The sequence below is a fragment of the Paenibacillus ginsengihumi DSM 21568 genome, assembly GCF_000380965.1.
In the GTDB taxonomy this organism is placed as follows: Bacteria; Bacillota; Bacilli; order Paenibacillales; family NBRC-103111; genus Paenibacillus_G; species Paenibacillus_G ginsengihumi.
Genome location: NZ_KB905548.1, coordinates 173,015 through 266,896 on the forward strand (window position 1 = coordinate 173,015; position 93,882 = coordinate 266,896).

General features: G+C 59.1%; 96 protein-coding genes and 1 pseudogene (1 of these 97 running past the window's edge). 79 read left to right on the forward strand and 18 right to left on the reverse strand.

What is annotated here, in order from left to right:
• The 3 genes from F591_RS0100820 to F591_RS0100830 form a co-directional block, all read left to right on the forward strand.
• A protein-coding gene (locus tag F591_RS0100820) for an ATP-binding cassette domain-containing protein (protein WP_019532677.1) crosses the window boundary here: on the forward strand, nt 1-1,286 show its 3' portion. Its footprint begins 628 nt before the window's first position; the window shows 1,286 of its 1,914 coding nt (coding positions 629-1,914); the start codon falls outside the window, past its left edge; it ends in the stop codon at nt 1,284-1,286.
• Nucleotides 1,283-3,145, forward strand: a complete 1,863-nt coding sequence (locus F591_RS0100825) for an ABC transporter ATP-binding protein (protein WP_019532678.1) — start codon at nt 1,283-1,285, stop codon at nt 3,143-3,145. Before F591_RS0100820 ends, F591_RS0100825 begins: the two co-directional genes overlap by 4 nt.
• Nucleotides 3,146-3,345: 200 nt before the next feature.
• The gene (locus F591_RS0100830; protein ID WP_019532679.1) at nt 3,346-3,552 is read left to right on the forward strand and encodes a hypothetical protein; all 207 of its coding nucleotides are present in this window, start codon (nt 3,346-3,348) and stop codon (nt 3,550-3,552) included.
• Nucleotides 3,553-4,649: 1,097 nt separating this feature from the next.
• Here F591_RS0100830 and F591_RS31130 read toward each other — a convergent pair.
• Nucleotides 4,650-4,796: a hypothetical protein gene (locus F591_RS31130; protein ID WP_019532682.1), complete on the reverse strand. Its 147-nt coding sequence runs from the start codon at nt 4,794-4,796 to the stop codon at nt 4,650-4,652.
• Between the two features lie 139 nt (nt 4,797-4,935).
• Between F591_RS31130 and F591_RS0100850 the strand changes: the two genes are divergently transcribed.
• The gene (locus F591_RS0100850) at nt 4,936-6,162 is read left to right on the forward strand and encodes an ABC transporter substrate-binding protein (protein WP_019532683.1); all 1,227 of its coding nucleotides are present in this window, start codon (nt 4,936-4,938) and stop codon (nt 6,160-6,162) included.
• 72 nt (nt 6,163-6,234) lie between these two features.
• Here the strand turns inward: F591_RS0100850 and F591_RS0100855 are convergent, their stop codons facing one another.
• The gene (locus F591_RS0100855; protein ID WP_019532684.1) at nt 6,235-7,017 is read right to left on the reverse strand and encodes a helix-turn-helix transcriptional regulator; all 783 of its coding nucleotides are present in this window, start codon (nt 7,015-7,017) and stop codon (nt 6,235-6,237) included.
• 133 nt (nt 7,018-7,150) lie between these two features.
• Between F591_RS0100855 and pyk the strand changes: the two genes are divergently transcribed.
• From pyk to F591_RS32530, 3 genes are all read left to right on the forward strand, one after another.
• Nucleotides 7,151-8,566 (forward strand): pyruvate kinase, encoded by a 1,416-nt coding sequence (gene pyk / locus F591_RS0100860; protein WP_019532685.1) that lies wholly within the window; start codon nt 7,151-7,153, stop codon nt 8,564-8,566.
• Between the two features lie 664 nt (nt 8,567-9,230).
• A complete protein-coding gene (locus F591_RS29345) occupies nt 9,231-10,238 on the forward strand; it encodes a copper resistance CopC family protein (RefSeq protein ID WP_019532686.1) in 1,008 nt (335 codons plus the stop codon).
• Between the two features lie 818 nt (nt 10,239-11,056).
• The gene (locus F591_RS32530; RefSeq protein WP_019532688.1) at nt 11,057-11,281 is read left to right on the forward strand and encodes a hypothetical protein; all 225 of its coding nucleotides are present in this window, start codon (nt 11,057-11,059) and stop codon (nt 11,279-11,281) included.
• Nucleotides 11,282-11,351: 70 nt separating this feature from the next.
• Here F591_RS32530 and F591_RS0100875 read toward each other — a convergent pair whose 3' ends face one another.
• Nucleotides 11,352-12,377 carry a LacI family DNA-binding transcriptional regulator gene (locus tag F591_RS0100875; protein ID WP_019532689.1) on the reverse strand — a complete coding sequence of 342 codons (1,026 nt, stop codon included), beginning with the start codon at nt 12,375-12,377 and terminating at the stop codon, nt 11,352-11,354.
• A gap of 383 nt (nt 12,378-12,760) precedes the next feature.
• Between F591_RS0100875 and F591_RS0100880 the strand changes: the two genes are divergently transcribed.
• From F591_RS0100880 to F591_RS0100890, 3 genes are all read left to right on the forward strand, one after another.
• Nucleotides 12,761-13,708, forward strand: coding sequence for an aldo/keto reductase (locus tag F591_RS0100880; RefSeq protein WP_019532690.1), 948 nt, complete (start codon nt 12,761-12,763; stop codon nt 13,706-13,708).
• Between the two features lie 10 nt (nt 13,709-13,718).
• Nucleotides 13,719-14,732 (forward strand): zinc-binding alcohol dehydrogenase family protein, encoded by a 1,014-nt coding sequence (locus F591_RS0100885; RefSeq protein WP_026326286.1) that lies wholly within the window; start codon nt 13,719-13,721, stop codon nt 14,730-14,732.
• 135 nt (nt 14,733-14,867) lie between these two features.
• Nucleotides 14,868-15,266 (forward strand): hypothetical protein, encoded by a 399-nt coding sequence (locus tag F591_RS0100890; protein WP_019532692.1) that lies wholly within the window; start codon nt 14,868-14,870, stop codon nt 15,264-15,266.
• 317 nt (nt 15,267-15,583) lie between these two features.
• Here F591_RS0100890 and F591_RS29350 read toward each other — a convergent pair whose 3' ends face one another.
• The 3 genes from F591_RS29350 to F591_RS0100905 form a co-directional block, all read right to left on the reverse strand.
• Nucleotides 15,584-15,958, reverse strand: coding sequence for a LysM peptidoglycan-binding domain-containing protein (locus tag F591_RS29350; protein WP_019532693.1), 375 nt, complete (start codon nt 15,956-15,958; stop codon nt 15,584-15,586).
• A gap of 144 nt (nt 15,959-16,102) precedes the next feature.
• On the reverse strand, nt 16,103-16,654 hold the full coding sequence (locus tag F591_RS0100900) for a type II toxin-antitoxin system VapC family toxin (protein ID WP_019532694.1): 552 nt from the start codon (nt 16,652-16,654) through the stop codon (nt 16,103-16,105).
• On the reverse strand, nt 16,632-17,003 hold the full coding sequence (locus F591_RS0100905; protein WP_019532695.1) for a hypothetical protein: 372 nt from the start codon (nt 17,001-17,003) through the stop codon (nt 16,632-16,634). Before F591_RS0100905 ends, F591_RS0100900 begins: the two co-directional genes overlap by 23 nt.
• Nucleotides 17,004-17,262: 259 nt before the next feature.
• Between F591_RS0100905 and F591_RS0100910 the strand changes: the two genes are divergently transcribed.
• From F591_RS0100910 to F591_RS0100960, 11 genes are all read left to right on the forward strand, one after another.
• Nucleotides 17,263-17,760: a hypothetical protein gene (locus F591_RS0100910; protein ID WP_019532696.1), complete on the forward strand. Its 498-nt coding sequence runs from the start codon at nt 17,263-17,265 to the stop codon at nt 17,758-17,760.
• 731 nt (nt 17,761-18,491) lie between these two features.
• On the forward strand, nt 18,492-19,187 hold the full coding sequence (locus F591_RS0100915; protein WP_019532697.1) for a response regulator transcription factor: 696 nt from the start codon (nt 18,492-18,494) through the stop codon (nt 19,185-19,187).
• A complete protein-coding gene (locus tag F591_RS0100920) occupies nt 19,187-20,608 on the forward strand; it encodes a sensor histidine kinase (protein WP_026326289.1) in 1,422 nt (473 codons plus the stop codon). The genes F591_RS0100915 and F591_RS0100920 overlap by 1 nt, the downstream gene beginning before the upstream one ends.
• 33 nt (nt 20,609-20,641) lie before the next feature.
• Nucleotides 20,642-21,640: a rod shape-determining protein gene (gene mreB, locus F591_RS0100925; RefSeq protein ID WP_019532699.1), complete on the forward strand. Its 999-nt coding sequence runs from the start codon at nt 20,642-20,644 to the stop codon at nt 21,638-21,640.
• A 351-nt stretch (nt 21,641-21,991) separates the two neighbouring features.
• Nucleotides 21,992-22,240: a membrane protein insertion efficiency factor YidD gene (gene yidD, locus F591_RS0100930; protein ID WP_019532700.1), complete on the forward strand. Its 249-nt coding sequence runs from the start codon at nt 21,992-21,994 to the stop codon at nt 22,238-22,240.
• A gap of 621 nt (nt 22,241-22,861) precedes the next feature.
• On the forward strand, nt 22,862-24,877 hold the full coding sequence (gene metG / locus F591_RS0100935; RefSeq protein ID WP_019532701.1) for a methionine--tRNA ligase: 2,016 nt from the start codon (nt 22,862-22,864) through the stop codon (nt 24,875-24,877).
• A gap of 54 nt (nt 24,878-24,931) precedes the next feature.
• Nucleotides 24,932-26,002, forward strand: a complete 1,071-nt coding sequence (locus F591_RS0100940; protein ID WP_019532702.1) for a Gfo/Idh/MocA family protein — start codon at nt 24,932-24,934, stop codon at nt 26,000-26,002.
• Between the two features lie 203 nt (nt 26,003-26,205).
• A complete protein-coding gene (locus F591_RS0100945; RefSeq protein WP_019532703.1) occupies nt 26,206-27,633 on the forward strand; it encodes a metal ABC transporter solute-binding protein, Zn/Mn family in 1,428 nt (475 codons plus the stop codon).
• A 36-nt stretch (nt 27,634-27,669) separates the two neighbouring features.
• Complete coding sequence (locus tag F591_RS0100950) at nt 27,670-28,446, forward strand: metal ABC transporter ATP-binding protein (protein ID WP_019532704.1); 777 nt, start codon at nt 27,670-27,672, stop codon at nt 28,444-28,446.
• A gap of 126 nt (nt 28,447-28,572) precedes the next feature.
• Nucleotides 28,573-29,376, forward strand: a complete 804-nt coding sequence (locus tag F591_RS0100955) for a metal ABC transporter permease (RefSeq protein ID WP_019532705.1) — start codon at nt 28,573-28,575, stop codon at nt 29,374-29,376.
• 41 nt (nt 29,377-29,417) lie between these two features.
• Entirely contained in the window at nt 29,418-30,128 is a 711-nt protein-coding gene (locus F591_RS0100960; protein WP_019532706.1) for a cytochrome c biogenesis CcdA family protein, read from the forward strand.
• A gap of 24 nt (nt 30,129-30,152) precedes the next feature.
• Here F591_RS0100960 and splB read toward each other — a convergent pair whose 3' ends face one another.
• Nucleotides 30,153-31,214, reverse strand: a complete 1,062-nt coding sequence (splB, locus tag F591_RS0100965; protein WP_019532707.1) for a spore photoproduct lyase — start codon at nt 31,212-31,214, stop codon at nt 30,153-30,155.
• A gap of 328 nt (nt 31,215-31,542) precedes the next feature.
• On the opposite strand from splB, the gene mntR reads away from it, so the two are divergent.
• Together mntR and F591_RS0100975 are read left to right on the forward strand one after the other, a co-directional pair.
• Nucleotides 31,543-31,965, forward strand: a complete 423-nt coding sequence (gene mntR, locus F591_RS0100970; protein ID WP_019532708.1) for a transcriptional regulator MntR — start codon at nt 31,543-31,545, stop codon at nt 31,963-31,965.
• Nucleotides 31,966-32,116: 151 nt separating this feature from the next.
• Nucleotides 32,117-33,124, forward strand: a complete 1,008-nt coding sequence (locus F591_RS0100975) for a patatin-like phospholipase family protein (protein WP_019532709.1) — start codon at nt 32,117-32,119, stop codon at nt 33,122-33,124.
• Nucleotides 33,125-33,126: 2 nt separating this feature from the next.
• Here F591_RS0100975 and F591_RS0100980 read toward each other — a convergent pair whose 3' ends face one another.
• Complete coding sequence (locus F591_RS0100980; RefSeq protein WP_026326291.1) at nt 33,127-33,384, reverse strand: YihY/virulence factor BrkB family protein; 258 nt, start codon at nt 33,382-33,384, stop codon at nt 33,127-33,129.
• A gap of 36 nt (nt 33,385-33,420) precedes the next feature.
• Complete coding sequence (locus tag F591_RS0100985; RefSeq protein ID WP_019532711.1) at nt 33,421-34,353, reverse strand: DUF1385 domain-containing protein; 933 nt, start codon at nt 34,351-34,353, stop codon at nt 33,421-33,423.
• A 150-nt stretch (nt 34,354-34,503) separates the two neighbouring features.
• On the opposite strand from F591_RS0100985, the gene F591_RS0100990 reads away from it, so the two are divergent.
• The 18 genes from F591_RS0100990 (at nt 34,504) to F591_RS0101075 (ending at nt 53,698) form a co-directional block, all read left to right on the forward strand.
• Nucleotides 34,504-35,013 carry a YqhR family membrane protein gene (locus tag F591_RS0100990; RefSeq protein ID WP_019532712.1) on the forward strand — a complete coding sequence of 170 codons (510 nt, stop codon included), beginning with the start codon at nt 34,504-34,506 and terminating at the stop codon, nt 35,011-35,013.
• A 93-nt stretch (nt 35,014-35,106) separates the two neighbouring features.
• Complete coding sequence (gene aroQ, locus F591_RS0100995) at nt 35,107-35,553, forward strand: type II 3-dehydroquinate dehydratase (RefSeq protein WP_019532713.1); 447 nt, start codon at nt 35,107-35,109, stop codon at nt 35,551-35,553.
• 2 nt (nt 35,554-35,555) lie between these two features.
• Complete coding sequence (locus tag F591_RS0101000; protein WP_019532714.1) at nt 35,556-36,629, forward strand: M24 family metallopeptidase; 1,074 nt, start codon at nt 35,556-35,558, stop codon at nt 36,627-36,629.
• A gap of 370 nt (nt 36,630-36,999) precedes the next feature.
• Complete coding sequence (gene efp, locus F591_RS0101005) at nt 37,000-37,557, forward strand: elongation factor P (protein WP_019532715.1); 558 nt, start codon at nt 37,000-37,002, stop codon at nt 37,555-37,557.
• 1,517 nt (nt 37,558-39,074) lie between these two features.
• Nucleotides 39,075-40,172, forward strand: a complete 1,098-nt coding sequence (locus F591_RS0101010; RefSeq protein WP_019532716.1) for a FecCD family ABC transporter permease — start codon at nt 39,075-39,077, stop codon at nt 40,170-40,172.
• The gene (locus tag F591_RS0101015) at nt 40,169-41,014 is read left to right on the forward strand and encodes an ABC transporter ATP-binding protein (RefSeq protein ID WP_019532717.1); all 846 of its coding nucleotides are present in this window, start codon (nt 40,169-40,171) and stop codon (nt 41,012-41,014) included. The genes F591_RS0101010 and F591_RS0101015 overlap by 4 nt, the downstream gene beginning before the upstream one ends.
• Nucleotides 40,980-42,083: an ABC transporter substrate-binding protein gene (locus F591_RS27075; RefSeq protein ID WP_019532718.1), complete on the forward strand. Its 1,104-nt coding sequence runs from the start codon at nt 40,980-40,982 to the stop codon at nt 42,081-42,083. Before F591_RS0101015 ends, F591_RS27075 begins: the two co-directional genes overlap by 35 nt.
• Nucleotides 42,080-43,048 carry a ferrochelatase gene (locus F591_RS27080; RefSeq protein ID WP_019532719.1) on the forward strand — a complete coding sequence of 323 codons (969 nt, stop codon included), beginning with the start codon at nt 42,080-42,082 and terminating at the stop codon, nt 43,046-43,048. The genes F591_RS27075 and F591_RS27080 overlap by 4 nt, the downstream gene beginning before the upstream one ends.
• 146 nt (nt 43,049-43,194) lie before the next feature.
• A complete protein-coding gene (locus F591_RS0101030; RefSeq protein WP_019532720.1) occupies nt 43,195-44,169 on the forward strand; it encodes a metal ABC transporter solute-binding protein, Zn/Mn family in 975 nt (324 codons plus the stop codon).
• 1 nt (nt 44,170) lies between these two features.
• On the forward strand, nt 44,171-44,899 hold the full coding sequence (locus F591_RS0101035; protein WP_019532721.1) for a metal ABC transporter ATP-binding protein: 729 nt from the start codon (nt 44,171-44,173) through the stop codon (nt 44,897-44,899).
• Between the two features lie 4 nt (nt 44,900-44,903).
• The gene (locus F591_RS0101040; protein WP_019532722.1) at nt 44,904-45,821 is read left to right on the forward strand and encodes a metal ABC transporter permease; all 918 of its coding nucleotides are present in this window, start codon (nt 44,904-44,906) and stop codon (nt 45,819-45,821) included.
• 1 nt (nt 45,822) lies between these two features.
• Nucleotides 45,823-46,701, forward strand: coding sequence for a metal ABC transporter permease (locus F591_RS0101045; protein ID WP_019532723.1), 879 nt, complete (start codon nt 45,823-45,825; stop codon nt 46,699-46,701).
• A gap of 141 nt (nt 46,702-46,842) precedes the next feature.
• Nucleotides 46,843-47,115, forward strand: coding sequence for a hypothetical protein (locus F591_RS27085; protein WP_019532724.1), 273 nt, complete (start codon nt 46,843-46,845; stop codon nt 47,113-47,115).
• Nucleotides 47,116-48,202: 1,087 nt separating this feature from the next.
• Entirely contained in the window at nt 48,203-49,732 is a 1,530-nt protein-coding gene (locus tag F591_RS0101055) for an NAD(P)/FAD-dependent oxidoreductase (protein WP_019532725.1), read from the forward strand.
• Nucleotides 49,689-50,306, forward strand: a complete 618-nt coding sequence (locus F591_RS0101060) for a TetR/AcrR family transcriptional regulator (RefSeq protein ID WP_026326293.1) — start codon at nt 49,689-49,691, stop codon at nt 50,304-50,306. The genes F591_RS0101055 and F591_RS0101060 overlap by 44 nt, the downstream gene beginning before the upstream one ends.
• Before the next feature lie 338 nt (nt 50,307-50,644).
• Nucleotides 50,645-51,130, forward strand: a complete 486-nt coding sequence (locus F591_RS0101065) for an 8-oxo-dGTP diphosphatase (protein ID WP_019532727.1) — start codon at nt 50,645-50,647, stop codon at nt 51,128-51,130.
• Nucleotides 51,131-51,659: 529 nt separating this feature from the next.
• Entirely contained in the window at nt 51,660-52,286 is a 627-nt protein-coding gene (locus F591_RS27090; protein ID WP_156829408.1) for a histidine phosphatase family protein, read from the forward strand.
• Nucleotides 52,287-52,441: 155 nt separating this feature from the next.
• Nucleotides 52,442-53,698, forward strand: coding sequence for an aspartate kinase (locus F591_RS0101075; RefSeq protein ID WP_026326294.1), 1,257 nt, complete (start codon nt 52,442-52,444; stop codon nt 53,696-53,698).
• Nucleotides 53,699-53,735: 37 nt separating this feature from the next.
• Here the strand turns inward: F591_RS0101075 and F591_RS0101080 are convergent, their stop codons facing one another.
• The 3 genes from F591_RS0101080 to comA all read right to left on the reverse strand — a co-directional run bounded on the left by F591_RS0101080 (nt 53,736) and on the right by comA (nt 55,910).
• Nucleotides 53,736-54,200 (reverse strand): DUF441 domain-containing protein, encoded by a 465-nt coding sequence (locus tag F591_RS0101080; protein ID WP_019532730.1) that lies wholly within the window; start codon nt 54,198-54,200, stop codon nt 53,736-53,738.
• A 68-nt stretch (nt 54,201-54,268) separates the two neighbouring features.
• Nucleotides 54,269-55,000 (reverse strand): 2-phosphosulfolactate phosphatase, encoded by a 732-nt coding sequence (locus F591_RS0101085; RefSeq protein ID WP_019532731.1) that lies wholly within the window; start codon nt 54,998-55,000, stop codon nt 54,269-54,271.
• Between the two features lie 91 nt (nt 55,001-55,091).
• The gene (comA, locus tag F591_RS0101090) at nt 55,092-55,910 is read right to left on the reverse strand and encodes a phosphosulfolactate synthase (protein WP_019532732.1); all 819 of its coding nucleotides are present in this window, start codon (nt 55,908-55,910) and stop codon (nt 55,092-55,094) included.
• Between the two features lie 143 nt (nt 55,911-56,053).
• Between comA and F591_RS0101095 the strand changes: the two genes are divergently transcribed.
• From F591_RS0101095 to spo0A, 26 genes are all read left to right on the forward strand, one after another.
• Entirely contained in the window at nt 56,054-56,320 is a 267-nt protein-coding gene (locus F591_RS0101095; protein ID WP_019532733.1) for a YqhV family protein, read from the forward strand.
• A 102-nt stretch (nt 56,321-56,422) separates the two neighbouring features.
• Nucleotides 56,423-57,430: a stage III sporulation protein AA gene (spoIIIAA, locus tag F591_RS27095; RefSeq protein WP_019532734.1), complete on the forward strand. Its 1,008-nt coding sequence runs from the start codon at nt 56,423-56,425 to the stop codon at nt 57,428-57,430.
• A 73-nt stretch (nt 57,431-57,503) separates the two neighbouring features.
• Nucleotides 57,504-58,022 (forward strand): stage III sporulation protein SpoIIIAB, encoded by a 519-nt coding sequence (spoIIIAB, locus tag F591_RS0101105; protein ID WP_026326295.1) that lies wholly within the window; start codon nt 57,504-57,506, stop codon nt 58,020-58,022.
• 69 nt (nt 58,023-58,091) lie between these two features.
• Nucleotides 58,092-58,295, forward strand: a complete 204-nt coding sequence (gene spoIIIAC / locus F591_RS0101110) for a stage III sporulation protein AC (protein ID WP_019532736.1) — start codon at nt 58,092-58,094, stop codon at nt 58,293-58,295.
• A gap of 43 nt (nt 58,296-58,338) precedes the next feature.
• Entirely contained in the window at nt 58,339-58,728 is a 390-nt protein-coding gene (gene spoIIIAD, locus F591_RS0101115; RefSeq protein ID WP_019532737.1) for a stage III sporulation protein AD, read from the forward strand.
• A 65-nt stretch (nt 58,729-58,793) separates the two neighbouring features.
• Nucleotides 58,794-60,116 carry a stage III sporulation protein AE gene (gene spoIIIAE, locus F591_RS0101120; protein WP_019532738.1) on the forward strand — a complete coding sequence of 441 codons (1,323 nt, stop codon included), beginning with the start codon at nt 58,794-58,796 and terminating at the stop codon, nt 60,114-60,116.
• Between the two features lie 43 nt (nt 60,117-60,159).
• Nucleotides 60,160-60,909 carry a stage III sporulation protein AF gene (gene spoIIIAF / locus F591_RS0101125; RefSeq protein ID WP_019532739.1) on the forward strand — a complete coding sequence of 250 codons (750 nt, stop codon included), beginning with the start codon at nt 60,160-60,162 and terminating at the stop codon, nt 60,907-60,909.
• A 46-nt stretch (nt 60,910-60,955) separates the two neighbouring features.
• Nucleotides 60,956-61,591 (forward strand): stage III sporulation protein AG, encoded by a 636-nt coding sequence (gene spoIIIAG, locus F591_RS0101130; protein WP_019532740.1) that lies wholly within the window; start codon nt 60,956-60,958, stop codon nt 61,589-61,591.
• A gap of 179 nt (nt 61,592-61,770) precedes the next feature.
• On the forward strand, nt 61,771-62,556 hold the full coding sequence (locus F591_RS0101135; protein WP_019532741.1) for a SpoIIIAH-like family protein: 786 nt from the start codon (nt 61,771-61,773) through the stop codon (nt 62,554-62,556).
• A 133-nt stretch (nt 62,557-62,689) separates the two neighbouring features.
• A complete protein-coding gene (gene accB / locus F591_RS0101140) occupies nt 62,690-63,199 on the forward strand; it encodes an acetyl-CoA carboxylase biotin carboxyl carrier protein (RefSeq protein ID WP_019532742.1) in 510 nt (169 codons plus the stop codon).
• Nucleotides 63,200-63,234: 35 nt separating this feature from the next.
• The gene (gene accC, locus F591_RS0101145; protein WP_019532743.1) at nt 63,235-64,593 is read left to right on the forward strand and encodes an acetyl-CoA carboxylase biotin carboxylase subunit; all 1,359 of its coding nucleotides are present in this window, start codon (nt 63,235-63,237) and stop codon (nt 64,591-64,593) included.
• A 172-nt stretch (nt 64,594-64,765) separates the two neighbouring features.
• Nucleotides 64,766-65,176, forward strand: a complete 411-nt coding sequence (locus F591_RS0101150) for an Asp23/Gls24 family envelope stress response protein (RefSeq protein ID WP_019532744.1) — start codon at nt 64,766-64,768, stop codon at nt 65,174-65,176.
• Nucleotides 65,177-65,254: 78 nt separating this feature from the next.
• A complete protein-coding gene (gene amaP / locus F591_RS0101155) occupies nt 65,255-65,815 on the forward strand; it encodes an alkaline shock response membrane anchor protein AmaP (protein WP_019532745.1) in 561 nt (186 codons plus the stop codon).
• 15 nt (nt 65,816-65,830) lie between these two features.
• Nucleotides 65,831-66,070: a DUF2273 domain-containing protein gene (locus F591_RS0101160; RefSeq protein ID WP_019532746.1), complete on the forward strand. Its 240-nt coding sequence runs from the start codon at nt 65,831-65,833 to the stop codon at nt 66,068-66,070.
• An 83-nt stretch (nt 66,071-66,153) separates the two neighbouring features.
• Entirely contained in the window at nt 66,154-66,627 is a 474-nt protein-coding gene (nusB, locus tag F591_RS0101165; RefSeq protein ID WP_019532747.1) for a transcription antitermination factor NusB, read from the forward strand.
• 79 nt (nt 66,628-66,706) lie between these two features.
• The gene (gene folD, locus F591_RS0101170) at nt 66,707-67,573 is read left to right on the forward strand and encodes a bifunctional methylenetetrahydrofolate dehydrogenase/methenyltetrahydrofolate cyclohydrolase FolD (RefSeq protein WP_019532748.1); all 867 of its coding nucleotides are present in this window, start codon (nt 66,707-66,709) and stop codon (nt 67,571-67,573) included.
• Nucleotides 67,566-68,960, forward strand: coding sequence for an exodeoxyribonuclease VII large subunit (gene xseA / locus F591_RS0101175; RefSeq protein WP_019532749.1), 1,395 nt, complete (start codon nt 67,566-67,568; stop codon nt 68,958-68,960). Before folD ends, xseA begins: the two co-directional genes overlap by 8 nt.
• Complete coding sequence (xseB, locus tag F591_RS0101180) at nt 68,929-69,186, forward strand: exodeoxyribonuclease VII small subunit (protein WP_019532750.1); 258 nt, start codon at nt 68,929-68,931, stop codon at nt 69,184-69,186. Before xseA ends, xseB begins: the two co-directional genes overlap by 32 nt.
• Nucleotides 69,183-70,091, forward strand: coding sequence for a polyprenyl synthetase family protein (locus F591_RS0101185; RefSeq protein ID WP_019532751.1), 909 nt, complete (start codon nt 69,183-69,185; stop codon nt 70,089-70,091). Before xseB ends, F591_RS0101185 begins: the two co-directional genes overlap by 4 nt.
• A 340-nt stretch (nt 70,092-70,431) precedes the next feature.
• Entirely contained in the window at nt 70,432-72,318 is a 1,887-nt protein-coding gene (gene dxs, locus F591_RS0101190; RefSeq protein WP_019532752.1) for a 1-deoxy-D-xylulose-5-phosphate synthase, read from the forward strand.
• Nucleotides 72,319-72,400: 82 nt separating this feature from the next.
• Nucleotides 72,401-73,240 (forward strand): TlyA family RNA methyltransferase, encoded by an 840-nt coding sequence (locus F591_RS0101195; protein ID WP_019532753.1) that lies wholly within the window; start codon nt 72,401-72,403, stop codon nt 73,238-73,240.
• Between the two features lie 231 nt (nt 73,241-73,471).
• On the forward strand, nt 73,472-73,951 hold the full coding sequence (locus F591_RS0101200; RefSeq protein WP_019532754.1) for a hypothetical protein: 480 nt from the start codon (nt 73,472-73,474) through the stop codon (nt 73,949-73,951).
• Nucleotides 73,952-73,985: 34 nt separating this feature from the next.
• Nucleotides 73,986-74,435: a transcriptional regulator AhrC/ArgR gene (gene ahrC / locus F591_RS0101205; protein WP_019532755.1), complete on the forward strand. Its 450-nt coding sequence runs from the start codon at nt 73,986-73,988 to the stop codon at nt 74,433-74,435.
• 54 nt (nt 74,436-74,489) lie between these two features.
• A complete protein-coding gene (gene recN / locus F591_RS0101210; RefSeq protein WP_019532756.1) occupies nt 74,490-76,190 on the forward strand; it encodes a DNA repair protein RecN in 1,701 nt (566 codons plus the stop codon).
• A 142-nt stretch (nt 76,191-76,332) separates the two neighbouring features.
• Complete coding sequence (spoIVB, locus tag F591_RS0101215) at nt 76,333-77,658, forward strand: SpoIVB peptidase (protein ID WP_026326296.1); 1,326 nt, start codon at nt 76,333-76,335, stop codon at nt 77,656-77,658.
• A 304-nt stretch (nt 77,659-77,962) separates the two neighbouring features.
• The gene (spo0A, locus tag F591_RS0101220) at nt 77,963-78,775 is read left to right on the forward strand and encodes a sporulation transcription factor Spo0A (protein WP_019532758.1); all 813 of its coding nucleotides are present in this window, start codon (nt 77,963-77,965) and stop codon (nt 78,773-78,775) included.
• 132 nt (nt 78,776-78,907) lie between these two features.
• On the opposite strand, the gene F591_RS0101225 is transcribed toward spo0A, so the two are convergent.
• Both F591_RS0101225 and F591_RS0101230 read right to left on the reverse strand, forming a co-directional pair.
• Nucleotides 78,908-79,093 (reverse strand): hypothetical protein, encoded by a 186-nt coding sequence (locus tag F591_RS0101225; RefSeq protein ID WP_019532759.1) that lies wholly within the window; start codon nt 79,091-79,093, stop codon nt 78,908-78,910.
• A gap of 74 nt (nt 79,094-79,167) precedes the next feature.
• Nucleotides 79,168-79,500: a hypothetical protein gene (locus tag F591_RS0101230; protein WP_019532760.1), complete on the reverse strand. Its 333-nt coding sequence runs from the start codon at nt 79,498-79,500 to the stop codon at nt 79,168-79,170.
• A 191-nt stretch (nt 79,501-79,691) separates the two neighbouring features.
• On the opposite strand from F591_RS0101230, the gene F591_RS0101235 reads away from it, so the two are divergent.
• From F591_RS0101235 to F591_RS0101250, 4 genes are read left to right on the forward strand one after another with little or no spacing between them, the layout of a single operon-like run.
• Nucleotides 79,692-80,048 (forward strand): carboxymuconolactone decarboxylase family protein, encoded by a 357-nt coding sequence (locus F591_RS0101235; protein WP_019532761.1) that lies wholly within the window; start codon nt 79,692-79,694, stop codon nt 80,046-80,048.
• 17 nt (nt 80,049-80,065) lie between these two features.
• Nucleotides 80,066-81,169, forward strand: coding sequence for a putative cytokinetic ring protein SteA (gene steA / locus F591_RS0101240; RefSeq protein WP_156829409.1), 1,104 nt, complete (start codon nt 80,066-80,068; stop codon nt 81,167-81,169).
• Nucleotides 81,129-81,836: a glycosyltransferase family 2 protein gene (locus tag F591_RS0101245; protein WP_026326297.1), complete on the forward strand. Its 708-nt coding sequence runs from the start codon at nt 81,129-81,131 to the stop codon at nt 81,834-81,836. The genes steA and F591_RS0101245 overlap by 41 nt, the downstream gene beginning before the upstream one ends.
• The gene (locus F591_RS0101250; protein WP_019532764.1) at nt 81,827-82,678 is read left to right on the forward strand and encodes a hypothetical protein; all 852 of its coding nucleotides are present in this window, start codon (nt 81,827-81,829) and stop codon (nt 82,676-82,678) included. Before F591_RS0101245 ends, F591_RS0101250 begins: the two co-directional genes overlap by 10 nt.
• Before the next feature lie 39 nt (nt 82,679-82,717).
• On the opposite strand, the gene F591_RS0101255 is transcribed toward F591_RS0101250, so the two are convergent.
• The gene (locus tag F591_RS0101255) at nt 82,718-82,966 is read right to left on the reverse strand and encodes a DUF2627 domain-containing protein (RefSeq protein WP_019532765.1); all 249 of its coding nucleotides are present in this window, start codon (nt 82,964-82,966) and stop codon (nt 82,718-82,720) included.
• A 320-nt stretch (nt 82,967-83,286) separates the two neighbouring features.
• On the opposite strand from F591_RS0101255, the gene F591_RS33475 reads away from it, so the two are divergent.
• The 5 genes from F591_RS33475 (at nt 83,287) to F591_RS0101275 (ending at nt 89,024) form a co-directional block, all read left to right on the forward strand.
• A complete protein-coding gene (locus F591_RS33475; protein ID WP_156829410.1) occupies nt 83,287-83,499 on the forward strand; it encodes a hypothetical protein in 213 nt (70 codons plus the stop codon).
• A 567-nt stretch (nt 83,500-84,066) separates the two neighbouring features.
• Nucleotides 84,067-85,488 carry a dihydrolipoyl dehydrogenase gene (lpdA, locus tag F591_RS0101260; RefSeq protein ID WP_019532766.1) on the forward strand — a complete coding sequence of 474 codons (1,422 nt, stop codon included), beginning with the start codon at nt 84,067-84,069 and terminating at the stop codon, nt 85,486-85,488.
• Between the two features lie 103 nt (nt 85,489-85,591).
• Nucleotides 85,592-86,614, forward strand: coding sequence for a thiamine pyrophosphate-dependent dehydrogenase E1 component subunit alpha (locus tag F591_RS0101265; protein WP_019532767.1), 1,023 nt, complete (start codon nt 85,592-85,594; stop codon nt 86,612-86,614).
• The gene (locus F591_RS0101270) at nt 86,605-87,585 is read left to right on the forward strand and encodes an alpha-ketoacid dehydrogenase subunit beta (RefSeq protein WP_019532768.1); all 981 of its coding nucleotides are present in this window, start codon (nt 86,605-86,607) and stop codon (nt 87,583-87,585) included. The genes F591_RS0101265 and F591_RS0101270 overlap by 10 nt, the downstream gene beginning before the upstream one ends.
• 71 nt (nt 87,586-87,656) lie before the next feature.
• The gene (locus tag F591_RS0101275) at nt 87,657-89,024 is read left to right on the forward strand and encodes a dihydrolipoamide acetyltransferase family protein (protein ID WP_026326298.1); all 1,368 of its coding nucleotides are present in this window, start codon (nt 87,657-87,659) and stop codon (nt 89,022-89,024) included.
• Between the two features lie 67 nt (nt 89,025-89,091).
• Here F591_RS0101275 and prli42 read toward each other — a convergent pair whose 3' ends face one another.
• Nucleotides 89,092-89,190: a stressosome-associated protein Prli42 gene (gene prli42 / locus F591_RS31145; RefSeq protein WP_019532770.1), complete on the reverse strand. Its 99-nt coding sequence runs from the start codon at nt 89,188-89,190 to the stop codon at nt 89,092-89,094.
• 162 nt (nt 89,191-89,352) lie between these two features.
• Here prli42 and F591_RS0101285 point away from each other — a divergent pair, with 162 nt between their 5' ends.
• Entirely contained in the window at nt 89,353-90,492 is a 1,140-nt protein-coding gene (locus tag F591_RS0101285; RefSeq protein WP_019532771.1) for a M20/M25/M40 family metallo-hydrolase, read from the forward strand.
• A 774-nt stretch (nt 90,493-91,266) separates the two neighbouring features.
• The gene (locus tag F591_RS29355; RefSeq protein WP_019532772.1) at nt 91,267-92,706 is read left to right on the forward strand and encodes a DUF3866 family protein; all 1,440 of its coding nucleotides are present in this window, start codon (nt 91,267-91,269) and stop codon (nt 92,704-92,706) included.
• A 62-nt stretch (nt 92,707-92,768) separates the two neighbouring features.
• Here F591_RS29355 and mciZ read toward each other — a convergent pair whose 3' ends face one another.
• Nucleotides 92,769-92,984, reverse strand: coding sequence for a Z-ring formation inhibitor MciZ (gene mciZ / locus F591_RS0101295; protein ID WP_019532773.1), 216 nt, complete (start codon nt 92,982-92,984; stop codon nt 92,769-92,771).
• Between the two features lie 194 nt (nt 92,985-93,178).
• Here mciZ and F591_RS29875 point away from each other — a divergent pair, with 194 nt between their 5' ends.
• Nucleotides 93,179-93,571 (forward strand): pentapeptide repeat-containing protein, encoded by a 393-nt coding sequence (locus tag F591_RS29875; RefSeq protein WP_169445823.1) that lies wholly within the window; start codon nt 93,179-93,181, stop codon nt 93,569-93,571.
• A 51-nt stretch (nt 93,572-93,622) separates the two neighbouring features.
• Here F591_RS29875 and F591_RS0101300 read toward each other — a convergent pair.
• Nucleotides 93,623-93,882: pseudogene (locus tag F591_RS0101300) on the reverse strand (IS4 family transposase); the annotation flags it as partial.

Sequence of the window (93,882 nt, forward strand, 5' to 3'; positions counted from 1 at the left end):
CCGAGCTGATGGGGCGCTGGACGACTGTATCTGCGCAGCTGGCGCAAGAGAGGCAGCGAGCAACACGCCGTTCCGAGCTGCGAAAGGCGGCTCCGGAGCTGGCGAACGCTTTGCTCGGCGGGCTGCTGGCGGCGCTGCTCGTTCTGATGCCGGGCGCGGAGGCGCGATCCGGCGGCGATTTCGCGCTTCTGATGCTCGTCCTGGCCATGCTGGTATCGGAACTGCCCGGCCTCGCCATGCAGGGGGCAGCGGTGCGCACGCAGCGGATGAGGTGGGCTGATTTCGCCGCTTATATGAGTCTCGAAGAAGACAGGAACGCGGCGCTTTCGCCGGCGCTGGCGCCGCCGAACCGCACGCATAGGGGGGAGGGAGCAGCGGCTGGCGACGGCCAAGCGGAAGCTCGCATATCGGTTCGCTCTAGCACGCCTCCCGGCTACCCGGCGGGGAACCAGCGGCTTCAGAGCGGTCCGCCTCCCGGCTACCCGGCGGGGAACCAGCGTCCCCGGAGTGGCTCGCCTCCCGGCTACCCGTCCGGGAACCTGCGGCTTGAGGCAAGGGGGCTGCGGTTTCGTTATCCGGGGGCGGCCAGCGATGCGCTTCAGCATGTCAGCCTGACGATTCCGCCCGGCTGCCGCGCCGCCCTGGTCGGCGAGAACGGGTCGGGCAAAACGACATTGGTCAAGCTGCTGGCAGGCCTCTATACGCCGGATGAGGGAATGATCGTCTGGTACGACGCCGCAAGCGAGCGTAAAAGCAGCATGCCTTTTCCAAGCTCTGCTGCAGCTGTATTTCAAGATTTTACCCGGCTATATTTGACGCTGAGGGACAATGTGGCGATCGGAAGGCTCGAAGCGCTGAAGCAGGACGCGGCGCTGCAGTCGGCCCTGCGCGCCAGCGGGAGCAGGCTGCGCGAGCTGGATGCGCAGCTTGGCGCGGCATTCGGCGGGATGGAGCCGTCCGGCGGCGAATGGCAAAAAATCGCAACGGCCCGGGCGATGCTGCGGGAAGCCGAGTTCGTCTTTTTCGACGAGCCGACAGCGGCGCTCGATCCCGAGGCGGAGAAGGAAGCGTTCGAGCTGTTCCTCCGCGCCACGGAAGGCAAGTCGGCGCTGCTCGTCACGCACCGGCTCGGAGCGGCCCGGCTGGCCGAGCTGATCCTCGTGCTGAAGGACGGGCGGCTCGCCGAACAAGGGACGCATGACGAGCTGATGCGGCAAAACGGCGAATACAGCCGGATGTTCCGCCAGCAGGCGTCATGGTATACGGCAAAGGGGGAACCGATATGAGCCGGCACTCGCTTTTCCCACCCAAGCTGAAGGCGGCGATGGTGCTACTGTACGCGATATGGCGCGCCATGCCCGTAAGGGCGTCCGCAGCGGTCGCTATCCCGCTTATGCTCGGCGTGCTCCTTGTTCCCGGTCTGGCCGCGCAAAAAGCATTGGTGGACCTGTTTGTGCACGATATCGGAGCTATCGACAGGTCGGCCTGGCTCGCTCTCGCCTGGCCGCCGCTTGCCGTATTCGCCGGGGCGGCCGTGCTTCGGGTCGCGCTGACCGCATGGCATAACGTCGCGGATCAGCGGCTTCGCGACCTCGCTTCGCAGCATTTGCAGGCAGAGGTGCACAAGCGGGCGGTTCAAGTTTCGCTGGAACGGATGGAGCAGGCGGATTATTACGACCGGCTGCAGAGAGCGGAGTGGGCGGCCGCTTCCGATCTGTTCGCCATTATGCAAAATGTCGGCGGCTTCCTGCGGCTAATGTTCGAACTGGTCGGCTTGCTGGCGGCGGCTGCGCTGGCCCATCCGGCGCTCGGCGCGCTGCTGCTGGTCTTGTTCGGCGCATCGCTGGCTATCCGGCTGGAGGCCGATGTGACGGTACGCCGCGTGAACCGGGACATCACGCGTTCGGGCCGGCAATCCGATTATTTGCGCGATGTGCTGACAGATTCGTCCGCGATCAAGGAACTGCGGATTTTCGGAGCTGCCGATTATGTGCTGGGGCAGTGGGCCGAGCGGATGCGCCATTCGCTGAAGCAGCGAATGGATGCACGGCGCAGGGAAATCCGGCGGGGCATGATCATCTCGTCGCTCCAGATCGCCGGCCTGTTCGGAGCCATCGCATGGATGGCGTGGCAGCTGAAATCCGGCTTGTTCACGGCGGGCGCATTCGTCGTCGTTGTTCAAGCCATGCGGCAGGCTTACGACATTTCGGCCAAAATGGCGCACCCGCTGAGCAAAATATACATTCAGGGCGCGCAGATCGAGGACCTGGTCGAATTTTTGCAAGAACAACCGGAATCGGAGCTTGCAGCGCCGATGCCGTCAGACGAACGTCCCGTCGCCGCCGCCCAGGCCGCCGGCAGAAGCAGCCGGGCGCAACTGCCGGGCCGGCAAGGGCGGATTGCGTTCGAGCGGGTGAGCTATCGCTATGAAGGAGCGTCCGCTCCGGCGCTGTGCGACATACGGCTGACGCTGAATCCCGGCGAGACGGTCGCGCTGGTCGGCGAGAACGGAGCGGGCAAGTCGACGCTCGTCAAGCTGCTGCTCGGCCTATACCGGCCGACGTCCGGCCGCATCACCTGGGATGGCGAGGATTACGCCGATCTTGACCTTGGCGGGCTGCGAAGCGCCATGTCGGCCGTATTCCAGGACTTCGTCCGGTACGAGACGACGCTGCGCGACAACGTCGCCTTCGGGCGGCCGGATCGAGCCCACACGGATGAATCCGTCTGCCGGGCGCTGCAGGCCTGCGGGATGGCCGGGCTTGCCGCAGGGCCCGACGGCTTGGACGCCGGATTGGGACAGCAGGCGGCAGGCAGCCGCGAGCTGAGCGGCGGACAGTGGCAGCGTCTGGCCATCGCCCGCGCGGCCATTCGCGATGCTCGGCTGCTCGTGCTGGACGAACCGACCGCCGCGCTCGACCCGCTGCATGAAGCAGAGCTGTATCGTTCGTTCCGGGAGCTGGCGCAGGGCCGCACCGTCCTGTTCGTCTCGCACCGGCTCGGCTGGGCCCGTTGGGCCGACCGGATCGTTGTGCTGGAGAACGGGCGCATCGCCGAGGAAGGCGAGCATGATGCGTTGCTGGCAGCAGACGGCGTTTATGCCCGGATGTTTCGCTCCCAGGCGGAGTGGTATCGCGGCGCTTGAGGCATTTTGCCCGCGGGAATTCAGGAAATGAAAGGAAACGGCTAACGCCCGCAGCCTAAGTGAATATGCGGCGGAAATCGCCGTTGCTGCGGCCAACAACCCAAGTTTTTATGCAAAAAAAGTTCCGTTTTCCCCCCTCAATCCTCAAATTAGGCACGAACACCTATGATGAAAAGCCTACAGGCAAAGGAGGGAGAGGGTTGAACGTACCAGCCCAAATCACAAGACAAGATATCGATCAGCTGCTTTACGCCATGAACAGCCAGGACCGGGAAATCGCCGCGATCAGCGAAGCGTTCCGGGAGATCAATTCGTCTCTCCGACAATTGGAGTCGGTCATGACCGATACGAAATTCGAGGAGCTGGAGCTGTCGTACGCCATGGCCAAGCAATCCCATGCCAGTTAATCCTCACGACGATGCAGATGATACACCCATAGATGCATGACCGATGCACGACAACCGAAAAGGGGCTTTCTCGCAAACAGCCTGAGCTGTGTGAGAAGGCCTCTTTTTTGTAGAAAAGCTTCCGCGGGAATGTTCTGCAAAAGCGTAGGCCGACCGGTGAGGCGATGCTCGTTCGCTGTAGGCATCCAGCGAGAAATGGGGCTAGGCCCGTGCCCAAGGCTGGCCCCGCGTTCAGATTGGTTCCCGTGCCCAGGCTGTTTCCCGTGCGCAAGGCTGGCCCCCGCGCCCAAGGCTGTTTCCCGTGCGCAGGTTGGTTCCCGCGCCCAAGGCTGGGCTCCGTGCCCGGGCTGTTTCTCGCGTCCAGGCTGTTTCCCGTGCCCAGGCTGTTTCCCGCGTCCAAGGCTGGGCCCTGCGCCACAACCCGCTGTGCACTTTTGGTCTGCCCAGCAAGCCCCAATTCGAGCCGATCCTAGGGCTTTTATCGCTGGATTCGCAACAGCGCCCAAAAGCGCCCTGCCGGGTACAAGACGGATTCCGCGGGGAGCGGCGCCTATGACGATCGCTTCCTTCGTCATCGGTCGTCACCTTCGGGGTTGAAATTTTGTCGGCGGATTATCGCCAAGTTTCAAAATAGTAAATGTTGTATTTTGTACAGAAAAACTGGGGGATAAACCGCATTCGCAGCTCAATGCTGCACTTTGTGCAATATTTCGGGCGATGTTTCCTGGTTTGAGACCAATCGCGCCCAAATTGTTGCACGAAATACAACATTCTCCTTCTTCTGGTGCTAAGAATACGAAAAATGTTGCATTTTTTGCAGGATTCGTTGCCTCATGTGTCTGGGGAGAGGAAGCCTCAGCGGCGGCGAGCGGATGCGGCTGCGTTCGTTGTCGCATGTGCCTGGGGAGAAGGCATTGCGCTCACGCTGTTGATCCGGAGCGAGTTCGTCGTCACATGTGCCCGGGTGTGGGCGGGGAAGGGCAGCGCCAACGCGAAGTTCGAACGCTAACGTGAAGCTCGACCACTACCGCAGAGTTCGGGGACTGCCGGCGGAGTCACTCGATCGCAGCAATGGACGGGCTTGCACGATTAAGGGCCTAGGGAGGAGTGAAGTTTTTTCTCAGAATGCGAATAGGTCTGCAAGCCCTCTCGGACAGAAGCAGCAGCGGATCGTCCGGCGGGAGTGACAACCGCAAGAGGCCTGCCGCCGGATCGACGCCTATGGCAAGCGCTTCCTTCATCATCACCCTTCGCCTTCTGTACGAAAAATTTGCAGGAGCTTGTCACCAAATCTTCAAGATAGCGCTTTAATTTTATACTTTTAGCAGGAACGAACGTTTGCTATAATTAAACAATAATTTACCATGAGAGGGGGATTCGACCATGAAGAGGCGCGGGACGGTGAAGCTGTCGTTTTTGTCCTGGTTATCGCCAAAACAATTTCACAAGCTCATCGCCGAGCCGGTGAGCAGACGAATGCCCTACATTCAACTGGAGTACGCCAATGACGATCCCTTGGGGAACCTGGATATTCGGAGACTGCTTCATGCGGACCGCCAGCCGGATTTGCTGCTGCTGCCGGCGTTTCTGCTCTGCGATCCGGAGATGTCTTTGAACGGCTTTCTGTGCGACTTGTCCGGCTTGCGACAGGAGTATTCCTTGGGCGCCAGCCGCTTTCACGCTTCCATGACGGCGGCTCTTCGCGGTATGAGCCGGGGCGGCGGGCGGATCGGGCTGCCGTTCGATCTGCGCGAGTATGCGCTGGTCTATAACAAGGAGATTTTCGACCGGTTCGGCGTTCCGTATCCGGCCGACGGAATGACGTGGGAAGAGACGGTCGAGCTGGCCCGCCGGGTGACCGGCTGTGCGGGAGGGAAGCCGTACAGAGGGCTTGATCCTGGCGACCTTGCGCTGATGCGGCTCCAGCTGGCTGTGGAGTATATCGATCCAGTGACAAAGCGGAGCAAGCTGCTCGATCCGCGCTGGCGGCTCATTGCCGAAACGGTGAGAGCGATCTATGCCATTCCGGGAAACATGCCGTCCTCGCCGCATACCGTGCTCCGCTTTCACGGAGCTTTCGCGAGAGCGCGGGACGTCGCGATGTCGGTCGTGTGCCTGTCCTGTTTTGACGAGAAGGAGCTTGATTTTCCATGGGATATGGTGTCTTATCCGACCTTTGCGGCATACCCGGGAATCAAGCCGTTCGTCGGAGACCGCTATTTGATGATCGGCGCTTCGTGCCTGCATCGGGAGGAAGCGTTTCGGACGGTCGCTTATTTGACGTCGGACGAATATCAGTCGTTCCTTTCGCAGAACGGCTATCATTCCGCGCTTCGCAGCGCGAAGATCGGCGAGGCATTCGGCGAATGCATGCCGATATACGCAGGCAGCAATCGCGGAGCCTTCAGTCGAAACCGTCACGCCCCTCCTGTCGTGCAGCCGGGGAGGTTGGAGCTGGAGTTGAACGTGAGCGGGATGGTCAGGCGAGCATTCACCTCGATGGTCGAGGAGAAGAAGCGTGTGGAGGATACGTTGGCCGAGCTGGATGCCGCGCTCAACCGGGCCATCTTTGCGGCGCAACGTGAAGAACGGGGCTTCGCATGCCTGTAAGCGGGCGCGGAGGCTATTACTTGTTGCCTGCAACGGGCTGCTGTCACAAAAATATCGATTTTTCCGCCCGCGTCACTTCCCGGTCGCCCGTTCCTTCATAAATTCGGCGGGGGTTGCGCCGGTCGTTCGCTTGAAGATCCGGTGAAAATACGACGCGTCCCGATATCCCAGCAGCTCGGAAATTTCCCCTATAGTCAGCATAGACTCCTGAAGCATGTAGATTGCCGCCTTCATGCGCACGGCATGGACGTATTCGCCGATCGTCTGGCCCGTGACGCGCCGGAACAGCTTGGCGGCATAGTTCGGGCTTCTGCCGATGCAGGCGCCGAGCTCTTCCTTGGTCAGCCGGTTCCGGTAATTCGCCTGAATGTAGCTTTTCATCCGCTCGGCCTGGAGCTGCAGCTCCGCTCCTGCAGGACCCTGATCCCATTCCCGGTTCCACAGCGCGAGCATTTCCGTCAAAAGCGCCTGCCCGCGGACATCCGCATACGGCGCTCCGTCCGTCCATTCGGTCCATATCGTTTTGCATCGTTCTAGCATCAGGTCGGAGAGACCTGTTCGGCACTTCAGCCAGGGACGCTGCCGAAGCAGCGGGAGCTTCTCCGCCCCGGGCGCTGCCGCAAAGGAAAGCACGTATTTCTCGTGAAAGACGGTCGGTATGCTTTTGCCATAGTAGGCTGTATGGCCGGGGATAAAGAGAAGATCGCCTTTCTCCAAAAGCACCTTTTGATGATCGATCCAGTAAAGGCATTTGCCGTAGCTGACAATAACGAGCGTCGATACGTCGGCAGCCGCATCCTTTTCTTCGAACCAATCCGTCCCCCGATCGCGGCGAATTCCGTGAAAGACGAGCATAGGCTGTCACTCCCCGTGATTGTTGCGATACTATAGTACATATAGAATACTATAGTTCATAGTCAACTGTGAACTTCCGAGATACAATGTTCCGGTATGCAGCGTTTGGCAAGAGACTCGGAGGGATGGGAACATGCGCAAAACGAAAATTGTATGTACGATGGGACCGGCTTGCGATTCTGTGGCAGTGCTGAAGGAAATGATTGCGGCAGGAATGAACGTGGCCAGGCTGAATATGGCCCACGGCGAGCTGGAGGACCATGCGGCCCGCATGGAACGGGTTCGCCAGGCCGCAGCGGAGACGGATAGCATCGTGGCGATCATGATGGACATTAAAGGCCCGGAAATTCGCATTGGCCAGCTGAAGGAGGCCTCCTACGAGCTGAAGCGCGGACAAAAGCTCGTGCTGACGACCGAGGATATCGTCGGCGACGCGTCCCGGATATCGGTCAATTATGCCGACATGCCGCTCGTCATGAAGCCGGGCGGGACGGTGCTGTTGGACGACGGCCTGATCGAGCTGACTGTGGAGACGGTGAAGGGGACGGAAATACACTGCGTCGTCGTCAACGAAGGCGTCATCAAGCCGCGCAAAGGGGTCAATCTCCCCGGCGTGCGCACGACGCTCCCCGGTGTCACGGAGCGGGATGTGCGTCACATCATGTTCGGCATTGAGCACGATATCGACATGATTGCCGCATCGTTCGTCCGCAGAGCGGAGGACATTCTTGAAATTCGCCGCCTGCTCGAGGAGAACGGCGCGGGCCACATTCAGATCATATCCAAGATCGAGAATGAGGAAGGGGTCGAGAACCTCTCGGGAATTATAGAAGTATCCGATGGCATCATGGTCGCGCGCGGCGATCTCGGGGTTGAAATTCCGGTCGAGAACGTCCCGATGATTCAGAAAAAGATGATCGAACAATGCAATGCGGCGGGCAAGCCGGTGATTGTCGCCACGCATATGCTCGATTCGATGCAGGCCAATCCGCGGCCGACGCGGGCGGAAGTAAGCGACGTGGCGAACGCTGTGCTGCAGGGCTCGGACGCGGTCATGCTGTCGGGCGAATCGGCGGCCGGCAAATACCCGGTCGCTTCCGTCGCCACAATGGCATCGATCGCCCAGAAAGCGGAATCTACGCTGGATTACCGCAGCCAATTCCACCGTACCCGCTCGCTGCATTCGGCAACGATCACCGAGGTGATCAGCCAGGCGGTCGTCGGCTCTTCTCTGGAGCTTGGGGCGAAGGCGATTCTGACATCCACGGCAAGCGGCTTTACCGCCCGGATGGTATCGAAATACCGGCCCGAGGCGCCGATCATCGCCATGACCGATGACGAGCGCGTGCTGAAGCGGCTGAGCCTCGTATGGGGCGTAATTCCCGTGCGGGGCGAGAGATCGTCGTCCACGGACGAGCTGTTCCGCTCCGCGGTGGAGAGCGGCCGGCGCACCGGGCTGATCGGTCCCGGCGATTATGTCGTCATCACCGCCGGCGTGCCGAGCGGCAAAACCGGTGCGACCAATCTGATCAAAATCGAGCAAATTTGAATGACCTTGGCGCGGGCAGTCCTTCGGGACTCCCGGGCTTTTTTTGCGTAACCGGAATGTTAGTGGACGAGTTCATTGCTGCCGTACGACACTTCCATCTGCCGCCCCACATTGTTCACATAAAGCGACCGCTTCATGTCGGAGCAGGCTTACGAATAATATAGACGATTATGCTGCCTTGCTCGGCATCATCAGATGATGAAAATGGGCAGCGGGACCGGGCTATTTTCAAGATAGACCCCCATGCCGCTCGCGCAGCACCATCAGAAGATGAAAATGTGCCGCGCACTAAGCGCTATTTTCAAGATAGCGTCGAAGCGTCCAGGGGCGCCCCTTGGCGACAACGCCAAGACGCGGCGATTTTACTTTTCCTCCAAATAATGCGATAATTCGTGCTAAAAAGGAAGAGCGCCTGCGGAGTCAGACGTTACGGCGCAAAACGCCTATGCTGAGCGATTCCTTCGCCATCGGTCGCCACCTGCAGTGTTGAACATTTCGGAGATTATATCACCTGCAGTAATTGAATTTTGTCGGCGAATACGCCCAATGTCAAGCGTGACGCCTATGCCGAGCGATTCCTTCGCCATCGGTCGTCACCTGCATTATTGAAATTTTGTCGGCGGATTATCGCCAAATGTTCAAGAGAGAATGGGAGGGAGAACGGATGCGCAAACTGCTATCCTGGATCGGGCTGACGGGAGGGCTGGCCATAGCGATGGCCAATCCGGCGCCGGCCGAAGCGCACGCTTACGCCGAATCGTCGGTGCCTGCCCAGGACGAAGTGCTGAAGGCGCCGCCCGGTGAAATCCGCGTCAGCTTCACGCAGGAGATCGATCCCGAGCGGAGTGCTCTTACCGTCACCGATGCCGAAGGCAATGCGGTGAAGGCAGAGATTGCGTCGGCAGTCGATGCGGCGGAGCTCGCGCTGAAGCTGCCTGCCTTGGATGACGGCGTTTATTATGTACATTGGCGGGCCAAATCGCTCGATACTCATATCACGGAGGGCAGCTACCGGTTTGCCGTCGGCGTCCCGCTGCCGGAAGACTCTGCGCCGGCTTCGGGGGCATTGGCCGGCCCGGCGCCTGCTGCCGCTCCTGATCTCGCCCCTCCGCCGGGAGCAAGCGGCGGCTCGGAAGATGACGGGAGCCCCGCCGTCTCCCCGGCGATCAATCCGGACGCGGCAGGCTTCGCCAAGCCGCCGGTGGCCGAATCTGACGGCGGCTCGGCCGGGGGCGCTTCAGGCGGGACGCCGGACAAGCGGGAGGACGACGGCGGGAAGCCGGAGGAGAGCCGGCCGGCCGGCTCGTCGCCTGGTACCGTCAACGCGTCTCAGCGTGCGACGGACAAGCCTGCCTCCCGCGCGGATACGGCCGTCCCGCAGCCGGAGACGGAGCAGCCCGCGGGCGCGAACACTTCGCCGCCTCCGGCGGTACAACCGCCGGAGGGCGAAGCTGCTCCCGGGCCGGGCGTAGGGGTGGCTGGCCTGCCGGAGCCGCCGTCCGCGCCCGGGCAAGCCGTGCCCGAGCAAGCCCCGCCCGCCGGCCCAGCCGGGGAAAGCGGCGGGAGCGTCGTGCTGCTTGTAACCGGCGCCGCCATCGCCGTCGGGGCTGCCACGGCCTTCGCCGTGAGCAGACGGCGCAAGGGCAGAAACGGGCACGAGCTGAACCAGTGACTTGGATCGAATCCGGCCGTTTTGCCCCCGGCAGAGCTCCGGCCGGCGCGTCCGAACGTTCGGAACGGAGCCGCCGCCTGCAGCCGTATCCGCCGGGCGCTCGGCGACAAACGGCAAGAACGGCGGCGCTGCCGCATGCCGCTGCATAAGAACCGCTTCTGCCGTTCAATCCTTCGGCGAATTTTCGGGCACCGCAGGTGACGGCCGATCACGATAGGAATCGCCTGTCATAGGCGTCTATCTTGAAAATTTGGCGATATACGCCGACAAAATTTCAACACCGCAGGTGACGACCGATGACGAAGGAGTCGCTCGTCATAGGCGTCTATCTTGAAAATAGCCCAAGATGCGCGGCCCGTTTTCATCTTCTGATAGTGCTGCGCCAGCGGCATGGGCGTCTCTATCTTGAAAATAGCGCCGGGGGCTCGCTGCCCCTTCCTGCGCTCCTGCCGAAGCTTCCAAATCTCTAACGCTCGTGACAAACGCTATTTTGCTGAATCGTACCGTTTTTAAAATGTAACGAAACGTAGTAACGCTATTTGGCCAGAAACGCTGAATCGGGTAGCTCAAAATGCCGAAGTAAGGCTGCTCACTTGCGTTACAATTTCAGATCGATCGTTTCGAGCGAAATAAGCTCTCTGGCTAGCGTTAGCCCGGCAAAACAGCACCCTGGGCTAACGAGCATGAAGAGACGCTCCACGTCAGCGTTCGAGCTCCGCATTAGCGCGGCCTCTCCCCGGGCACACCCAGGCGCATGAAGCGACAAATCCTGCAAAAAATGCAACATTTTCCGGTCTCTTCGCCCTAGAGGAAGGAGAATGTTGTATTTTGTGCAACAATTTAGGGGCGATTGGCTTCAAATCCGGGAATATCGCCCAAATTGTTGCACTTTTTACAACATTGAGCCGCAAATAGGGGTTCTCCCCCCATTTTTGTTGTACAAAATACAACATTTGCTGGATCTCGTGGAAATAGCCCCCGGTACGCTGGCCCATTTTCGCCATCTGATGGTGCTGCGCCAGCCGCATGGGGGTCTATCTTGAAAGTTTGGCGAAGTCCTCCGGCGAATTTTCGGGCACCGCAGGTGACGCCGATGGCGATAGGAATCGTTCGTCATAGGCGGCTACTCGGCGGCGCAGCCGTGGAGCGGCGGACGATAATGTCCGAAGCCAGCACAACGGTGCGCGGAGCGTCGGGAGCCGCTCGCTCCATTCGCTCGATCAGCATTTGCATGCCCTTATATCCCATCTCATACGCCGGTTGAGCGGCGACCGTCAAGAAGGGGTTGTACTCGGGGATCGGCTCGGGATCGTCAAAGCAGGCGACGGAGATGTCCTCCGGCACGGCAAGGTCAAGCTGGCGCAGCGCGCGGATCGTATTGACCCCGATAAAATTGTTGGCGGCCAGTATGGCCGTCGGCCGGGCTTCCGGCGCCAGCGTAACCAATTGGCGGACAATATCCTCCAGATTGTCCTGCTTGAAATGCGTCTCGATCACAAGGGCGGGATCGAATCCCAGCTCTTCGCGCTGCAGCGCCTCTCGGAACGCTGCCAGTCGCTCCCGGGCGATGGAGATCGAGGAAGGTCCGTTGACTAGAGCGATCCGGCGATGACCGAGCGAGACCAAATGCCTGACAAGCCGTCCCGTCGTATCGGCATTGTCGCCGATCACCCGGTCGCAGGCGGCCCCTTCCGCGATGCGGTCCACGAAGACGAACGGCACGCCCCGTTTGGTCAGCTTGTTCAGCGCCGCAGCCGAGCCGTCCCCGGCCGGCGCGAGCAGAACGCCGTCGACGCCGGAGGAGAGAAGCAGCTCGATATACTGCGCTTCCTTGTCCGCGCTTTCGTCCGAATTGCCGAGCAGCAGCTGGTAGCCGGCTTCCAGCGCCTTATCCTCCGCCCCCCGCGTCAGGCGGGTAAAGAACGGGTTGGAAATATCGGGAATGACCAGGGAGACGAGCCGTGTCGCCTTGGAGATCAGGCTGCGCGCCTGTTTATTGGGAATATAGTCCAGCTCGCGGATAGCCGCTTCGACTTTAAGCCTCGTTTTTTCGCTGATGGAGGGGGACCGGTTAATGACACGGGATACGGTCATCGGCGAGACATTCGCCTTTTTTGCAACGTCATAGATGGTAACCATCATTCACTGTTCCTTCCGGGCGGACGGGCGAGAGGAGCGATCGCATGCTCTGCCGCCGCTTGCTGATTTGCGTTTCTGCCAGCCAAAGCATTGACGGAATCAGGCAGGCCTGATATCGTTATGTTATCGGTAACATGAACTTATCCATTACAACATAACAAATGGCCGATCCGGAAGCAATAGCGGAGCAACGTCCGCATTCCGCGCCAGAGCCCGGCCGGGCAGACGAACCCGGGATGATGCTATCCCGATCAACGGACCATTTGACGAAGCGACCAGCGAATGGTCAGTATCGCAGGCGACGACCGTTGGCGAAGTTTTAGCTTGTTAGCTTGCCGCCATAGTCCTCTAGTTGCATACATAGCGGAGAAAGGAAGGTTAGGATGAAGTACAGAGTATTGGGACAGACCGGTCTGAGCGTATCGATTCTCAGCTTCGGGGCCTCATCGCTGGGAGGGGTGTTTCGCGACGTGGACGAATCTGAAAGCGTTCGCACAGTTCGCGAAGCGGTCGAGCTCGGCATCAATCTGATCGACGTATCGCCTTATTACGGCTTGACCCGAGCGGAGAGCGTGCTCGGCAAAGCGATCCGCGAGCTGCCCCGTGACCGCATCGTGCTCAGCAGCAAGGCCGGCCGTTACGGCGCGAACGAATTCGATTTCTCGGCCGGACGGTTGACGGCCAGCGTCGATGAGAGCCTGCGCCGGCTGCAGACGGATTATCTCGACATCCTGTATCTGCACGATATCGAGTTCGCTTCGATCCGGCAGGTGATCGACGAGAGCATTCCGGCGATCCGCAAGTTGAAACAATCGGGCAAGGTCCGTTACATCGGCGTGTCCGGTCTGCCGCTCGATGTTTTCCGGGCGGTGCTCGCCGAGACCGAAGTGGACAGCATTCTTTCATACTGCCATTATTCGCTGAACGATCATTCGCTGCTGGATCTCGTCCCGCTGCTTGCCGAACGGGGCGTCGGCCTCGTCAATGCCTCGCCGCTGTCGATGGGGCTGCTGAGCGGGAAGGAGCCGCCGGAGTGGCACCCGGCGTCTGCGCGGATTCGCGAGGTTTGCGCGCAAGCCGCCAGGCGGTGCCGGGAGCGCGGCATCGATCTGCCCAAGCTGGCGATTCAATTTTCCGTCTCGAACGAGGCGATTCCGACAACGCTCGTCAGCACGGCGAGACCGGACAATATTCGCCGCAACGCTGCCTGGGCGATGGAGCCGATCGACGAGGAAGCGCTTGCCGAAGTGCTTGACATGCTCAAACCGATTCATAACGAGACGTGGCCGAGCGGGAGGCCGGAATATCATCCTAAAGGAGGAAACGCTTGACATGAGCACGATGAAGGCGATCGTATGCGAGGAACCGAACCGTTTTGCGATGAAGGAGACTGACATTCCGGCGCCGGGGGCGGGCGAGGCTTTAATCCGCATTCGGCGGGTAGGCATTTGCGGCACCGATCTGCACGCTTACAAGGGCAATCAGCCGTTTTTCGCGTATCCCCGCATTTTAGGCCACGAGCTTGCCGCGGAGGTGGTGCGGACCGGCGAAGGGGCGGCCGGGCTGGCGCCGGGGGATGCGGTGACGGTCATGCCGTATCTCGCTTGCGGAAGCTGTATCGCCTGCCGCAGCGGCAAGTCGAACTGTTGCAGTTCCATGAGCGTGCTTGGCGTGCACCAGGACGGCGGAATGCGGGAATATATGGCCGTGCCGGCCAAGCATTTGCTGAAGGCCAGCGACCTGACGCTCGATCAGCTGGCGACGGTGGAATGCTTGGCGATTGGCGCGCACGCGGTGCGGCGGGCGGCGATTCGCCCCGGTGAGTACGCGCTCGTCATCGGGGCCGGACCGATCGGTCTCGGCGTCATGAAATTCGCGAAGCTGGCAGGAGCGAAGGTGATCGCCATGGATATCAACGCGGAGCGGCTTCGGTATTGCAGCGAATGGGTGCCTGCCGACTATACGGTCAATGCGCTGGACGATCCCGCAAGTCAATTGGAAGCGATTACTGAAGGCGATTACCCGACCGTCGTCCTCGATGCGACAGGGAATGCGAAGTCGATGGAAGGGGCGCTGAGCTACGCGGCCCATGGCGGGCGGATCGTGTATGTCGGGCTGGTCAAGTCGCATATCGCGTTCAGCGATCCCGAATTTCATAAGCGGGAGCTGACGCTGCTCGCCAGCCGCAACGCGCTGCGCGAAGATTTCGAGCAGGTGATCGAAGCGATTCGCGGCGGAAACGTCGACACGGACGCCTTCATCACGCACCGCTCGCCGTTTAGCGGAATGATCGGCCAATTTGAAACGTGGCTGCGGCCGGACACCGGCGTCATTAAAGCGATGGTCGAGCTGTAGGCGCAAGTGCCGAAGACCGCTGTCCAAGGCTCGGACCGGCCGCCTATTTCCATCAGAAGGGGACGGGCGCCTTATGCCGATCGCGGCATGCCGGCATATGGTGGTACAAAAGCGATTGGCGAAAGGATGAGCGGTATGAGCGCCAGAAAGAACGGGGCGGCGAAGCCGGCGGGCCAAAGCCGTCGGACGGGTGCCAGGGCGAGGGCGGCCAAGACATCCGGCGGCGTTCCGGCACCTTATGTAAATCGTGCGCAGGTTCGGGGATTGTTCGGACCTCCTTCGGAGGGCGGGGACGCCGCTTCCGGCGGCGGATTGTTGGCCAGCCTGGGCGGGCTTGACGGCATCCTGTCGATCATGGGCAAGGTGCAAAAAATGTTTTCCTTATTCAAGGCAATGATGCCGATGTTTCGCTTGTTCGGCACGTTCATGGGAGGGGGAAAGGCGGCGACGGCCTCCGTCCGCAAGCGCACGGTGCGGTCGAAGCGGCAGCTGCAGGTCTCGGCGAGGACGCCGCAGGCGCGGAGAAGAAAATGACCACGGTCAGGCGGGCGCGTTGAAAGGGCACGGATTCACAGCTGTTTCGTGCTGAAACAAACAGGGGAAGGGTGCGGGGCGAAAGTTTACCGCCTTCAGCAGCCGGAGCCCTGCCCCTTCTCCTACTTGAAAATAACGCTTGGTGCGCGGCCCATATTCATCATCTGATGGTGCCGCGCAAGCGGCATGGGCGTCTGTCTTGAAAAATTGGACGGAACCCTCCGGCGAATTTTTCAATTTAGCAGCGTCCGGACGCCGAATTTTCAACACCGCAGGAGACGACCGATGACGAAAAATCGCTCGTCATTGGCGGCCTCTCAAGAAGACATCGCCGCGCCTTCCGGCTGCTCCATGTACATAACTTGACAATGCATGCTGCACAGCTTCGGAATATACACCTTCTCGCCGACCTGCAGCACGTGCGGGTTTTGGATTTGCGGATTGCCAAGGAGCAGGATCGGGAGTGGGATATTGTATCTTTGCGCGATTTCCCACATCGTATCGCCCGGTTCGACCGTATGGACGGCGTAAACCATGTCTTTGATATCCTCTCCGGATCGGTAGAAAGGGAATCTGCGGAACGGATGAATAAAGAAAAACGGGAACAGGCGGCGTCCGAAGAACGGGAACCCGAACGGAAAGCCGAACGGACTGAAGGGAACCCCTCCGGGAAAATACGGAAAGAAACTCACGATGATTTCCTCCTTTTGCCTCTAGGCGTTTGACTACCGCATTTTATGTCATCTGGAACTATTTGGTGAATGAATCGCAAAAAAATCCTTTCCGCGCGGATGCCGCATGGCGGAAAGGATGTCGATTCGGACGCTTCGCAGAGCTCAAAACATGCTCGGTATCGTCTTGAACGTCGGCTCAAGGCGGGGCAGTGCCTGAAAGCTCGGATTGAAGGTAAACATGCGCCGGATATCGTATTTCAGCATAAGCACCGCAAGCAGCGCTTCGTTCAGCGAGAAGCGGTATTCCGGACATTCGCGGATCAGCTGCCGGGCCTCGCGCTCCGGCTCGGAACCGGCGGGCAGGATCGTCAGCACGCCGCGCGCGACCGCCTGGTCGACCGTCTCCAGGAACAACTGCGCATGCCCGTAATTGCCCCGGTTCCGCAGCCATTCGTGCGTCTCGAATACGATCGCGTTCGTCGTTGCGAGCCGGCGTTCCAGATCGTCCAGCTCGAAGAAAACGCTGCGCGCCTTCGGGTAATACGGATCCTCCGGATTCATAAAGGCGGCGAACGCCGTCTGATCGATCAGCACCATGCGGGAGAAGTCCTTGTCCCCGCGCTTTTCCTCGTACTTGTCGCTTCTGCGCTCCTCGTACCGGCTCCGCTCGGTCCAGCTCTCGGCCCAGTTCTTATGTATCGGCTGAGTAGTCATGTTGAGTCCCCTCTCTTTCGTGGCGGTCTGCCCGCAGCAGCGCGTCAAGCTTCAGCAGCGGATTGTTCTCCATGTGCTCCATGGTCGCGTAGCGGCGCTCCTCCGTCTCCAGGCTGGCAAAATATTGGCTGACAATAAAGTTAACCGCATCCTGTACGCGTATTTGCTGAAAATCGGCCCAACGCTGGCACTGTTCGAACACCCGTGGCTCCAGCTCGACGATCGGCGCATCGGACGACGCCTCAGCCGGCGCTTCGCCCGGCTCCAAATCGTCGGAGGCTATGATCCGTGCCGCTGCCGTTTTCCATTTTTTTAACTTGTCTTCTACCCAAGGTATGTTTCGATTCATTCGGAACCACTCCCATCGGACTGCATATGGCAGATTATACCTTCCTACATCATTCGACGACAAGGGTTGAATTGAGGGGATTGCTGACCGAAAAAGTCGATGTTCATAGTCCGATCATATTTTTTTAAAAAGGCGGACGCAATTTCAACAAACTATGGTCATTTTTTTCGGTTACAGTGTAGTTGAGCCCGGGGGCGAAGGCATAAGGCTGGCCGAAGGGAATTCATTAAAAACGGCTCGGAGAAAGGAGAACAAACATATGAAAACGATGAATAGAGGCTTGAAAATGATGCTGGGGGCGGTATTGATTGCGGGAATCGCGGCAGGGTGTTCGAGCGGCGGCGATCAGCCGGCGAGCGGCGACCTGGAAGCACCGGCGGGAAGCGAAGGAGGCAGCCTGGATACGCCCGCCGGCGGCGGCTCGGACAGCCTGCCGGCGCCGTCCGATGACGCCAGCTCATCGTCCCTGGACAGCCCCGCGGGCGCAGGCTCTGGACTGGGCAGCGGCAGCCTGGACAGCGCAGGCTCCGGAAGCGACTCGGACAGCGCAGGCTCCGGAAGCGATACGGGCAGCACGGACTCCGGGCTCGGCGAGAGCGGCTCGAGCGGAGCGTCCGGCGAAGCGGGCTCCGGCGCCGCCGGCGAAGCAAGCTCTGGCGCCGCCGGCGAACCGGACGCCGCTGCGGGCGGCGGCGCCGATTCGCCGCAGCCGTCCACCGGAGATGCCGGCGCCGCCGAACCGTCCGCAACGAATTAATGCGGCAGCGACCGCGCTATCGGAAGACCTTTCCCCGGGAGAGGTCTTCTTTTTAACGTTGCGGGGCGTTTAACTTCGCTAAAGCATGGGGACATTGGGCGCGGCTTGCGGCCAGGTCCGAACAGCAGCTGAGGCTCAGGTACGAACAGCGGCTGAGGCTAAAGTGGGATCAAGGAAATCGCAGCATTGTCGGGGATGGGAAAACGGAAGAATGGCCTCAAGTTGCTGCGCTGTGAAGGAGACGATGGAAAAATGCCATGACCTGCGGCTCGCTTCTGGATCGGTGCCCAGGCGGAAGTGCTTGCTTTACATTCTCTGCTAAGGAACATCGCCTTTGCGACTGGCGGACCCGAGCTGCCGGGAATGGATTGCCCGCTTTGCTGCCTCGCGCAGTTCGCACACTACCACGGGGGCCGCGGGGTCAGGGAGCCGCCCGCTGAGCATCCCTGTCTCAGCAAAGCACAGGTTCGCACGATAAAGGGACCTTGCCACCTTGCCGAAGGCAAGGTTAAGCTGTTGATTTCGATCCTGCGTGCGGCGGGGGCATCGTGCCGATACAGGCACTGCGAGCCGGGGCAAAAAGATTGTACAAGCGCGGAGGGCGCCCTTGTCCATAGGGCTTTAAGCGGGGCTTGTGCAGCCAAGGCACAAATTTCCAGCCGGACGCCCCCGCAAAAAAAGAGATAAGTAAGAATTATATAGCAGCATTTGTCGAACGGGAGGAGTCCGGCATGAATACATGGAAAGTTTTGGTTGCCGATGACGATCCGAACGTGCGGGAGATCATCGGGCTTTATTTTGAACAGCAGCATATCGAAATGATCGAGGCGCAGGACGGGCAGGACGCCCTGGAGAAGCTGGAGAAGGAGCTGCCCGATATCGTCATTCTCGACGTGATGATGCCCCGTATGGACGGTTACGAGGCATGCCGCGAAATTCTCCGCAAATACGATTTGCCGATCATTATGCTGACGGCCAAAGGTGACGAGTTCGACCGGGTGCTGGGGCTTGAGCTCGGCGCCGATGACTATATGACGAAGCCGTTCAGCCCGCGCGAGCTGGTGGCGCGAATCAAGGCGATCCTTCGGCGCATGCAGCGCAAGCAGCCGGGCGAGCAGGAGCCGCAGGAGGTGTGCGAGCTGAACGGGCTGTCCATCCATCCCGACCGCCGGGAAGTGATCGCGGGCGGCGAGAAAATCAGCCTGCGCCCCAAGGAATTCGACCTGCTGCTGCATTTGGCCCGTTCGCCGGGCACAGTGTTCACGCGCGAGCAGCTGCTCGAGCAGGTGTGGGGCTACGATTTTATCGGCGACATCCGCACCGTGGACGTTCACGTGAAGAAGCTGAGGGAGAAGCTGAGCCCTCATCATTCCGATTGCATCGTGACTGTATGGGGGGTCGGCTACAAGCTTGAGGTGGCGTCATGATTTTGGGGATCGACAAGAGCATATTTCGCCGCCTGCTCTTCAGCTACATGCTGACGATACTGCTTGGCCTGTGCGCTGTCGGCATCCTCATGTCGTTCCTCACGAAGGATTACATCGTCGAGACGCAGACGCAGGAGCTGCTCCGCAAGGCGAAGCGGGTCAATCTGACGATCCAGAACGTCCGCGAAATGAACGATTCCGTCAAAGATTTGCTCGTCTTCCTCGATCAATCGTTCGATACCCGGATCTGGGTGTTCGACCGCAGCGGGCAGATCGTCGCCACCTCGTCCAAGGATGAGGTCTATGTCGGCAAATCGGTCGATGCGTCCGTCGCCCAGCGGATGATCAAGGGCGAAGAAGCCGTATTGAACCTGCAGTTTGAAGGGATGAAGGACACGATGCTGTCCGTCGTCGTTCCCTGGGGCAAGGAGAAGGACGTATACGGCGGCATCGTCCTGCACGCGCCGGTCGTCGGCATGAATCAGACGATCGCGCATTTGCGCGAGACGATTCTGTGGGTCACGCTGTTTGGCATCGTCATGTCTGTGGCGATCGCCTCGCTGCTCTCCTGGTCGATCTCGCGGCCGCTGCGGCAGATCGAGAAGGTGGCGACGCGCATCGGCCTGGGCGATTACAGCGAGCGGATCGACGTGAAAGCGAAGGACGAGATCGGCGAGCTGGCCGGGACGATCAACCGGATGGTCGAGCAGCTCGAGAAGATCGACCGGGAGAAGCGCAAACTGGAGCAGATCCGGATCGATTTTTTGGGCAACGTCTCGCATGAGCTGAGAACGCCGCTGACGGCGATGCAAGGATTTTTGGAGGCGCTGCAGGACGGGCTGATCGTCGATCAGGCAAGACCGAAATATTACGACATTATTTACAAAGAAACGCTGCATATGAGCCGCTTGGTCGACGATATTATGGATTTGGTAAAATTAGAAAATAATGCCATTGAACTCGAGCGCCGGCCGGTCGAGATCGAGCCGCTGCTGAAGCAGTGCATGTACCGGTTTACCCCGGAAGCGGCGGAGAAGGGGACGGCTCTCGCACTGGAGGTTCATCCGGCGACGCCGCTCGTGTTCGCAGACCCGGACCGGCTGCAGCAAATCGTCAACAATCTGGTGAAGAATGCCTTGAAATTTACCGATCACGGCACGATTCGGCTCGCCGCAGCGCCGAAGGAGAACGGAATAAGCATCGTCGTGTCCGATACCGGCACGGGAATCTCCCCCGAGGATCAGGAATTGATCTGGGAACGGTTCTTCAAGGCGGACCGGGGACGGTCCAAAACGAAGGGCACCGGGCTTGGCCTCGCCATCGTCCGGGAGCTGGTCTCGCTGCACGAAGGGAAAATCACGGTCGCGAGCGAGGTCGGCAAAGGCACCGCTTTCGAGGTATGGCTTCCGCAGGCATCATGATTACACACAGGGCAAACAAAGAGGAGGATTCCCATGATCAAGAGGTGGGAGAACGCGTTCGGCATCGATTTGGGGACGTCGAGCACAATCATTTATCAGAAGGGCAAGGGCATCGTGCTGCACGAGCCAACCGTCGTCGCCATCGACGAGGAGAACGGCAGCGTCAGGGCGATCGGCACCGAGGCGCAGGCGATGATCGGCCGGACGCCGGGCCGCCTGAGCATCGTCTATCCGCTGAAGGATGGCGTCATCGCCAATTACGATTCGACAACGCTGATGCTTCAGCACTTTTTTCGCAAAATTCAGGGGCGCACGCCATGGTTTCGCGGCGCGCGCATTTTCATCTCGGTCCCGAGCGGGGTAACCAACGTGCAGAAGAGAGCCGTCGAGGAGACGGTCATCCACAAGGGGGCGCGCAAGGCCGTGGCGATCGAGGAGCCACTGGCGGCGGCGCTCGGGGCGGGGCTGCCCGTCGAGGAGCCGATCGGCAGCATGGTGGTCGATATCGGCGGCGGGACGACGCAGGTGGCGATCATCTCGCTCGGAGGCGTCGTCGTCAGCCGCTCGACCCGCCGCGCCGGCATGTCCATCGACCGCGACATCATCGATTACGTGAAGCGCAGGTACAATCTGGCCATCGGGGAGCGGACTGCCGAGGAGCTGAAGAAGGCGATCGGCACAGCCGTCAAGCCTGAGGAGAACTCGCAGATGACGATCCGCGGTCGCGACCAGGTGAGCGGGCTGCCCAAGACGATTGCGGTAAGCGCCGCGGAAATCTACGAGTTGCTGGACGATTTCCTGCAGTCGGTGACGGAGTCGATCCGCCTTACGCTGGAGCAGTGCCCGCCGGAGCTGGCCGGCGACGTGATGGAGCGGGGCATTCTGCTGTGCGGCGGCGGCGCGCTGCTCAGAGGCCTGGACAAGCGGCTGCAGGACGAGACGGGCGTGCCCGTCATCGTGGCCGATCAGCCGCAGGAATGCACCGCGCTCGGCGCCGGCAAAATGCTCGAATTCAAGGAGCTGCGCGCTTGACGGACAAGCCGGGGCATCCCGGAGCTTGACCGCGAATACATACGACGGCGAAGCGGAGGGGCGAAGCAAGCAGGCAATGCGCGGGCCGCGGGCGGGAAGGCGAGCTGGCGGGCGGGGAAGCGAGGCCGGAGGTTAGATAGCGGGCGGGAAGCGAGACCGACGGGCATGATAGCGACGGGGAAAGCGGGACCGGCACGGCCCTAAGCATCGGCCAGGAAGCGACTTCGGCGATCGCCTGCTGCGGGCGCAGTTTGCGCCCCGGCGTTTGACAAAGCGGGCGCGGCGCTGCATGATGGAGATAGCGCCGGAGACGGCCTGTCCGGCGCGGACCATAAGCGAAGGTGATAGCGGATGAAAAAGCTGCTGCAGCTGCCCGTCAAGGTGTACCGCAGGTGGATATCGCCGCTGAAGCCGCCGACCTGCCGCTTTTACCCGACCTGCTCGGCCTATGCGCTCGAGGCGCTCGAGAAGCACGGGGCGGCGCGCGGAACGTGGCTTGCGGTGAAGCGCATCGCCAAGTGCCATCCGTTCCATCCGGGCGGCATCGATCACGTGCCGGACGCCCCGGGGCGCCGGTCGAAAGCGGACGGTCGCGGTTAGCGGCGGCGCGGCTCGCTTGTCCGGCTGCGGCATAGCCTGCCAGGCGAGATGCGAACAGGTGCGCCGGCTGATGCCGCTTCCCGGGGCGGACAATCGCACCGGGCTTGCGCCGCTTGACACGGCCCTGCCGCATTCGATATGATGTAGTTTAATCGAACCAACATATGTCAGCATCCCATGAACGGATAAGTACCCTGCGGGAAGCCGCTCAGAGAGCCGGGACAGGTGCGAGCCGGCCGGCAGCAAGCGGGGGAAGATGGTCCGGGAGGATACGGGGGCGAGCGGCCTTGGCCGGGATAAGGACAAGCGTAAGCCTTCGTCGCGGTCTCCGGCGATATCGGAGCGTCGACAGACACTGAGCCCCGCCTGCCGCGCCGGCAAAGCTTTTTCAGGCGTTTCACAACGGGGGAAGTTGGGTGGTACCACGTGAGCGAGAGCTCTCGTCCCAAGCGGACGGGGGCTTTTTTTGTTACGGAAAGTTTAACTTTGCTAATGGCTTAAAGCGAAGTGCGACTTTCTGTACCAAGAAAAACGACCGCTAGACCGCGGCCCGCTCATCCTTGAATAGACGTCGATAGACGTTTTTCTTAATTTTCGCATCTGCGAAGGAGGAAACAGGCAATGACTGACAAAAAGACGTTTTATTTGACGACGCCGATTTATTACCCCAGCGACAAGCTGCACATCGGCCATGCCTATTCGACGGTGGCGGGCGATGCGATGGCCAGGTATAAGCGGCTTCGCGGCTTTGATGTCATGTACTTGACGGGGACGGACGAGCACGGGCAAAAGATCGAGCGCAAAGCTCAGGAGGCCGGCAAAACGCCGCAGCAGTTCGTCGACGACATCGTCGCCGGCATCAAGGAGCTGTGGAAGAAGCTTGACATCTCCTACGACGATTTCATCCGTACGACGGACGAGCGCCACAAGAAGGCGGTCGAGAAAATTTTCACTCGACTGATGGAGCAGGACGACATTTATTTAGGACACTACGAAGGCTGGTATTGTACGCCCTGCGAATCGTTCTTCCTCGAGAACAAGCTGGAAAACGGCAATTGTCCCGATTGCGGACGGCCGGTGGAATGGGTGAAGGAGGAGAGCTATTTCTTCCGCCTGCAAAAATATGCCGACCGCCTCATTCGCCATTACGAGGAGCATCCGGAGTTTATTCAGCCAGAGTCGCGCCGCAACGAGATGATCAACAACTTTATCAAGCCAGGGCTGGAGGACCTTGCCGTCTCGCGCACGACGTTCGATTGGGGCATCAAGGTGCCGGGCAATCCGAAGCACGTCATCTACGTGTGGATCGACGCTCTGACCAACTACATCACGGCGCTCGGGTACGAGAGCGGCGACGACGCCAAGTTCCGCGCCTATTGGCCGGCCGACGTGCATCTGATGAGCAAGGAGATTGTCCGCTTCCATACGATCATTTGGCCGTGCCTCTTGATGGCGCTGGATCTGCCGCTGCCGAAGCGGGTATTCGCCCACGGCTGGCTGCTCATGAAGGACGGCAAAATGTCCAAGTCCAAGGGCAACGTCGTCGATCCGGTCGTGCTGACCGACCGCTACGGCCTTGATGCGCTGCGCTATTATTTGCTGCGCGAGGTGCCGTTCGGCTCGGACGGCACGTTCACGCCGGAAAGCTTCGTGGAGCGCATCAACTACGATCTGTGCAACGATCTCGGCAACCTGCTCAGCCGCACGGTCGTCATGATCGACAAGTATTTCGGCGGGATGGTTCCGGAATACGTGCCGGGCGCTACCGATTTTGACGCCTCGCTGCTGGCAACGGCTAAGGATACGGTAGCCAAGGTGGAGGAAGCGATGGAAAACATGGAGTTTTCCGTGGCGCTCTCGGCGATTTGGAACCTGATCGGCCGGACGAACAAATATATCGACGAGACCCAGCCGTGGATGCTGGTCAAGGACGAGGCGAAGCGTCCGACGCTTGGCTCCGTGCTCTACTGCCTGGCAGAGAACCTGCGGATCGCTTCGGTGCTGCTGCAGCCGTTCCTGACGCAGACGCCGGCGAAAATTTGGGAGCAGCTCGGCGTGAGCGGCCGGACGGAGCTGACCTCCTGGGAGTCTGTGCTCAGCTTTGGCGCGCTGCCGGCCGGCACTCGGGTAAGCCGCGGCGAGCTGCTGTTCCCGCGGCTGGACGCGGAGGCGGAGGCTGCCTACATCGCCCAGACGATGAGCGGAGGAACGGCAGCTGCCGCTCAGGCCGAGCCTGCGGCTGAGGCTGCCGGGACGCCTGCCGCCCAGGAAAGCGCCAAGTCCGCGCAGCCGGAGGAGGCCGGGGAGACGGCGCCGGAGATCAACATCGACGACTTCATGAAAGTGGAGCTGCGGGTCGCCCAGGTCATCGCCGCCGAGCCGGTGAAGAAGGCCGACAAGCTGCTGAAGCTGCAGCTCGATCTCGGTTACGAGCAGCGTCAGGTCGTCTCGGGCATCGCCAAATATTACACGCCGGAGCAAATGATCGGCCGCAAAGTCATCTGCGTCACGAACCTGAAGCCGGTCAAGCTGCGTGGAGAATGGTCGCAAGGCATGATTTTGGCTGCGTCCAAAGGCGATCAGCTGACGCTGGCGACAGTTTCTGATGAAATCCCGAACGGTTCTGTGGTAAAATAAGTATTGTTCACGTGAACAATGAAACCAGACCTAAGTTTGGGAGGTTATTCCACAATGTCCAAAGACGGTATGAACTATGCTCCGCAAGGCAAGCCGAATCCTGTAGTGAAGCCCGGCGAATTCGCATTTGCGGCGACCGGGCTCGATCACGGGCATATTTACGGCATGTGCAACGGGTTGATTGAAGCCGGCGCCGATCTAATTGCCGTCTACGATCCGGACCCGCAGAAGGTGGAAGCCTTCGTCAAGCGGTTCCCTCAAGCGAAGGCTGTCTCCTCGGAGGCGGAAATTTTGCAGGACCCGCGCATCAAGCTGGTGGCCGGCGCGGCCGTCCCTTCCGAGCGGTGCGCGCTCGGGCTGCGGGTCATGGATGCGGGCAAGGACTACTTCACCGACAAGACGCCGTTCACGACGCTTGCGCAGCTGGAAGAGGCCCGCGCCAAGGTGAAGGAAACCGGCCGCAAGTACATGGTCTATTACAGCGAGCGGCTGCATGTGGAAAGCGCGATGTTTGCCGGCGAGCTGATCGAGCAGGGCGCGATCGGCCGTGTCGTGCAGGTGATGGGCTGGGGACCGCACCGCCTGAATGCGCCGTCCCGTCCGCAATGGTTCTTCGAGCGCGAGAAGTACGGCGGCATTCTGTGCGACATCGGCAGCCATCAGATCGAGCAGTTCCTGTTCTATAGCGGCGCCAGGGACGCCCAGGTGACGAGCAGCCGCGTCGCCAACTACAACAACAAGGAATACCCCGAGCTGGAAGATTTCGGCGACGCGACGCTCGTCGGCGACAACGGCGCGACATTCTACTTCCGCGTCGACTGGCTGACGCCGGAGGGGCTCGGCACATGGGGCGACGGCCGGACGATCATTCTCGGCACAGACGGCTACATCGAGCTGCGCAAATATATCGACATCGCCCGCGATCCGCAGGGCGACCACCTGTATCTCGTCAACGGCGAGGGAACGAAGCATTACGAGCTGAAAGGCAAGGTCGGGTATCCGTTCTTCGGCAAGCTGATCCTCGACTGCATCCATCGCACGGAGAACGCCATGACGCAGGAGCATGCCTTCAAAGCGGCCGAGCTGTGCCTGAAGGCTCAGCAGCAGGCTGTACGTGTGGAATAATCGCTTTTCATTGGAATGGGACGGCCCTCCGGAGCGCGTGCGCTTCGGGGGGCTTTCCTGTTATTGACGTTTCCGAAGGTCGAACATGCTTGAAAAACGTAAAAATTACTTTTACCCGTTGACACTGTCCCGATCCGCCCGTATAATCTTCCTTGTCTATTAAAAAATATTACGATTAATATCGCTACATAAGGGGAGAAATCATGATGTATGGAAGATTCAGTCAATCGTTAAAGCGGCAGCCTAAGGCTGACAGCGGGAAGGAACGGGAAGCGGGGAGGCTGCTTGCCATGTTCCGCCTCAAGGCTCAAGGCGGCGCTGCGCCGAGAGGCAGGCGGGGCAGCGGGAAATTGGCTGCGGCGCTGGCGCTGGCGCTGATCGGCTCGCTGCTGCTGTCGGCATGCGGCCGGCCGCAGCAGACGCTGGCGGAAGACAAGATCAATGTCGTCGCCAGCTTTTATCCGCTGTACGATTTTGCAACCAAGATCGGCGGCGAGCATGTCAACGTGATCAATCTGGTGCCGACCGGCGTCGAGCCGCACGATTGGTCGCCGAAGAGCCGCGATATGCAAAATATAACGCAGTCCGACCTGTTCTTCTATCTTGGCGCCGGCTTCGAGGGCTGGGTTGACGATACGCTGAAAAGCATCAAGAGGGACGCCAAAGTGACGGTTGTCGAAGCGGGCCAAGGCGTGGAGCTGATCGCCGCCGCGGGCGACGGTCACGACCACGGTCACGGCAGCGAGGCGGAGCACGGGCATGAGGGCGAGGGCGCGGTCGGCAATAGCGCTGAGCATGGGCATGAGGGCGAGGCCGCGGTCGGCAATAGCACTGAGCATGGGCATGAGGGCGAGGCTGCGGTCGGCAATAGCGCTGAGCATGGGCATGAGGGCGAGGCTGCGGTCGGCAATAGCGCTGAGCATGGGCATGAGGGCGAGGCTGCGGTCGGCAATAGCGCCGAGCATGGGCATGAGGATGAGGCCGCGGTCGGCAATAGCGCCGAGCATGGGCATGAGGGCGAGGCCGCGGTCGGCAATAGCGCTGAGCACGATCATGAAGAAGAGTCGGGCCACAGTCATGACGGCGAAGCCGGACACTCGCATGCTGGCTCCTCCGATCCGCATATTTGGCTCAGCCCGCTGAACGCCAAGACGATCGCCGCCAATATCAAGGATGCGCTGATCCAGGTCGACGGCGGGCATAAAGCGGACTACGAAGCGAACTATGCTCGCTTCGCCGCGCAGCTCGATCAGCTGCATGAGGAATACAAGCGGGAGCTCGCTGCGACGAGCCGCAAGGAAATCGTCGTCACGCACCAGTCGTTCGGTTATTTGGCCAAGGAATACGGCCTGATCCAGATGCCGATTATGGGACTGTCTCCGGACGCCGAACCGACGGCAGGCACGATGAAGGAAATTCTTGATTTCATCAAAGAGCATCAGGTCAAATATATTTTCTTCGAGGAGCTGGTCTCCGACAAGCTGGCCAAATCGCTGGCCCGGGACGCCGGCGTCGAGACGCTCGTGCTCAACCCGATCGAAGGATTGACCGATGAACAGGCCGCCAGCGGCGCGGATTATCTCTCGATCATGAAAGATAATTTGAATAATTTATTAAAAGCGTTAAAATAGAAAGGGAGACTTTCCGAATAGTTAGGAGCGTTAGTCATGCTAACGAATGCTCAGCCGGGATGTCATCAGAAGATCGTTGCGATCGATGACGTCTCTTTTTCTTATGAAAACAAACAAATTATTAGCGGCCTAACCTTTTCCGTGCTGGAGCGCGACTTCGTCGGCCTGATCGGATCGAACGGGGCGGGGAAGACGACCTTGCTCAAGATGATCGTCGGCCTGCTGAAGCCTGCGAGCGGGGAAATTCGCCTGTTTGGCGAGCCGATCGGCCAGTTCGAAGGCTGGGAGCGGATCGGCTATGTGCCGCAGAAGAACGCCTTCAACCCGCTGTTCCCGGCGACGGTGCGCGAGGTCGTGTTGTCGGGGCTGTACGGCAAGAAAAAAATGTTCCGCCGCCTGACCAGAGCCGAGCAGCAGAAGGCCGACGACGCCATGTATGCGATGCGCATCGAGGATTTGGCCAGCCGCCGCATCGGCCAGCTGTCAGGGGGGCAGCAGCAGCGGGTGTTTTTGGCCCGGGCGCTCGTGAACAATCCCGAGCTGCTGATTTTGGACGAGCCGACCGTCGGCATTGACGCGGAGACGCAGGCTGACTTTTTCCGGATGATCCGCCATATGCATGAGCATCACCGGATCACGTTCATCATGGTCTCGCACGACATGGATATGATGAAGGCTTACCTCGGCTCCGAGCCTTTGCAAAAGAGCGGAGGGCTTTCGTTTTATGTAAGGCATACTCACGAGCCGCAGGACTGCAAGGAGACGAACTGGACCCATTCGATCGGCCAGCTAAGGGAGAGCGCCGGAGTATAATCGGCTATGGCCTCATGGTCAGGCCGCAAGACGCCGGTTGCATTCGCATCGCATCGGGGGCCGTGCCTGCCCGGCCGTACACGCGCGGCCCGGCACGTCGTTTCATGAAGAGGAGAGGGAAGACGTTTGGATATTTTTGCGGAATATTTTTTTCAGCGGGCGCTGATCGGCGGGGCCTTGATCGGTCTGGCTGCTCCGCTGATGGGCGTATTTCTGGTGCTGCGCCGGCTGTCCATGATCGGAGATACGCTGGCGCATGTGTCCATCGCGGGTATCGCGCTCGGCTTCTTGCTGGGCATATACCCGCTGGGCGTCGGGCTGGTGTTCGCGTTGCTCGCCTCCTACGGGATCGAGAGGCTGCGCCGGGCCTACAGGACGTACGCCGAGCTGTCCATCGCCATCATCATGTCCGGCGGCGTGGCGCTGGCGACGATGCTGTTTACGCTCGGCCGAGGCTTCAATATGAACGTCATGAGCTATTTTTTCGGGAGCATATACACGCTTGATTATACGGACCTGGCCGTGGTAGGGGCCGTCACGGTGCTCATCGTTGTCATGGTGGCCGTCAATTACAAGGAGATGTTCCTGATGTTTTTCGACGAGGATGCGGCAGGGGTAAGCGGCCTTCCCGTTCGCGCCTACAACATTATGATCACGATGCTGACGGCGCTCGTCATCAGCGTCTCGATCAAGATTGTCGGAGCGCTGCTCGTCTCCTCACTGCTGACGATCCCGGTGGCCTGCAGTCTGCTCGTCGCCCGTTCGTTCCGGCATTCGGTGCTGTGGTCGGTGTTGTTCGCCGAGGCGGCGGTGCTGCTCGGTCTGGTTGCCGCAGGGATCTGGGACCTGGCTCCCGGGGCGACGGTCGTTCTTGTCCTGATTGCGATACTGATCGGCATATTGTTTATTAAGAGAGGGTTCAAGCTTTGACGCTGGAGCGCTCGAAACGAAAGCAAGGAGTGGTATAACGGATGGAACTGAATGTATGGATTGCGCTTTGGGCCGGCTTCGCTTCCTTTATCTCGCCGTGCTGCTTGCCGCTGTACCCGTCCTATTTGTCGTATATCACCGGCATTTCCGTAAGCCAGCTGAAAAATCCGGGGGCGGACGCCAACATTCGCATCCGGACCGTCTCCCATACGCTGTTTTTCATCCTCGGTTTCTCCGTTATTTTCTACAGCCTGGGCTTAAGCGCCGGTCTGATCTCCAATTTGTTCGTCGATTACCGGGAGCTGCTCAGGCAAATTGCGGCGATTCTTATATTGGTAATGGGCTTGTTCCTGCTTGGCATTTTTCAACCGCAATTTCTCATGAAGGAGCGCAAGCTGCAGCTGAAGTGGAAGCCGGCCGGTTATCTCGGCTCGCTGCTGATCGGCATGGGCTTTGCCGCAGGCTGGTCACCCTGCATCGGCCCGATCTTGACCGCCATGCTGGCGCTGGCGACGACCGAGCCGGGCTCGTGGACGAAGCTGATTACGGCATACTCGCTCGGCTTCGCCATTCCGTTCTTCGCGCTCGCTTTCTTCATCGGCTCGACCAAATGGATTCTTCGCTATTCCGGCAAAATCATGAAGGTCGGCGGCGCGCTGATGGTCGTCGTCGCCGTGCTGCTGTATACGGATCAGATGACGCGAATCACCATGTGGCTACTCAGCATTACCCCGGAATGGATGAAGGTGTAGCCGCGGCGGATGTCGCGGCGGATGTTATGTGAAATAGTCGATGGTGGCTTCGGGAAAGTTTTCGAAAATGCGCTCGGTAATGAATTCTCTTAAGGCATCGGCTTGTTCATCCGGGTATACATATTTTCCCTGGCCCCACCGGCCCCATTTGTATTTCCGCTTCGTCTCGTCCATTTCCAGCTTCGTTCTCGGATACCTTCGCAAAATGACGTTTTTGGCCGTTTTCGTGAAACGATGCTGGATCAGCTCAAACGTCAGTCCCGAAGCCGCTTCCTCCGGAAGGGCTTCTTTTAATTGCATGAGCAGCTTCGCGTACCCTTCCTCCCAGCCTTCGTGCCAAATGATCGGAGCGATGATGAAGCCGAGCGGATAACCGGCGCGCGCTACTTTGCCCGCGGCTGCAAGCCGGTCGCTCAGCCCGGAGGTAGCGGGCTCGAAATGCTTGATGACGTATTCCGCGTTGACGCTGAAGCGGATTCGGGTATGTCCGTTGTGCTTAGCGTCCAATAGCGGCTCCACATGATGAAATTTGGTCACGAAGCGGAGGCGTCCAAGCGGCTGCTGCCCCATAAATTCAATGCATTCCTTGAGCGATCCCGAGATGTGCTCCAGGCCGACCGGGTCGGAAGTGCAGGCGGCCTCGAAGCGGGTCATTTCCGGCGCGCGCTCGTCGATATACTTCTTCGCCTGCGCCAATATTTCGTCTGTGTTGACGTATACCCTAAGATAAGGCTTCGCTCCGAGCGTTGTCTGCAAATAGCAGTAGTGACAGTGAGCCATGCAGCCGGTCGCGATCGGGATGGCATATTCGGCAGAGGGCTTGGACGTATCGAACTTCAGTGTTTTGCGGATGCCGACGACGAGCGTGCGCTTGGCGATCCGGTACTTCTCCAGCTCGCTCTCGCCGGGCAAATCCGTGATCCGGTTATGGGACGTTGTCATCCGGACGGGGAGTCCTTCCCGCTCGGCCCATGCCATAATCGCTTGGCCCTTCGGGTAGTCCAGCGCGTTCGGCTCGAAATAGACGAGCTCCGGGATGAATACCCCCGGACTGCGCGTTGCAGGAATGAGCAATTGTTCGGCCAAGACGGTTCAGCCTCCTGGTGAATTGTGTTAGATTTGTAATGGGATGGGCGGATATAACTTGCCCGGGACGAACCGCTGTGGTATAGTATAAAGCGCTCAAACCTGATGAATTAGCGTGAAATGCCGATCCTTATCATTTACCTCAGGCGGCGACGAACGATGCGGGAAAGATGGATTCGTTATGTCGCCCATCTCGAACGTTAATATCATGATGCTGCGGCTTCCGTTTTAGTCATGGCAAATTCCATGCACGGGCGCCGGCGGACTTGCTTTGGGCGCAGAAAGAAGTGTATCATAGATGTATTGTACGGTTACGGGAGGAACGCGGATGGCAACGCCGAGCATGGAAGATTATTTGGAAAGAATCTATAAATTAATCGACGAGAAGGGCTACGCGCGCGTCTCCGATATAGCGGAAGGCCTGGAAGTGCACCCGTCTTCCGTGACGAAGATGATCCAGAAGCTGGATAAGGACAATTACTTGGTGTACGAGAAGTACCGCGGGCTTGTGCTGACGTCCAAAGGGCAGAAGATGGGCAAACGGCTTGTCGACAGGCACGAGCTGCTGGAGGAGTTTCTGAAGCTGATCGGCGTATCGGAAGATACGATTTACAAGGATGTGGAAGGAATCGAGCATCACTTGAGCTGGGATTCCATCACATGCATAGAGACGCTGCTGGAATATTTCCGCAGAGATCCTTCGCGGATCGAAGAGCTGATGAAGCTGAAGAAGGAGCTTGAGGAATCGTAAGGCGAGTCGCCGTAAGGCAAAAAGGAAGAGCAAGATACGTAAAGGGAAGGCACCTGTTCCGGAAGGGACGGGTGTTTTTTAGGTATATGGACATTCCGTCCTCTCATACATAGGGAGTGGGAGCAAGCAGAAGGCAGAGGGGGGACGGGTCATGGATATCAATGCCGTATTTGAAGGCGGAGGGGTCAAAGGAATCGCTTTGGCTGGGGCGGTACAGGCTGCGGAGCAGAGGGGCATCCGGTTTAGCCGGGTTGCGGGAACGTCGTCCGGGGCGATCGTCGCCGCATTGGTGGCCGCTGGATATACGGCCGCCGAAATGAAGCAGCTGATCGAGGCGATGCCCTTCCGCAGCTTCCTGCAGCGCGCGCCCTTGTTTAACACGAAGTGGATCGGGCCGGTGACCCGGCTTTTTATCAAAAAAGGGCTTTATTCGGGCGAAGCGCTGGAGGAATGGGTTCGCGACCTGCTGCAGGCCAAAGGCATCCGCACGTTCGGCGATTTGCGTCCGGAGCAGCTGCGCATTATCGCTTCCGACATTTCGGGCCGCAAGCTGCTCGTGCTGCCGGATGACATCGCCCAATACGGCCTGAACCCGAAGCAGCTGTCTGTCGCCAAGGCCGTTCGCATGAGCGCCAGCATACCGTACTTCTTCGATCCGGTCGTTATCCGCAAGAAAGCGTCCTGCCGCCTGCCTGGCGAAACGTTCGCCGATCAGTTCGTCTATATTGTCGATGGCGGGCTGCTCAGCAACTTTCCGCTCTGGTTGTTCGATCAGGCGAACGATTCGCCGCAGGGGGCGCTCGTCCCGACGATCGGCTTCCGGCTGGTCGGCCGGAGCCAGCTTGCGCCGAGTACGATCAGGGGGCCACTGTCCATGCTGAAGGCGCTTGTCCGCACGATGCTTGACGCTCACGACGAGCGGTACATCGAAGAGGAGAACCGGTTTCGGACCGTAAAAATCCCGACGCACGGCATCAGCATCACCGACTTCGATATAAGCGCGGAGGACAGCAAGCAGCTGTACGAGTCAGGCTACTACTCGACCAGCGCCTTCTTCAACAGATGGAAAATGTCGGATTACAAGCACAACTATATCGCTTATGTGCAGCGCCGCAAATCCAAGCTGGCCGATTCCAAGGTGACAAGCCTGCCGTCGTAATATTAATGATACTTGGGAGGTTCGTCGGAGGAATCTTTGCTGCCGGGGATGACCCGGAATTTGGCGTTGCGGGTTTTGCCCCGCGGCTTTCGCCCGCCGCCGCTCCACTTGAAGCGTCTCCAGCGGTCCGGCGGGAACTTGTACAGCAGGAAAATAACGGCGAATACGGCAATCGGAATAATCAGGTTGCTGATGCTGACGAGCAGCCCGATCGCCAAGAGGCCAAAGACGACGTACATTCCTATATTGCGGTTACGCAACTTCGATCCCTCCATTCGATGGCACAATCATCCGCTTTAAGTCCGGGCGGCCTGCCGGTCCAGTTCGCGCATCCGGTTAAAGGAAGCGATGGACACTTCCACCTGATCGTCCGTCGGCTCCTTGGTCGTAAGCAGCTGCAGCCACAGCCCCGGATAACCGAGATACCTCAGCACCGGCACATCGCGAAGACTGTTCGTAAAGCGAAGCACCTCGTAGGATACGCCGATGACGAGCGGCAGCAGCACGAGCCGCTGAATAATTCGTTCCAGGAATGATTCGTATGGGAACAAAGAATAAATAACGACCCCGACAATCACCGTGAACACGATAAAGCTGCTGCCGCAGCGGTAGTGGAGCGTGCTGAACTGCTGCACGTTTTTGACCGTGAGCTCGACGCCGGCCTCGTAGGCGCTGATCACTTTATGCTCGGCTCCGTGGTATTGAAACAGACGTTTGATCATCGGCGTCAGCGAAATGAAATAAATGTAGCCAACCAGCAACATGATTTTGATCAGGCCTTCGATCAGGTTATGGCCGATCTGGTTCGTGAAGAGGCCTGCGAACAGAAACTGTTCGATCGCTGTAGGCACCAGCGTGAAGACGAACTTCCCGAATATAAAGGACAGCACGCCGACGAACGCGACGCCGAGAATCATCGTGAGCCGGCCGGAGAGCGATTCTTTCGCCTGCTCCTTGGACTCTCCTTCCTCCTCGGCGAACGCCTCGGCCGAGAAGTTCAGATGCTGCGCTCCTTTGGCGCTCGTCTCGATAATGCCGACGACGCCGCGGAGAATCGGAATTTTTTTCAGCGTTTGGACCCAACCGATCTCCTTCTTCGGAACCTCCAAAAAATCGATGCTATGGTCTTTGCGGCGGACGGCCGTCACATGGACATGCCGGCCGGCGAACATAACTCCTTCAATTACGGCTTGTCCGCCGTATATTGCGCGCTGTTCGTTCTGCGACAATCCGACTTCACCTTCTTTAGTAGTATGATCGCACTTGCTTCTTTCCATTTTACCGAATCCGGCCTCATATTGCTACCGTGACGCCGTTTACGAAGCAAATAAATGCGCATACTAAGTTTATCCGCATTTCCCTGAAGGAGGACGGCAGCTGTGAAAGTGCAGGAAGAAACGGTTCGGCGGACGAACAAGCGGATTTTCGCGTTATACGTCGGTTTTTTTGCCGGTGTGCTGTGGGGTGGCCTGAAAATCGTCGAGCAATATTTTCATCTTACTTCGCTGTCGCCGGGCTTTTTGATCGAGCCTTTCTATAAGCATTCGTTTCTGTCGGCATGGCCGGGCTATTTGCTTGGCTGGGGCAGCTTTATTTTATTTTCGATCCTCGCTTCCCTGATCTACGCGATCGCACTGGCCAAAGCGAAGGGGCCATGGCCCGGCATCTGCTATGGCTTGCTGTGGTGGGGCCTCATTTTTTTGCTGATCGGCCCGCTCTCCGGCATGACCGAATGGATCGCGTATATGGACTGGAATACGATTTCGACCGATGCCTGCCTGTTCGTGCTGTGGGGCTTGTTCATCGGCTATTCGATTTCGTTCGAATTTACGGAGGAGCGGACGCGGGAGCCGTTTTCGCCGAAAAGGAAGGGCCCGCAGCCCGAATAACCCGCAGCCTGGCCAAAAAAAGATTCTCAAACCGAAGAAAGTTATGGTAAAATGGCTGAGTGTGTGTTAACCGACGGAAGGGGGCATCACCGGATGAAGCGGATCTTGCTGCTGAACGGTCCCAATCTGAATCTGCTCGGCATTCGGGAGCCGGGCGTCTACGGGCAGACGACGCTGCAAGCCATTGAGGAACGGGTTAGCCGGCTGGCGGCCGAGCTCGGGGTTCAGGTCGAATGCTTCCAATCGAATCACGAAGGGGCCTTGATCGACCGCATCCATGCCGCATACGGCAGCTTCGACGGCATTATGATCAATCCGGGGGCGCTGACCCATTACAGCTACGCGCTCCGCGATGCGTTCAGCTCCGTTGGCATTCCGGCCGTGGAGGTCCATATTTCCAACATCCATAAGAGAGAAGCCTTCCGGCATACGTCGGTGATCGCCCCGGCGATCGTAGGGCAGATCAGCGGCTTCGGCGCGGACAGCTACGAGCTCGGGCTTCGGGCATTGGTCCTACATCTCTCGCGAATGGAGGAATAAGGATGCAGCAGGAACGACTGGCGCGCTTGCGCACGCTGATGGAGGAGCGGGGCTTGCCGGCGCTGCTCGTTACGAATGCGACAAACCGACGGTATATGACCGGGTTCACCGGGTCGGCCGGATATGTGCTGATTACCGGGGACCGGGCGATGCTGCTGACGGATTTTCGTTATATGACGCAGGCGCCGCAGCAGGCGGCCGGCTACGAAGTGATCGAGCATGCGCCGAAGGCGGCCGAGACGATCAAGGATGTTCTGGACAAGCTGAAGATCGGCAAGCTCGGCTTCGAGCAGAACGATCTCACCTTCGGGACTTACCGGTCGTATGCGGAGACGCTAACCGGCATTGAGCTGGTGCCGACCGACTCGCTCGTCGAGACGATCCGCATGATCAAGGACGCATCCGAGATCGCCGTGATGAAGGAAGCGGCTCAGCTTGCCGACCGCACTTTTTCGCATATTCTCGGGCTGCTAAAGCCTGGGGTCAAGGAATCGGACATCGCGCTGGAGATCGAGATGTTCGTGCGCCGCGAAGGCGCTTCTTCCACGTCGTTCGAGACGATCGTCGCCTCGGGCGAGCGTTCCGCGTTGCCTCACGGCGTAGCCAGCGATCGGGTGCTTAAGCCGAACGAGTTCGTCAAGATGGATTTCGGGGCGCATTACAAGGGCTATTGCTCCGATATTACGCGCACGGTCGTGCTTGGCACGCCGACGGCGAAGCATAAGGAGATTTACGAGATTGTGCTGGAAGCGCAACTCGCCGCGCTGGCCGGCATTCGCCCGGGCATGACGGGCAAGGAAGCCGACGCGATCGCCCGCGACATCATCCGGCGGCACGGGTACGGCGATTGCTTCGGCCACGGGCTCGGTCACGGCCTCGGACTTGACATACACGAGGCGCCGCGACTGTCCGTCTCCGGCGATATCGTGCTGCAGCCGGGAATGACGGTGACCGTCGAGCCGGGAATTTATGTGCCGGGCTTCGGCGGCGTCCGGATTGAGGACGATATCGTCATCACCGAAAGCGGCAACGAACGGCTGACGAGCTCGACCAAAGAGCTGATTGCGATCGCGTGAGGTTTGGCGCGGGAGGGCTCGCGGCTTGGCTTCTCGGCCTTCTTTGCTTCGGCGTCGCGGGCTTCTCCGGCTTCTCAGCATCTCGGGCTTGACTGTCCGGGCTTGATGATCCGGTCTTGAAGCCGCTCCGATTTTGTGGAATCGGCACACCAGCTCGCGCGGCCTTGTGTTTTAACCCTTGAATGAAGCCCCGGCATCCGATAAGATAGATCGTTGGGGCCGTTCATCATGAAGGCGTAACCCGGCAGCCGGTCGTCGCCGCTGGAGGCAGGCAATGGTTGGCTGATTCGATTGCAATCGCAACACCGACCCTTATCGCTCCCGTCAGTGCTTCGCCGTCTGCTTAATATATTAGGGAGGTATTTTTGCAGTGATTTCCGTTAACGATTTTAAGACAGGCCTGACCATTGAAGTAGACGGCGATCTGTTCACCGTCCTCGAATTCCAGCACGTCAAGCCGGGCAAGGGCGCCGCATTCGTCCGCTCCAAGCTGAAGAACCTGCGCAACGGCAATATCAACGAGCGCACGTTCCGCGCGGGGGAGAACGTCAACCGTGCGCATATCGAGAACCGCCAAATGCAATATTTGTACGCTTCCGGCCAGGAGCATACGTTCATGGATACGGAGACGTTCGACCAGATTACGCTGGAAGCCAAGCAAATCAAGTGGGAGCTGAATTTCCTGCGCGAGAACATGAACATCAACATCATGAGCTACCAAGGCGAAATTCTCGGCATTAGCCTGCCGAACAGCGTCGAGCTGAAGGTCGTCGAGACGGAGCCGGGCATCAAGGGCAATACCGCTACCGGCGCTACGAAGAACGCCAAGCTCGAAACCGGCCTGAACGTGCAGGTGCCGCTCTTCATTAACGAAGGGGACGTGCTCTTGATCGATACCCGTGAAGGAACCTATATTTCGCGCGCTTAAGACCCGCGCTATGCATGGCGAACCTGCTCCGAACAAGGGGCGGGTTCGCTGCATTTACGGGCTCGCTGCGTTTACGCCTGTGCCCGGCCCTCGCGCCATCTCCCGATCAGCTACCGCCTTGCCCGAATCTGTGGTTCCGAGGGCGCTGTGCGGCTGGCCGGGCCAGCTCCAGCCCTGGCTCAGCTCTAGCCCCGGCTCAGCTCCAGCCTAGCTTCAGCCCTAGCTCAGCTCTAGCCCCGGCTCAACTCCAGCCTAGCTTCAGCCCTGGCTCAGCTCCAGTTCTAGCTTCACCCAGTCATATCGGCTGGCTTTCTCTCAGCCAGACATTCGCTCCAATAGAGCGAAAACCGATCCCTTACTCATCCACAGCCAAAAGCGCAAAGGATCGAAAACGAATCGGGCATTTTGAAAATGCCACATTCGCCAAAGCATGAAAGCAAAGTGCGACTTTCCGTACTTAGAAAACTATGAGTTCTGCTCGAGGTCTTTGTTCGTGCGAACCGATAATTTGCAGCGACAGGCTGCGACGGGGGATACTGAACCGGCGGCCCTGAACTCTGCGTTAGCGGTCGAACTTCGTAGTAGCGCTGAAACTTTGTATTAGCGAGCGAATTCCGTAGTAGCGCTGAAACTTTGTATTAGCGAGCGAATTCCGTAGTAGCGCTGAAACTTTGTATTAGCGAGCGAACTCCGTAATAGCGCTGAAACTTTGTATTAGCGAGCGAACCCCGCGTTAGCTTCAAACTCCATGGCAGCGATCGAGCTCTAGGTAGCGCTCAAACTCCGTATTTGCGGTCGAACTCCACGGTAGCGGGCGATCGAACTTCGAGTTAGCCGCCGAACTCCGCGCTGGCCCCCGCACTCCGCGTTGGCGCTGCCCCTCCTCGGACACCCCCAGGCACATGAGGCGACGAATCCTGCAAAAAATGCAACATTTTCCGCATCTTACGCACAAGAGGGAGGGGAATGTTGCATTTCGTGCAACAATTTGGGTGCGATTGGCTTCAACCCCGGGAACATCGCCCGAAATGTTGTATTTTTTACAATATTGAGCCGCAAATAGCGCTTATCCCCCCGTTTTTGTTGTACAGAATACAACATTTGCTGTCTTGAAAATAGCCCCCAGGGCGTGCAGCCCATTTTCATCTTCTGATGGTGCTGCGCTAGCGGCATGGACGTCTGTCTTGAAAATGCGACGAAGTCCTTCAGCGAATTTTCAATACCGCAGGTAGCGGCCGATGACGAAGGATACGCTTGCCGCAGGCGTCTCGCTCCACCTCGGCTGCAGGCGTCGAAAGAGATTCCGTCATTCCATAGAAATGATGTCAAATAAGGCAATGGTTATTGGCAAGGACGCGGCAAAGTCTTTAGCCTTGTGGCGAATTGAAATATTCTAAGTGAATATTTCTAGGTTGACAAAAGTAGCAAATCGGGGTAGTATGTGATTGTTTCCCTAGGGAAAAATTTTTGAATTGAACAAAGTAATTTAACTTGGCTAAAAAATGAGAGGTGACAAAGTGGAGACGAACCACCGTCTCGATGCCAGGCCGCTGCCTATGCCTGAAGCGAGAGAGATTTCCAAACGAGGGAAGCGGCTGCCGGCAACCTGGCTGCTGATGCTCCTTCTCCTCCCGGTCGTCGTCGTGTTGGCCAGCTCGATCGGGCCGGTATCCGTTCCGTTTCGGCATACGCTGGCGATGCTGCTGGAGCTCGTGCATTTGACGGACAAAGGCGGCTTCGGCGAGCGGGAATGGGTCGTCGTGACCCAGGTCAGATTGCCGCGCGTCCTGGTCGGCGCGCTGGTCGGAGCCGCCCTGGCCGTCTCGGGAGCGGTCATGCAAGGGCTGTTTCGCAACCCGCTGGTGGAACCGGGTTACGTCGGGGTGTCGAGCGGCGCCGCGTTCGGAGCCGTGTGCGCCTTGTTTTTCGGCTGGACGCGCATCAGCCCGTGGGCGCTGCCCGGCGCCGCCTTCATCGGCGGCCTGGCGGCAATCCTCCTTGTGCTTGCCGTATGGAAAATGAGCAAAGCCTCAGGCGCGGCTGTCCTGCTGCTGCTCGGCGTCGGCATCAGCGCGTTCCTGTCCGCGCTGATCAGCGTCATGATGGCCGGCTCAAGCAGCGAACAGGAGCTGCGCAGCATCGTGTATTGGCTGCAGGGGGGGCTGGAAGCCCGCACCTGGCAGCACGTCCAGCTCGTCGGGCCGATCGTGGCGGCCGCCTGCCTGCTGCTCTGCTCGTTCGGGCGCGAGCTGAACGTGATGCTGCTCGGCGACGACCTGGCGCAGACGGCCGGCATCCGCGTCGCCGCAACCCGGCTTGTGCTGCTCGGGCTGACGTCGCTGGCAACGGGAGCCGCCGTAGCCGTCAGCGGCACTATCGGCTTCGTCGGCCTGATCGTCCCGCACATCGTCCGGCTGCTGTGCGGCCCCGACCATCGCGTCCTGCTGCCGCTAGCCGCTCTGGGCGGAGCCGTGTTCCTGATGCTGGCCGATCTCGTTTCGCGCATCGTGCTGCAGCCGGTATCGCTGCAGGTCGGCGTCGTCTGCGCTATCGTCGGCGCGCCGCTGTTTGTCATTCTCGTCCTGCGCAGCCGAAAAGGAGGGCATCTCGCATGAACAAGCTGACAGTTCGCCATGTTGCGGCGCGCTGCGGGCAAAGGCTTGTGCTGGACGGCGTCTGCCTGCATGTCCGGAAAGGGGAGTTCGTCGGCCTGCTCGGAGCGAACGGCAGCGGCAAATCGACGCTTCTGCGCACGCTGGCCGGCCTGCGCAAACCTGATCAAGGAGTCGTCATGCTGGGCGAACGTCCGCTCGTCCGATACAAAAGCAAGGAATTGGCCAAAATGATCGGCTACGTTCCCCAGGATATTTCGTGCGACTTTGATTTCACCGTGCGCGAAATCGTCCGCATGGGCCGGCATCCGCATACGCCGAGATTCCGCGCCGAAAGCCCGGGCGACCGCGCCGCCGTCCGGCGGGCTCTCCGGCAGACGCAGCTGCTCGAGCTGTCCGGCCGCTCCGTGCGGGAGCTGTCCGGCGGCCAGCGGCAGATGGTCTTTATCGCCAAGGCGCTGGCCCAGGAACCGGAGCTGCTGCTTTTGGATGAGCCGATCTCCGCGCTCGATATCCGGCATCAGCTGCAGGTGCTGGAGCTGATCCGCCTCGTAGCAGGAAGCGGAACGGCTTCCGTCGCCGCCCTGCACGACTTGAATCTGGCGGCCAGATATTGCGACCGCCTCGTGCTTCTGGCGGAAGGGCGCGTGCTGGCCGACGGCAGGCCGAAGGAAGTGCTCACAGAGGCTCGCATCCGCATGGCATACGGAGTCAAGTCTCGCGTCCACAGGGACGATCTGCTCGGAGCCGTCCAGGTGACAGCGCTGGAGCCGGATCACGAACCGATACATAACAGGGAGGGAGAAACCGTTGAATCAGCGCAGCAAAAGAAAGCGGCACAATAAAGCGGCATGGGCCTGGTCGGCGGCGCTGACACTGGCGCTGCTGGCCGCTTGCGCCCCGCTGACGAGGGAGGCGCCGGCAGACAGCACCGGGGCCGGCCCGGGAGCGACCGGGCCGCCGGCCGCCGGGAACGGCCCCGCGGCCGCATCGCCCCAACCGGCGGCACGCGCGCAGCGGCAGGCCGATTTTCCCCGCACCATCAAACTGAGCGGCGATAAAGCGGTAACGATCGCAGCGAAGCCGCAGCGGATTGTGGCGATTTCCCTGGACACGGCGGAAGCGGCGCTCGAACTGGCCGGGCCGTCCCGCATCGCCGCCATTACGCGCAGCATCGGCAACCGGAGCCTCGCCTTTCAGGCGGAGGAAGGCGAAGCGGTCGGCAGCAAGCTGGGCAGCGCCACGGCAGTCGATCCGGAAACGATATTGGCCATGGAGCCCGACCTGATTTTGCTGACGACGCAGCACGGAAGCGAGGCGGATGCGGACCGCCTGCTGGCGCAGGCCGGCGTTCCGCTCGTCAGCTTCGAGCCCTGGAATTCGCTGGAGCGCATTCGCCGCCATTTTCTGCTGATTGGCCGGCTGCTCGGCGAGGAGGCCAGGGCGGAGGAGCGGATCGCGGAGATGACGGCCAAGATCGCGGACGTGCAATCCCGCATCGCGACCGTACCCGCGAAGCCGAGCCTGCTCGTCATCTCGCCCGTCGGAACGAATACCGGGCCGTATGTGCTGGGGCCGGATAGCCTGGCCAGCGACATCGTCCGCAAGGCGGGGGCCGTTCCGGCTGTCGAGTCGATGGGGCTCAGGCAGACGGCGAAGGCGGACCTCGAGCAGGTGCTGAAGGAAGACCCGGATTACATATTGCTTGCCGACTGGGATGGCAGCGGCCAGAAGGCATACGACGAATGGATGAACGACCCGGGCTGGCAGACGCTCAAGGCGGTTCGCCATAACCGGGTCAAAATCATCCCGGCCAAATACGTGATGACGGCCAGCGTGCAGGCCGCGGAAGGCATCGAGCGGATCGCCCGCTGGCTGCATCCGGCCTCGTTCGGGGAGGGGGAAAGGCCATGAAGGCGCTGCTGCTGGCAGCATACGGGGGCCCTTCCTCCATGGACCGCGTCGACGACTTCTATCGCGCCATTTATCGCGGCCAACCGCCGGCGGCGGAGACGCTTGCCGCCGGCCGCAGCCTGTTCAGAGCTTTGGGGGTGTGCGACCCGCTCCATGCTATCACGTTCAGGCAGGCCGCCGCGCTGGAGCGGCGCTTGAAGCGGATGACGGGCGAAGAAATTCGCGTATACGTCGGGATGAAGCATGGGGAGCCGCTGATCGGGCAGGCGGCAAGGTCGATCGTGCGGGACGGGGCGGAAGCCGTTGCCGTCATGCCGATGTCGATGCTGTACTCGAAGACAGGCGCCGGTCTGTATATCCGGCAAGTAAGGGAGACGCTCGCAGCCATGCGCAGCAGCTTGCCGGTGCTTGAGCTGATCCGCTGGAGCCTGGACGCTTCCTTCATCGACGTGCTGGCCGACCGGGCGCGCCGCGCCTGGCACTGGCTGCCGATAGCTGCGCGGGATACGGCCAAAATGGTATTTACCGCGCACAGCAAGCCGGGGAAAGCGCAGGCGAACCGGGACTACATCGAGCAGTTCCAGGCGTTAGCCCGGAATGTGGCGCTCAGAGCGGGCATCCCCAGATGGAGGCTCGCTTATCGCAGCGGAGGGCCGCCGCCCCAGACGTGGCTCGGCCCGGACATTCTCGATGTGATTCGGGAGGAAGGGTTCAACGGGACCGGAGGGATCGCCGTGTGCGAGCTGCTTTCGCTGACGGACAACGCGGAGGCGCTGCGCGATATCGGCGCGGATGCGCAGCGGGCGGCGCATTCGCTCGGTCTGGAGTTTGTCCGGGCGGAATGCTTGAACGACGCGGACGATGCGATGGAGGCGCTTGCGCGAATCGCCACCGAACGGATGCGCCAGGCCGGTTGGTTTAAGGAAGCAGGTGCGGACAGAACAGGCTGCGGCCGAAAAAGGTAAAAAGCGCTTGACATATCGCCCAAAACCAATTATTTTGTTTGTATACATTAAATTTGCCTTCGGGAAAAACATTTGTGTACATGCAGAAGAGGGGCGCTAAGGAAACAAAGTTAAACAAGAACAATGGAGAAGCGGGAGGAGTCACTATGGAGAGACGGATCGTTAAGAGACGGGGCGCGCTGCTCGGCATGCTGGCGCTGGCTGTATCGCTTGCGCTCGCCGCTTGCGGAACAGGGGAAGGGGAGGCGCCGGGAGCCGCGCCGGAAGCTGCACCGGAAGGGAAAATCAACGTCGTTGCGACGATCGCGCAAATTGCCGAACCAGTCTCGGTCATCGGCGGGGACAAGGTGAACGTGACCAGCCTCATGGGGCCGGGCGTCGACCCGCACTTGTACAGTGCGACGCAGGGAGATATCCGCAAGCTCGAGGGCGGAGACCTGGTGCTATACAGCGGCCTTCATCTGGAAGGCAACATGATCGAAATTTTCGAGCAGATCGGCAAGAAAAAGCCGGTGGCGGCCATCGCCGAAGCGATCCCGCAGGAGAAGCTGCTCAGGGACGAGACCGGGGCGGTGGATCCGCACGTCTGGTTCGACATCGAGCTGTGGAAGACAGCGCTGGATAAGGCAACGGAAGAGCTCAAGAAGCTGTCGCCGGACAACGCGGACTATTTTGAAAAGAACAAGGCCGACTACTTCGCGAAGCTCGATGAGCTAAGCGCAGAAGCGAAAAGCAAGCTGTCGCAAATCCCGGCCGACAAGCGCGTGCTCGTCACCGCTCACGACGCCTTCGGCTATTTCGGCCGCAGCCACGGAATCGAGGTCGTCGGGCTGCAGGGGCTCAGCACGGAGGACGAGATCGGCATTTCCGATATTCAGGCGACGATCGATCTGCTGCTTGAGCATCAAGTGCCTGCCGTTTTTGTGGAAAGCAGCGTCAATCAAAGCTCCATCAACGCCGTGATCGAGGGCGCCTCCAGCGCCGGGCTGCAGGTGAAGCTGGGCGGCGAGCTGTTCTCCGACGCGATGGGCGAGGCGGGTACGCCGGAAGGCACGTACCTGGGCATGTACCGCCACAACGTGGAAACGATCTATAAGGCTTTAACGGAAAAGGGTGACTAAGATGAGCGTGCTCAAAGTCAACGATTTATCGGCATCCTACCGCAAAAACAAAGTGCTGCATGACGTAAGCTTCGAGGTTCAGGCCGGCTCGCTGACCAGCATTGTCGGCCCGAACGGCGCGGGCAAGTCGACGCTGCTGAAGGTGATGCTGGAGCTTCACCCGAGGCTGTCCGGCTCGGTCACCTTCTTCGGCTCCTCGCTCGGGAAGATGAAGACCCGGATCGGCTATGTGCCGCAGCGCGGGTCCGTCGACTGGGATTTTCCGACGAACGCGCTGGATGTCGTGATGATGGGCTTGTACGGCCAGGTCGGCTGGCTCAAATGGCCGAAGCGCAGCCATAAGGACAAGGCGCTGGCGGCGCTCGACCAGATGGGCATGGCCGATTACGCCGGCCGGCAAATCAGCCAGCTGTCCGGCGGACAGCAGCAGCGCGTATTTCTGGCCAGGGCGCTCGTCCAGGATGCGGACTTGTACTTCATGGACGAACCGCTTGCCGGCGTCGACGCCGCGACGGAGCGGGCCATCATGACGACGCTGAAGGAGCTCAAGACGGCCGGCAAAACGGTTATGGTCGTGCATCACGACCTGCAGACGGTCGAGGATTATTTCGATCATGTGCTGCTGCTGAACCGCACGGTCGTCGCCCACGGGAAGACGGAGGACGTCTTTACGAAGGACAATGTGTACCGCGCTTACGGCGGAGCGCTTCGTTGGATGAAGGAGGCATGACATCATGGGTACGGTTTTTACCGCGAATGCGCAGTGGGTGCTGCTTAGCACCTTGATTTTGGGAATGGCATCCGGCATGATCGGATGCCTTGCCTATTGGAAGCGGCAGAGCCTGATGAGCGATGCGCTGTCCCATGCCGCTTTGCCGGGCGTCGTGATCGCCTTCGCCTTGACCGGCAGCAAGCAGTTGCCGGCGCTGATCGTCGGCGCGGCCGTCAGCGCGCTGCTCGGGGCGCTTCTGATTCAGTGGATTCGCTCCTCGAGCCGGATCAAGGAGGATACGGCGATGGGCATGATCCTGTCCGTCTTCTTCGGGCTCGGCATCATGCTGCTGACGATCGTCAACCGGTCGGCCGGCGGCAATCAGAGCGGATTGGACAGCTTTATCTTCGGCCAGGCCGCTTCGATGGTGCGCAAGGATGTCTATACGATGCTCGCGCTGGCGGCGCTCGTTATTCTCGTCGTATTCATCGGCTTCAAGGAATGGAAGCTGTTTTTGTTTGACGCCGATTTCGCCCGCGGTCTCGGGCTTTCGGGACGCCTGATGAATGCGATCTACCTGGCCGTGCTCGTTCTCGTCATCGTCATCGGCATTCAGGCGGTCGGCGTTATTTTGATGGCGGCGCTGCTTATTATCCCGGCTGTCAGCGCGCGCTATTGGACGCAATCGTTCAAATGGATGGTCGTGCTGTCGGCACTTTTCGGCGGAGGGGCCGGGATGGTCGGCACGCTGGCCAGCACGCTCGGCAAAGGCTGGCCGACCGGGCCGTTCATCGTCGTCGCTTCTTCCGTGCTGTTCTGCGTCTCGCTCGTCTTCGGCGCTCAGAAAGGGCTGCTGATCCAGACACTGCAGCTCAGAATGCAGAGGAAACAGGCCGTTCGCTCCTGGAGCGGGCAGACGGCGATGAAGGAGGGGAATTAGGATGAGCTATACGGCATGGATTTTGCTTACGGCGTCGCTGGTGGGCTTGTCCTGCGGCATTGTCGGCGCTTTTCTCATCCTGCGCCGAATGGCGATGATGGCGGATGCGATCAGCCATACGGTGCTGCTGGGCATTGTGGTCGCTTTTTTGATCACCCGCGAGCTGAGCGGAGGACATATGCTGATCGGCGCGATGATCGCCGGCCTGCTGACGGCGGTGCTCGTGCAGTGGTTTCATTCGCGCGGCGTGCAGCAGGACGCGTCCATCGGCGTCGTGTTCACGACGATGTTCGCCGTCGGCGTCATTCTGATCGCGACGCAGGCGGGCAACGCCCATCTGGACGTCAAGCATGCGCTGATGGGCGAAATTACGTTCGTGCCGTGGCAGACGATCTCTTTGCCGTGGATCGGCGAAATGCCGGAGGCGACTTTTATGTTGAGCGCGGTGACGATCGTGCTGCTGCTGGTTATTATCGCTTTTTATAAAGAATGGAAAATCACCTCGTTCGATCCGGCGCTGGCGGCAAGCATCGGCATTCCGGTCGTATGGATGCACTATTTGTTCATGTCGCTCGTCTCGGTCACGACCGTAGCCTCGTTCGATGCGGTCGGCGCGATCATGGTCGTCGCCATGCTGATCACGCCGGCGGCCGCCGCTTATTTGTGGACCGACCGGTTGTCGGTCATGCTGGTCGTCAGCGCCGCGTTCGGCGTCGTGTCGGCCATCGCCGGCTATGCGATCGCGGTATGGGTCGATACGTCCATCTCCGGCTCCATGGCGTTCGCGACCGGCCTCGTGTTTTTGGTCAGCTTCCTGGCGTCGCCGAAGCACGGCCTGCTGTCGCGGTACGTCCGCCGTTCCGCGGCGTCCAATCCGTAAGCCTGCGTTCGCTTTACCGCGGCATATTTTGTTAGTATAATCGGATTTGTAAAAGACTGGATCGCGATCGCGGAGCGTCATCAGGCCGCTTGCAGCGTTCCTGCCGATAAGCAGAGGCCCGGTGGAGGAAAGCAGAGGACAATGGGAAAAACGATCATTCAATCGGTATTGTTTTCAATGGCTGTTATCGTGATTTATTTCGGCATTCAGATCGGTTGGGGCATGTATCAGACCATGAACTATGTCCCTGATGTTATCAAGGCTTACGAAACGGTTGGTTACCTTGAGAGCAAAGTAAGCTTCGGGGTCATAGGGAGCCCGACAGACTGGGCAGGTCAGCTTGCGCTCCTTTTCGTAGCGGGGGTGGCGGCGTTTTTCGCGCTGAGGTGGATTTTTCGCACCATAAAAAGATAGACTGAGCGGCACGATGCTTTTTTCAAGCATTTCACTGAGGTGAAGTGCTTTTTGTTTTTTGTGTGGAACGTTTTAACCATTTCGTCGGTTTTATTTAAGTAAACCCTTGGGGGTTGATGGGCCTCAAATTTGGTAGTAAAGGAATGGTTTTCCGGCTGCATTGGAGGTCAACGGCAAAACAAGCGGGGATTCAGCGACGAATACAAATTGTTCAACCACAACGTCCGTGTTTATTTGTCGGCTCGCCTACAGACCGAAAGCCTGGGAGTTGCAGTAGGTTACGATGCGGTGCGATCGAAGATCATGATCAAAAACGACGAGTTAAACGCGGTCGATAACAGTTACCCAGGTTTTTTAAAGCGGGAAACTTCCTAATTCATTAAGGCAGGTGACCGCACGAAAGATAAGCTTTTTCAACGATAGGAACCCCCTGTATTGGAATATTGCAAAAAATACAACATTTGACCCTCTATTTTGGAAAAAGAGACGGAATGTTGTATTTCGTACATGATTTTAAGCTCCATCAGCGAAAAAACCACTAAAACTGGCTCGAAATTTTGCACAAAATACAACATTCGCTCAAAAAATCAGCCAACAGGCCCGGTATTGTTGTACAAAATACAACATTCGTTGAGCTGCATGCGGAGTCCGCCGCAACACTGGCAAATCGCGCAAATCGATTAGCCGCATCCGAGCAAAAATGGAGCAGAGAGCGACGCGGGAAAGCACGGCTTCGCCCCCCGGCACCGAGCGTCCGCCTCAGCGGTGCGGGCAACTGAAATACGCCCGACTGGGCATCAGCGGAAGGCGTTCCGGCACATGGAGGGGATCTCCGCTCCGCAGTGTTGGCAGCGGTAATCCGCCCTGCCTGCCCAAGCACGAAGACACGCACCATGCACGCTTAGGCTGCATCATTCCATTTCGCCTACTCTGTAGACGCACGGATGTCGGGTTTGAATCAGAACGCTCGACTTGATCGTCTCCACCATTTTTTCTCTTGACGGGAAGCGCGGCATCATTTATTTTATTATTGACTGATTAAGTCAATCAAAAAATCATATGCAATTCCGAAAGGATGAGACGCGGAATGAAGCAAGCTGAGCAAGCAACAGGAAAAGCCATTGTCATTGGCGGAGGGTTTGCCGGAATATTGACGGCCAGAGTATTGTCCGACTATTACAGCGAGGTGCTTGTCATCGAGAAGGATGAGTATCCCGAGAAGCCCGGGGAACGGGCCGGCATTCCGCAAGCATTTCATCCGCATCGCTTTACCGACCGGGGGAAACAAATCGCGAACCGCTTGTTTCCGGGATATGAGGACGAAATGATCGCAGGCGGGGCCCGGTCTGTCCGCAATAAAAAGCTATATTTCCTGAATCAGTACGGGAGCCTGGAAATGCAAAACCCCGATGACGATCTCAAATTCAGCCGGGCGCTGCTGGAATGGGTATTGCGCCGGAGAGCGCACGATATTCCGAACGTCCGTTTTATGCCGAAGCACGAGGTCGTCTCCTTGCTGACGAACGCCGAGCGCAGCGCGGTGACCGGAGTCCGCGTATCGGAGCGCAGCGGCATGCGCCGGGAGCGGGAGCTTGCGGCCGAGCTTGTCGTCGAAGCAGGGGGACGCGGCTCCAGGCTGTCCGCATGGCTGACCGAGCTCGGCTATTCGGTGCCCGAGCCGAACCGGCTGCAGCTTTCTCTCGGATACAGCACGCGCCGCTATCGTATTCCTTCCCATCTGGCGCATTTGACGGAAATGTGGGATACTATACACATTTCGGGGCAGCCTGCGCAAGGAACATTCGGAGGCGTGTTCTCTACCATTGAGCATAACATGGCAGAGCTGGTGCTGAGCCGCCCTGGCGGACAATATCCGCCGGTAAATGCGAACGAGTTCGAGAAGGCCGTTGCCGGGCTTCCCGACAAGCTGATCGCCGACATCGTGCAGCAGCTGGAACCGCTGGCGCCGCCGCGGGCTTACCGGATACCGGAGCTGTACTGTCATTGCTACGAGCAGATGGATCGCTGGCCGTCCGGGCTATTGGTTATCGGCGACGCCTACTGCATTTACGATCCGGTATTCGGCCAAGGCATGACGGTCGCCGCCATTGCAGCCGAAATGCTGGGAAGCTGCCTGCGCGAACAGCAGAGCGAGCCCAGACCGGACTTCGCGCAGCGGTTTCACCGGTCCATCAAGCGGGTAATCGAGACGGCCTGGTGGTTCAATTGCGCCGCGGATTTGCAGTGGGAGCGGGTCGAATACGCCGGCCCAAGGCCACTGAAAGGCATTGAATTCGGCTGCCGGTATTTGGATCTGTTCTTGCGATATGCAACCGAACGGGGCGATCTTACGCTTTACGGGCTTTATTGGGGAGTCAGCTCGCTCGGGATTCCTCCGCGTTTTCTTTTTCATCCGGAGACGGCCGCTGCCGTTCTCGCAGCGACGGAGGAAGGGAAGCGGCTGCTGGGCGAGCTTGCGGCGGAGGGAGAGGAATTGGCCGACGCCTTGTTCCGAATACTGCCCGAACATTTTATAATGATGGATGACGAATCCGCGAAGGAGTGGGCCGCCATTGTCCCCGATGAACGAAAATCAACTGCACCAAATCCGGGATGAGCGCAAGGAACAAATTATGGGGGCTGCGCTGAAAGTGTTCGCCCGGAGAGGGCTGGCAGGCACGAAAATGAGCATGATCGCGCACGAGGCCGGCATCAGCCACGGCCTGCTCTATCATTATTTTAAATCGAAGGAAGAGCTGTTCGTTTCGCTCGTGGAGGAGGCGATGGAGGGCGCGGAAGCCGCGATGAAGGGGATCAGCGAATATCCGGGGACGGCGATCGACAAGATCAAGGCGCTGACGAAGGAGATTTTGGACGAAAGCGGCACGCCGTATTTTATGCTGATTCATCAGGCCCGTACGTCCGAAGGCGTTCCCGAGAAGGCCAAGGAACTGATCGACCGCTTGACGATGGAGTGGTTTGTCGAGCAGCTTCTTCCTGTATTTGTGGAAGGGCAGCAGGCGGGGGATATCATCTCCGGCGATCCGCGAGAATTGATCTCCACCTATCTGATGGTGTTATCCGGGTTAATGACGCTGGATGTGGAAGCGTACGGTTACCGGATGCCCAATATCGAGCTCTTGCTGCGCCTTGTCGCCGCCGCTCCGCCCGTAAGCGCCAGAGAAGGTTGAAGCGGCAGCGCATCCATGCCCGCGCTAAGCCTGCGGCGCCAAGGGCGCTAACGCCGATGCGATCTCAGCGATCCGCATCGGTTCTTTATTTTGACAGTTTTCAAGGAATCAGAGCATCATGTAACATATTAAGCAATTCCCGCTGCTAGCCGGAGCTGCGTCGGAAGAAGAGTAGCCCATCGAACCATCAAACGCAAAGGCGGCGCTGGCGGCGGACGGGAGAGCCGCTGGATCGTCCGGAAACCCGAAAAGCAGCAGATGGCAGCAGGCGGACTTTCGCAGGCGGTTCGTCGGGGCGACATACATAAATATGGAAAATGGCGGAGGTGCAAGTACGAATGGCCACTCAGCTTGAATATAAGCTCTATACGATGTGCATGGTGCAGGACAAGGATAAGGTGCTGCTGATCAACCGGCCGGACAGCAAAGGCTTTCCCGGATACATCGCACCCGGCGGCAAAGTGGAGTTTCCGGAAAGCATCGTGCAGGGCGCTATACGCGAAGTGAAGGAAGAAACCGGGCTAACCGTGACGGAGATCGTGTACAAAGGCTTGGCCGATTCATGCGACATCGCTACAGGCGAGAGATACATGGTATTTAATTATTTGGCGACGTCCTTCGCAGGAGAACTGCTGTCTGATCCGCCGGAAGGGGAGCTTTTGTGGGTCCCGATTGATGAAGCGCTGAACCTGCCGATGCAGGACTGGTTCAAGCGCAGGTTTCCTCTTTTCTTCCAGCCGGGAACCTTCGAGAGGAGCTCCGTTTGGGACAGCGTCGGCAGACGCACCTTGAGCGAAACGGTCAGAACCTATGAGCAAGGGTAACTTTCCAAAATAAAGCGCTGCGGCAGCGCCAGGCGGATGAAGGCTGGCGCCCGCAGCTCGGTCAGTACGCAGCCAGCAGCCAGGGCAGCTCCAGGCGGATGAGGGCTGGCGGGAATGCGCGCTTTAGCCCTCGTTTCAAGACCGGCAACGTGTTTCGCGCCGCCAGCTTTGGCAAGGTCAGCTCAGCGTGAAGGCCAGGACGATCGGTATGAGCGCGGCGGACATCAAGATCCAGCTTGGATGCAGGCGGCGCATGACCTGCGACTTTGCGGGGAAAGCATGAGGAACAATAAGAAGCGCCGGCCTACCGCACAATCGGATGAACAGGCGATGACTTGTGTCAGATCATGGAGACGGGTCGAGCGCATGAATTTGTCGAAGCGGCGGGACAGCGCTCGATTGCTGCGCCTTCCCGGGAAATATTCACCGGGAAATTCCCCGACGGGCATAAATCGGCGCATTTCCGGGTTCGAATGACAAGCACAGGGCGCATATACATAAAGATGACACTGTGAACGAGGTGAAGCTCGTGAGCGTTATATTCGTCATGTGCAGCAAAGCGGAGGCGAGCGGCCCGGGCGGAGGAGCGGCGGGCGCGCTGCATCAGGCGCCGCTGTCGCAGCGCGGCATCCGCTTCGCGCGGCGGCTGGCTAAAGCGATGGCGCTCTCGGATGAGGACGCGCTCGTCGCCGGGCCGATGCTCAGGGCGCTGCAGACGGCAGAACTCTGGGCGGGCGATTCCGGCTGCGCCCGCTTCGTGCATCCGCTCGCCGGCCCGAGGCCGTATCCGCTGCGCTTTAAGCTGCCGCCGCAGGCGTGGGACCCGCCGCTGGAGCCGAAGCGGATGGCCGCGGAGTTTCCCGCTTTTCTGCTGCCGGCCGGACTGCCGGAGCATCTGTGGCTGCAGGGCATCGCCTCGATGCCGGGGCCGCTGCTTGCCCAGCATGCCGCCACAATGCTGGGCTGGTGCAGGTCGCTTGAGAAGAGACGGGTGTTCATCGTCACAGACGAAGGCACGATCTCGTCCTACCGCCAGCTGTTCGCGTCTTCGATTCGCGAAGTTTCCGATATGCCGGAAGCTATGCTGGAAGCGGGCACCGGCACGTTTTGGGCGCTCGCGGGCGAGAGCGATCGCTCGTCGCCTTCGGCCCGCTGATATTTTGTCTAACAGCTCGAGCTCCATGCTCAGGATGAACGGCTTCATGGCAGGGCCGGACTCTATTTTTCGACATTTTTCTCTTTCATGTCGCTGAACGAGTATGATATAATCATACATTGTTATGCAAAAGTAACGGTAGGGAGTGAGCAGCTGTGTCACTGGTAGTCATGAAATTCGGCGGAAGCTCCGTCGGCGATGCGGAACGGATGAAGCGCGTGGCAGGCCGCATAGCGGAGCGCAAACGGGAGGGCCATCAGTGCGTCGTCGTCGTTTCGGCGATGGGCGATACGACGGACGATCTGATCGATCTGTCCAAGCAGATCTGCACGATCGCGCCTCCGGCCCGCGAGATGGATATGCTGCTCTCCACAGGGGAGCAGGTTTCGATCGCGCTGCTGTCGATGGCGATACAGAGCCTCGGACTGAAGGCCGTTTCGTTCACGGGGTGGCAAGCCGGCATGTACACGGAGGCGGTGCACGGCAAGGCGCGCATTACGGATATTCAGCCGGAACGCGTGATCAAGGCGCTCCATGAGGATAAAGTGGTTATCGTCGCGGGCTTCCAGGGGATGACGGAAGATGGCGAGATTACGACGCTCGGCCGCGGCGGATCGGATACGACGGCCGTGGCGCTGGCGGCAGCGATTCAGGCGGACGTCTGCGAAATATACACCGACGTCGACGGCGTTTATTCGACCGATCCGCGCATCGTGAAGGTGGCGCGCAAGCTGGACGCCATCTCGTACGATGAGATGCTGGAGCTGGCCAATCTCGGAGCGGCCGTATTGCATCCGAGAGCGGTGGAGTACGCCAAAAACTACAACGTCAAGCTCGTGGTCCGATCGAGCTTTACTTACAACGAAGGAACGATGGTCAAGGAGGAAGCCGCTATGGAACAAGGGATTGTAGTACGGGGAATCGCTTACGACAAGAATGTCGCCAGAATCAGCATCCTCGGGGTGGAAGAGAAGCCGGGGCAGCTGGCCAAAGTATTTACGGCGCTTGCCCAGGAGCAGATCGACGTCGATATTATCGTCCAGAGCGGCGTGTTGAACGGCCAGGCTGATTTCTCCTTCACCGTCGCGCTGTCCGATCTGGACAAGGCGCTGGGCGTCATCGAGAGCATTCGCCAGACGGTCGGATTCCGCGAGGTGACGTCGGAGACCGATCTGGTCAAGGTGTCGATCGTCGGTGCCGGCATGGTCAGCACTCCGGGCGTCGCAGCGAAGATGTTCGAGGTGATCTCCGATCTCGGCATCAGCATCCTGATGGTCAGCACGTCCGAAATCAAGACGTCCTGCGTCATCGAGAACGGTCGCTTGAACGAAGTGGTGCAGGCGCTGCATACGGCGTACGGCCTCGATACGGACACGACGGCCTTCGTCGGCGGACCGGCGGAGAGAAGGTAAGCCGCCTTCCGCGCCGCCGCGGCATCCAGCCTGCGGCTTAACGCAGCTTGTCGAATACGAACGTGAAGAGCTTCAGCAGGAAAGCGGTAATGCCCGCGGCCATCAGCGGCCCGACGGGAATGCCGCGCAGGAAGATGATGCCGATGATCGAGCCGAGCACAAGACCCACAATCAATTGTGGGTCTATTTTTAATAGCGCGAGCCCTTTTCCGTTCATATACGTTGCCAGCGCCCCGCCGAGCAGGGCCAGAATGCCCGGCCATGTCGTGAACACCGAGGTGACGTCCTTCAGCGAAATGCGTTCGCTGGCGAACGGCACAAGCACGCCCATCGTAAGAAAAAGCAGTCCCAGCTCCAGCCCGCGCCGTTCGATCGTCGGCAAATAGCGGTCCAGGCTGATCAATTTGACGACAAGAAGCACACAGGCTGCCGTCGTTATAATGTGGGAACGACCGAGCAGCCCGATGATAATCAGGACGACAAGCAATATCTCCCCGTTCATGCCAAGACCCCTTGTCTCATGGATTCTCTTTATTTGTATGAACGGGGGCTTGTTTTAGAACGCCTGCCTCAGATTTGCGCAGCCGCCAGGGACAGCTGGCCGCCCGACATGTCCGGAGCGAGCTCCAGCACGTTCGTTCTCGCGCAGTACAGGATATCGTCGCGGAAGCCGAGCTTCGTCAGCCGCCGGCCGTTCGCGCTGGACAGCAGTGCGTCGGTCAGCCGATCCTTGGCTTCGCGGTAGGCGTACAGCATGCTCCAGCCAAAATCGTTCATCTCGATGTCGCTGTCCCGGCCGCCGCCGAGCCGGATCAGTTCGTCCGCCAGCATTCCGGCGCACAAGCCGTCCTCCAGCGCGAATACATCCTGCGTGCCGGCGCAAAGAATGGCGATATCTTCGCCAAACGATGCGGCTTTGGCCGCGCAGGCTCTGCCGTTGAGCAGGGAGCCGATGAGGACGCGGCTGGCCTTGCCCGCCTTCTGGATCGCCCGGGTGCCGTTCGCCGTCGTCATGACGACGGTCCGGCCCCGAACCGCCTCCGCCGTATACTCCAGGGGAGAATTGCCGAGGTCGAAGCCGGGAATTTTGCGGCATGACCGCTCCCCGCCAAGCAAATAACCGCGCTGCTGCAGCTGTCTCGCCTGCTGCACCGTTTCCGCCGGGATGACGGCCTCCGCTCCGGCCGCCAGCGCCGCCAGCATCGTCGAGGTGGCGCGCAGCACATCGACGACGATGGCAATGCGATGGCCCAAATCTTCCGTCCGCGCTTCACTGACTGTGGGAATCACCTGAATGTTCATCACAGCGCCTCCTTTGTCCGTCTGCGGACGCATGCTTGCTGCGCCCGCGCTTCCACCAGCACTGCTTGCCTGCTCCGATCAGTACCGCGAATCATTCGCCCGCTTCCGCATTCTTCCGACCGAAATCGAACGTATCGGAACGAAGCCCCCGCCGCAGCGCCTCCAGCGAAATGACATCGCCTGCCGCAACATTCCCGATATGAATATCGGGACCGAGCATGCGCATCAGGTGCACCTGCTGCTCTTTATGGGGAGCTTCCCATAATAGGAGATGGCGGCTCGGGACATGAGCCAGCACCCGCTCGATCTCGTCATCCTTGCATTCCCCGTTGCTGTCGAAGATGCCGACGCCCTTGCCCGACTCGCGTCCCTCGATGGTGACAAGACAAGCCCCCAGATCGGTATCGACAGCGACCGTGTCGATCAACGCTTCGACCTCGATCGTCGAGCCCCAGCATTTTTTGCCGTATTCGGTAACGACGGCGAACCCTTCGTTGTCAGCCCGGCGAATCAGCTCGCTGCGGACTTTTCGCGACAATTCGATCGTGCCGTCGGAAATTTCAAGTCCGTTGAACCCCAAGGCGGAGATCATATGAAAATAATCGTCGACCGCGTCTTGCCGAATCGCCACCTCGAGGAATGTGCCGCCCGGATAGACGATGATATCGTGGGCTTTGGCCATCTCAATTTTTTCGCGGAGCAATCCGGTCGCATATAACGGCGAGGTGCCAAATCCGATCTTGAGCATGTCAATGTAAGCCCCCGCCGTCAGCAGCAGATCCTCCAAGGCGTGAAGACCGAGACCTTTATCGATCACCATCGTTTTTCCCGTCGTTCTCGGCTTGCTCTCGCGGACGCCCGCAGGGTCGCACAGCCGCTCGGGCCATCGGAGCGGTGCAGTTAACTCCATGTCATATCGCCTCGCAAATCATGATTAGGAATTACTGTCTCATCATATGCATTTTCGCTTGGGGCTGTGCCCAACGATGCCTAAAATGAGACGAGCCGGCATAGATTGATACAGTAATCGTGAGACAAGGGGGGAACGTAACCGTGCTGAGCAAAATCGTCCTCGGTATGGCCTCGCTGCGCCTGATGTCCGGCACTATCGAAATTATCGCCGCATTGATTATGCTGAGGCTGAATCAGGTCGACAAAGCGCTTATGGTCAATTCCGGTCTGGCGCTGGTCGGCCCGCTGGTGCTGTTGACCACGACGACGCTCGGGCTCGTCGGGATCGCCGAAAAGCTGTCCTTCGGCCGCCTGCTGTGGGTGCTTGCTGGCGTCAGCTGCATTTTTATCGGAATATTGAAAAAGTAATCCTGCTGGCAAGCAATCTTCCAATCGATTCTGTCATAATTCGATAGGCCAAGCATACATTGGGTTGTAAGAAAAAAGCTGGACAGCTTGGAGGGAAACGCGATGCAAACCGTACTTCCCCTGTTGTCTCCGCCGCTTCGCGCCAGAGTTGCCCGGCTCCCGGAGCCGGTGCTTGGCCGGCTGCAGGAAATTCGCATCCGCGAAGGTCGGCCGCTGGAGGTAGGCTGGGGGCTGGAATACGGCTTCGTCGGCGATGCCGGGGAGCCGACCCGTAACGCGCAGGCCGCCTACCGGCCGACCCGAAGCGACTGCTCGGCGCTGCTGGAAGCCCTCACTCAGCATTCGCTGTATACGTTCGAGGAAGAGCTGAAGCGCGGTTATATTACCGTGGCCGGCGGGCACCGGGTCGGGCTGGCCGGCAGGGTGCTGATCGAGGGAGGCAGAGTCAGAAGCGTGAAGGATGTGGCCGGCTTCAATATACGGCTGGCGAAGGAGTGGAAGAATGCCGGAGCCCGCCTGCTGCCGCAGCTGCTCGATCCGGTCTCCGGAGAACCGCTGCACACGCTGATCGTATCGCCGCCATGCCAGGGCAAGACGACGATGATTCGCGATCTGGCCCGGCTGCTCAGCGAAGGGGCCGGCGGCGCGCCGGACGGATTGCCGCTTCGCCCGGGCGCGAGGCGCAGCTACAAGGTCGGCGTCGTGGATGAGCGCTCGGAGATCGCCGCTTCCGTCAAGGGCGTGCCCACCTTCGATCTCGGCCCGCGGACGGATGTGCTCGACGGCTGCCCGAAGGCGGAGGGCATGATGATGATGATCCGCTCTATGTCGCCGGAGGTGCTCGTGGTGGACGAGATCGGACGGGCCGAGGATGCGGAAGCCGTGCACGAGGCGCTCCATGCCGGAATTGCGGTGCTGGCCACCGCCCACGGACGCGACGTCCGCGAGATTCGCCAGCGGCCGATTCTGCGGGAGCTGCTCGCGGCGCGCATTTTTCGCCGCATAGCCGTGCTGCGCAGGCATCCTCTGGCCGGCATCGAGGCGGAGGTGTTCGATGAGGACGCCAGGCCCATCGAGCCGCGCCGGCAGCTTGGGGGAGGAGGCCGATGAGCAGGCTGAAGGCGCGGCGGATTCCCGCGCGAGGATGCAGACGGGCAAGGGACGAGGATACGGAGGCGCCGCCATGTTGAAGCTGATCGGAGCCGCGCTCGTGCTGCTGTCGGGCGCATTGTTCGGGTATTTCCAGGCAGGGCAGTTGGCCGCCCGGCCCAGGCAGCTGAACGATTTGATTCGCGCTCTGCAGCGGCTCGAGACCGAGATCGTGTACGGCTTTACCCCTTTGCCCGAGGCGCTGGAGCGCATCGGCGCCGCCAGTCCCGATCCCGTCGGGCAGCTGTTCCGCTCGGCCGCCGCGAAGCTGGCGGAGAGCCGGGGCCGGCCCGTGCATCAGATATGGCAGGACACGCTTTCGCAAGGCTGGCGCCACACCGCCATGAAGCCGCCCGAGCGGGAAGCGCTCCGGCAGTTAGGCTTTACGCTCGGCTTGTCCGACCGCGAGGATCAGGCCAAGCATCTCAAGCTGTGCATGCTGCAGCTTGAGGCGGAGGAACGCCTGGCCCGGGACGAGCAGGGCAAGTACGAGCGGATGTGGCGGAGTCTGGGCTTACTGCTGGGAGCACTGGTCGTCATATTGATGTATTAGTAGAAGCCCGGGCTTTCCTTGCGGGGCAGCCTTCGGGGGATTAGGGCTTTTTGAGATGAGGTGCCGCCGATGAATGTGGACGTGAACGCGATATTCCAGATAGCCGGGATCGGCATCATTATCGCGATGATTCATACCGTGCTGAAGCAGATGGGCAAGGAGGATATGGCTCATTGGGTGACGGTGATCGGATTTGTCGTCGTGCTGTTTATGGTGGTCAATATGCTTGACAACCTGTTTAAGGAAATTAAAACGATCTTTTTGTTCCAATAGCGAAAGGTCGGCAGATCAAACGCGACGGGATAGGTGAGGGCCCTTGGAAATCGTGCAAATTGTCGGACTGGGCCTAATGACGGCGATTCTCGTGCTCATTGTCAAGGAGCAAAAGCCGATGTTCGCCTTCCTGCTCACCGTGTTTACCGGCATCACGATTTTCCTGTTCCTGCTCGGGAAGATCACTTCCTTGATCGGCGTGCTGGAGGAATTGGCGGGCAAGGCCGACGTCGACATGATCTTTTTGCGGACGATACTGAAAATTATCGGCATCGCCTATATCGCCGAATTCGGAGCGCAAATCGTGCGGGATGCCGGGCAGGAGGCGGTCGCCTCCAAGATCGAGCTTTCCGGCAAAATTCTCATTATGATCATGGCGATCCCGATCGTGACCGCCATCATCGAGACCGTGGTCAGGCTGCTGCCCGCATGACCGCGCGGGATGCCGGGGCGAGGGCGGCAGAGCGGAAGGAAACGGAGGACCAGGAGTGAAAGCCCATGCTGCAGCATTATCGGAGCAACCTATACGCGCGGTCAAACGGTCGCCTCTGCTCTCGCCGCGGACCGCATCGCAAAGCGGGCCAAGGCGGATGTTGGCGCCTGGCGATCCTGCTTGCGGCGCTTTGCGGCCTGCTTGTCGGAGGCACCCCGGCCGCCATGGCGGCGGAGCCGGCAGGCGCCCCGGCCATCGCTTCGCCAGGAGCCGAAGCCCATGCGGCCGGAGCGGCGTCGCCGCTCGAACGGCTGATCCAGGAGCAGGCGGAGCGATTGCCGCTCGAGCCGGTCGAGCAGTTCTGGAGCCGCCTCGTTCAGCAATACGGCGGCTATTTTCCCGACAGCCGCGTGCCGACCTTCGCGGAGCTGCTGGCCGGGACGCAGCTCAGCTTTTCCGCGGTGCTGGGCGGCATCCTGCGCTACCTGTTCCACGAGCTCTTGTACAACGGCAAGCTGATGGTGTCCATCGTCATCGTGACGATCTTTTGCATCCTGCTCGAGACGCTGCAAAGCTCGTTCGAAAAAAACGCCGTCAGCAAAATCGCCTATTCGATCTCCTTTCTGGTGCTGATGATTATGGCGATCAACAGCTTCAGCGTGGCCATCGGCTACGCCAAGGATGCGATTACCGACATGATTCATTTTATGATCGCTGTCGTGCCCTTGCTGCTGACGCTGCTGGCCTCGATGGGCAACCTGGTGTCGGTGTCGGTGCTGCATCCGCTCGTTGTCTTTATGATTCACGCCGTCGGAACAGCGATCTATCTGTTCGTGTTTCCGCTCCTGTTCTTCTCGGCCGTGCTTCATATCGTCAGCGCCTTGACGGACAAATACAAGGTAACGCATCTGGCGAATTTGCTGCGCAACGTCAGCGTAGGGGCTCTCGGCATTTTCGCGACCGTCTTTCTCGGCGTCGTATCGGTGCAGGGAGCGGCCGGATCGGTGACGGACGGCGTGGCGATCCGCTCGGCCAAATATATCGCCGGCAACTTTGTGCCGGTCGTCGGCAAAATGTTCTCCGACGCGACGGAGACGGTCATCGGCGCCTCGCTTCTCGTCAAAAATGCGATCGGGCTGGCGGGCGTCGTCATCATCCTGATGCTGTGCGCCTTCCCGGCGATCAAAATATTGGCGCTGGCCGCCATCTATCATGTGGCCGCTGCGGTGATGCAGCCGCTCGGGGACAACCCGATGATCGGCACGCTGTCCACGATCGGCAAAAGCCTGATCTACGTGTTCGCCGCGCTGGCGGTCGTCGGCCTGATGTTTTTCCTGGCGATCACGATCATGATCGCCGCCTCCAACATCTCGGTCATGATGCGCTGACCGGCGGCGCGAATGCGACAAGCGGCGAAAGGAGCTGACGGAGGTGGAATGGCTTAGCGGCTGGCTCAAATCGATCATTCTCGTCGTCTTGCTGGCGGTCTTCCTCGACCTGCTGCTGCCGAATCAGACGATGCAGCGGTACGTGCGGACGGTGATGAGCCTGTTCATCGTGCTGACGCTGATGTCGCCGCTGTTTTCGCTGATGGACGTCCGCCCGCAGATCGAACGGCGGCTCGCTAGCGGGCTGCTGCTGCAGAATCAGGCCGCAGGCGGGGGAGAGCTCCGCCCGGTCGCGGGCATCCGCAGCGACGCGGAAGCGTTCCGCTCGAAGCAGCAGGAGCAGTCGCTGCGGCTCGTTGAGTCGCAGGCGGCGGAGGTGATGAAGCAGCAGCTGGAGCAATCGCTGCGCATCCGGGTCGCTTCCATCCGCGTGAAGGCGGAGCTGAACGGCCAAGGACAGCCGGCGCTGAGCGGCGTCGAGGTGCTGGCGGCAAACGAAGCGGCAGAACAGAAGGCAGCGGAGCAGAAGGCAGCGGAGCGGAAGGCGGCGGGCGCCCGCGGCGGCAGCGCCCCGGCGTTGGTAGAGCCGATCGAGCCGATCGCCCCCGTCGCGATCGATATTCGGCCCGGCGGAGAAGCGCTCGCTCCGCATGCGGAAGCCGCAGCGGCGAAGGCGGAGTCTCCCGAGCTGGCGCAGAAGCGGACGCAGATCGTCAGCCTGATCGTGCGGGAATGGCAGCTGGACAGCGAGCAAGTGCGCGTCGATTGGAGAGAGCCGGATGCCCCGTCATAAGGGGCCTTGAAGCGAATGACGGCAGATTGCGACAGGAGGTGAATCCATGGGGAAGCTGTGGCAGTGGCTGGAGCAAAAGCTGGGCGGCGGCCCCGGCGGGGCCAAGCGCGTGCAGACGGTCCGGTGGCTGATGCTGGTCGGACTGGCCGGAGCAGCGTTCATGATACTCCACTCGTTCATTACCGTGAAGGAGGTGGACCCCATCGGATCGGTTCGCGGCTCGCCTGCGGAACCGGCCCAGCCCGCTTTTGGCAGCGGAGGAGACGAACGCACTTCATTTCGCGAATACGAGGAAGCCTACCAGAATCAATTGAAGAGCATTTTGACGAAGGTGGCCGGCGTCGGCGAGGTGGAGGTGCTCGTGACGATCGAATCGACGGAGGAGATCGTCGTGGAGCGCAGCACGCAGGAATCGCAGCAGATCACGAACGAGAAAGACCAGCAGGCAGCAACCCGCCATATCACGAATGTGACCCGCAGCGGGGAGGTGGTCATCTATGAAGTATCGGGGGGCGGCCGGCAGCCGCTGGTCACGAAATACATCAAGCCGAAAATTCGCGGCGTACTGGTAGTCGCCCGCGGGGCGGAAAACTTGACGGTGAAAAAAATGATCAGCGAAGCCGTCGAACGGGGGCTGGACGTCCCGCCGCACCGCATATCCATTCTGCCGCGGAAGCAGTGATTTTCCAGATTAGACGACCGATGACGAAGGAATCGCTCGTCATAGGCGGCTCTCTTGAAAATTTTGGGGGTAAACCGCCGGGCCAAAATTTCAACACCGCAGGCGACGACCGATGACGAGAGGAATCGCTCGTCATAGGCGGCTATCCCGATTATTTCAGTTCGAAGGAGGAACTACAAGTGAATTCAAAACGGCAAACGGTCTGGCTTGTCTCGATGCTCAGTCTGATGGTTGTGCTGTCGGCCTATTATCTGTTTACCGAAGATATCAGCGAGCTGGACCTGACGGCGACCGATCCGAAAGGCAGCGAAGTGGTGATCAACGTGAACGATCTGAATGCGGCCGGAACGGAAGCCGGCGGCAAGACGGGGATTCGCCTGCCTGCCGCAGACGGCTCCAGGGAAAACGCCGCCAAGTCCGGCCCGTCGCAGCCGGAAGCGTCCGGCGAAGCGAAGGCCGAGTCCAGGGACAGCGGCAGCAAGGCGGAGAAGGCGCCTTCCGCCAACAGCGATAAGCCTTCCTCGGCAGACGGCGGCGAACCGGCCCAGCCGGTGTCCTCCACCGCCAGGGACGCGCAGGTGCTGGAGCAGGTGCAGCAGTCGCAGACGGCGAAGGCGGGCGAAGATTACTTCATCGGCCTGCAAATGAAGCGCGACGAAGAGATTGCGAGGAAAGTCGAGCAGCTGATGACGATCACGGCGGATACGAAGCAGACGGCGGAAGCCGCCGCCAAAGCGGAGCAAGAAATCCGGAAAATTCAAGAGATGGAAGCGAAGATCGACAGCCTTGAGGAAGCGCTGATGAAGGACTTCCCGCTAGTCGCCGTCACCCAGGAGGGTGACAAGTGGAAAGTGACCGTGCAGGCCGCGAAGCTGGAGAAGAGCCAGGTCGTCAGCATTACCGATCTGATGTTCAGCGAGCTCGGCGTCTCCCCGGAGCAAGTGGCCGTCGCCTACCGTCCTTAAGCACGATTGCCGCTCCTTCCATAAGCGACTGGAGAAAGGGTCCGGACAAACTGGACTCTTTCCATTTCTATCGTTTATAGTTATAATATCAAAGTCGTCCGTAACACCCAAGTTGAAGGAGTGAGGCATTTCCGTGTTTAAATTAAGCGAGATTAAGGAATTGATCAAGCTTGTCGATCAAACCTCCATTCAGGAACTGGAAATCGAGAATGAAGGCACCCGCCTTTCGATTCGTAAACCGAATATATCCGAGCCCGCTGCTCATATTGCCGCGCAGGCGCAGGCGCCGATAGCCTATCCGCAGGTCGTCGCCGTTCCGCAGGCAGCGGCGCCAAGCGCTGCGGTGCAAGCTCCGGCAGCCGCTGCACCCGCGCAGCCGGCAGAGCAGGCCGACGACTCGAGCTTACATAAGATTGTGTCCCCGATGGTCGGCACCTTCTATGCTGCTCCCTCGCCGGGAGCAGCTCCGTATGTTACGAAGGGCAGCCAGGTGACCGAGAAAACGATCGTCTGCATCGTCGAGGCGATGAAGCTGATGAATGAGATCGAAGCGGAGGTCGCCGGCGAGATTGTGGAAGTGCTCGTTCAGAACGGCCAGCTGGTCGAATTCGGCCAACCGCTGTTCCTGGTCAAGCCGCACTAAGCTCTTCGAGGGCGAATCGTAAGGGGAGAATGCAATTGAAGTTTCGCAAAGTACTGATCGCCAACCGCGGGGAAATCGCCGTCCGCATTATCCGGGCATGCCAGGAGCTTGGCATCTCTACGGTAGCGGTCTATTCCGAGGCCGACCGCGATGCGCTTCATGTCCGTCTGGCGGACGAGGCATACTGCATCGGCCCGACGATGTCCAAGGACAGCTACCTCAATTTCACCAACATTATGAGCGTGGCTACGCTCACCGAGACCGACGCGATTCATCCCGGTTACGGCTTCCTTGCGGAGAACGCCGATTTCGCCGAAATTTGCGAAAGCTGCAACATCGCTTTTATCGGACCGTCGCCTGAAGCGATCAGCCGAATGGGGGACAAGTCGGTCGCCAAGCAGACGATGAAGGAAGCGGGCGTGCCGGTCATTCCCGGTTCGGACGGGCTGATCGAGGATCTGGACGAGGCGATTCGTCTCGGCCGCGAGATCGGCTATCCGCTGATCATCAAGGCGACGGCCGGAGGAGGCGGCAAAGGCATCCGGCTGGCTGAGAATGAGGAGATGCTCATTCAGCAGATTACGACAGCACAGCAGGAAGCGCAGAATGCGTTCGGCAACGCCGGCGTGTATCTGGAGAAATATTTGACCGGCATGAAGCACGTGGAAATTCAGGTGCTGGCCGACAAGCACGGCAATGTCGTCCATCTCGGCGAGCGCGATTGCTCCGTGCAGCGCCGCCGCCAGAAGCTGGTCGAGGAGGCGCCTTGCCCGATTCTGACGCCGGAAATTCGGCAGCAGATGGGCGAAGCTGCCGTGAGAGCGGCCAAGGCCGTGAATTATGCGGGCGCGGGGACGCTGGAGTTTCTACTTGGGCCGGACGGACAATTCTACTTTATGGAGATGAATACCCGCATTCAGGTCGAGCATCCGGTCACCGAGATGATCACAGGCATCGACATCATCAAGGAAATGATCCGCATCGCCGAAGGTGAACCGCTTTCCTTCACGCAAGAGGACGTGGTGATCGACGGCTGGTCCATCGAATGCCGCATCAACGCGGAGGACCCGAGCCGCAACTTCATGCCGTCGGCCGGCCAAATCCAGTTCTACCTGCCGCCGGGCGGCTTCGGCGTGCGCGTCGACAGCGCTGCCTATCCGGGATATACGATTTCGCCGCATTACGATTCCATGATCGCCAAGCTGATCGTGTGGGCGCCGGACAGGAACGAGGCGATTGAGCGGATGAAGCGGGCGCTGTCCGAATTTGCCATCGAAGGCATCCACTCTACCATTCCGTTCCACCTGAAGCTTCTCGAGCACAAGAAGTTTTTGGCAGGCGATCACGACATCAAGTTTCTGGAAGAGCACGACATCAACGACCCGGATTCGTAATCGGGCCGGCTTGGCCGGATTCGTTGTCATATTTTAATCGAAATGGTATAGTATACAATAAAGACAAGTTGCCGATGTCCGGCGCTGCCGGGTCGTTTGCTTCCCGCAGCTTAAGCCGCGAACAAGCAAGGAGGCAAGCTTCGCATCCAAAGCCATTAGGAGGTACCGAGCCATGAGCATCATAGCTGCGGATTATGAGAAGACCGAGATGGGCACGATTCAGATTGCCCCCGAGGTGATTGAGATCATTGCCGGCATGGCGACGACGGAAGTCCCGGGCGTAGCGGGCATGAGCGGCGGTTTCGCAGGCGGCATCGCGGAATTGCTCGGCCGCAAGAACATCACCAAGGGCGTGAAGGTCGAGGTCGGTCAGCGCGAAGCGTCGATCGACGTATCGGTCGTCATCGAATACGGCACCCGTATTCCCGAGGTGGCAAGTGCCGTCCAGAGCAGTGTCAAGCATGCCATCGAGTCGATGACGGGGCTTCAGGTCGTGCAGGTGAACGTGCACATACACGACGTTATTTTTAAAGGGGCGGAGAAGCCGGAGACGGAGGAAGCCTCCCCGCAGCGCGTCAAATAATCACTCAAAGTCCGGAAGCAAACCCCCTACTGCCAGGTCAGGGGGTTTCCTCCATCTATCGGAAGGAGACAAATCATCGTGGTAAAAGTCCTGGACCGATTGCTGCTTATGCTGTTCAGTCTTGCGATACTGGTTGTTGCCCTCATCCTTCTGACCGCAGGCTTCGGCCTGATCGGATACCGAGACGCGCAGGCGTTCGTCAGCGATGTTTACAGCGATATGGGCACAGCCGTGCCGTTTCTCTGCGTCACAGCTGTCATGGCTCTCATCAGCATCCGCTTCCTGTACGTATCCTTTCGCAGCGGACGAGCTTCAGCTCCGTCGATCGACCAGCGCACCGAATACGGGGATATTCGCATCTCGCTGGATACGGTGGAGAATTTGGCCTTGAAGGCGGCGGGCCGCACCCGGGGACTGAAAGATTTGCGGGCGCGCGTGAACGTCAGCCAGGCAGGGATCGAAATTACCGTCCGCGCTCTCGTTGACGGCGAGCATCCGATTCCGGGCATGACGGAAGAGCTGCAGGCGAATATCAAATCCTATGTCGAAGAGATCACGGGCATTCCCGTAGCTTCGGTCTCCGTGTTCGTTGCCAATATTCAATCGTCAACGCCAACCTTCAAGAGTCGAGTGGAATAGAGGTGATTTTCCCGGATGTGGAGACTATGGTGGGAGCAGCTCTGGGAGCGGCATAGAGGAGCGACGCTCGGCTCGGCCGTCGGCCTTGCGCTTGGCATCGTTTATTTGATAAGCGGATTGCTGGATATGTTAATCTTTGCCCTGATCGTATATACTGGATATTACATAGGGAAAAGAGCGGACCGCAACATGCCGCTCATTCCCGATCAAGACGAATGGCGGCGGTTATTGGACAAATGGAGAGGGTTCCGTTAAAATCCTTGGGTTCAAGCCTTGGATTTTTTTGTTGCCTTCGCGAAGGCCGCCGCAGTTCGGACAACCCGGAAGGAGCAACACGAATGAGACGCAGATTGGCTAGAGAACTGGCCCTGCAATGCTTGTATCAGATCGAAATGAACGACGTCTCTGCGGAGGCCGCGATCGACCACGTGCTGGAGGAAGCGCAGACGGAGGACGAGGCCAAGCTCATGCAGGAAAAGGATCAAATCTCGGCCCAATACGTGACCGAGCTCGTCAAAGGCACGGCGTCGCGCCGCAGCGACATCGATGCGCTGCTGTCGGACTATTTGAAGGGCTGGCAGATGGACAGGCTGTCCAAGGTGGACCGCCAAATTTTGCGGCTTGCCGCTTACGAGATGATCTACCGCGACGATGTGCCGCCGAAGGTTGTCGTGAATGAAGCGATCGAGATGGCGAAGCTGTTCGGCACGGAGGAGTCAGGCAAATTCGTCAACGGCGTCCTGGGCCAATTGATCAAGGATGCCGAAGCGATCCGGGGGCGGGTGCAGACCCAGGGACCGGCGCAGCCGTAAAGAAACGGCGAGCATTGGATGGGCGACCCGCCGGCCTTGCAGAGGCCGGCGGGCGTCCCGAGAGAGGGGAGCAAATGAGATGACAGCGCATATTATTAACGGAAAGGAAATCGTCGCCGCCTACCGGGCGCAGATCAAGGAACAGACGGAAGCGCTTCGCAGCCGCGGCGTTCAGCCGGGGCTTGCCGTCATTATCGTCGGCGACGATCCGGCCTCGCACGTCTATGTAAGAAACAAGGCCAAAGCTTGTGAGGCAGCAGGCATGCATTCCGAAGTGTACAAGCTGCCGGAAAATACTCCCGAAGGGGAAGTGCTGGACCTGATCGGGAAGCTTAACGAAGATGCCGGCATTCACGGCATTCTCGTACAGTCGCCGCTGCCTGGGCATATATCGGAGGAGCGGGTTGTCGAGGCGATCGCCGTAGAGAAGGATGTCGACTGCTTTCACCCTGTCAACGTCGGCAATCTGATGATCGGCAAGCCGGGGCCGTCGCCCTGCACGCCGGCCGGCGTCATCGAAATTTTGAAAAAAATCGGCGTCGATATCGCCGGCAAGCACGCCGTCGTTGTCGGCCGCAGCAACATTGTCGGCAAGCCGATGGCGATGCTGCTGCTGCGCGAGCATGCGACGGTAACGGTGTGCCATTCGCGCACGCCGGATTTGGCGGCGATTACGCGCCAGGCCGATATCCTCGTGGCGGCCGTAGGCCAGGCCCGCATGATCAAGCGCGAGCATGTGAAGCCGGGCGCCGTCGTGATCGACGTCGGCATCAACCGCTTGCCGGACGGCAAGCTGGCCGGAGATGTGGACTTTGACGATGTGCTTGAAACCGCAAGCTATATTACGCCCGTGCCGGGCTGCGTAGGTCCGATGACGATTACGATCCTGCTGCGCAATACGCTTGAGGCCGCGCAGCAGGCCGCGGGAGCGCAGGTGAATGCGTAGCCCAGGGAAGGACAGGCAAGTCTTCTCGGTCAAGGAGCTTAACCGCTACATCAAGATGATGCTGGAAGGGAACGACCGGCTGCAACACGTCTGGGTGCGCGGCGAAATATCCAATTTTACGCATCATTCCAGCGGGCACATGTATTTTACGCTGAAGGACGCGGACAGCCGGCTCAAAACCATCATGTTCGCCTCCTACAATCAGCGGCTTCCTTTTATTCCGCGGGAAGGGGCCAAGGTGCTCGCCTGCGGCAATATTTCGGTATATGAACGCGACGGACAATACCAGTTCTACGTGACGCAGATGCAGCCTGACGGCATCGGCAGCCTGTATCTCGCCTTCGAGCAGCTGAAGAAGAAGCTGGAGGCGGAAGGGCTGTTCGCGGCCGAGCGGAAGAGGCCGATCCCCCGCTTTCCCCGGGCGATCGGCGTCATCACCTCCCCGACGGGAGCGGCTGTGCGCGATATCATCACCACCCTGCAGCGCAGATATCCGGCGGTGCCGGTGCTGCTGTATCCCGTGCTGGTGCAGGGGACGCAGGCGGCGCCGTCGATCGTGAGGGCGATTGAGGAGATGAACCGGCTCGGCGAAGTCGATGTGCTGATCGTCGGCCGCGGCGGCGGCTCGCTCGAGGAGCTGTGGGCGTTCAACGAGGAGGCGGTCGCCCGGGCTATCTCCGCCTCGGCGATTCCCGTCATCTCCGCGGTCGGCCACGAGACCGATTATACGATCGCCGATTTCGTCGCCGACCTGCGGGCCGCCACCCCGACGGCTGCGGCAGAGCTGGCGGTGCCGCACCATCTGGAGCTGAAGCAGCAGCTCGCCTACATGGAGCAGCGGCTGTACCGCAGCCTGAACAAGCGACTGGAATCGAGCCGCGAGCGCTTGAACCGGCTGCGCCGGTCGCCGTATTTGACGAACCCGCGGCGCCAGCTGCTGCTCCAGCCGGCCGAACGGCTGGACCGGGTCAAGGAGCAGCTGCGGTTCAAGATGCAAGGCCGGCTGGCTCTGGCTCATGAGCGCAAGATGCGCTTGGACAAGCGGCTGGCGGCGAGCAATCCGAAGGAGCAAGCCGTATTCGCCAGAAGGCGGCTGGCCTCGGCCGCGAAGCAGCTGCAGGTGGCGATGCAGGTGCTGAAGAAGCACAAAAGCCAGCAGCTCGTATCGGCCATGCGCCAGCTTGATGCGTTAAGCCCGCTGAAGGTGATGCAGCGCGGATACGGGCTTGTGTACGACGAGCAGGAGAAGCAGCTGATCAAGTCGGTCGCGCAGGTCGAGATCGGCGATATTTTGCGGCTGAAGCTGGCTGACGGGCGCATCGATTGTCATGTCTGGTCAATGGAGGAGAATAAGCATGGCGGAACAGGAAACGACACCGAGCTTTGAGGAAGCGATGGACCGGCTCGAGAGCATCGTTGCCCGGCTGGAGAGCGGCGACGTGCCGCTGGAGCAGGCGATCGAGCTGTTTCAGGAAGGCATGAAGCTGTCGCAGCTGTGCGGCAGCAAGCTGGAGCAGGTCGAGCGCAAGATCGAAATTTTGCTGGAGCAGGACGGCGAGCTTGTCAAGAAGCCGTTCCAGCCCGGGAGCGAAGAGAGAGGGGACAGCCGATGAACGGCCAGACCCGGAGCGAGCTCAAGCAGTATATAGCGGAACAGGCGGCTCTCGTTGAAGCCGAGCTGGAGCGCTTTGTGCCGCAGACGTGGGACATTCCGGCCAAGCTGCGCGAATCGATGATGTACTCCTTAATGGCCGGGGGCAAGCGGCTGCGTCCGATCCTGGTGCTGGCCGCCTGCGAAGCGGTCGGCGGACGCCCGGAAGCGGCCCTTCCCGTCGCGCTGGCGGTAGAGATGGTGCATACGTATTCGCTCATTCATGACGATTTGCCGGCGATGGACAATGACGATTACCGCCGCGGCAAGCCGACGAACCATAAAGTGTACGGCGAAGCGATGGCGATTTTGGCCGGCGACGCCCTGCTGACGCATGCTTTCTATACGGCGGCCCAGGCGCGCAAGAACGGCATACCGGCTGACCGGGTCGTCGATATCGTCGAGGAACTGGCCTTGCTGGCCGGCGCGCGGGGGATGGTCGGCGGGCAGGTGGCCGATATGGAAGGCGAGCAGGGGCTGACCCGGCTGGAGGAGCTCGAATACATTCACCTTCATAAGACAAGCGACCTGATCGTCTTTTCGCTGAAGGCGGGCGCGCGCATTGCCGGCGCAGAAAGCCGTCAGCTGGAGGCGCTGGAACGCTATGGGACTTGCATAGGCCTTGCTTTTCAGATTCAGGACGACATCCTCGACCTGACCGGCGACGAGCAGAAGCTGGGCAAGCCGGTGCAAAGCGATGTCAAGCAGCAGAAGGTGACTTATCCGTATTTTATCGGGCTGGAAGCTTCGGCAGCCAAGGTCAGGCAGCTGACGGAGGAAGCGAAGGCGGCGGTGCGGGAAGCGTCCTTTCCTCATCCCGAACGGCTATTGGAGCTGGCGGATTATCTGATGAACCGCGATCATTAAGGAAGCATCGGCGGCCGCTGCAGCTGCTTTGGCCTGGCAGACCCCTGTGTCTTAAGCAGGCTTTATTTGAGCGCGGGAGCGGCTTTGTGATATAATGTGCACGAAGTTGCTCTTTTTTGGGATAAAGACGTAAAAATAAACATTCGACGATAGATAGCAACGGCCGATGCGCGGCTGCGCAGGCGGCAGAAGCGCGGCAGCGCCGCGCAGCGGTATGGAAGGGTTTCCTTGGAGGCGATCGGATATTGAATGATAACCAAGACAACGGCATTTCGAACGCGGTCCGGCATCAAGCAGTCTGCAGCACGGCAAATCACGAACGGAAAGCGAGGGAACAAGCATGCTGCTCGATCAGATTCATAGTCCGCAGGATTTGAAACGCCTTGCGCCGGACCAACTGGAGCAATTGTCGGCTGAAATCCGGCGGTTTCTGGTGGAGAAGCTTTCCGTCACCGGCGGTCACCTCGCACCGAACCTTGGTGTCGTCGAATTGACGATTGCTCTTCATTATTTGTTCGATAGTCCGAACGACAAATTTATTTTTGACGTGGGTCACCAATCGTACGTGCATAAAATTTTGACAGGCAGAAAAGACCAGTTTGACACGCTGCGCAAATATAAAGGATTGTGCGGATTCATCAAGCGCTCCGAAAGCGAGCACGACGTGTGGGAAGCCGGCCACAGCAGCACGTCGCTGTCGGCGGCGATGGGCATGGCGGTCGCTCGGGATTTGCAGGGCGGCTCGAACCGCATCGTCGCGTTGATCGGAGATGGGGCGCTGACCGGCGGGATGGCTTTGGAGGCCATGAACCATATCGGCCACGAGCAGCGCAAGCTGATGGTGATCTTGAACGATAACGAGATGTCGATCGCCCCGAACGTAGGAGCGCTGCACAATTATCTCAGCCGCATCCGCTCCGACCGGCATTACGTGAAAGCGAAGGAAGAGGTCGAGCACCTCATCAAGAAAATTCCGGCTATCGGCAGCACGCTGGCAAGAACCGTCGAGAAGGTGAAGGACGGATTGAAATATATCGTCGTTCCCGGCGTCTTGTTCGAGGAGCTCGGCTTCACCTATTTGGGTCCGGTGGATGGGCACAATCTGCCGCTGTTGATGGAGACGCTGCAGCAGGCGGACAGCATCGAAGGTCCCGTGCTCGTTCACGTGGTTACGATCAAGGGCAAAGGCTACTCGCCGGCGGAGGCGGATTCCCATGGCTGGCACGGCGTCAGCCCTTACAAGATCGAATCCGGCCAAATTCTGAAATCGGTCGGACCGCCGATGTACACCGACGTGTTCGGACGCACGCTGATCGAGCTGGCCAAGCAGGATGAGCGCATTATTGCCATCACTCCGGCCATGCCGGGCGGCTCTGGCCTGATGCGCTTCGCCGAGCAATTTCCGGGCCGCATGATCGATGTCGGCATTGCCGAGCAGCATGCCGCCACGCTGTCGGCCGGGCTGGCCGCCGAAGGCATGAAGCCGATCTTCGCGGTGTATTCGACGTTTCTGCAGAGGGCTTACGACCAGGTCGTTCACGACATTTGCCGGGCGAAATTGAACGTGACCTTTGCGATCGACCGGGCCGGTTTTGTCGGGCCGGACGGCGAGACGCATCAGGGAGTATACGATATCGCCTATTTGCGCAGCTTGCCGAACATGGTGCTGATGATGCCGAAGGACGAGAACGAGCTCCGGCATATGATGAAGACGGCGCTCGAATATGACGATGGTCCGATCGCCTACCGTTATCCGCGCACTAACGGAGTGGGCGTGGAGCTGGACGAGAAGCTGCAGGCTATTCCGATCGGCAGCTGGGAAGTGCTGCGGCCGGGCGGCGATGCCGCGGTGCTGGCTGTAGGGCCGATGATTAAGCCTGCGCTGGAGGCGGCCGAGCGAATGGCCAAGGAGAACGTCCATGTTCGCGTCGTGAATGCGCGGTTCATCAAGCCGATGGATGAAGCGATGCTCATGCAGCTGGCCAATGAGGATATCCCGATCATGACAATCGAGGAAGGGGCCCGCATGGGCGGCTTTGGCAGCGGCGTGCTTGAATTTTACTCCGGCCGCGATATCTACGGACTTCGCATCAAAACGATCGGCGTTCCGGACTATTTCGTCGAGCACGGCTCCGTCGCGGAGCAGAGGGAGGAAGTCGGCCTGACGGCGGACCGGCTTGTCGCCGAGCTGCAGGCGCTCGCGCCCCGCAAGCGGCAGCGGGCTTAAACGGCGCCATCCGGCGCCGTTTTTGCGCTGTCTGCGCTTTATGTTACGATTTTACTAACGGATCGGGAAGGACTATATCGCCATGGCATCGGATAAGGAAAGATTGGACGTACTGCTGGTGGAACGGCAGCATTTCGAGTCGAGGGAAAAGGCGAAGGCCGCCATCATGGCCGGGCTGGTGCTCGTAGATAACGAGCCCGTCGATAAGGCGGGCACGAAAGTATCGCGGGCCGCCCGCATTCAGGTGAAAGGACCGCTGCATCCCTATGTGAGCCGCGGCGGACTGAAGCTGGAAAAAGCGCTGAAGGAATTCGGCATCGATCTGCAGGGCGTCACCATGCTCGATATCGGCGCCTCGACCGGCGGGTTCACCGATTGCGCTCTGCAAAACGGCGCATCGTTCGTGTACGCCATAGACGTCGGCTACAATCAGCTGGATTGGTCTTTGCGCAGCGATCCTCGCGTCAAAGTGATGGAAAGAACGAATTTTCGCTATATGCAGCCTGGCGATCTGGAAGGCCCGCAGCCGACGTTCGCTTCGATCGACGTATCGTTCATTTCGCTCAAGCTGATTTTGCCTCCTTTGCGCGAGCTGCTTGCTCCAAACGGAGAAGTCGTCGCCTTAATCAAGCCCCAGTTCGAGGCAGGCCGGGAGAAGGTAGGCAAATCCGGCGTTGTAAGAGATGCCGCGGTGCATGCCGAAGTGCTGCAGGAGGTGCTGCGCTTTGCCGAAAGCATCGGTTTTGCCGTGAAAGGGATGACGTATTCTCCCATTAAAGGCGGAGAGGGCAACATCGAATTTTTGGCATACTTGGCCTTGGCGGCGGAAGGCCAGGCGCCGTCCCCGGAGGGGGAGCTTAAGGCGCACATCGCCGAACTGGTTCGCACGTCCCAACGACTGCATCACGAGAGCTCATCCTAGTTTCGTCTGGCGATGAGTTTTTTGTTATCGTTACAGAAAGTTTAACTTCGCTAAAGGATTCAAGCGAAGTGCGACTTTCTGTACCAAGAAAAAACCGCAAAGCCGCGGTCGCTCATCCTTGAACAGGCATCGATAGATGTTTTTCTTAATCTCTGGTTATCTTTCGTTATCGTTGCAGATGGGTCTGGCAGGCATTGATGCAATACGCTTCTTAAGGAGGTTTTTGCTGACATGCAAAGCGGAGACGGAATCGTTGTCATCGTGATCGTCGCGGCGCTTGTCGTTTGGCTGTCGATTTCGCTGCGGAATCGCATGAGGGAAAAGGTCGAAGGAGGCGCCTCGTGGGAGCTGCTGGCGGGCGATGGCGACGTTGAGCCGGACGAAGCGACAAAGCTGCTGGAGAAAAACGGCTATCGCGTATTCGCCGGAAAGACGCGCATTCCGATCGACATCGAGGTCAACGGAAGCAAGACGCTGCACAGCCGGCTTTTCGTCGACTATTTTGCCGCCAAAGGAGCCGAGCGGTATGCCGTCAAGCTGGCCAGGGAGCGAATGATGCTGGAGATGACCGGCAGCGGACTGCGGGACAAGCTGCTCGTGTATCAATTGATCGTGCCAGGCTTAACCGGCGTGCTGTATGTCGATCTGCCTTCGAAAACGATCCAGGTGTTCGAATTTACCGCAAGATTAGCCGGCGGCGACGAGCTGTAGCCGGGAAGCCATGGAAGGACTTCAGGAGGATGCCATGAAAGCCCAACGACATATCAAAATCCGGGAAATTATAACCAACAACGAAATCGAAACGCAGGACGAGCTGGTGGAGCGGCTTCGTGCCAGCGGTTTTTATGTGACGCAGGCTACGATTTCCCGCGATATCAAGGAAATGCACCTGATCAAGGTTCCGCTGGATGACGGACGCTACAAATATTCCATGCCCGCCGACCAGCGGTACAATCCGCTGCAGAGGCTGCGGCGGGCGCTGAGCGACCATTTTGTCCATATCGATTATACGGAAAATCTGGTCGTGCTGAAATGCTTGCCGGGCACGGCCAACGCGATCGGCGCCTTGATCGACAGTCTGGAGTGGAACGAGATCATGGGGACGATTTGCGGCGACGATACGATCCTGATTATATGCCGGACCAAGGAGCACAGCGCGCATGTCGTCAGCCAAGTTCTCGGCATGTTGAGCTAGAAGTAGGCGGCAACGTTTTGGATGACTGACAGGCGAGGGAGAGGGGAAAAGGGCATGCTGCAGGAACTGACCATTCGCAATTTGGCAGTGATCGAATATGTCCATGTGCGCTGCAAAGAAGGGTTTCACGTGCTGACAGGGGAAACGGGCGCGGGCAAATCGATCATCATCGACGCGCTCGGCCTGATTGCCGGAGGGCGGAGCTCCTCCGAGCTCGTCCGTTACGGCAGCGACCGGGCCGTGATCGAGGCGCTGTTTCATGTGGGCGCGGATCATCCGGTTTGGGGCGTTTTGGAACGAATGGGTATAGAAGCGGACGATGATGAGCATCTTATTATTCGCAGAGAAATTACGGTTCAGGGCAAAAGCACAAGCCGCATCAACAGCCAGCTCGTGAACCTCGCCTCGTTGAAGGAGGTCGGGGAATGTCTGATCAACATTCACGGCCAGCACGAGCACCAATCGCTGTTCCGCACGGAGAAGCATATCGAGTGGCTCGATCTGTTCGGTCATGAGACGATCGGGCCGGTCAAGCAGGCTTATAAGGAAGCTTATCAAGCGTACATAACGGTCAGGGACCAGCTTCGCGAGCTGCAGGAATCCGGCAAGCAGGCGCTGCAGATGATGGACCTGTATCGGTTTCAGGTGGAAGAGATCGGCGCGGCCAAGCTGAAGCTCGGCGAAGACGAGGAGCTTCAGGAGGAACGGAGAAGGCTCGCCAATGCGGAAAAGCTGTATTCTGGCGCTTCCGGGGCCTACGACGGATTGTACGGCGGGCATGAAGGATTGGACGCGATTCGCAAGGCGCTGCAGAAGCTGACGGATATCGCCGCGTTCGACCCCGACAAGCTGCAGCCGCTGGTCGAGCAGGTGCAGTCGGCGTATTATCAGCTGGAGGATGCCGCTTTTCAGCTGCGCGATTACCGCGACGAGATCGAATTCAATCCGTCGCGTCTCGATTATATCGAGCAGCGTCTGGACACCCTCTCGACGCTGCGCCGCAAATACGGCGAGACAGTCGCGGATATCCTGCAGTATTATGATAAAATTCAGGACGAGCTAAGCCGCATGGAGAACAAGGACGAGCTGCTAACGCAGCTGCAAGCTGAGGAAACAGCCTTGCTTCAGCGTCTCAAGCAGCGCGCTGTCGCCTTAAGGGAGCAAAGGGAGCTGGCCGCCGAATCGCTCGCCTGCGAAATTATGTCCGAGCTGAAAGAGCTGCATATGGAAAAGACGCGCTTCAAAGTCCAGATCACGCCGCTTCCGGAAGACAAGCCGGCGAAGGACGGCGCGGATCAAGTGGAATTTCTTATCTCGGCGAACCCCGGCGAGCCGCTGCGGCCGCTCAGCAAAATCGCCTCCGGCGGCGAAATATCGCGCGTGATGCTGGCGATGAAGTCGATCTTCGCCCGAATCGACCGCATTCCCGTGCTCGTATTCGACGAGGTGGACACCGGCGTCAGCGGCCGGGCCGCGCAAGCGATCGCGGAGAAGATGTCGCGGCTGTCGCGCAGCTGCCAGGTGTTTTCCATTACGCATTTGCCGCAGGTAGCCTGCATGGCCGACGTTCATTATCGGATTCACAAAGCGACCGAGGGCGAGCGCACCTTCACCCATGTGGACGACATGGACGGCAAGCAGCGCATCGAGGAGCTGGCGCGAATGCTCGGCGGCGTGGAAGTGACGGACAAGACGCTGCTGCACGCTCAGGAAATGCTCACCTTGGCGGATGCTAAAAAGCGAGGGCAGGACTGACTGCGGGGGACGATATTGGAGTAATAAAACGATTGGCGGGGGGTTACCTTAAAGGTACATCTTCGGCGGTGCTGATCGTATCGAGCTGGGATGCAGGGTTCCAGCGCCGCTAAACAAAGGAAGCAAGGGAGCGTGAGCAGTCTTGAGTTCCAACCAGAGAAAAAGATTGATTGGATTGATGCTCGTCCTCTTCGTTTGTTTGGGTAGCCTATCCACCCCCTTCCGTAGCTTTGCCTCATTCCCCGAGGAATTGCGAATGTTCTCCGGCCAGCAAACCTCGCTTCAACTGGCCATGCCCGTCAGCGCGCAGGTGACTGTAGGTCATCCCGACATCGTCAAGGTGAACGGTTCGGCAAAGCACTCATTCCGGGTCGATCTTCATCATCCCTTATTCTTGAAGTCGTTCAAAGCCGGACAGACCGAAATGCAGCTCAAGCTGTTCGGCGCGATCCCGCTGAAGACGGTCAAAGTGAAGGTCGTTCCTGATCTGAAGGTGATTCCCGGCGGACAAACGATCGGAGTCAAGCTGAAGTCGGCCGGCATTCTTATTGTCGGACATCATTTGGTCGCCGTATCCGAGGACAAGAAGACGTCGCCTGGCGAAGAAGCGAAGCTGAAGCTCGGCGATCTTATTTTGAAGATGGACGGCAAGCCGGTCAAGGATGTCGGCAAAGTGGCGGAACTGGTGAAAGCGGCGGGCGAATCCAAACAGCCGATCACTTTAACGATTCGCCGCGGCAATGAAACGCTGGACATTCCGATTCAACCAGCTTACGACATCGTCGATAAGGCATATCGTCTCGGGCTGTATATTAGAGACTCGGCGGCTGGCGTCGGCACGCTGACGTTTTATGCTCCCGACCAGGGCGTGTACGGTGCATTAGGCCATGTCATCACCGATATGGACACGCAGACGCCGATCGTCGTCGGCGAAGGAGAGGTCGTCTATTCCAACGTTACCTCGATCTCCAAAAGTCACGACGGAGAACCGGGGGAAAAGCGCGCGCAGTTTTCCAAGGAAAGCAAAGTGATCGGCAACATCGAGAAAAACACGCAGTTCGGCATTTTCGGCAAAATGCCGCACGTGCCCGACCACGGCCTGGCGAAAGAAGCGATTCCGGTCGCTTTTGCGGAAGAAGTAAAAGAAGGGCCCGCCGAAATATATACCGTTATTAATGGACAGAAGGTCGAAAAGTTCAACATCGAGATTGTTCACGCGGCGAAGCAGGATTATGCGGCAACTAAAGGAATGGTCATCAAAATTACGGATCAGCGGCTGCTCGAAAAAACCGGCGGCATCGTTCAAGGCATGAGCGGCAGTCCCATCATCCAGAACGGCAAGGTCGTCGGCGCCGTAACGCATGTGTTCGTCAACGATCCGACGAGCGGATATGGCTGTTATATCGAATGGATGCTGCAGGACGCCGGCATCATGCTCCGAGACAAGCCTCAGCCCCAAGCGTCGTAGCCTAAGTCATATACACGAAGGAATGCCCGGGAAATCGGGCATTTTTACGTTTTGCGGCCAAGCGCGTTAAAGCAGCTCTTAGGCAGAATGGGATCAAGGAAGTCGCGACATCATTGGCGGGAAAACAGCGATTTTGTCGAACGGTGTACTTATTTGAAATAAAATATTAATTATAAAATATTTGCTCAAAAAAATCTATAAAAATAATTTTCGACAGAAGGAATTTTCCTTTGCATGTCGAAAGTATAATATCAGGTAAAATGCATGTAAAATTTAATTGTCGTCAATTAAGGAGGAAATAACGTTGCAAACGATTGAAGTGTTGCTGGCGGACGATAACCGCGAATTTACGAATTTGTTATCCGAATTTATCGAAGATCAGGAAGATATGCACGTTGCAGGCATCGCGTATAACGGCAATGACGTGTTGCGTCTGATCGAACAAAGTCAGCGTGTGCCGGACGTGCTGATATTAGATATTATTATGCCTCATCTGGACGGACTCGGCGTGCTCGAAAAGCTGCGCGAGATGGATCTGCAGCCGCAGCCGAAGATCATTATGCTGACTGCATTCGGTCAGGAGAACATCACTCAAAAAGCGGTGCAGCTCGGCGCGTCGTATTACATTCTCAAGCCGTTCGACATGGAAATTTTGACGAATCGCATCCGCCAGCTCGTGTCGGTGAACCAGCCGGCCATGCCGATGATGTCCTCTTCCGCAAGCGGCGCGCTCAAAACCAATGTCGTACAGCTGCCCAAGAGCAAAAATTTGGACGCGAACATTACCACCATCATTCACGAAATCGGCGTGCCCGCCCATATCAAAGGATACCAGTATTTGCGCGAAGCGATTACGATGGTATACAACAACATCGAGATTTTGGGCGCGATCACGAAAACGCTGTATCCGGCCATTGCAGAAAAGTACAAAACGACGCCGAGCCGCGTCGAACGCGCCATTCGCCATGCGATCGAAGTCGCCTGGACGCGCGGCAACATCGACAGCATCAGCCATCTGTTCGGCTATACGATCAATATTTCTAAGGCGAAGCCGACCAACTCCGAGTTCATTGCGATGGTTGCCGACAAGCTGCGGATCGAGCATAAGGTAAGCTGAAAGGGTAAATGATGGACACCTCTATTTATTGGCCGCAGTATGAGCTGATAAATAGAGGTTTTTTCAATCGGCAACGATCGGGCTACTGATCATAAAGCAAAAAGACTGGTCTCAGCCAGTCTTCGCATGAAGCTACGGACGGATGCCGCATTTGTTTTTAATGAAATGAATCTGATTTTCCAGCCGGTTGATGCGTTCCTGCGTGTCCGCTCCATTGGCGGCCGGACCTTCCCGAAGCGCAGCGAGCTCCTGCAGCAGCTGCGTCAGATCGCTGCTCGCATTCGCGCAATCATAATCGCTTTCCAATCGTTCCAGCATAAGCAGCCCTCCATCCAGATCATCATTACGCTGAGTAGTATGGATCATTGCGGAGCCGCTCATTCATGGCGCGATTAGACGCTTTGCTCGCCTGCCCGAATGGATGACGGAAATCGGGCGGCGTTCTCCCGGTGATCCTGCGAATACACTTCAGAAGCCCATTCAAGCCAGCCTTCCGGCAGCCTGCTTTCGATATACTGTCTATTTTCCTCGGTCAATCGGGACAGCTCGCAAATCAGCGACTCGTAAGTTTGCAGGATGGAATAAAAATCGAGCCCGATATCGTCCATTAATAACTCTTTCAATGCGCGGTCGTTGTCAGTAAAGCTCCGATAGACCAGGCCGTCGTAAATTTCCTTGATTTGACCATCCTGAACCCGAACGATTTTTTGACATCTATTTGGCATTGAATGTTTTCTCCTTACTATGTGATCTTGATCATTATAGCATGAAAAAAACGCGGAATTTGTCTGATTTTGTAATTCCTCTAAATTAATTGTGGACAACTGAATAGAACATTCTCGTGTCGATGCATATTCAGCCGGTGCCGGGGAAAGCTTAAGTTTAAGCAAAAGCAGGACAAGGGGAGTTGTTCAATATGCCAACCGAATGGCCCAATGGCAAGGTGGACGCTTATAAGCTGGGGATCGGCTTTCTCCAAGAGCTGGAGCCTGAAGCGATCGACGGATATCATCGGTTTACGGGCAGCTGCTTTGCCGACGGGACAATCGATATCAAAAACAAGCAGCTGATCGCGCTCGGTATCAGCTTGTTTGCCAATAACGAAGTATGCACGCTGTATCACGCGCAGGAAGCGTTAGCCCACGGGGCCTCTGCCCGCGAGGTTGCCGAGGTGGCGATGGTCGCTGCCGCGGTCGGGAGCGGCCATTCGATGTCGCAGAGCGTCAGCCGGCTGCAGGATGCGCTGCATGCCGCTTCGTCCGCTGGCCTATGATCGAACCGGGACAACGGATGAAGCCGATCGTCGGCACGGCGGCGGTCGGCAAAAGCACGAAGCGGCTGCTTGAGCGAATGGGGCGCCGCTCCATTGCCGTTATCGACCATGAAGATGTGGATCGCCTGGCGGCGCGGGGATTGATCGAGGCCAAGGCGCTAGCTGTCGTCAACGCGGGCCGTACGATGACCGGGCGCATTCCGAGCGATGCCGCGCTTTTGCTGCTTGACGCCGGGATTCCGATTGTCGAGATCGATCCGGAGGCGATGGAACGGATCAGCGACGGCAGCCGGCTGACGATCACTTCCGCCGGGGTGCATTGGTCTGACGGCTGGAGTCCTTGCCGCGCCTTCACCCGAGCGGACTGGCGGCGGCTTCACGAGCTTGCCGTAAGCCGCGTGAACGACGAATGGGCCCGTTTTATCGATAATACGCTGACCTTTGCCGAGCGCGATAAGAAGCTGCTGCTCGCCCCCTTGCGTCTGGACGGATTAACGACAGCTCTTGCCGGCCGCCATGCGGTCGTCGTCTGCCGCGGCGACGGCTATCGGGAAGATTTGGCCGCACTGCGGAGTTATATTGCGGCGTTTAGCCCTGTGCTCATCGGTGTGGACGGCGGAGCCGATGCGCTGCACGAGCTGGGCCTTAGGCCCGATATGATCGTCGGCGATATGGACAGCGTCTCGGACCGGGCGCTGCGCTCCGGAGCGGAGCTGATCGTCCACGGCTATTTGTCCGGGGAAGCTCCCGGTCTCGCGCGCGTCCGCGGGCTGGGGCTGGACGCTGCGGTTCTGCGCTGCGCCGGGACGAGCGAAGATTTGGCGATGCTAATCGCCTTTGACGGCCGCTGCGAGCAGATCGTTTCGGTCGGTTCGCATATACATATGTTTGATTTTTTAGAAAAAGGACGCGGAGGCATGGCCAGCACCTGGCTCGTGCGCATGAAGGTGGGCAGCAAGCTGATCGACGCCAAGGGAATCAGTCGCTTGCAGCTGAGTCCGCGCGCGCCGCTCGCCGAGCGGGCGAACCAATGGGCGGCATGGGCCCGCTCTTGTTTGACAGGAAAGAGGAGATGGAAAAATGTCTTCACTCGTGTCGGTCGTTATCCCCGCATGGAATGAGGAACAAGCGATAGAGGCGACCTTGAGCGCCGTCTGCCGTAGCCGTCTGCTCGTGTCTCAGTTATTCGGCAGCAGGGTGCAGCTGATCGTCGTTGACGACGGAAGCGTCGACGGCACCAGGCGCGCCGCGCTCCCTTGGGCCGACGTTGTGCTGAGGCTGCCGTTCAACGCCGGCAAAGGGGCGGCGCTTTCCGCCGGCTGGAAGGCGGCCGCCGGGGACGTCGTCGTCTGCCTCGATGCCGATTTGGGCGAGACGGCGGCGCATTTCGTGAAGCTGCTCGAGCCGCTTATGGCCGGTAGCTGCGATATGGCGACCGCGCGCCTCCCCGCGCCCTCCGTCCGCGGCGGCTTCGGGCTTGTGCGCCGGTTGGCCGGCGCAGGAGCATACCGGCTTAGCGGTTACCGGGGGACGGCGCTGTTATCGGGCCAAAGAGCGATCCGCTCGGAGCTGCTCCGCCGGCTGAGCCGCAGCTACAGCGGCTTCGGCATCGAAGTCGGCATGACGGTCGACGCGGCCGTTCTCGGCTACCGCCTGGCCGAAGTCGAGGTGCCGTTCCGCCACCGCGAAACAGGCCGGCAGCTGCGCGACTGGATGCATCGCGGCCGACAATTTTATGCGGTGGGACGCACGCTGATCGATTGCTGGAGGCGGCCGATATGCCGATGATATGGCAGCAGGCGGCGTATCTCGCCGCGCTGGCGCTGACCGGATATGCCTTGAAAGGGGCGACGGTCCGTTTTTTGACAGACCACCGGTTGACCCGGCCCAGCTATAAGGGAACGATGATTCCCGGCGCCGCCGGCATGCTGATGTGGCTGCTTGTGTTGGCCAGCTGGACGCTTGTCGAGGCGGGACCGTTTGGGCATTTGGCGCCGCAACGCGGCTGGGGCGATTATGTCGTCGCGTTCGGGATCGTGGCCTTGTCGGGGTTCGTGGATGACTGTTTCGGGGATACGGCGGTGAAGGGGCTTGCCGGCCATTGGCGGGCTTTGCGGCAGGGGATTGTGACGACTGGAGCGATCAAAGCGGCAGCCGCTTTATGGGCGGCTGTCGTCGTCACGTCGTCCTATGAAACGGGCGCCCCGGCCAGATGGACAGGCGCGGCTTTGATCGTGCTGATGACCAATGCGGTTAACTTGCTGGACGTCCGTCCTGGCCGCGCGCTCAAAGGATTTGCGGCCGCCGCGCTTCCGGCCATCGGGGCCGGCGTGCTTGCCGGGACGGCTTGGGACAAGCTGGCCTGCATGGCGCCGGTGCTGACGGGAGCCGTCGCTTTGGTCCGGGACGATTTGCGCGGGAAGCTGATGCTTGGCGATACCGGCGCGAACGCGCTCGGCTTCGCGGCCGGCTGCTGGCTTGTCTGGTTCATTCCTTGGCCGCTGCAGATATGTGTCATTTTGCTGCTAATAGGACTGCACGTGCTGACGATGCGGCGATCGCTGACGGCAATTATTGCCGGCAACCGCCTGTTAGAGTGGCTCGATCAGGCCGGTCGAAACGGGGCATAATGAAGCTTTGGGAGCGGAAGGGAGCGGAATGCATCCGCTCTATTTGCGTTTCTCGCGAAACCGCGGAGCCACGTAGTTGCGCTTGCGGTCCCGAAAAAAAATCCATCCGCCGATAAAAGACACGCCTGCGGCAAACAGAAGCAGACCTAAAACAAATTTGCCCCATAAAAAGCCGCCGTCGAATTGAGCAAACCACGCGTCTTTCATGGCGAGAAAGCCGTAAGTGGCTGCCAGCCCCGGAATGACAAGCAGCAAAATAGCGATAAAGCGGCTGACTGCGTTATGCATATGAGCTCGAATTCCTTTCGTTCAAGTTGAACACCTGTGACAGGCGAATCTTTCATCATCGTCCGTCGCCTGCGGTGCTGAACATTCGCCGATAGACTTCGTCGTATGATCAGGATAATCTTCTTGTATTAAAGTAACATAAAATAGCCGACAATTCATGCAATTTTGCTTCTGTAGACTATTTTTCTTAAGGCAAATAAGGTTACAATAGGAGAATATAGACGCCTGTGACGAGCGATTCCTTCTCGTCATCGGTCGTCGCCTGCGGTACCTGAAATTTTGGCCCGTGAATTATCTGCAAATTTCAGGAAAGCCCGTAAATGTTGTATTTTGTACAACAAAATCGGGGGGATAACCCCTATTTGCGGTTCAATGCTGTAAATTGTGCAACATTTCGGGCGATGATCCCGGGTTTGAGGCCCATCGCGCCCAATTTGTTGCACAAAATGCAACATTACCCTTCTTCTGGTGCGAAAGGGGCGGAAAATGTTGCATTTTTTGCAGGATTTGCCGCCGCATGTGCGTTAAATTGAAGTATGGCTTTCTGCACCAGGCAAAACTGCCGCTCAAGCGCAGCCAAGTTCATCTGGTGAAGGTGCTTCGTTAGAAGCTTCTCTTCATGCTCGTAAGCTTCGATGCTGTTTTGCCGGGCGAACCCTAAGCTAACGCTAGCACAGAGCTTATTTAACCTGAAACGAGCAATATGAAATTTTAACGCTAGTGAGCAGTCTTATTTGGCATTTTGGGCTACCAGATTCAATGTTTCTGACCAAATAGCGTTCCTCAGTTTCGTTACATTTAAAAAATGGCGCGATTCAGCAAAATAGCGTTAGTCACTAGCGTTAGAGATTTGGAAGCTTCGGCGGGGGCGATGGAAGGAAAGGCACAGACGCCTATGACGGGCGATTCCTTGTCATCGGTCGTCACCTGCGGTATTGAAAATTCAGCGTTTAGATAGCGCTGAATTTTCAAGGTAGACGCCTATGACGAGCGATTCCTTTCGTCATCGGTCGTCACCTTCGGTGCCCGAAAATTCGCCGGAGGGTTCCGTCCAATTTTTCAAGATAGAATACATAGATTTTTCGGGAGGCATTGAACCAATGACGCAATCGTTCGATATCGTAATTCTTGGCGGAGGCACCGCCGGCTATGTCGCCGCTGTGCGGGCAGCGCAGCTCGGCAAAACCGTAGCTGTCGTCGAGAAGGACAAGCTGGGAGGCACATGCCTGCACCGCGGCTGCATCCCGAGCAAGGCGCTGCTGCGCAGCGCGGAAATATACGCATCGCTTCGCGACGGGGAGCGCTTCGGCATCGAGGTGTCGGGAATGCGATTTAATTTGGGCAAGGCGATGGAGAGAAAGCAGGCCGTCGTCAATCAGCTTCACCGGGGCGTCGAATATTTGATGAAGAAGCATGACATTGCCGTCTTCCGCGGCACCGGCCGTCTCATCGGGCCGTCCATCTTCTCGCCGCGCAGCGGCTCGGTCTCCGTCGAGCAGGAGGACGGGGAGATCGTGACGCTCGTGCCGGAGCATCTGATCATCGCGACGGGCTCCAGACCGCGCACTTTGGGAGGGATCGAACCGGACGGAGAGCGCATCCTGACGAGCGACCACGCCCTGCAAATGAAGGAGCTGCCGGCTTCCATCGTCATCGTCGGCGGCGGCGTCATCGGGGTGGAATGGGCGTCGATGCTGAACGATTTCGGCGTGGACGTGACGATTGTGGAATACGCCGACCGCCTCATCCCGACAGAGGACGAGGATATTTCCCGCGAGCTGGAAAAATCGCTGAAGCGGCGGGGCGTGAACATATGGACGGGCGCGGCAGTCCAGACGGATACGCTGGAGATAAGTGAAGCCGGCGTCTCGTTTCAGGCGGTCCGCGGAGAAGAAGCCGTATCCTTCACGGCCGAGAAGCTGCTTGTGAGCGTCGGCAGGCAGGCGAATATCGAAGGTTTTGGCCTGGAAAACACAGACGTTAAGGTAGAAAACGGCTTGATTAAGGTGAACGAATTCATGCAGACGGCGGAATCGCACATCTATGCCGTCGGCGACTGTATCGGCGGACTGCAGCTGGCCCATGCGGCAAGCCACGAGGGGATCGTTGCTGTTGAGCATATTTGCGGGCAGCGCGACCATTGGTATGCGCCGCATCTCGTGCCGCGCTGCATCTATACCCGGACCGAGGTCGCCTCGGTCGGCCTGACGGAGCGGGAAGCCCGGGACAAAGGATACGACGTGAAGATCGGCAAGGTGCCTTTTCAGGCGATCGGCAAGGCGCTGGTGCACGGCAGCGGAGAAGGGTTCGCCAAAGTCATCGCCGACCGGCGGTCGGGAGATATTGTCGGCGTGCATATGATCGGCGCCCATGTGACGGAGCTCATCTCCGAGGCGGCGCTGGCGCAGCTGCTGAACGCAGTGCCGTGGGAGGTCGGGCGGACGATTCATCCGCATCCTTCGCTGTCGGAAATCGTCGGAGAAGCGATGCTGGCGGTGGACGGGCTGGCGATCGGCATTTAAAAAATTGTATTCATATTCGGTTGCGTTTATAATAGAATTGTATCAAGTACTAGCACCTGGTAATAAAGGTAAGTTCCAATCAGAAAAAGGAGGCGTTCGCCCCATGTCCATCGGCCAGTTGGCGAAGCATCGGCGGCTCGGCTTGTCCGACCAAGACGTCATCGAGATGTATACATACATGTTGAAGGCACGAAAATTCGACGAACGATCCTTGCTGCTGCAGCGGGCCGGGAAAATCGCCTTTCACGTATCCGGCATCGGTCAGGAGACCGCGCAAGTGGCGGCGGCCTTCGCGTTGCAGAAAGGCAAGGACTATTTTCTTCCTTACTACCGCGATTACGCTTTTGTGCTGGCCGTCGGCATGACCATGAAGGAACTGATGCTGTCGGTGTTCGCCAAGGCGGAGGACCCGAACAGCGGCGGCCGCCAGATGCCGGGGCATTTCAGCCATAAGAAAATTCATATCGTCACCGGCTCCAGCCCTGTTACGACGCAGGTTCCCCATGCGGTCGGATTCGCGCTCGCGGCCAAAATGCAGCGCCAGGACTTCGTCGCCTTCACGACGTTCGGCGAAGGCTCGAGCAATCAGGGCGATTTTCACGAGGGCTGCAATTTTGCCGGCGTTCACAAGCTGCCCGTCATCTTCATGTGCGAAAACAACCAGTATGCGATCTCTATTCCGCTGCACAAGCAGGTGGCCGGCAATATTTCCGAGCGCGCCCTGGGCTATGGATTTCCCGGGTACAAGGTTGACGGCAACGATGCGCTTGAGGTGTACCGCGTCGTGAAGGAAGCCCGCGAGCGCGCCGTGCGCGGAGAAGGGCCGACGCTGATCGAGGCTGTCATGTATCGTATATCGCCGCACTCCACGGCCGACAACGACCTGCTGTACCGGACGAAGGAAGAGGTCGAGGAGAACCGTGCCAAGGACGGCATCCCGCGTTTCAAGCAATATTTGATCGACAACGGACTGTGGAGCGAGCAGCAGGATGAAGAGCTGCTGGAGGCGATCAAGCGCGAAGTCAACGAAGCGACGGATTACGCGGAGAAAGCGCCGTATCCGAAGCCGGAGGATACGCTTCGCCACGTGTATGCGGAAGACGGGGAGGTGCCGGCATGGCAGTAATCACTTATTTGGAAGCGATCCGATCGGCCATGGAGGACGAGATGAGACGCGACGGGAGCGTATTCGTCCTGGGCGAGGACGTCGGCAAGGGCGGTGTCAACAATGCGACCAAAGGCTTGCGCGATCTGTTCGGGGAAGAGCGGGTCATGGATACGCCGCTGGCCGAATCGGCCATTGTCGGCGTTTCGATCGGAGCGGCGATGTACGGCATGAAGCCGGTGGCCGAGGTGCAGTTCGCCGATTTCATCTTTCCGGCGGCGAACCAGATCATCAGCGAGGCGGCGCGCATTCGTTACCGTTCCAACAACGATTGGAACTGTCCGATCGTCATCCGCGCTCCGTACGGGGCGACGGGCGGCGGCGCGCTGTATCATTCGCAATGCCCGGAGTCGGTGTTTTTCGGCACTCCTGGCCTGAAGATCGTTGCTCCTTCCAGCCCTTATGATGCAAAAGGTCTGTTGATCGCCGCCATTCGCGATCCGGACCCGGTGCTTTATTTTGAACATAAAAAATGCTATCTCGGCGTAACGGGGGAAGTGCCGGAAGGCGACTTTACGGTGCCGATCGGAAAGGCCGAGGTGAAGCGGCAAGGAACGGACATTACCGTTATCGCCTACGGAATCGCTGTCAATTATGCGCTGCAGGCTGCCGAAGAATTGGCCAGGGAAGGCATCAGCGCGCATATTCTCGACCTGCGCACGCTGCAGCCGCTAGACAAGGAAGCTGTCCTCGAGGCGGCAGCCAAGACCGGCAAAGTACTGATCGTCCATGAGGATAACAAGACGGGCGGCGTCGGCGCGGAGGTCTCGGCGATCATTGCCGAGGAGCTGCTGTTCGAGCTTGATGCGCCGATCCAGCGGCTGTGCCCGCCGGACGTGCCTGCGGTCGGGATGAACCCGCCGATGGAGAAGTTTTTTCTGCTAAGCGCCGATAAGCTGGCGACGGCGATGCGGCAGCTGGCTTTGTTTTGATGATGGGCTGTTGACGTTCCGGCCGGAACCTGCCTTAGCGATGCCAATGCCTTAGGAGGAATCATATTCAAATGACCGATAACACGAGGAGAACCGAAGTGACCGTACCCCATCTGGCGGAAACGCTCGTTTCCGCTACGATCGGCAAATGGCTGAAGAAGCCGGGCGATTATGTCGAACAATACGACGTGCTGTGCGAGCTGATTACGGACAAGGTGAGCGTGGAAATGCCTTCTCCGGTGGAAGGCACCATAATCGAGCTGCTCGTTGCGGACGGCGATACCGCCGATGTCGGCGCGCCGATCTGTATTATCGAAGAGAAGGCGGCGGGCGAAGGGGCCGTTCCGGGGACCGCTGCGCCGGAAGGCGGCGTGCGGGAACTGCGGCAGGAGCCCGGCGAGGTGCCGATGAGCGGGCGGTATTCCCCCGCTGTTCTGAAGCTTGCCGCCGAGCACGGGGTTCGCCTGGAGGAGATTCGGGGCACCGGGCTAGGCGGGCGCATTACCCGCAAGGACGTCGAGGCGTTCATCGCCTCCGGCCGAACCCGGAGTGCGTCCGGCGCGCGGCCAGAGCCGGCAGCGGCTGCAGCGGTGCCCGCAGCGGGAACTGCCGGGGAGCCGTCGTCTCCGGGCGAGGAAGCCGCGGCGAGCGTTCCGAAGGTTCCGGTGCGGTCCTCCGGCCTACATCTGTCCTCCAACCCGCCGCTTCCGAACATCGAGGTCGAGGGACAGCCGGTCGGCCGCGGCGAGTATTTGATCGACATCACGCCGATCCGCCACACGATCGCCAGCCGCATGCGGCAAAGCGTCAGCGAAATTCCGCACGCCTGGACGATGATTGAGGTGGACGTCACCAATCTCGTGCTGCTGCGCAATAAGCTGAAGGACGAGTTCAAGCGTCAGGAAGGGATCAATCTGACCTATTTGGCGTTCGTGCTTAAGGCGGTCGTGGGGGCGATCAAAGATTATCCGATCATGAACTCGGTGTGGGCGACTGACAAAATTATCGTGAAGCGGGACATCAACCTGTCGCTCGCCGTAGGAACGGAGGATTTTGTCGTCACGCCGGTGATCAAGCAGGCGGATCAAAAAAGCATCGCCGGCCTCGCCATGGAGATCGACCAGCTGACGCGCAAAGCCCGGGCGGGCAAGCTGGCGTTGAGCGATATGCAGGGCGGCACGTTCACGGTTAACAATACCGGCTCCTTCGGGTCGATCCTGTCATACCCGATCATCAACTATCCGCAGGCGGCGATCATTACCTTCGAATCCATCGTCAAAAAGCCGGTCGTCATCCAGGATATGATAGCCGTCCGCTCCATGGCCAACTTGTGTCTGTCGCTGGACCACCGCATATTGGACGGCGTCATCTGCGGACGGTTCCTGCAGCGGGTCAAAGAAAATCTGGAAGGCTACAGCATGGATACGAAGCTGTATTAATGCCGGGCGGAAGCCGGATCGGCGCCAGGCAGACGGCCGCCGGGCCGTCTGCCCGGCGTTTGGGCGATTATACGAAGAACATATTGATCGTGAACATGAACGTGGACAGCAGCATGGCAGCGATCATCGTGTAAATGACGATTTTGAACCACAGCTTGTTCTTCATGATCCATTCACTCCTTCGACGATTAGACGCCGATGGCAGGCGATTCCTGGCCCATCGGCCGTCACCTTCTGTACTGATCATTCGCCGCGATGGACTTCATCGAAATGATCAGGATAATCCAATAGTGATATTGTAACCTAATTCATAGAGCGGAGGAAAGAGATGATACAGGAAAAGCGACTGGTGGCGGAGTTTATCGAGCTGGTGCAGATTGACAGCGAAACGGGCAGCGAGCAGGAGATCAGCGCTGTACTGAAGCGCAAGTTCAGCGAGCTTGGCCTGGCGGTGGAGGAAGACGATTCAGCCGCGAGGACGGGCCACGGGTCTGGCAACTTGTTCTGCCTGCTGCCGGCATCGGCTCAAGGGAAGGCGCCCAAGCTGCTGTTCACCTCCCATATGGATACGGTCAAACCGGGCCGGGGCATCAAGCCGCAGATCGGTGACGACGGTTACATCCGCAGCGACGGCACGACGATTCTCGGCAGCGATGACAAGGCCGGCCTTGCCGCCATGCTGGAGGCGATCCGTGTGCTGAAGGAGCAAGGCATCCCTCACGGGCAAATCCAATTCGTCATCACGGCGGGCGAAGAAGCCGGCCTCAAAGGCTCGCGGGCGATGGACCCGCAGCGGCTCGACGCGGATTTCGGCTTCGCGCTGGACTCGAACGGCAAGATTGGCGATATCGCCGTAGCTGCCCCGACCCAGGCGAAAATTCACATCACGTTCCGGGGCCGCTCTGCCCACGCCGGGGTCAACCCGGAGGACGGCATCAGCGCCATTTCGGTAGCGGGCAGGGCGGTCGCCGCCATGAAGCTCGGGCGCATCGACAAGGAGACGACGGCGAACATCGGGCGCTTCTCCGGCGGCATCGAAGGCGCGACGAACATCGTCGTCGAACGGGCCGATCTCGAAGGCGAGGCCCGCAGCCTCGTACAGGAGAAGCTGGACCGCCAGGTCGAGGCGATGCGCCAGACGTGCGAAGCGGCGGCCCGGGAGGCAGGCGCGCAGGTCGATTTCCACAGCGAGATCATCTATCCGGCGTTCAAGTTCGACGAATCCGCGCCGGTCGTCGCGCTCGCTTCGCGCGCTCTGCGCGCATCCGGCTGCACGCCGCGCCTGTTCCATTCGGGCGGCGGCAGCGACGCCAACATGTTCAACGGCTACGGCGTGCCGACGGTCAATCTGGCGATCGGTTACCTGGACATCCATACGACGCAGGAGCGGATCGCCGTGAAGGATCTGGTCAAGACGGCGGAAATCGTCGTGAACATTGTCCGCGAAGCGGCGCGGGCGAGTGAGTAACGTTTTTGCATAATAGTTGGCAAAAAAAGTTGGAAAAATAATTGGCGTAACAGTTTTGGTAACATTTTTGCACAACGTATTTAACGAATGTAAAGTTTTCTAGACGTGAGTGTAAAAACCTCCAGCCGCGAGCGTGCGGTTTGGAGGTTTTTACGTTTCAGACAGTCATGCTCGGCTAACGCTTGCCACAGCGCTTATTTCTGTCGAAATGACCGATTTGGCATTCTAACGCTTGTGAGCAGCCTTAATCGGCGTTTTTGGCTGCTGCATTCAGCGTTTCTGACCAAATAGCGTTACTCCGTTTCGTTACATTGTTAAAAAGGTACGATTCTGCCAAATAGCGTTTGTCACAAGCGTTAGAGATGCTAGTGTGATGTGGAAGGTTCCAGACGGTTCGCTCGGTTCGCTTTTTGCCCTTGGTTTGGCCTGGGAAGGGAGGCTTTAGACAGGTTCATATAGCGTAACTTCGGTGCATACTCATAACCGAGCAACCTTGAACGGTTAAGCCGCGGGAGCAAGTATCCGGTCCCAGACCGGCAAGCTGGGGCATCAATCCGGCCCGAGGGGCAGACAAGTCGGGGCATCAATCCGGGTCTCAGACCGGCAAGCCGGGGCATCAATCCAGCCCAGGCCGGCAAGCTGAGGCATCAATCCGGTCCCAGACCGGCAAGCTGGGGCATCAATCCGGGTCCCAGACCGGCAAGCCGGGGCATCAGGACCAACTGACAAGACAGGCCGATCACTCTGCCAGACGAAGAATGGGGGCATAGAGCGATGGGAATCCGGTTTCAGGAAGGCGTTGTGACGCAGGCTTCCGCCGTCCCCGAATCGGGACGCCGGGAAGCGCTGCAGCAGGTCATGGTCGATACGGGCAGCGGACAGCTCTCACCTGCGCTGCACGATACGGAGCTGCTGCCGCCTTTGCGGCCGGGAGACCGCGTGCTGCTGAATACGACGGCCGGCGCACTTGGACTTGGCACGGGCGGGGTCCACTTCGTCCACGCGGTCTTGTCCCGCCAAGCAGATGACAAAGTGGCGACAGCTAACGTGACGACACCCGTGACACCCGCGGCACCCGAGGCAGAGACGGCCGTGGCACCCGAGTCGCCCGAGACACCCGTGACATCAAAGACGTCCGAGACGGCCGTGGCACTCGAGATGCTCGAGACACCCGTGATGCTCGAAATGTCCGAGATATCCGGGACGTCCGAGACAGCTGAGTCGCCCGCGATACCCCAGACACCCGAGTCGCCTGAGACATCGGAGACACCTGTGGCGCCTGCGAACTCCGCGCCCGCCGCGACGGGCGAGCCCATTTCTGCGCCATCCGTTGCTCCGCGGCAGGAGGGCCACATTATAAAGCTGCGGTACACATCCCTGCAGCGGGCCGTGCTGGCCGCCGAGGAGGAAGCGAGCCCGCACCGCCGCCTGTTCGCCGAGCCGGGTACGCTGGAGGGCATGCCGGTGCTGATCGGCGAGCTGCACAGCATGCTGCCGATCGCGGCGGCCTGGATTCGCGCCACGGAGCTTCGCCGCCGGGGGCGGGCCGGCGGATGCCGGATCGCGTATGTGATGTCGGACGCGGGGGCGCTCCCGCTCGCCTTCAGCCGCCATGTGCGGCAGCTCAGCGCGATGGGCTGGATCGCCGGCAGCGTCACCTATGGGCATGCGTACGGCGGCGACCTGGAGGCCGTCAACAAATTTACGGCGCTGCTGGCAGCAAGGCGTGCACTGAAGGCCGACATCGCCATCGCCGCCATGGGGCCGGGCATCGTCGGCACGGGCACTGCGCTCGGCTACAGCGGCATCGAGACGGGCGAGCTGATCAACGCGGCGCGGGCGCTCGGCGGCCGGCCGGTCTATATTCCGCGCGTCAGCTTCGCCGATCCGCGCGAGCGGCATCGCGGCCTCAGCCATCATTCGCTGACGGCATTGACCGTATCCGCGCGCGAGCCGGCGCTCGTGCCCTTGCCGCTGCTTGGCCGCGAACAAACGCGGCGACTGTCCCGGCAAGCCGCTGTCTGCCGGCTGCCCGAACGGCACGACGTCCGCTGGGTGCAGGCTGCGCGGGCCGAGGACATCGGGCAAGCTTTGGCTCTTTACCCGGAACCGGTGACGACGATGGGGCGAGGGCTCGCCGAAGATTACGCCTTTTTTGCGGCGGTTTGCGCCGCGGCGGAAGAAGCGCTGACGCTGGCGGAGGAGCGCCGGTAGGGCAAAATGATTCGATGCGGCCGGCACGGATTTTCTTGTATCACGAAAAAGCATCGAGCTTGCTAGCTTTTGCCCCTCTCAACGGCAGACAATATACGGTTAACCCGTTTGAATGGCCGCGGCGAAACCTTGTTCGCGGGACGATTTCGCTCGCGGGGCAGCCAATCGGCCAGCAGAGGCGAGCCTGTGCTGCGCTTCAGCGCCATTTTCAAGTAGTGGCGAATTTCCCAGCCTTTGCCGACTAATCTGAGCTGCTCAGGAGCGAGGTACGCTTTCATAGATTCGGCCTCCGTCCGTTAATAGATTTGGAATATGGTACACCTTATGCGGGCGCCGGCTGGTTTATAACCAAGGGGACGGGTAAAACTGGTGAAGGAATACCTTTAGACAAAGTTAAGCCATATGTTCTTAAAGAGATAAATCCTGATGATAACGGAGCATGTGGATAATTGCCAAAGGTGATTGCTATTTTTTGAGTACATCATTCGAAAGAACGATTTTCTCGGAATGCATACTGAGTAAAACAGTATTTGATTACGCATCCATAAAACATTCAATGATAAGAAATTGTGTGGAGATAAAAGCGTCTTTCGATGATACAGACCTTAGCTTTGCGAATATATCTAGATCTGACTTGAGGCGAGCATCACTTCGAAGAGCCAATTTAAGCTATGCAAAGTTTTCTAATGTCGATTTAACAAACGCTCTGCTTGATGGGGCGCTTCTCTATGGAACCAGTTTTGAAGAAATAAGCGGGCTGGATGAAGTGTCTGCCAATCATATTTTTGTTGGAACTGAAGAGAAACCAATAAGGTTGGATGGTGAAAATGTTAAAAAGTGGTTATTGGAACAGGCGAGAGGATAATATTCACAAGCATTGTCCCTGTAAAAATTCGTTCATTAAGGCGCAATTAACTCAACTTTCGCAGCATGAAATCGGCAAACAAGCCTTGATGTAGCTGGGCAAAGCAGCAATCCATTGCTGGAGTTGACGTTGAATCAGAGTCGAAAGCTTTTTTCCTGCTTTCGTTGCGATTTCGTTGATCAGATCGAGCAGTTGCTGCAAGGCGATCACCCAGTCCAACGTGCCAACTTCGTCGCACAACACATAAAACAAGCCGCCGAACGAGCGAGCATCCGTACTTTGCCGGTGCTGCCATGCCAGCAGAATATAGC

Coding starts and splice junctions, on each gene's coding strand:
- F591_RS0100825 (WP_019532678.1), top strand. CDS start 1,283: ATGAGCCGGCACTCGCTTTTCCCACCCAAGCTGAAGGCGGCGATGGTG.
- F591_RS31130 (WP_019532682.1), bottom strand. CDS start 4,796: ATGATGAAGGAAGCGCTTGCCATAGGCGTCGATCCGGCGGCAGGCCTC.
- F591_RS0100850 (WP_019532683.1), top strand. CDS start 4,936: ATGAAGAGGCGCGGGACGGTGAAGCTGTCGTTTTTGTCCTGGTTATCG.
- F591_RS0100855 (WP_019532684.1), bottom strand. CDS start 7,017: ATGCTCGTCTTTCACGGAATTCGCCGCGATCGGGGGACGGATTGGTTC.
- pyk (WP_019532685.1), top strand. CDS start 7,151: ATGCGCAAAACGAAAATTGTATGTACGATGGGACCGGCTTGCGATTCT.
- F591_RS29345 (WP_019532686.1), top strand. CDS start 9,231: ATGCGCAAACTGCTATCCTGGATCGGGCTGACGGGAGGGCTGGCCATA.
- F591_RS32530 (WP_019532688.1), top strand. CDS start 11,057: ATGTTGTATTTTGTGCAACAATTTAGGGGCGATTGGCTTCAAATCCGG.
- F591_RS0100875 (WP_019532689.1), bottom strand. CDS start 12,377: ATGGTTACCATCTATGACGTTGCAAAAAAGGCGAATGTCTCGCCGATG.
- F591_RS0100880 (WP_019532690.1), top strand. CDS start 12,761: ATGAAGTACAGAGTATTGGGACAGACCGGTCTGAGCGTATCGATTCTC.
- F591_RS0100885 (WP_026326286.1), top strand. CDS start 13,719: ATGAAGGCGATCGTATGCGAGGAACCGAACCGTTTTGCGATGAAGGAG.
- F591_RS0100890 (WP_019532692.1), top strand. CDS start 14,868: ATGAGCGCCAGAAAGAACGGGGCGGCGAAGCCGGCGGGCCAAAGCCGT.
- F591_RS0100900 (WP_019532694.1), bottom strand. CDS start 16,654: ATGACTACTCAGCCGATACATAAGAACTGGGCCGAGAGCTGGACCGAG.
- F591_RS0100905 (WP_019532695.1), bottom strand. CDS start 17,003: ATGAATCGAAACATACCTTGGGTAGAAGACAAGTTAAAAAAATGGAAA.
- F591_RS0100910 (WP_019532696.1), top strand. CDS start 17,263: ATGAAAACGATGAATAGAGGCTTGAAAATGATGCTGGGGGCGGTATTG.
- F591_RS0100915 (WP_019532697.1), top strand. CDS start 18,492: ATGAATACATGGAAAGTTTTGGTTGCCGATGACGATCCGAACGTGCGG.
- mreB (WP_019532699.1), top strand. CDS start 20,642: ATGATCAAGAGGTGGGAGAACGCGTTCGGCATCGATTTGGGGACGTCG.
- yidD (WP_019532700.1), top strand. CDS start 21,992: ATGAAAAAGCTGCTGCAGCTGCCCGTCAAGGTGTACCGCAGGTGGATA.
- metG (WP_019532701.1), top strand. CDS start 22,862: ATGACTGACAAAAAGACGTTTTATTTGACGACGCCGATTTATTACCCC.
- F591_RS0100940 (WP_019532702.1), top strand. CDS start 24,932: ATGTCCAAAGACGGTATGAACTATGCTCCGCAAGGCAAGCCGAATCCT.
- F591_RS0100945 (WP_019532703.1), top strand. CDS start 26,206: ATGATGTATGGAAGATTCAGTCAATCGTTAAAGCGGCAGCCTAAGGCT.
- F591_RS0100950 (WP_019532704.1), top strand. CDS start 27,670: ATGCTAACGAATGCTCAGCCGGGATGTCATCAGAAGATCGTTGCGATC.
- F591_RS0100960 (WP_019532706.1), top strand. CDS start 29,418: ATGGAACTGAATGTATGGATTGCGCTTTGGGCCGGCTTCGCTTCCTTT.
- mntR (WP_019532708.1), top strand. CDS start 31,543: ATGGCAACGCCGAGCATGGAAGATTATTTGGAAAGAATCTATAAATTA.
- F591_RS0100975 (WP_019532709.1), top strand. CDS start 32,117: ATGGATATCAATGCCGTATTTGAAGGCGGAGGGGTCAAAGGAATCGCT.
- aroQ (WP_019532713.1), top strand. CDS start 35,107: ATGAAGCGGATCTTGCTGCTGAACGGTCCCAATCTGAATCTGCTCGGC.
- F591_RS0101000 (WP_019532714.1), top strand. CDS start 35,556: ATGCAGCAGGAACGACTGGCGCGCTTGCGCACGCTGATGGAGGAGCGG.
- F591_RS0101015 (WP_019532717.1), top strand. CDS start 40,169: ATGAACAAGCTGACAGTTCGCCATGTTGCGGCGCGCTGCGGGCAAAGG.
- F591_RS27080 (WP_019532719.1), top strand. CDS start 42,080: ATGAAGGCGCTGCTGCTGGCAGCATACGGGGGCCCTTCCTCCATGGAC.
- F591_RS0101030 (WP_019532720.1), top strand. CDS start 43,195: ATGGAGAGACGGATCGTTAAGAGACGGGGCGCGCTGCTCGGCATGCTG.
- F591_RS0101035 (WP_019532721.1), top strand. CDS start 44,171: ATGAGCGTGCTCAAAGTCAACGATTTATCGGCATCCTACCGCAAAAAC.
- F591_RS0101040 (WP_019532722.1), top strand. CDS start 44,904: ATGGGTACGGTTTTTACCGCGAATGCGCAGTGGGTGCTGCTTAGCACC.
- F591_RS0101045 (WP_019532723.1), top strand. CDS start 45,823: ATGAGCTATACGGCATGGATTTTGCTTACGGCGTCGCTGGTGGGCTTG.
- F591_RS27085 (WP_019532724.1), top strand. CDS start 46,843: ATGGGAAAAACGATCATTCAATCGGTATTGTTTTCAATGGCTGTTATC.
- F591_RS0101055 (WP_019532725.1), top strand. CDS start 48,203: ATGAAGCAAGCTGAGCAAGCAACAGGAAAAGCCATTGTCATTGGCGGA.
- F591_RS0101065 (WP_019532727.1), top strand. CDS start 50,645: ATGGCCACTCAGCTTGAATATAAGCTCTATACGATGTGCATGGTGCAG.
- F591_RS0101080 (WP_019532730.1), bottom strand. CDS start 54,200: ATGAACGGGGAGATATTGCTTGTCGTCCTGATTATCATCGGGCTGCTC.
- F591_RS0101085 (WP_019532731.1), bottom strand. CDS start 55,000: ATGAACATTCAGGTGATTCCCACAGTCAGTGAAGCGCGGACGGAAGAT.
- comA (WP_019532732.1), bottom strand. CDS start 55,910: ATGGAGTTAACTGCACCGCTCCGATGGCCCGAGCGGCTGTGCGACCCT.
- spoIIIAA (WP_019532734.1), top strand. CDS start 56,423: ATGCAAACCGTACTTCCCCTGTTGTCTCCGCCGCTTCGCGCCAGAGTT.
- spoIIIAB (WP_026326295.1), top strand. CDS start 57,504: ATGTTGAAGCTGATCGGAGCCGCGCTCGTGCTGCTGTCGGGCGCATTG.
- spoIIIAC (WP_019532736.1), top strand. CDS start 58,092: ATGAATGTGGACGTGAACGCGATATTCCAGATAGCCGGGATCGGCATC.
- spoIIIAE (WP_019532738.1), top strand. CDS start 58,794: ATGCTGCAGCATTATCGGAGCAACCTATACGCGCGGTCAAACGGTCGC.
- spoIIIAG (WP_019532740.1), top strand. CDS start 60,956: ATGGGGAAGCTGTGGCAGTGGCTGGAGCAAAAGCTGGGCGGCGGCCCC.
- F591_RS0101150 (WP_019532744.1), top strand. CDS start 64,766: ATGAGCATCATAGCTGCGGATTATGAGAAGACCGAGATGGGCACGATT.
- F591_RS0101160 (WP_019532746.1), top strand. CDS start 65,831: ATGTGGAGACTATGGTGGGAGCAGCTCTGGGAGCGGCATAGAGGAGCG.
- nusB (WP_019532747.1), top strand. CDS start 66,154: ATGAGACGCAGATTGGCTAGAGAACTGGCCCTGCAATGCTTGTATCAG.
- folD (WP_019532748.1), top strand. CDS start 66,707: ATGACAGCGCATATTATTAACGGAAAGGAAATCGTCGCCGCCTACCGG.
- xseA (WP_019532749.1), top strand. CDS start 67,566: ATGCGTAGCCCAGGGAAGGACAGGCAAGTCTTCTCGGTCAAGGAGCTT.
- xseB (WP_019532750.1), top strand. CDS start 68,929: ATGGCGGAACAGGAAACGACACCGAGCTTTGAGGAAGCGATGGACCGG.
- F591_RS0101185 (WP_019532751.1), top strand. CDS start 69,183: ATGAACGGCCAGACCCGGAGCGAGCTCAAGCAGTATATAGCGGAACAG.
- dxs (WP_019532752.1), top strand. CDS start 70,432: ATGCTGCTCGATCAGATTCATAGTCCGCAGGATTTGAAACGCCTTGCG.
- F591_RS0101195 (WP_019532753.1), top strand. CDS start 72,401: ATGGCATCGGATAAGGAAAGATTGGACGTACTGCTGGTGGAACGGCAG.
- F591_RS0101200 (WP_019532754.1), top strand. CDS start 73,472: ATGCAAAGCGGAGACGGAATCGTTGTCATCGTGATCGTCGCGGCGCTT.
- ahrC (WP_019532755.1), top strand. CDS start 73,986: ATGAAAGCCCAACGACATATCAAAATCCGGGAAATTATAACCAACAAC.
- recN (WP_019532756.1), top strand. CDS start 74,490: ATGCTGCAGGAACTGACCATTCGCAATTTGGCAGTGATCGAATATGTC.
- F591_RS0101225 (WP_019532759.1), bottom strand. CDS start 79,093: ATGCTGGAACGATTGGAAAGCGATTATGATTGCGCGAATGCGAGCAGC.
- F591_RS0101230 (WP_019532760.1), bottom strand. CDS start 79,500: ATGCCAAATAGATGTCAAAAAATCGTTCGGGTTCAGGATGGTCAAATC.
- F591_RS0101235 (WP_019532761.1), top strand. CDS start 79,692: ATGCCAACCGAATGGCCCAATGGCAAGGTGGACGCTTATAAGCTGGGG.
- steA (WP_156829409.1), top strand. CDS start 80,066: ATGAAGCCGATCGTCGGCACGGCGGCGGTCGGCAAAAGCACGAAGCGG.
- F591_RS0101245 (WP_026326297.1), top strand. CDS start 81,129: ATGTCTTCACTCGTGTCGGTCGTTATCCCCGCATGGAATGAGGAACAA.
- F591_RS0101250 (WP_019532764.1), top strand. CDS start 81,827: ATGCCGATGATATGGCAGCAGGCGGCGTATCTCGCCGCGCTGGCGCTG.
- F591_RS0101255 (WP_019532765.1), bottom strand. CDS start 82,966: ATGCATAACGCAGTCAGCCGCTTTATCGCTATTTTGCTGCTTGTCATT.
- F591_RS33475 (WP_156829410.1), top strand. CDS start 83,287: ATGTTGTATTTTGTACAACAAAATCGGGGGGATAACCCCTATTTGCGG.
- lpdA (WP_019532766.1), top strand. CDS start 84,067: ATGACGCAATCGTTCGATATCGTAATTCTTGGCGGAGGCACCGCCGGC.
- F591_RS0101265 (WP_019532767.1), top strand. CDS start 85,592: ATGTCCATCGGCCAGTTGGCGAAGCATCGGCGGCTCGGCTTGTCCGAC.
- F591_RS0101270 (WP_019532768.1), top strand. CDS start 86,605: ATGGCAGTAATCACTTATTTGGAAGCGATCCGATCGGCCATGGAGGAC.
- F591_RS0101275 (WP_026326298.1), top strand. CDS start 87,657: ATGACCGATAACACGAGGAGAACCGAAGTGACCGTACCCCATCTGGCG.
- prli42 (WP_019532770.1), bottom strand. CDS start 89,190: ATGAAGAACAAGCTGTGGTTCAAAATCGTCATTTACACGATGATCGCT.
- F591_RS0101285 (WP_019532771.1), top strand. CDS start 89,353: ATGATACAGGAAAAGCGACTGGTGGCGGAGTTTATCGAGCTGGTGCAG.
- F591_RS29355 (WP_019532772.1), top strand. CDS start 91,267: ATGGGAATCCGGTTTCAGGAAGGCGTTGTGACGCAGGCTTCCGCCGTC.
- mciZ (WP_019532773.1), bottom strand. CDS start 92,984: ATGAAAGCGTACCTCGCTCCTGAGCAGCTCAGATTAGTCGGCAAAGGC.